106 protein-coding genes, 2 rRNA genes and 1 pseudogene (2 of these 109 only partly in view) are annotated in these 112,111 nt (G+C 45.4%); 73 read left to right on the plus strand and 36 right to left on the minus strand.

The genetic code is table 11. From position 1 onward, the window contains the following. Positions 1 to 783, plus strand: partial view of an NTTRR-F1 domain gene (locus RBH91_RS04525; RefSeq protein WP_307893628.1) — the end only. The gene continues 963 nt to the left of window position 1, outside the view; only the last 783 of its 1,746 coding nucleotides appear in the window; its start codon lies beyond the left edge, outside the window; the stop codon is at positions 781 to 783. 216 nt (positions 784 to 999) lie between these two features. On the opposite strand, the gene RBH91_RS04530 is transcribed toward RBH91_RS04525, so the two are convergent. After that, complete coding sequence (locus RBH91_RS04530) at positions 1,000 to 3,276, minus strand: glycosyltransferase (protein ID WP_307893629.1); 2,277 nt, start codon at positions 3,274 to 3,276, stop codon at positions 1,000 to 1,002. A 179-nt stretch (positions 3,277 to 3,455) separates the two neighbouring features. Here RBH91_RS04530 and RBH91_RS04535 point away from each other — a divergent pair, with 179 nt between their 5' ends. Then, a complete protein-coding gene (locus tag RBH91_RS04535; RefSeq protein WP_076762374.1) occupies positions 3,456 to 4,532 on the plus strand; it encodes a glycosyltransferase in 1,077 nt (358 codons plus the stop codon). A gap of 83 nt (positions 4,533 to 4,615) precedes the next feature. On the opposite strand, the gene RBH91_RS04540 is transcribed toward RBH91_RS04535, so the two are convergent. After that, the gene (locus tag RBH91_RS04540) at positions 4,616 to 5,479 is read right to left on the minus strand and encodes a sulfite exporter TauE/SafE family protein (protein WP_307893630.1); all 864 of its coding nucleotides are present in this window, start codon (positions 5,477 to 5,479) and stop codon (positions 4,616 to 4,618) included. A gap of 233 nt (positions 5,480 to 5,712) precedes the next feature. Here RBH91_RS04540 and RBH91_RS04545 point away from each other — a divergent pair, with 233 nt between their 5' ends. Then, positions 5,713 to 7,389, plus strand: coding sequence for a glycosyltransferase (locus RBH91_RS04545; RefSeq protein WP_307894667.1), 1,677 nt, complete (start codon positions 5,713 to 5,715; stop codon positions 7,387 to 7,389). A gap of 135 nt (positions 7,390 to 7,524) precedes the next feature. Here RBH91_RS04545 and RBH91_RS04550 read toward each other — a convergent pair whose 3' ends face one another. From RBH91_RS04550 to RBH91_RS04560, 3 genes are all read right to left on the minus strand, one after another. After that, positions 7,525 to 9,507, minus strand: a complete 1,983-nt coding sequence (locus RBH91_RS04550) for a glycosyltransferase (protein WP_307893631.1) — start codon at positions 9,505 to 9,507, stop codon at positions 7,525 to 7,527. Between the two features lie 164 nt (positions 9,508 to 9,671). Further along, the gene (locus RBH91_RS04555; RefSeq protein WP_307893632.1) at positions 9,672 to 10,442 is read right to left on the minus strand and encodes a sulfotransferase domain-containing protein; all 771 of its coding nucleotides are present in this window, start codon (positions 10,440 to 10,442) and stop codon (positions 9,672 to 9,674) included. Between the two features lie 72 nt (positions 10,443 to 10,514). Then, a complete protein-coding gene (locus RBH91_RS04560) occupies positions 10,515 to 11,423 on the minus strand; it encodes an NAD-dependent epimerase/dehydratase family protein (protein ID WP_307893633.1) in 909 nt (302 codons plus the stop codon). Between the two features lie 414 nt (positions 11,424 to 11,837). Between RBH91_RS04560 and RBH91_RS04565 the strand changes: the two genes are divergently transcribed. The 3 genes from RBH91_RS04565 to RBH91_RS04575 all read left to right on the plus strand — a co-directional run bounded on the left by RBH91_RS04565 (position 11,838) and on the right by RBH91_RS04575 (position 15,392). Then, the gene (locus RBH91_RS04565; RefSeq protein ID WP_307893634.1) at positions 11,838 to 12,941 is read left to right on the plus strand and encodes a DegT/DnrJ/EryC1/StrS family aminotransferase; all 1,104 of its coding nucleotides are present in this window, start codon (positions 11,838 to 11,840) and stop codon (positions 12,939 to 12,941) included. Between the two features lies 1 nt (position 12,942). Then, positions 12,943 to 14,007 (plus strand): Gfo/Idh/MocA family protein, encoded by a 1,065-nt coding sequence (locus RBH91_RS04570; RefSeq protein WP_307893635.1) that lies wholly within the window; start codon positions 12,943 to 12,945, stop codon positions 14,005 to 14,007. A gap of 86 nt (positions 14,008 to 14,093) precedes the next feature. After that, positions 14,094 to 15,392, plus strand: coding sequence for a nucleotide sugar dehydrogenase (locus RBH91_RS04575; RefSeq protein ID WP_307893636.1), 1,299 nt, complete (start codon positions 14,094 to 14,096; stop codon positions 15,390 to 15,392). Positions 15,393 to 15,543: 151 nt separating this feature from the next. On the opposite strand, the gene RBH91_RS04580 is transcribed toward RBH91_RS04575, so the two are convergent. Continuing rightward, the gene (locus tag RBH91_RS04580) at positions 15,544 to 15,723 is read right to left on the minus strand and encodes a DUF5360 family protein (protein ID WP_158027654.1); all 180 of its coding nucleotides are present in this window, start codon (positions 15,721 to 15,723) and stop codon (positions 15,544 to 15,546) included. A 190-nt stretch (positions 15,724 to 15,913) separates the two neighbouring features. On the opposite strand from RBH91_RS04580, the gene RBH91_RS04585 reads away from it, so the two are divergent. After that, positions 15,914 to 16,825 (plus strand): alpha/beta hydrolase, encoded by a 912-nt coding sequence (locus RBH91_RS04585; RefSeq protein WP_307893637.1) that lies wholly within the window; start codon positions 15,914 to 15,916, stop codon positions 16,823 to 16,825. 2 nt (positions 16,826 to 16,827) lie between these two features. On the opposite strand, the gene RBH91_RS04590 is transcribed toward RBH91_RS04585, so the two are convergent. After that, positions 16,828 to 17,205: a winged helix-turn-helix transcriptional regulator gene (locus RBH91_RS04590; RefSeq protein ID WP_076762384.1), complete on the minus strand. Its 378-nt coding sequence runs from the start codon at positions 17,203 to 17,205 to the stop codon at positions 16,828 to 16,830. 123 nt (positions 17,206 to 17,328) lie between these two features. Here RBH91_RS04590 and RBH91_RS04595 point away from each other — a divergent pair, with 123 nt between their 5' ends. Continuing rightward, positions 17,329 to 18,012 carry an NAD(P)H-dependent oxidoreductase gene (locus RBH91_RS04595; protein WP_076762385.1) on the plus strand — a complete coding sequence of 228 codons (684 nt, stop codon included), beginning with the start codon at positions 17,329 to 17,331 and terminating at the stop codon, positions 18,010 to 18,012. 47 nt (positions 18,013 to 18,059) lie between these two features. On the opposite strand, the gene RBH91_RS04600 is transcribed toward RBH91_RS04595, so the two are convergent. Continuing rightward, on the minus strand, positions 18,060 to 22,370 hold the full coding sequence (locus RBH91_RS04600) for a multifunctional 2',3'-cyclic-nucleotide 2'-phosphodiesterase/3'-nucleotidase/5'-nucleotidase (protein WP_307893638.1): 4,311 nt from the start codon (positions 22,368 to 22,370) through the stop codon (positions 18,060 to 18,062). A 228-nt stretch (positions 22,371 to 22,598) separates the two neighbouring features. Here RBH91_RS04600 and RBH91_RS04605 point away from each other — a divergent pair, with 228 nt between their 5' ends. Beyond that, positions 22,599 to 23,114 carry a type 1 glutamine amidotransferase domain-containing protein gene (locus RBH91_RS04605; RefSeq protein WP_307893639.1) on the plus strand — a complete coding sequence of 172 codons (516 nt, stop codon included), beginning with the start codon at positions 22,599 to 22,601 and terminating at the stop codon, positions 23,112 to 23,114. An 82-nt stretch (positions 23,115 to 23,196) separates the two neighbouring features. On the opposite strand, the gene RBH91_RS04610 is transcribed toward RBH91_RS04605, so the two are convergent. Both RBH91_RS04610 and RBH91_RS04615 read right to left on the minus strand, forming a co-directional pair. Continuing rightward, positions 23,197 to 23,412, minus strand: coding sequence for a DUF1128 domain-containing protein (locus RBH91_RS04610; RefSeq protein ID WP_076762388.1), 216 nt, complete (start codon positions 23,410 to 23,412; stop codon positions 23,197 to 23,199). A gap of 91 nt (positions 23,413 to 23,503) precedes the next feature. Beyond that, complete coding sequence (locus RBH91_RS04615; RefSeq protein WP_076762389.1) at positions 23,504 to 24,862, minus strand: alanine/glycine:cation symporter family protein; 1,359 nt, start codon at positions 24,860 to 24,862, stop codon at positions 23,504 to 23,506. A 182-nt stretch (positions 24,863 to 25,044) separates the two neighbouring features. On the opposite strand from RBH91_RS04615, the gene RBH91_RS04620 reads away from it, so the two are divergent. The 3 genes from RBH91_RS04620 to RBH91_RS04630 are packed head-to-tail and all read left to right on the plus strand — an operon-like array spanning position 25,045 to position 26,699. After that, positions 25,045 to 25,515, plus strand: coding sequence for a low molecular weight protein-tyrosine-phosphatase (locus RBH91_RS04620; protein WP_307893640.1), 471 nt, complete (start codon positions 25,045 to 25,047; stop codon positions 25,513 to 25,515). A gap of 21 nt (positions 25,516 to 25,536) precedes the next feature. After that, complete coding sequence (locus RBH91_RS04625; protein WP_076762391.1) at positions 25,537 to 25,875, plus strand: hypothetical protein; 339 nt, start codon at positions 25,537 to 25,539, stop codon at positions 25,873 to 25,875. Between the two features lie 8 nt (positions 25,876 to 25,883). Continuing rightward, positions 25,884 to 26,699 (plus strand): YihY/virulence factor BrkB family protein, encoded by an 816-nt coding sequence (locus RBH91_RS04630; protein ID WP_076762392.1) that lies wholly within the window; start codon positions 25,884 to 25,886, stop codon positions 26,697 to 26,699. A gap of 255 nt (positions 26,700 to 26,954) precedes the next feature. On the opposite strand, the gene RBH91_RS04635 is transcribed toward RBH91_RS04630, so the two are convergent. After that, positions 26,955 to 28,145 (minus strand): MFS transporter, encoded by a 1,191-nt coding sequence (locus tag RBH91_RS04635; protein WP_307893641.1) that lies wholly within the window; start codon positions 28,143 to 28,145, stop codon positions 26,955 to 26,957. 101 nt (positions 28,146 to 28,246) lie between these two features. On the opposite strand from RBH91_RS04635, the gene RBH91_RS04640 reads away from it, so the two are divergent. From RBH91_RS04640 to RBH91_RS04650, 3 genes are all read left to right on the plus strand, one after another. After that, positions 28,247 to 28,627 carry an OsmC family protein gene (locus RBH91_RS04640; protein WP_307893642.1) on the plus strand — a complete coding sequence of 127 codons (381 nt, stop codon included), beginning with the start codon at positions 28,247 to 28,249 and terminating at the stop codon, positions 28,625 to 28,627. A gap of 110 nt (positions 28,628 to 28,737) precedes the next feature. Beyond that, complete coding sequence (gene cax / locus RBH91_RS04645) at positions 28,738 to 29,793, plus strand: calcium/proton exchanger (RefSeq protein WP_076762395.1); 1,056 nt, start codon at positions 28,738 to 28,740, stop codon at positions 29,791 to 29,793. A 66-nt stretch (positions 29,794 to 29,859) separates the two neighbouring features. Then, on the plus strand, positions 29,860 to 30,651 hold the full coding sequence (locus RBH91_RS04650) for a YfkD famly protein (RefSeq protein ID WP_307893643.1): 792 nt from the start codon (positions 29,860 to 29,862) through the stop codon (positions 30,649 to 30,651). A gap of 240 nt (positions 30,652 to 30,891) precedes the next feature. Here the strand turns inward: RBH91_RS04650 and yfkAB are convergent, their stop codons facing one another. Continuing rightward, positions 30,892 to 32,013, minus strand: a complete 1,122-nt coding sequence (gene yfkAB / locus RBH91_RS04655; protein ID WP_307893644.1) for a radical SAM/CxCxxxxC motif protein YfkAB — start codon at positions 32,011 to 32,013, stop codon at positions 30,892 to 30,894. Between the two features lie 145 nt (positions 32,014 to 32,158). On the opposite strand from yfkAB, the gene RBH91_RS04660 reads away from it, so the two are divergent. The 3 genes from RBH91_RS04660 (at position 32,159) to RBH91_RS04670 (ending at position 34,519) form a co-directional block, all read left to right on the plus strand. Further along, positions 32,159 to 32,344 carry an SE1561 family protein gene (locus RBH91_RS04660; RefSeq protein WP_076762398.1) on the plus strand — a complete coding sequence of 62 codons (186 nt, stop codon included), beginning with the start codon at positions 32,159 to 32,161 and terminating at the stop codon, positions 32,342 to 32,344. Positions 32,345 to 32,450: 106 nt separating this feature from the next. Further along, entirely contained in the window at positions 32,451 to 33,242 is a 792-nt protein-coding gene (gene pdaA, locus RBH91_RS04665) for a delta-lactam-biosynthetic de-N-acetylase (RefSeq protein ID WP_307893645.1), read from the plus strand. Positions 33,243 to 33,415: 173 nt separating this feature from the next. Beyond that, positions 33,416 to 34,519 carry a glycerol dehydrogenase gene (locus RBH91_RS04670; protein ID WP_307893646.1) on the plus strand — a complete coding sequence of 368 codons (1,104 nt, stop codon included), beginning with the start codon at positions 33,416 to 33,418 and terminating at the stop codon, positions 34,517 to 34,519. Positions 34,520 to 35,056: 537 nt separating this feature from the next. On the opposite strand, the gene RBH91_RS04675 is transcribed toward RBH91_RS04670, so the two are convergent. Both RBH91_RS04675 and corA read right to left on the minus strand, forming a co-directional pair. Continuing rightward, the gene (locus RBH91_RS04675; RefSeq protein ID WP_307893647.1) at positions 35,057 to 35,668 is read right to left on the minus strand and encodes a hypothetical protein; all 612 of its coding nucleotides are present in this window, start codon (positions 35,666 to 35,668) and stop codon (positions 35,057 to 35,059) included. Between the two features lie 57 nt (positions 35,669 to 35,725). After that, positions 35,726 to 36,685: a magnesium/cobalt transporter CorA gene (gene corA / locus RBH91_RS04680; RefSeq protein ID WP_307893648.1), complete on the minus strand. Its 960-nt coding sequence runs from the start codon at positions 36,683 to 36,685 to the stop codon at positions 35,726 to 35,728. 135 nt (positions 36,686 to 36,820) lie between these two features. On the opposite strand from corA, the gene RBH91_RS04685 reads away from it, so the two are divergent. From RBH91_RS04685 to RBH91_RS04715, 7 genes are all read left to right on the plus strand, one after another. Next, positions 36,821 to 37,684: a DNA-3-methyladenine glycosylase family protein gene (locus RBH91_RS04685; RefSeq protein WP_307893649.1), complete on the plus strand. Its 864-nt coding sequence runs from the start codon at positions 36,821 to 36,823 to the stop codon at positions 37,682 to 37,684. Positions 37,685 to 37,701: 17 nt separating this feature from the next. Beyond that, on the plus strand, positions 37,702 to 39,090 hold the full coding sequence (gene rlmD / locus RBH91_RS04690; protein ID WP_307893650.1) for a 23S rRNA (uracil(1939)-C(5))-methyltransferase RlmD: 1,389 nt from the start codon (positions 37,702 to 37,704) through the stop codon (positions 39,088 to 39,090). 51 nt (positions 39,091 to 39,141) lie between these two features. Then, a complete protein-coding gene (locus tag RBH91_RS04695; RefSeq protein WP_307893651.1) occupies positions 39,142 to 39,603 on the plus strand; it encodes a DUF6884 domain-containing protein in 462 nt (153 codons plus the stop codon). A 149-nt stretch (positions 39,604 to 39,752) separates the two neighbouring features. Beyond that, the gene (locus tag RBH91_RS04700; RefSeq protein ID WP_307893652.1) at positions 39,753 to 40,649 is read left to right on the plus strand and encodes an alpha/beta hydrolase; all 897 of its coding nucleotides are present in this window, start codon (positions 39,753 to 39,755) and stop codon (positions 40,647 to 40,649) included. Between the two features lie 246 nt (positions 40,650 to 40,895). Next, positions 40,896 to 41,390: an RNA polymerase sigma factor gene (locus tag RBH91_RS04705; RefSeq protein ID WP_307893653.1), complete on the plus strand. Its 495-nt coding sequence runs from the start codon at positions 40,896 to 40,898 to the stop codon at positions 41,388 to 41,390. Then, on the plus strand, positions 41,380 to 41,943 hold the full coding sequence (locus RBH91_RS04710) for a hypothetical protein (RefSeq protein ID WP_307893654.1): 564 nt from the start codon (positions 41,380 to 41,382) through the stop codon (positions 41,941 to 41,943). The genes RBH91_RS04705 and RBH91_RS04710 overlap by 11 nt, the downstream gene beginning before the upstream one ends. 5 nt (positions 41,944 to 41,948) lie before the next feature. Continuing rightward, the gene (locus RBH91_RS04715; protein WP_307893655.1) at positions 41,949 to 42,671 is read left to right on the plus strand and encodes a YfjL-like protein; all 723 of its coding nucleotides are present in this window, start codon (positions 41,949 to 41,951) and stop codon (positions 42,669 to 42,671) included. A gap of 60 nt (positions 42,672 to 42,731) precedes the next feature. Here RBH91_RS04715 and RBH91_RS04720 read toward each other — a convergent pair whose 3' ends face one another. After that, complete coding sequence (locus RBH91_RS04720) at positions 42,732 to 43,307, minus strand: TetR/AcrR family transcriptional regulator (protein WP_307893656.1); 576 nt, start codon at positions 43,305 to 43,307, stop codon at positions 42,732 to 42,734. Positions 43,308 to 43,419: 112 nt separating this feature from the next. On the opposite strand from RBH91_RS04720, the gene RBH91_RS04725 reads away from it, so the two are divergent. The 6 genes from RBH91_RS04725 (at position 43,420) to RBH91_RS04750 (ending at position 49,733) form a co-directional block, all read left to right on the plus strand. Then, positions 43,420 to 44,616 carry a macrolide family glycosyltransferase gene (locus RBH91_RS04725; RefSeq protein ID WP_307893657.1) on the plus strand — a complete coding sequence of 399 codons (1,197 nt, stop codon included), beginning with the start codon at positions 43,420 to 43,422 and terminating at the stop codon, positions 44,614 to 44,616. Between the two features lie 103 nt (positions 44,617 to 44,719). After that, complete coding sequence (locus RBH91_RS04730) at positions 44,720 to 45,043, plus strand: YckD family protein (protein WP_307893658.1); 324 nt, start codon at positions 44,720 to 44,722, stop codon at positions 45,041 to 45,043. A gap of 111 nt (positions 45,044 to 45,154) precedes the next feature. Next, entirely contained in the window at positions 45,155 to 46,360 is a 1,206-nt protein-coding gene (locus tag RBH91_RS04735; protein WP_307893659.1) for an MFS transporter, read from the plus strand. Between the two features lie 56 nt (positions 46,361 to 46,416). Then, on the plus strand, positions 46,417 to 47,103 hold the full coding sequence (locus tag RBH91_RS04740; protein WP_307893660.1) for a YfjL-like protein: 687 nt from the start codon (positions 46,417 to 46,419) through the stop codon (positions 47,101 to 47,103). Positions 47,104 to 47,468: 365 nt separating this feature from the next. After that, on the plus strand, positions 47,469 to 48,848 hold the full coding sequence (locus RBH91_RS04745) for a sucrose-specific PTS transporter subunit IIBC (protein WP_307893661.1): 1,380 nt from the start codon (positions 47,469 to 47,471) through the stop codon (positions 48,846 to 48,848). 42 nt (positions 48,849 to 48,890) lie between these two features. After that, entirely contained in the window at positions 48,891 to 49,733 is an 843-nt protein-coding gene (locus tag RBH91_RS04750; protein ID WP_076762413.1) for a PRD domain-containing protein, read from the plus strand. Between the two features lie 68 nt (positions 49,734 to 49,801). On the opposite strand, the gene RBH91_RS04755 is transcribed toward RBH91_RS04750, so the two are convergent. From RBH91_RS04755 to RBH91_RS04775, 5 genes are all read right to left on the minus strand, one after another. After that, positions 49,802 to 50,302: a carbonic anhydrase gene (locus RBH91_RS04755; protein WP_307893662.1), complete on the minus strand. Its 501-nt coding sequence runs from the start codon at positions 50,300 to 50,302 to the stop codon at positions 49,802 to 49,804. 10 nt (positions 50,303 to 50,312) lie between these two features. Continuing rightward, positions 50,313 to 52,931 carry a DUF2309 domain-containing protein gene (locus RBH91_RS04760; protein ID WP_307893663.1) on the minus strand — a complete coding sequence of 873 codons (2,619 nt, stop codon included), beginning with the start codon at positions 52,929 to 52,931 and terminating at the stop codon, positions 50,313 to 50,315. After that, the gene (locus tag RBH91_RS04765) at positions 52,928 to 54,460 is read right to left on the minus strand and encodes an NADH dehydrogenase subunit 5 (RefSeq protein ID WP_307893664.1); all 1,533 of its coding nucleotides are present in this window, start codon (positions 54,458 to 54,460) and stop codon (positions 52,928 to 52,930) included. Before RBH91_RS04765 ends, RBH91_RS04760 begins: the two co-directional genes overlap by 4 nt. A 174-nt stretch (positions 54,461 to 54,634) precedes the next feature. Continuing rightward, complete coding sequence (locus tag RBH91_RS04770; protein WP_076762416.1) at positions 54,635 to 55,009, minus strand: Na-translocating system protein MpsC family protein; 375 nt, start codon at positions 55,007 to 55,009, stop codon at positions 54,635 to 54,637. A 272-nt stretch (positions 55,010 to 55,281) separates the two neighbouring features. Beyond that, positions 55,282 to 55,833: a DJ-1 family glyoxalase III gene (locus tag RBH91_RS04775; RefSeq protein WP_307893665.1), complete on the minus strand. Its 552-nt coding sequence runs from the start codon at positions 55,831 to 55,833 to the stop codon at positions 55,282 to 55,284. A 204-nt stretch (positions 55,834 to 56,037) separates the two neighbouring features. Between RBH91_RS04775 and RBH91_RS04780 the strand changes: the two genes are divergently transcribed. The 5 genes from RBH91_RS04780 (at position 56,038) to RBH91_RS04800 (ending at position 62,593) form a co-directional block, all read left to right on the plus strand. Further along, complete coding sequence (locus RBH91_RS04780) at positions 56,038 to 57,012, plus strand: thiamine pyrophosphate-dependent dehydrogenase E1 component subunit alpha (RefSeq protein WP_307893666.1); 975 nt, start codon at positions 56,038 to 56,040, stop codon at positions 57,010 to 57,012. A gap of 23 nt (positions 57,013 to 57,035) precedes the next feature. Next, positions 57,036 to 58,070 carry an alpha-ketoacid dehydrogenase subunit beta gene (locus RBH91_RS04785; protein WP_307893667.1) on the plus strand — a complete coding sequence of 345 codons (1,035 nt, stop codon included), beginning with the start codon at positions 57,036 to 57,038 and terminating at the stop codon, positions 58,068 to 58,070. A gap of 21 nt (positions 58,071 to 58,091) precedes the next feature. Continuing rightward, the gene (locus RBH91_RS04790; RefSeq protein WP_307893668.1) at positions 58,092 to 59,222 is read left to right on the plus strand and encodes a dihydrolipoamide acetyltransferase family protein; all 1,131 of its coding nucleotides are present in this window, start codon (positions 58,092 to 58,094) and stop codon (positions 59,220 to 59,222) included. Positions 59,223 to 59,240: 18 nt separating this feature from the next. After that, on the plus strand, positions 59,241 to 60,620 hold the full coding sequence (lpdA, locus tag RBH91_RS04795; RefSeq protein WP_307893669.1) for a dihydrolipoyl dehydrogenase: 1,380 nt from the start codon (positions 59,241 to 59,243) through the stop codon (positions 60,618 to 60,620). 119 nt (positions 60,621 to 60,739) lie between these two features. Then, complete coding sequence (locus RBH91_RS04800) at positions 60,740 to 62,593, plus strand: sigma-54-dependent Fis family transcriptional regulator (RefSeq protein WP_307893670.1); 1,854 nt, start codon at positions 60,740 to 60,742, stop codon at positions 62,591 to 62,593. On the opposite strand, the gene RBH91_RS04805 is transcribed toward RBH91_RS04800, so the two are convergent. Further along, a complete protein-coding gene (locus tag RBH91_RS04805; protein WP_076762423.1) occupies positions 62,594 to 62,920 on the minus strand; it encodes a YnfA family protein in 327 nt (108 codons plus the stop codon). A gap of 188 nt (positions 62,921 to 63,108) precedes the next feature. Between RBH91_RS04805 and glvA the strand changes: the two genes are divergently transcribed. The 3 genes from glvA to RBH91_RS04820 all read left to right on the plus strand — a co-directional run bounded on the left by glvA (position 63,109) and on the right by RBH91_RS04820 (position 66,954). Beyond that, positions 63,109 to 64,458, plus strand: a complete 1,350-nt coding sequence (glvA, locus tag RBH91_RS04810) for a maltose-6'-phosphate glucosidase (RefSeq protein WP_307893671.1) — start codon at positions 63,109 to 63,111, stop codon at positions 64,456 to 64,458. 116 nt (positions 64,459 to 64,574) lie between these two features. Next, entirely contained in the window at positions 64,575 to 65,342 is a 768-nt protein-coding gene (locus tag RBH91_RS04815) for a MurR/RpiR family transcriptional regulator (protein WP_307894668.1), read from the plus strand. Between the two features lie 19 nt (positions 65,343 to 65,361). Continuing rightward, positions 65,362 to 66,954 carry an alpha-glucoside-specific PTS transporter subunit IIBC gene (locus tag RBH91_RS04820; RefSeq protein WP_307893672.1) on the plus strand — a complete coding sequence of 531 codons (1,593 nt, stop codon included), beginning with the start codon at positions 65,362 to 65,364 and terminating at the stop codon, positions 66,952 to 66,954. Positions 66,955 to 67,059: 105 nt separating this feature from the next. Here the strand turns inward: RBH91_RS04820 and RBH91_RS04825 are convergent, their stop codons facing one another. After that, positions 67,060 to 67,830, minus strand: a complete 771-nt coding sequence (locus tag RBH91_RS04825) for a hypothetical protein (RefSeq protein WP_307893673.1) — start codon at positions 67,828 to 67,830, stop codon at positions 67,060 to 67,062. 157 nt (positions 67,831 to 67,987) lie between these two features. Beyond that, positions 67,988 to 68,320, minus strand: coding sequence for a winged helix-turn-helix transcriptional regulator (locus RBH91_RS04830; RefSeq protein ID WP_076762426.1), 333 nt, complete (start codon positions 68,318 to 68,320; stop codon positions 67,988 to 67,990). Between the two features lie 235 nt (positions 68,321 to 68,555). On the opposite strand from RBH91_RS04830, the gene RBH91_RS04835 reads away from it, so the two are divergent. The 4 genes from RBH91_RS04835 (at position 68,556) to RBH91_RS04850 (ending at position 73,178) form a co-directional block, all read left to right on the plus strand. Further along, complete coding sequence (locus RBH91_RS04835) at positions 68,556 to 68,978, plus strand: DoxX family protein (RefSeq protein WP_307893674.1); 423 nt, start codon at positions 68,556 to 68,558, stop codon at positions 68,976 to 68,978. Positions 68,979 to 69,003: 25 nt separating this feature from the next. Continuing rightward, a complete protein-coding gene (locus tag RBH91_RS04840; RefSeq protein WP_307893675.1) occupies positions 69,004 to 69,867 on the plus strand; it encodes a VOC family protein in 864 nt (287 codons plus the stop codon). Between the two features lie 171 nt (positions 69,868 to 70,038). After that, positions 70,039 to 71,634 (plus strand): glycoside hydrolase family 43 protein, encoded by a 1,596-nt coding sequence (locus RBH91_RS04845; RefSeq protein ID WP_307893676.1) that lies wholly within the window; start codon positions 70,039 to 70,041, stop codon positions 71,632 to 71,634. Then, on the plus strand, positions 71,631 to 73,178 hold the full coding sequence (locus RBH91_RS04850; protein ID WP_307893677.1) for a glycoside hydrolase family 43 protein: 1,548 nt from the start codon (positions 71,631 to 71,633) through the stop codon (positions 73,176 to 73,178). Before RBH91_RS04845 ends, RBH91_RS04850 begins: the two co-directional genes overlap by 4 nt. Here RBH91_RS04850 and RBH91_RS04855 read toward each other — a convergent pair. Then, a complete protein-coding gene (locus RBH91_RS04855; protein WP_076762431.1) occupies positions 73,175 to 74,020 on the minus strand; it encodes an AraC family transcriptional regulator in 846 nt (281 codons plus the stop codon). The genes RBH91_RS04850 and RBH91_RS04855 overlap by 4 nt on opposite strands. Before the next feature lie 53 nt (positions 74,021 to 74,073). Here RBH91_RS04855 and RBH91_RS04860 point away from each other — a divergent pair, with 53 nt between their 5' ends. After that, positions 74,074 to 75,549 carry an extracellular solute-binding protein gene (locus tag RBH91_RS04860; protein WP_307893678.1) on the plus strand — a complete coding sequence of 492 codons (1,476 nt, stop codon included), beginning with the start codon at positions 74,074 to 74,076 and terminating at the stop codon, positions 75,547 to 75,549. Between the two features lie 57 nt (positions 75,550 to 75,606). Here the strand turns inward: RBH91_RS04860 and RBH91_RS04865 are convergent, their stop codons facing one another. Further along, positions 75,607 to 75,846, minus strand: a complete 240-nt coding sequence (locus tag RBH91_RS04865; protein WP_307893679.1) for a hypothetical protein — start codon at positions 75,844 to 75,846, stop codon at positions 75,607 to 75,609. 42 nt (positions 75,847 to 75,888) lie between these two features. Here RBH91_RS04865 and RBH91_RS04870 point away from each other — a divergent pair, with 42 nt between their 5' ends. The 6 genes from RBH91_RS04870 to RBH91_RS04895 all read left to right on the plus strand — a co-directional run bounded on the left by RBH91_RS04870 (position 75,889) and on the right by RBH91_RS04895 (position 82,093). Further along, complete coding sequence (locus tag RBH91_RS04870) at positions 75,889 to 76,467, plus strand: NAD(P)H-dependent oxidoreductase (RefSeq protein ID WP_307893680.1); 579 nt, start codon at positions 75,889 to 75,891, stop codon at positions 76,465 to 76,467. Positions 76,468 to 76,480: 13 nt separating this feature from the next. Then, positions 76,481 to 77,101 (plus strand): NUDIX hydrolase, encoded by a 621-nt coding sequence (locus RBH91_RS04875; RefSeq protein WP_307893681.1) that lies wholly within the window; start codon positions 76,481 to 76,483, stop codon positions 77,099 to 77,101. Positions 77,102 to 77,108: 7 nt separating this feature from the next. After that, entirely contained in the window at positions 77,109 to 77,645 is a 537-nt protein-coding gene (locus RBH91_RS04880; protein WP_404802476.1) for a YfiT family bacillithiol transferase, read from the plus strand. Between the two features lie 200 nt (positions 77,646 to 77,845). Then, complete coding sequence (gene mprF, locus RBH91_RS04885) at positions 77,846 to 80,398, plus strand: bifunctional lysylphosphatidylglycerol flippase/synthetase MprF (protein WP_307893683.1); 2,553 nt, start codon at positions 77,846 to 77,848, stop codon at positions 80,396 to 80,398. Positions 80,399 to 80,495: 97 nt separating this feature from the next. Continuing rightward, positions 80,496 to 81,395, plus strand: coding sequence for a PhzF family phenazine biosynthesis isomerase (locus tag RBH91_RS04890; protein WP_307894669.1), 900 nt, complete (start codon positions 80,496 to 80,498; stop codon positions 81,393 to 81,395). Between the two features lie 119 nt (positions 81,396 to 81,514). Continuing rightward, complete coding sequence (locus RBH91_RS04895) at positions 81,515 to 82,093, plus strand: nitroreductase family protein (RefSeq protein WP_307893684.1); 579 nt, start codon at positions 81,515 to 81,517, stop codon at positions 82,091 to 82,093. Between the two features lie 35 nt (positions 82,094 to 82,128). Here the strand turns inward: RBH91_RS04895 and RBH91_RS04900 are convergent, their stop codons facing one another. The 4 genes from RBH91_RS04900 to RBH91_RS04915 form a co-directional block, all read right to left on the minus strand. Continuing rightward, positions 82,129 to 82,323, minus strand: a complete 195-nt coding sequence (locus tag RBH91_RS04900; RefSeq protein ID WP_076762436.1) for a YfhD family protein — start codon at positions 82,321 to 82,323, stop codon at positions 82,129 to 82,131. Positions 82,324 to 82,390: 67 nt separating this feature from the next. Continuing rightward, positions 82,391 to 82,504, minus strand: coding sequence for a YfhE family protein (locus RBH91_RS04905; protein ID WP_076762437.1), 114 nt, complete (start codon positions 82,502 to 82,504; stop codon positions 82,391 to 82,393). A gap of 65 nt (positions 82,505 to 82,569) precedes the next feature. Continuing rightward, positions 82,570 to 83,109, minus strand: coding sequence for a GNAT family N-acetyltransferase (locus tag RBH91_RS04910; RefSeq protein WP_307893685.1), 540 nt, complete (start codon positions 83,107 to 83,109; stop codon positions 82,570 to 82,572). A 265-nt stretch (positions 83,110 to 83,374) separates the two neighbouring features. Further along, on the minus strand, positions 83,375 to 84,274 hold the full coding sequence (locus RBH91_RS04915; RefSeq protein WP_307893686.1) for a TIGR01777 family oxidoreductase: 900 nt from the start codon (positions 84,272 to 84,274) through the stop codon (positions 83,375 to 83,377). A gap of 68 nt (positions 84,275 to 84,342) precedes the next feature. On the opposite strand from RBH91_RS04915, the gene recX reads away from it, so the two are divergent. Both recX and RBH91_RS04925 read left to right on the plus strand, forming a co-directional pair. Beyond that, positions 84,343 to 85,134: a recombination regulator RecX gene (recX, locus tag RBH91_RS04920; RefSeq protein WP_307893687.1), complete on the plus strand. Its 792-nt coding sequence runs from the start codon at positions 84,343 to 84,345 to the stop codon at positions 85,132 to 85,134. A gap of 5 nt (positions 85,135 to 85,139) precedes the next feature. Continuing rightward, the gene (locus RBH91_RS04925) at positions 85,140 to 85,454 is read left to right on the plus strand and encodes a YfhH family protein (protein WP_307893688.1); all 315 of its coding nucleotides are present in this window, start codon (positions 85,140 to 85,142) and stop codon (positions 85,452 to 85,454) included. A gap of 32 nt (positions 85,455 to 85,486) precedes the next feature. Here the strand turns inward: RBH91_RS04925 and RBH91_RS04930 are convergent, their stop codons facing one another. Further along, positions 85,487 to 85,657 carry a YpzG family protein gene (locus RBH91_RS04930; RefSeq protein WP_083696897.1) on the minus strand — a complete coding sequence of 57 codons (171 nt, stop codon included), beginning with the start codon at positions 85,655 to 85,657 and terminating at the stop codon, positions 85,487 to 85,489. Positions 85,658 to 85,683: 26 nt separating this feature from the next. After that, the gene (locus RBH91_RS04935; RefSeq protein WP_003179924.1) at positions 85,684 to 85,833 is read right to left on the minus strand and encodes a small, acid-soluble spore protein K; all 150 of its coding nucleotides are present in this window, start codon (positions 85,831 to 85,833) and stop codon (positions 85,684 to 85,686) included. A gap of 131 nt (positions 85,834 to 85,964) precedes the next feature. Between RBH91_RS04935 and RBH91_RS04940 the strand changes: the two genes are divergently transcribed. The 5 genes from RBH91_RS04940 (at position 85,965) to RBH91_RS04960 (ending at position 91,490) form a co-directional block, all read left to right on the plus strand. Then, the gene (locus RBH91_RS04940) at positions 85,965 to 86,234 is read left to right on the plus strand and encodes a YfhJ family protein (RefSeq protein ID WP_307893689.1); all 270 of its coding nucleotides are present in this window, start codon (positions 85,965 to 85,967) and stop codon (positions 86,232 to 86,234) included. Positions 86,235 to 86,261: 27 nt separating this feature from the next. Continuing rightward, positions 86,262 to 87,368 carry an NAD(P)/FAD-dependent oxidoreductase gene (locus RBH91_RS04945; RefSeq protein WP_307893690.1) on the plus strand — a complete coding sequence of 369 codons (1,107 nt, stop codon included), beginning with the start codon at positions 86,262 to 86,264 and terminating at the stop codon, positions 87,366 to 87,368. Positions 87,369 to 87,584: 216 nt separating this feature from the next. Beyond that, a complete protein-coding gene (locus RBH91_RS04950; RefSeq protein WP_307893691.1) occupies positions 87,585 to 88,544 on the plus strand; it encodes a glycosyltransferase family 2 protein in 960 nt (319 codons plus the stop codon). Then, entirely contained in the window at positions 88,513 to 88,914 is a 402-nt protein-coding gene (locus RBH91_RS04955) for a GtrA family protein (RefSeq protein WP_076762444.1), read from the plus strand. Before RBH91_RS04950 ends, RBH91_RS04955 begins: the two co-directional genes overlap by 32 nt. Further along, entirely contained in the window at positions 88,911 to 91,490 is a 2,580-nt protein-coding gene (locus RBH91_RS04960) for a YfhO family protein (protein ID WP_307893692.1), read from the plus strand. The genes RBH91_RS04955 and RBH91_RS04960 overlap by 4 nt, the downstream gene beginning before the upstream one ends. On the opposite strand, the gene RBH91_RS04965 is transcribed toward RBH91_RS04960, so the two are convergent. Then, positions 91,487 to 92,470 (minus strand): metal-dependent hydrolase, encoded by a 984-nt coding sequence (locus RBH91_RS04965; RefSeq protein ID WP_307893693.1) that lies wholly within the window; start codon positions 92,468 to 92,470, stop codon positions 91,487 to 91,489. The genes RBH91_RS04960 and RBH91_RS04965 overlap by 4 nt on opposite strands. 233 nt (positions 92,471 to 92,703) lie before the next feature. Here RBH91_RS04965 and mutY point away from each other — a divergent pair, with 233 nt between their 5' ends. After that, the gene (mutY, locus tag RBH91_RS04970) at positions 92,704 to 93,789 is read left to right on the plus strand and encodes an A/G-specific adenine glycosylase (RefSeq protein WP_307893694.1); all 1,086 of its coding nucleotides are present in this window, start codon (positions 92,704 to 92,706) and stop codon (positions 93,787 to 93,789) included. Positions 93,790 to 93,814: 25 nt separating this feature from the next. Here mutY and RBH91_RS04975 read toward each other — a convergent pair whose 3' ends face one another. Beyond that, positions 93,815 to 94,039: a mother cell protein YfhS gene (locus RBH91_RS04975; protein WP_076762448.1), complete on the minus strand. Its 225-nt coding sequence runs from the start codon at positions 94,037 to 94,039 to the stop codon at positions 93,815 to 93,817. Positions 94,040 to 94,118: 79 nt separating this feature from the next. Here RBH91_RS04975 and fabL point away from each other — a divergent pair, with 79 nt between their 5' ends. From fabL to RBH91_RS05025, 10 genes and pseudogenes are all read left to right on the plus strand, one after another. Beyond that, a complete protein-coding gene (fabL, locus tag RBH91_RS04980) occupies positions 94,119 to 94,871 on the plus strand; it encodes an enoyl-[acyl-carrier-protein] reductase FabL (protein ID WP_307893695.1) in 753 nt (250 codons plus the stop codon). 93 nt (positions 94,872 to 94,964) lie between these two features. Beyond that, positions 94,965 to 95,114: pseudogene (locus RBH91_RS04985) on the plus strand (gamma-type small acid-soluble spore protein); the annotation flags it as partial. Positions 95,115 to 95,286: 172 nt separating this feature from the next. Next, entirely contained in the window at positions 95,287 to 95,532 is a 246-nt protein-coding gene (locus tag RBH91_RS04990; RefSeq protein WP_076762451.1) for a YgaB family protein, read from the plus strand. Between the two features lie 162 nt (positions 95,533 to 95,694). Next, positions 95,695 to 96,225 (plus strand): nucleoside tri-diphosphate phosphatase, encoded by a 531-nt coding sequence (gene ntdP, locus RBH91_RS04995; RefSeq protein WP_076762452.1) that lies wholly within the window; start codon positions 95,695 to 95,697, stop codon positions 96,223 to 96,225. Positions 96,226 to 96,302: 77 nt separating this feature from the next. Further along, positions 96,303 to 98,045, plus strand: coding sequence for an ABC transporter ATP-binding protein (locus tag RBH91_RS05000; RefSeq protein WP_307893696.1), 1,743 nt, complete (start codon positions 96,303 to 96,305; stop codon positions 98,043 to 98,045). Positions 98,046 to 98,174: 129 nt separating this feature from the next. Beyond that, positions 98,175 to 99,158, plus strand: coding sequence for an ABC transporter ATP-binding protein (locus RBH91_RS05005; RefSeq protein WP_307893697.1), 984 nt, complete (start codon positions 98,175 to 98,177; stop codon positions 99,156 to 99,158). After that, positions 99,151 to 100,107, plus strand: a complete 957-nt coding sequence (locus RBH91_RS05010; RefSeq protein ID WP_307893698.1) for an ABC transporter ATP-binding protein — start codon at positions 99,151 to 99,153, stop codon at positions 100,105 to 100,107. Before RBH91_RS05005 ends, RBH91_RS05010 begins: the two co-directional genes overlap by 8 nt. Continuing rightward, entirely contained in the window at positions 100,104 to 101,702 is a 1,599-nt protein-coding gene (locus RBH91_RS05015) for an ABC transporter substrate-binding protein (RefSeq protein WP_307893699.1), read from the plus strand. The genes RBH91_RS05010 and RBH91_RS05015 overlap by 4 nt, the downstream gene beginning before the upstream one ends. A gap of 21 nt (positions 101,703 to 101,723) precedes the next feature. Continuing rightward, positions 101,724 to 102,725 (plus strand): ABC transporter permease, encoded by a 1,002-nt coding sequence (locus RBH91_RS05020; RefSeq protein WP_307893700.1) that lies wholly within the window; start codon positions 101,724 to 101,726, stop codon positions 102,723 to 102,725. 12 nt (positions 102,726 to 102,737) lie between these two features. Next, positions 102,738 to 103,628, plus strand: coding sequence for an ABC transporter permease (locus tag RBH91_RS05025; RefSeq protein ID WP_307893701.1), 891 nt, complete (start codon positions 102,738 to 102,740; stop codon positions 103,626 to 103,628). Between the two features lie 29 nt (positions 103,629 to 103,657). Here the strand turns inward: RBH91_RS05025 and RBH91_RS05030 are convergent, their stop codons facing one another. Next, a complete protein-coding gene (locus tag RBH91_RS05030) occupies positions 103,658 to 104,725 on the minus strand; it encodes an FUSC family protein (RefSeq protein ID WP_076762458.1) in 1,068 nt (355 codons plus the stop codon). Positions 104,726 to 104,986: 261 nt separating this feature from the next. Then, complete coding sequence (locus RBH91_RS05035; protein ID WP_307893702.1) at positions 104,987 to 106,285, minus strand: glutamate-1-semialdehyde 2,1-aminomutase; 1,299 nt, start codon at positions 106,283 to 106,285, stop codon at positions 104,987 to 104,989. Positions 106,286 to 106,440: 155 nt separating this feature from the next. On the opposite strand from RBH91_RS05035, the gene bcp reads away from it, so the two are divergent. Continuing rightward, positions 106,441 to 106,914, plus strand: coding sequence for a thioredoxin-dependent thiol peroxidase (gene bcp / locus RBH91_RS05040; RefSeq protein WP_307893703.1), 474 nt, complete (start codon positions 106,441 to 106,443; stop codon positions 106,912 to 106,914). Between the two features lie 382 nt (positions 106,915 to 107,296). Next, on the plus strand, positions 107,297 to 107,734 hold the full coding sequence (gene perR / locus RBH91_RS05045) for a peroxide-responsive transcriptional repressor PerR (protein WP_003179961.1): 438 nt from the start codon (positions 107,297 to 107,299) through the stop codon (positions 107,732 to 107,734). A 50-nt stretch (positions 107,735 to 107,784) separates the two neighbouring features. On the opposite strand, the gene RBH91_RS05050 is transcribed toward perR, so the two are convergent. Next, the gene (locus tag RBH91_RS05050) at positions 107,785 to 108,135 is read right to left on the minus strand and encodes a YgzB family protein (RefSeq protein WP_148958556.1); all 351 of its coding nucleotides are present in this window, start codon (positions 108,133 to 108,135) and stop codon (positions 107,785 to 107,787) included. Between the two features lie 217 nt (positions 108,136 to 108,352). On the opposite strand from RBH91_RS05050, the gene RBH91_RS05055 reads away from it, so the two are divergent. From RBH91_RS05055 to RBH91_RS05065, 3 genes are all read left to right on the plus strand, one after another. Further along, on the plus strand, positions 108,353 to 109,234 hold the full coding sequence (locus RBH91_RS05055) for a nucleotidyltransferase-like protein (RefSeq protein ID WP_076762462.1): 882 nt from the start codon (positions 108,353 to 108,355) through the stop codon (positions 109,232 to 109,234). Positions 109,235 to 109,462: 228 nt separating this feature from the next. Further along, positions 109,463 to 111,011, plus strand: a 16S ribosomal RNA gene (locus RBH91_RS05060). A gap of 162 nt (positions 111,012 to 111,173) precedes the next feature. Then, positions 111,174 to 112,111, plus strand: a 23S ribosomal RNA gene (locus RBH91_RS05065) (it continues 1,993 nt past the right edge of the window). Together the 16S and 23S rRNA genes form the textbook arrangement of a ribosomal RNA operon.

Here is a 112,111-nt window from a genome sequence, read left to right on the forward strand (position 1 = left end):
CCGGCAGGAGCAACCGGAGCGACAGGTCCAACAGGTCCGACAGGACCAACAGGTCCGGCAGGAACAACTGGAACGACAGGTCCAACAGGTCCGACAGGAGCAACCGGAGCGACAGGACCAACAGGTCCGACAGGTCCGGCAGGAACAACTGGAGCGACAGGACCAACAGGTCCGACAGGAGCAACCGGAGCGACAGGACCAACAGGTCCGACAGGAGCAACCGGAGCGACAGGTCCAACGGGAGCGACAGGTCCGACAGGAGCAACGGGAGCGACAGGTCCAACGGGAGCAACTGGAGCGACAGGCCCAACAGGAGCAACCGGAGCGACAGGCCCAACAGGAGCAACCGGAGCGACAGGCCCAACAGGAGCAACCGGAGCGACAGGCCCAACAGGAGCAACGGGAGCAACCGGAGCGACAGGCCCAACAGGAGCAACGGGAGCAACCGGAGCGACAGGTCCGACAGGCCCAACAGGTCCAACAGGAGCAACCGGAGCGACAGGCCCAACAGGAGCAACCGGAGCGACAGGCCCAACAGGAGCAACCGGAGCGACAGGCCCAACAGGAGCAACCGGAGCGACAGGCCCAACAGGACCAACAGGAGCAACCGGAGCGACAGGCCCAACAGGCCCGACAGGCCCAACAGGCCCAACAGGCCCGACAGGTCCAACAGGCCCGACAGGTCCAACGGGACCAACAGGCCCAACAGGCCCAACAGGTCCAACTGGCGGTGCAGCATTGCAACAAACCCGACAGTTCCTTAATCAATCAAGATTGAGTTAACTTAACTTTGTTTCTGGGACTCAATTATGATTGTAGCAGCAGCTATGAATATAGCATTTAAACCCTCTAATGTGTTTTAGAAGGGGTGCATGAAAGCCGTCGGCTTTCATGCGCCTCTTTTTTATGAAGAACGGAATTCAAAAATAAAAGGACTGGCCGATAAGCTCATGCTTATCAGACAGCCCTCTGATTCATATTAATTCAAATGCAGGTCAGTCAGATTGATATCAGCAACTGGTCCATCTCCTCTTTTATATGATCGATGTCTTTCTTATATACTGACTTTCCGGAAACCAGACTCAAATTAAAATAGCTAAGCATTTTTTCAACCAAAGGCCGGACACACTTCTTCTTCGCTTCTTCGTCAAGGTGCCGTGTAAATCCGTTATTTTGATAATCCTTTGCTGTATCTGCATAGATTTTGCCGATGGTAAAATATTTCAATGCTTTTCGGTGAGTTTCCTCAAGTTCGTTCCAATTGATGTAAGGCAAATAGACATCTTCACTAAAATGCTCAATAATATATTCCATTACATGAATAATAGACGGTATTCTTTTGTCTATATTGTAAGTAAAACTTTTTTGATGTCTTCGATAGCAATAAACAGGTTTATTTAAATAATGGTATTTCCAGCCGCGCTTAATATTGACGATACTATTCAGCGTGTCACCGGCATATAGATTCTTACAATCGGCTACCCAGGAGTAGTTATGGTTGCGATAAAAAGACAATTTGAACAATCCTACCATTGGATACACGCCGGACCCTCCTCTTTCAAACACACGACGTATCACTTCATCGTCTGTATATGATTGATAAGTCCAGCTTCCGATCGTTTTGCCGTCAGAATCGACTAATAAAAAATCTCCGTATACATAATCTACATTCTCTTGTTCATCAAAACACTCCATTAAATCACAGAGCACACTGTCATGCGCCAAAAAGTCATCTGCGCTGACAGGCATTACATATTCCCCTGTTGCTTCTTCGAAAATCTCTGCGAATGCCGTATCCGCCATACCTGAATTTTCTTGGTGGTATATCGTTTTAATATGGGGATACTTTTCTTTAAAAGCATTTATTTTTTCAATCGAACCATCGGTAGAATGATCATCCACAATGATGATTTCCATATTCGGATACGTCTGATTGATCACAGACTGAAGGCATTGGTCTAAAAAACGGGCGTAATTGTAATTGACGATTCCGACTGTAATTTTAGGCAGGTTGAGAATGGCTGTGCGGTCACTCATTTTTGCCGATTTTGCCAATCGTGAGATGGTTTCTTCTATTTTCTTCATTTGTTTTTGAAACGAATAATGCTCTTCAATAAAAGCCCGATATTGATGTGGTGAATCGTTATGTTCAGTGACCATGTCGACCAGTTCATCAATCGTGTTCCATACAAAGTTTTCATCATAAATTGTTTTAGCGCCGTAAAAGTTGTGGACAAGAGGTTTAATTCCTTTTGCCATCGCTTCCATGACCGACATTTGCTGGCTTTCCAAGAGACTTGTTGAAATGAGATAATGCTTATCTTCCAAGTATCGGTTGATATCGCTCTGCCAGCCGTCCATTTGAACGCTGTCCTGTAAATGAAGTTCTTCAATCATCTGTTTAAAATATAATTGATAGCGAATGTCTTGATATTGGCCGGCGATAAACAATTTGTACCTTGGATCTTTGTCATGAATAGCTTTGAAAGCGTGCAATAAAAGCATCGGACCTTTTTTATAATTGATGTATCCGACATATGCAATATGAAACCCTTTTTCACGCTCTTTAAACGTATACTGGTCTAATTTTACCCCGTTTGGGATTGCAGCAGTCTGTGTATTTTTCAGACTTTCAACTTGGTGAACGACGTATTGCTCCATGTGTTTTCCGTCAAAAATGACTTGATCCACGGTATTCCAGCGAACTTGATAAATATATGCTGTAAAAGCTTCATAGCTGTGAAGCCTGCAAATTAATGCTTTTTTATGGGCAAGAGGCAGTTTGCTTCCATAAACGATTAAGTTGTCACACCATTCGAACCAGCAAATATCTGCCCATTTCATGCCCTTGTCGATTTGTTTTAGGTCTGTCACGACCATCTTCACCGTTCTGTATGAATGGGAAAGATGGTCGATTACAGGGTCTATAAACGTATCCAAATTCGGTTTGACAAAGAAGACGATTTTCGGCCGAACTCTTTCAATGCTGCGGAAAAGACTGTTTTTCTCCCGATACAATTTCTCTTTCTGCACGAGATTCATAAAAAAAGCAGCATCATCATACAGTTCAATCGCTTGTTGAATGTGATTCTTTTTTTCATATATAAAACCTAAACTGATGAGCATGACAATATCAAATGGATCGGCTTTCAGTCTATCTTTGATGATGTGTTCAGCTTCCTCCCAGTTTTCTTCTGCCGTCATTTGAGTGATTTCATGTTCACTGGCAAGCTCCAGCAAACTTAAAAGTAAATCCAGTTCATTTTTTTGAGCCATTGGTATCCTCCTATTAACGAAATTTCCCTAGTACTATCTATATTCAGCGATGAATGGAAGTTTCCGTGTTATACATCCAAACTCTTTTCGAAGGATGACCCATGATAATGGTACAAACAAGAAGCTTGCTTCAGTCATAATCTATTGAGGTGAAGATATAACGATAAGGAGTGAACATTTTGGTCACGATCAGTCTATGTATGATTGTAAAAAATGAAGAAGAAGTATTGGCAAGATGTCTTGATACCGTGAAAGACATCGTAGATGAAATCAATATTGTCGATACGGGGTCGACTGACAAAACGGTCGAAATCGCGAAGCAATACACAGACCGCGTTTTTTTCTTTGAATGGATCGGCAATTTTGCGGCAGCCAGAAACGAATCATTTAAGCATGCCACGAAAGATTACATCCTTTATTTAGATGCGGATGATGTCCTGCATGAAGAAGATCAAAAGAAATTAAAAGAATTGAAAGAAACGCTTGATCCATCGGTTGATTCAGTGTCGATGTACTATGATGCAGGGACGGACGAATACGGAAATGTGACACTAAGATACCGCCGCAACCGTTTGGTGAAAAGGGAGAAAAACTTTAAATGGAGAGGCGACTGCCACCAGTATCTCGAGGTTTACGGTCATATTATCAATGCCGATATCTCTGTCACACATAAAAAAATCCGCCATTCCGTCGGACGAAATCTCAATATCTACCAGCAGAAAATTGATCGGGGCGATGAGTTTTCTCCGAGAGATTATTTTTACTACGGAAATGAATTAAGAGAAAACAGGCATTATGAAAAAGCGATTGAAAGCTATAATCAAAACATAGAAATGAAAGAAGGCTGGATTGAAGATAAAGTTTATGCGTGCATAAATAAAGGCGACTGCTATCGTTTTCTCGGAGATTTGGACAATGAATTGAGATCGCTGTTTCAGTCATTTGAATTTTCTAAAACACCGCGTGCTGAGACGTGCAGCAGGATCGGCTATAATTTTCAGCGCAGACGTGAATTTCAGGCGGCCATATACTGGTACGATCAGGCGACGAAATTGGTTCCCGACACAAATAAATGGAGTTTCAGCTATCCTGCCTACTACACTTGGTATCCTCATCTGCAAATGTGTGTCTGCTACTATAACTTAGGGGATTTTGAAAAATCGTATCAACATAACGAAAAGGCGCGGAAATATCGTCCTAATGATAAGTCTGTTCTTCATAATAAACAGTTATTAGAAGGAAAATTAAACAGATAAAAAAACAAAAGCTTACTTGTCAAGTAGGCTTTTGTTTTGTGGCAAAAAGTCAGCGGACATATGGAGGGATATCTTGTGCTTTTTTATATATTCTTTCGATGATGGCGTACCGCGTAAAAAATGGAAAGCCCCCAGCCGATCAATAAGATTGTGTAAATGGCGGCACTCCATATGCCGTTGATCGACCAGAAAAGAATCAGAGTCCGGACATTGGTTATGATAATAAAACCTCCGACAAGAACCCCCAGCAAATATGCAGGCAGAATCCGCACAAGCCAGGCGGCAATAGGGGCTGCAGCAATTCCGCCTAACATAAGGGCAATCGTCCATGTCCAATTAACTTCTTCCCAGCCTAATGAAATCAAAAAACCGGCAGTAGCAGAAATCGCAATAGCAAACTCGCTTGTATCTACTGTACCGACGGTTTTTCTAACGGAAGCTCCTTTTTTTGACAACAATACAGGGGTCGTGATTGGGCCCCAACCGCCACCGCCGGTTGCGTCCGCAAATCCTGCGACCAGCCCTAAAGCGATTGACTGTTTTCTAGTCAAATCAATCGATTTTTTCTGACCGCTTGGATTAAATTTGAATAAAAAACGAAACAGGACATATATCCCTAATATGAATAGAAACAAGGAAATAAAAGGTTTGACAGCATCGCCCGGCAGGCTGCTCAAAAAGCATGCCCCCGTAAATGCCCCAACAGAACCGGGGATGATCAATTTGTATACAGCCGAGCGGTCGACATTTCCAAATTTCACATGAGAAACACCTGAAGCGGCGGTGGTCACGACTTCTGCAAGGTGAATCGATGCCGAAGCTACCGCCGGAGCGATTCCGAGCGTCAGCAAAAGCGATGACGAAGTAACGCCGTAAGCCATTCCCAGCGAACCGTCAATGAGCTGGGCGAAAAATCCTATAACTGCAAAAATGATCAGCTTTCTCATAGCCATTCCCCCTGTAAAAAATACAAAAAACAGGTGAGGAGGACAACATATATGATGTCTAAGTTATTTTATGCTTCGATAGCTTCGCGGTATGGTTAAACACCGGAGGTTCTCTGTTAAATAATGAAGCTGTCTGAGAGAATCGGCTGTTTTAATGGAGAAAGGACAGAGGTCTACTCCGAAAACTGGAATGAGCATATGATGATAAAAAGAATGTTGGAGGGATCTCTGTGATGTTGTACCATACATTTCATGATAATCATAAAAGTATAACAAAACATTTATTCGTGGATATTCAAAATACATTCACAATAGAGTTTTGGGCCAAACCAGTTCCCGAAGCAAAGGAGGAACGGTATGCAGTGATACCAGTTTCCGGCGTACATGGAGAAGGCGGTGGTCCTTTCCTGGCCGGTGTTGGGATTTCACTTGGAGTAAAAGGGATTAAAGTATACGAACATGAAGCGGTTCTAACAGAGATTTTGGCTTTTACCTTTCCCTCGCCTTTATATGACTGGACGCATGTTGCGCTGGTCTATCATGATAAAATACCATCACTCTATATAAACGGGCAATTTGTTAAAAAGGGAAATGTCAGCTCCTTTAAAACGGTTGTCCCATCGGGAGTTTTTAAGGGATCTGGCTCCCGCGACTTTATCGGAAAACTTGAAGAAATAAGAATTTGGAGTAAAGCAAAAACACAATCTGAAATTTTGGAACATATGAACAGAAAACCGGCTGAAAACGAATCTGATCTGTTTGGCTGCTGGAAATTGAGTGAAGCCGGCGAAACGACTGTCCATGATGCTGACGGAAAAATTGAAGAACCCGCATTAAAGATTCTCTTTACCTTTTTTGTACCGAGCGGAGGTGTGGAAACGTTAAACCGGCAGCGTTTTTACGCTCTTAAGCAATATGGGGTAAATTGCGACTTTTTGTATTTGCAAGAAGGAACAGGACTGCAAAATACAGTGAATACTTCTATTTTTATAACGAATTATGAAGACGAAATTAAAGAGATTATACTAAAAGGGAATTATGATGCCATTGTAGTCGGCTCAGATCTTCTTCTATTGAAAACCATAAGGGAATTTGGCTATCAAGGACTCTTGATTTATGAAGTGCAGGGGTTGGGAAACAGCAAAGAGTATGTAGATGAATTTTTGAAAATACATGCTTATTCTATCGTCAATGAATGCAGTGATGCGATTTTATATCCGCAGACGCCGCACCTTCAGCAAGCATTTGAAAAGTATTTTCCTGACAAAGTTAAATTTTGTTTTAATAATTGCTTCAATACAAATGAATTTCATTATCAAGCACTTCCAAAAAAGAACGGACCTATAATCGGCTGGGTGGGACGGCTTGAAGAAAATAAAAACTGGAAAGATTTTTTATCGATCGGAGCGAAATTAGTTCAAGAAAATCCTTCTATTCAGCTTTGGATGTTTGAAGATAGTACATTGGCGGAAGAAGAAGAAAGAAGCGCTTTTGAAGAAAGAATAAACGAGCTGAATTTGAAAGAGCATCTGACCGTTTATGCAAACCAGCCGCATCAAAAAATGGCCGAATACTTTTCTATCATTGGCGACTCAGGAGGTTTTTTATGCTCCACCTCTAAAGTAGAAGGGTTCGGATATGCTGTGCTTGAAGCGATGGTTTGCAGGTGTCCCGTCCTGACAACCGATTCCGACGGAGTACGCAGTTTTATCACACATAATGTAACAGGGAAGTTTTTTGTACTCGGAGACATCAATCAAGCGGTACAAGAAGGAAAAGAGCTCATTTCAATTGCTGCATTAAGAGAAGAGATTAGACGGAATGCTCTAAAACACATTGAAGACCATTTCGCGCCGGAAAAATACGCGGAACATTTTTTGAATATGATTCATCAGTTAAAACATGATTAAAAAATCCCTTTCAAAGGGATTTTTTATGTTGAGATATATTTCAAACACTGCAAAGATCATCATGATTTTAAGCTGTTAAAAAGCCGGGAACCGGCCTGAACGGTCTGATGTTCCCAGCTGCCTCTGCTTTTCCTTTTACCAGTTGTTATCTTTTTCGTATCCTAATTGGATCAATGCGTCGCCAGCGATTTCTTTAAACGCTTCCTTATGTCTCTCATTAAATTCTTCTTTCCAGTCACCTATACTCCCTTTTCTAAAAGTATCCGAAGCACTGGAATGAATATTTTGTTTCATTTTTTGAAGCAATTGTTGTTTTGATAAATTTAATGATTGAAGATCATCCCATAAGAAATCGATGATGTTCGTGATGGTTTTATTTTGCGAAGCTTCATCGCGCATAAGGTCTTCAAAAGTCACGATGCAGATTCCGGAAGCTTGCGCCCATTGTAAAAATCTTTTTGTGAAATCATATATATTCGGCAGCAAGCCAATTCCATATTTAGCTTGTTCTTCTTTATTTAGTGAAGCTCCTTTTATGATAGCCATCAGCCGTTCATCGTGGTTTTTTAAATGATTTTTCATAAATGGATTCCATGGATGATTATATTTGTTGATCATCACAAAATGGACAAGTGAAACTGCTATATCTCTTAAATCCCTATAAATAAATATTGTTTTGATATCTGTTTCATTTACAATTTTTTCTCGATCTGCTGAATGTGCAAAGTGGCCTGTTGCTGTGTATCCTGGTTTAAGATCTTTTAAATGCTTTTCTTCGAAAACCCAGAAATCGGTCCGTCTCATTCCGGGAATTCCGAGGATAATTTGGAGCAGTAAATGAGTTCCGCTTTTTGGTACGGAATTGACTAATACTTTCGGTAAGCGGATGTGCTGCTTGTTTTGAAATAAGTTGATTTTCAATATTGCTGTGTCATAAAGTTCCCCAAACTCATAATCTTCTCCCAATATAATAGAACGAGTGCCCGTAAGGCGATAACCATTATCAATAATCGCACCCGGAGATTGTTCGGGTTGTTCTTTCAAATCGACTCCTTTAATGATCATGTCGTACAATGCAAGTATTGAAGACGGAAATGTCCCTTTTCCATAAATTAACGTGAAAGGTGTATCCGCTTTAACTATACCTTTACGAATAGCTTCTATTTCAGAGCCGCCTGGTAGGTCAATCAAGACAACTCTCGGATCTTCTATATTCCGGATTGTTTGAATGGCAGATTGATCCAATGTTCGATCAATAATAATGAGCTTATAATTGCTAAATGATTGTTCTAACAATTGTTCCAGCCTTTCGATTGTATTTTCCGATCCGTCTTGAACAGGATATATTATTGTTAATAGGTAAGGGATATGTCTTCGGTTTCTTGCTTGATGTCTAGCGAGGTTAAAAGCATATCTCCATCTGCGATGCTCTTCTTTTGAGTTTCTGAGTTTAGCTGATACACTCAGCGGGGAATTGGTTCGATATTCCATTAGAACCTCTTCTATAAAGACAATATCACAATGCTCTGTCAGTCGAAGCCAGTATTCATAATCTTCGACAGGCTCAAGGTGATATCCGTCAATCATCATCGCGAATTGTTTCTTGTACATAAAGGATACACCGATAAAACAAACATCAAGGAGATTCTCTTTCGGCTGATTTTGATATTTGTAAAATTCCTCTAAGCTTGGTTCTTTTAAAGCATCCCCTTTATGATCAATATGCCGAAAGCTGCTGAAAGACAGCCCAACATTGTCGGACGCTGTTTCCAATGCATGCCGGAGCTTTTCGATAAAAGATGAATAATAAATATTATCACTTGAAACCCATGTGAAATATTTAATCTCTTCTTTCTTCATCAAATAATCAAACCCAATGTTTAAGGTTTTTGCCACACCTTCGTTTTTTTCCTTTAGAATGATGTGCACTCGGTCGTCTTCTTTTGTTATATCTTTGATGACAGCAACGGTTTCAGGGGGAGCGCCGTCCGAAACGATCACAAAATCAAAATGTTGATAGCTTTGTTGCAAAACCGACTGCAGCGCCAGCTTTAAATATTCAGGTGTTTGTTTATAAACAGGCATAACAATTCCTACATCTCTCAATTTATATTCCACCTTTCAAATGAAGATTAGCTTTTTAGAACGAATATCGTCGAAAGGTCATCACAGAAAACAATTCAAGCTTCGATGAAATTTTAAAATTACCATCGACTAGGTGTCATATGTTGTATAGGGTGAGAGACATATTGCTGCATTTTGAATCATAGACATTGTTTCGTTTACCAGTTATTATCTTTTTCGTATCCCAATTGAATAAGAAGCTCACCTGCAACTTTTTTAAAAGCTTCTTTGTGTGTTTCTGTGAATTCATGTTTCAAATCCCCTATTCTTCCTTTCCTGAATGTTCCTGAGTTCTCTGGAACGATATTTTGTTTTATTTTTTGTAATAATTCGATCTTTGTTAAATGTAAATCCTTCAGATCCTCCCATAAATAATCCAGGATTCTCATGATAGACTGATTTTGGGAATCTTCATCATATACAAGCTCCTCAAACGTTACAGTGCAAATGCCGGGCTGATGCTGCCACTCCAATTTATCTTTAGAAATTTGTCTTATATTTGGAATATGTGTGATCTGAAATTCAGCTTGCTCTTCCTTCGTTAAATGCACACCGTTTATCATTGCAAGCAGCCGTTCATCATGTGTTTTTAAATTTTTCAAATATGGAGTCCAAGGGTGGTTGCCCCATTTATTTAACATCACAAAGTGAACAAGTGATACAGCAACATCCCGAAGATCTCTGCTGATAAAAATCACCTTTATATCTTTTTGTTTTAAAAACTGTGCCCGTTCGGCTGAATGAACGAGATGACCTGGCCCTACGCTGCCTGAATTGATCAAGTCTAAATCTTTATCTTCTATGATCCATGCGGGAGTAATGATCATTCCCGGAATACCGAGAATCATTTGCAGCAGCAGATGTGTTCCGCTTTTTGGCAATGAATTAACCAGTACTCGGGGTAAAGGTCTTGTTTGATTTGGACTCAATGCCTTCCCTCCTTTTCGGCTGATCATCGCTTAATAAATTCTCCACAGTTTTTCTCAAGTACTTATATTCACTTATTTACAACGATAAAAATTCAAAATATCTGCTAGTGATGATTCCAGTGGAATAACTGGTTTCCAGCCTAAGCTCATCATTTTCGCAGGATTCAGGTCCAGTTTTGTGTTGATCTTTTCATTTACTCGTGACTTTATCTCAAAATCTATTGCTGTCAGTTTTCTATAAATGCTGACCACTTCGTTAAGAGAATAGCTCCTGCCAGAGGCCACCTCATATACTTCCCCTGATTCCCCTTTTGTTAAAAGAATTTCATAGGCGCGTACAACATCTCTTACATCTAAAAAATCCCGCTGAACGTTCAAGTTATCGATTTCAAGAACCTGATCCGCTTTGCTTGCTTCCATATCCGCAATTTTCTGAGCAAAAATCGAGCAAACGCCTTTTGAAAAGCCAGGTCCTATTAAATTCGAAGGCTTGGCAATGATAATCTGCATGTTATAAAGAATCTCCCATGCCTGAGCAATTAGGACTTGCAGTGTTTTGCTTAAGCTGTATGGGTGTGGAAGAGCAGATAGATCGTTAAGGTCAAACTGCAAAACTGAGCCGGCTACACAAATTTTACATTCCGGATGTTCATGGCGAAGTGCTTCTATTACATACAAAGTGGATAAGAGATTGTTTTCCAAAGATGAAACAGGATCAAGCCAAGACTGCCCGACATGGTTTTGTCCGGCTAAATGAAGCAAATACTGCGGTTTTGTTTTTTTCACTAAACTGGCTACAGCATCTTGATCTGTTAGGTTGCAATACTCAACTTTGACTTGGCTGTCAGGGGTATTGGTTCTTGCTATAGCTGTTACATCAAATCCCGCTTGCGAAAAGTGGCGGCATGCATGTCGGCCGGTAAATCCGCCTGCTCCAGTGATTAATATTTTTGGCGGCTGGTTCATAGAGATTTCATCCAATCTGTAATGAAAACAGGCTGTTTTCGCTGATCAGGATCAGGGGACAAGACGTTTTTTAAAAAAAGGAAATAGGGTCTCATTTGATCAATCCATCTCTTTCGCAAATTTATTTTGTTTTGCATAAAAGCAACCTTCCTTTCTTCTGATGTAAATAACTTTGGCTGCTCTCTGAAAATGCAGACTAGATTTGGATGCCTGTTTGCTTGAAGAATACCTATGCAATTGCCTTTCTATTTTTCTTAATATGTTATGAATTTCTTTTTTTATTGCTATAGGCTGTCTATTTACCGCTATAAGCCGCATCGGACATGCAAAGCTGCAGAATTTGGCTTTTGAAAAATTCTTCAGCCGTGGCAAGCTGCGATATGGAATCATAAATTATCTTGGGATTCTGTCGAACAAGGAGGAAAATAAATGATTCCGCTAATCAATTTAAAACAGCAGTTTCAAGAGGTAAAAGACGATATTTTAAATGAGTTCGAATGTGTGTTAGAAAGCGGGCAATATATATTGGGGCCAAAAGTCAAATTGCTGGAGAAGAGGATAGCTGAAAGGCTCGGGGTAGAAGAGGCGGTCGCGGTTGCCAATGGCACGGATGCTTTAGTGCTTACACTCCAAGCTTACGGCATCGGGGAGGGTGACGAAGTCATCACCACTCCATTCACTTTTTTCGCCAGTGCTGAAGCCGTCTCAAGAGTCGGTGCGACGCCTGTGTTTGCGGATGTTGATCCGGAAACATACAATATTGATCCGGCAAAAATAGAAGAAAAAATCACAACGGCAACAAAAGCGATTATTCCTGTTCATATTTTCGGCCAGCCCGCTGATATGGACGACATCATGGCGATTGCTAAAAAACACGGGCTTTTTGTTATTGAAGACGCCTGCCAAGCATTTGGGGCGGAGTATAAAGGCCGTCCCGTCGGCAGCCTCGGGGATGCGGCCTGTTTCTCATTTTTTCCTACCAAAAACTTAGGAACACTTGGTGACGGGGGAATGGTGACGACTTCGGATCGTGATGCAGCCCGAAAGATAAGATCGCTCAGAACCCATGGTACAAGGAAAAAATACTTTCACAACCAAATCGGTTTTAACAGCCGTCTGGATGAATTGCACGCAGCGATTTTGCTGATTATCTTGGAGAAAATTGATAGCTGGAACGAGCAAAGAAGAAACATTGCCAAGCGGTATCAGCGGGCCTTATCAGGGGTTTCCGATTTAGAGCTGCCGAAAGAAAAAGAAGATCGCTCCCACATTTACCATCTCTATTGCCTCGGAGCGGAAAAACGCGATGAGATGATGAATACATTGCAAGAACATCAGATCCAGTCAGGCATTTATTATCCGCGCTGCCTTCATCTCCAAGACGTTTACTCCTTTTTGCCATATAAAAAAGGGGATTTCCCGGTTGCTGAATCTTTATCAGAAAAGCTTTTCGCTATCCCGATGCACCCTTTTTTATTAAAAGAAGAGCAGGATCAAATTATTTCCGTATTGCTGAAAAGGGGAGAGGGTTAAAGTGAGTGTGCGATTTGGAGTCATCGGCTGCGGATCTATTTCAAGAAAACATCTGCATGCTCTTAGTAAATGCAAAGAGGCCGAATTAGCAGCCGTGAGTGATTTGCAAAAAGAAAGGATGGATGAGGCGGGTGAATATTATGCCGTCTGTTCAGGGCGCATCGAAAGCATTGTGCGCTATCAGAACTATAGAGATATGCTTCACGACCAAAAAATAGATGCTGTTATCATTGCAGCTGTTTCCGGATTGCATGCAGAAATGGCCAGACAATCTTTGCTGGCGGGAAAGCATGTCATTCTGGAAAAACCAATGACACTGTCATTGAAAGATGCGGATGACATCATCGAGCTGGCAGAGCAAAACAATCTGAAGCTTATGGTGTGCCATCAAATGCGCCACCGGCCGATCATGAAAAAAATAAAAGAAACGATAGAGCAAGGAAAATTAGGAAGGCCATACTTAGGGACGGTTACGCTCCGCCTGAACCGGTCTCCTGCCTATTATGCAGCAGCATCATGGCGGGGCGGCTGGGAAAAAGACGGCGGTATGCTCGTCAATCAAGGAATCCATCTGATTGATCTTCTGCAATGGTTTTTGGGAGATGTGGAAAGTGTTTACGGAGACATACTGGCCGCCGCTCCTGATAAGGAAACAGAAGATGTGGCAGTGGGCGTCCTGACTTTCGGCAGCCTGGCAAAAGGTGTGATCGAAGCCAATATCATCACACAGCCGAACAATCTCGGAAGCTCGCTGTCTATTTTTGGCGCAAACGGCACGATTTCTTTGGAAGGTCCTTCTTTAAACCGGATCAGCCGCTGGTTTATTCACGGGGAAGAGACCGATTTCGAAGAATTGGCAAAGCTGGCCGCTCTTCAGGATGAGCAGGTTTTGATGTACGAAACTTTCATAAATGCCGTGGAGTCAGACGAACCGCTCTTAATTGACGGACATGAGGGAAAAAAAGCGCTGGAAACGATCTTTGGTATTTATCAATCCGCATTGTTGAGGCGGGTTGTTGAACTGCCTCTTTCATCATTTCAAACGGCTGATATGAAAAAGAAATAGGTTTGCAAAATGGTAAATCGTCCCTTTCAAAAAAAGATAAGAAACATATTTTATTGAAGGAGTGTATAGAAGGGGCGATTTCATAAATGAACAACAATCAAGAAAGCCAAAACAAAAAGATAGCGATCATAGGCCTAGGGTTTGTTGGTCTGCCCTTGGCCATGTTATTGATATCAAAAGGAATGCCGGTTATCGGTGTTGATTTGGACGAAGCAAAGATCAAATCTTTGAAAAAGGGAAACAGCTATATATCTGATATTAAAGGCGAAACGGTGCGGAGCGGCATAGATGCCGGTTTTTTTCACCCTGTTTCAGATTATCGGCTGATCAGAGAAGCTGATGCGGTCATCATTTGCGTGCCGACTCCGCTTAATGATGACTCGGGGCCAGATTTGGCTTATGTGAAAAAAGCGGCGCAAACAATCAGCGAGCACTTGCAAAAAGGCCAGCTCGTCGTTTTGGAAAGCTCAACATATCCGGGTACGACAAGAGAGCTCGTCAAACCGATTTTGGAAACAAGCGGTCTGATTTGCGGGAAGGATTTTTATTTGGCCTATTCCCCCGAACGTGTAGATCCCGGCAACCAGTTCCCGATCGAAGTCGTTCCGAAAGTGGTGGGGGGAACGACGAAAGCATGCCTTGACCAGGTCCATCAATTATACAGCGGCATTTATCAAGAGGTCGTACCGGTGACATCTCCTGAAACAGCCGAGCTGACAAAGCTGTTGGAGAATACGTACAGGTTCATTAATATATCATTTATTAATGAATTCGCGATGATTTGCGACCGGATCGGGGTGGATGTGTGGGAAGTCATCAGAGCGGCAAGCACGAAGCCTTACGGATTTGCTGCGTTCTATCCCGGACCGGGAATCGGCGGCCATTGTATTCCTGTAGACCCTTTATATTTGCAATTTGTGATTAAAAAGACCGGCCTCTCCAGCGATTTCATTGAGCTGTCAGAAGTGACGAATGAAAAAATCGTCCGCTATATCGCGGAACGTTCGCTGCAATTGGCAGAAAAAGAAAAGACAACTGAGGCAAATATTTTAATCTACGGTGTTACCTACAAACGGAATGTGGCCGATGTCCGCGAATCGAAATCCCTCGATATTATAGAGAAGCTGATCGGGATGGGGGCAGATGTTTCCTATCATGATCCGCATGTTCCTGAGCTTGATCTTCACGGCAAAAAGCTGTACAGCAGGCCGATAGATTCCAAGACATTGAAAGAATATGACTGTGTCGTTGTTTTAACAGACCATGCCGAACTCCCGAAAGAAATGCTTTTAGAACATGCAAAAGTCGTATTTGATACGAGGGGGGTTTTAAGAGACAGCTCCGGAAAGGCTAAAGTCGTTCAGCTTGGAAATGGTCTTTCGTAACGATGTCTTCGATCATCAGAATGCGGATAATCGTTAAAAATAGGTTGAAAGATCAGCAAACGGGATCGAAATCTCCGCTGAATACCCAAAATGCGATGGCTTGCAGTCAGGAACAGATTGTTAAAACAAGAGAAATAGGGGCGGCGTTTTTTCATAACGTCCGCTCATTTTTGTGTAAATATATGCTGATGAGGCCGCTGGTTGAAATCAAAAGATCGAGCGGCAAAAACGACCAATTCCAAGCAATGATGATGAGTTCGTCCTTTGAATGGAAACATACATAAATCGTGCGTTTGCTGAATGCTAAAAATTGTTTTGCCGGATCGCTTATCGTGAAGGTAAAATCCTTTTTGCTGAATCAGGTGAATGTTTCTTTCAAGTCAGCCGCCCCCATTCTAGTTCCGAGAAATCGGTACGATAGGTGCTATATACAGGAATAGGTCTAATGTAAATTCTTCACACTCACGCCCAAATCAATTCAGAATACAATGTGATAAAACAGAATGTAAAGGGTGAGGGCCGTGTGGATCGGAATTCTGTTGATTATTTTGGGGCTGGGGCTCAGCATTTTCGCCGTCAGTCTGATTGTCAGTTATTTGTTTGTACTGCCGAACAGGAGCAGTTATGAGGAGACCTTTTTTAGCGGAGTCAAAAACGGGGAAATCATTGATGATGTCTTTGATTCAAGCCAAAAAGAGGAGCTGTTTTTGACCTCTGAAGACGGCTGCCGGCTGCATGCGATGCTTTTTCCCGTTCCGGAGAGCAGGAAAGCCGTCATGATCGCCCATGGCATCAAATGGTCGCTGTTTGGCGGCTATAAATATGTCGAGCTGTTCCAGTCGCTCGGCTACCATGTCCTGCTTTGCGACAGCAGATGCCACGGGTTAAGCGGAGGATCACACGTTTCTTACGGGTTTTATGAAAAAAATGATTTGGCGATGTGGGCGGATGAGCTTGAAAACAAGCTTGGCAAAGATCTTTGGATCGGGGTGCACGGTGAATCGCTGGGAGCGGCAGCTGCCATTGAGCTGATGAAGCAAGACCGCAGAATTCAATTTTGCATTGCTGATTCCTGTTTCAGCGATTTAACCGAACTTTGCCGCTTTCAGCTGAAAGCGGCCGTCAAATTGGCCGTGCCGTTTCTCATTCCATTGACAAGCAGCCTGATTAAACGCCGGCATGGATGGGGGCTTGCTGATATTTCCCCAGTCAGCGATCTTGAACAGACAGACACGCCGCTTTTCATTATTCACGGCACAGATGATCAGCTTGTACCGCCGCAAATGGCTAAAAACCTATATGAACGAAAAAAAGGAATCAAAAGGCTCTATTTAATTGAAGGAGCCGGGCATGTCGGCGGGTTTCGCCAAAATCCGGAGGAGTATTTCAAAAAGATTAAAGATTTTTTATTAAAAGTTGAACCGGCCAACTGAAATTAAAGCTTTTCAGCAGCCGATCTGTTTCGCGCTTCACTGATTTTAGCCGCATATGACATTCCCCAGTTCATCATTTGGTGAATGATCGGAATCAGAGTCTCGCCGAACGCTGTTAATCGGTATTCGACTTTCGGCGGGACCTGTTTGTAAATTTCGCGATGGACGATTCCGTCGCGCTCCAGTTCGCGAAGCTGGAGGGTCAGCATCCGCTGCGTCACCCCGGGGATTAAACGGCGCAGTTCATTAAAACGTTTTTTCTCATCGATTAAATGAAACAAAATCACACTTTTCCATTTGCCGCCGATAATATCAATCGTCGCTTCCACCGGGCATGAATATCCTCCCTGTGTTCCGCAGTCTGCCGCATGTTTTTCCATCATCATCTCTCCTTAGTATAAAAAATGATACTATGCCACAAAAATGTGCGTACTTTTTATGTTTCATTATAAAGATTAAAATGTAAATGAGAAAGAAATTACGCTTAAAGGAGAGGGAATACGATGGCAGATCAAATAAAAAAACAAGAAATTCTTGACGCATTTCGTTTTAGACATGCCGCGAAAGAATTTGACCCCAATAAAAAGATTTCAGACGAAGATTTTCAGTTTATTTTAGAAACGGGCAGATTATCACCGACTTCATTCGGTCTTGAACCGTGGAAATTTCTTGTCATTCAAAACGAAGAATTGCGCGAAAAGCTGCGGACAGTCTCATGGGGAGCGCAAGGACAGCTTCCGACGGCAAGCCATTTCGTTTTGCTGCTCGGCCGGACGGCGCAGGAAATGAAGTATGATTCCGACTATATCGCCCATCAGCTGAACGATGTCAAAAAAATGCCGCCTGAAATCATGGAGAACATGATTAAAAAAGACGGCGTATTGAGTAAATTTCAAGAGTCGGATTTTCATTTGCTTGAAAGCGATCGAGCGATATTTGATTGGGTCTCTAAGCAAACGTATATCGCACTCGGCAACATGATGACCACCGCAGCGATGATCGGTATTGACTCCTGTCCGATTGAAGGCTTTGATTATGATCAAGTGCATGAAATTTTGGAAAAAGAGGGGCTGCTTGAAGAAGGGAAATTTGACATTTCAGTTATGGCAGCTTTCGGCTATCGTGTCAAAGAGCCGCGTCCTAAAACAAGACGGGAGCTTGATCAAGTCGTGGAATGGGTAAAATAAGAAAAAAGGCGGGTCTGCATCAAGGCAGAACCGCCTTTTTGAATCTTTTACATTTGGCTTAGATTGCGTTTTTTTCGTTGATAAAGGTAAAGTCCGCCTCCAGATGTGAGCAACAGCAAGCCGAGCAGCAGCCAATTATAGATGTTTGCGGCCGTATCGGGCAAAAAGCCGTTAGACGGCGGAGCTTGTCCGTCACCGGAACCGTCTCCGCCTTGACCGTCTGACCCATGCCCTCCGCCATTAGGATCGCTGCCAGGCGCCGCGGGAGATTCGCCGCCATTGTCCCCGCCGCCTGAGCCCGGAGGAACGGCATTGTTGTCATTCAAAACGGTATATTCGCTGAAATGGTCCACATAGCCGGCGACGGTATGGTCTTTGCTGTAGCCGTTTTTCACTTTGGTGAAGCCGTTCTTTTTCCGGTCAATATAATAAACGCTGTAGTGTTTGTCAGGCGCATCCACTTGGAAGAACAGTCCGACCGGCTCTTTAAAAGAGCTGACGGCTTTTCCTTTTTGCCGAATGCTGAAGTCGTACACCTTTGTGACCGCCTGCTTGATGTCCTTTGTGATCTTGATGCCAATCTTTGTGTCCTCGCTCGCCAGGTTGACGGCCGGCAGAAGCATAGCGATTTTATCGTTTTTCAAAGTGATGTTTGGATCATTTGATCTTTCCTTTATCAGATCAGTCTGTGCTTTTGTCATGCTCAGTTTCATGTTTTCCTTTTCTGTTTCAGGAAAATAGACGATCGCCTGATTGGCGTTTTTCGCGTATGTTTGAAACGGCTTTTCAGCAAGTGTCCATGTGCCGTCTGCCTGCTTTTCAGGCAAGAAAACTTCAGTGATCCTGTTGTCAATGTTCGGCGAAACGGAATCGTATAATTCGAGCTGTTCGGTAAAAATCTCATAATCGGTAAACCCGAGGTCTACGCCATTTTTCGCCTCTTTAAAGACTGAATAGCCGTCACCGCCGCCGCCCATGAAGTTATTCGTCGCGACACGGTAGGTTTTCTCCGGATCGAGCGGCTCAGCCTCTCCTTTTTCATTGACAAGCTTCACATCCAATATGCGTTCTCCCTTAGGCTTGCTCAATGTGAAAGTATATGTCAAACCCGCTACATGAGGGAACGCGCCTCCGCCTTCTTCGACTTGGCTGACGCCGTGTTCAAGCGCTTCTTGAATTTGCGCTCCCGTCAAATCAGCGGCATATAGCGTATTGCCGAACGGCATGACAGTGAGCACTTCACCGAGTGTAATCTTTCCTTTGTCGATGCTGCTTCTGATTCCGCCGCCGTTTGTGATTGCGATGTCAGCCCCGCCGGCTTGCTTCGCTTTTCTGAGCATGCCGTCTGCGATAAAGTTCCCGAGATTGGTTTCTTTTGAGCGGACATGCTCGCGCTTTCCGTCAAGCGGAACATCGGCATAGCCGACTTCTTTCGTCTTTAGTTCTTCAATGTCTTGTTTAAAGCCGTCAAGGACGTCTTTGGCAGCTGTCTCTTCTTCCACTTTATCGTCGATCGTGATCAAATCAAATCTTGATTGATCCGTTTGCACGACACCGTCTTCATCGAATGCAACATCGACTCTTCCTAAAAACTGTCCGTAATCTTTTACTTGTGCGACGATTGTCGGTTCTTCATTTTGCACCACTTCCAAATGATCGACGAGGGTGTGTGTATGCCCGCCGATGATCAAGTCGATTCCTTTCACTTTTTTGGCCAGCTCAAGGTCGCGGTTGTAGCCGAGGTGGGTGAGGGCGATGATTTTATTGACCTTTTCTTTTTCTTTGATGTCTTTGACAGTTTTTTCTGCGGACAAATAAGCATCATGAAAGGCAATGTTTGCGCCTGGGCTTGACGTATATGACGTATCTTCTGTTGTCAGCCCGAATACGGCCACCTTTTCTCCGTTTACATCAAGCAGAATGTAAGGGTAAATGCCGCTGTCTTTCTTTTCACCCGCTTTTAAGACTGCCGGTTTTTTTAAAAACCTGTTCAGCTCAGGCTCTTTTGCAACATCGACATTTGAGCTGACGATCGGAAAGGCCGGTTTTTCGAAATGGTGTCTGTTTTCCGGGTCAACCGCTGACCCGTTTCCGCTGAGAAAATCGCCCAGCACTTCCGGCCCTTTATCAAATTCATGGTTGCCGAAGGTCATCGCGTCATAGCCCATCAAGTTCATCAGCTTCAGGTCGGCGAGTCCGTTCCATTTTGTAAAGTACAGGTCTCCGGAGAAGACGTCTCCGGCATCAAGCAAAACATTGTTTTCCGTTTCACTGCGGATTTCTTTCACTTTTGCAGCGCGCCTTGCCGCATCATCGAGGTGGGCGTGTGTATCATTTGTATGCATGACTGTTAACGTCCAGTTTTCCTCATCTTCCGGCGGTTCTGATTCGTCAAAATTCAGCTTATAGACGCCGTATCCGCTGTTTGCAGATTCCCTCACAAAATCGATGTCTTTTGCTTTTTCCGCAAACGGTTTGGCAAGAAGGGAAGATTCGAATGTCACTTCGGCACCTTTGAGCGGTGCGATGGACCAGTTGTTGTCTGCTGCCGGATTAACCGTCTCTTTTTCCATAATGTAGTTCATCAGCACCTGCCTGTTTTCATCAGCCGCCGCATAAACCACTTTATCCTGCGTCAGATGAGGGAATCCGCCGCCTCCGGAAGCGCGGTAATTGTTAGTGACCACAAGGAATTCCTGATCATCTTTCACCGGCTTTCCGTTATAGGATAAATGTTTGATCCGGTTTGCCTGCGGATTTTTGATCCCGCCTGAAGCATTGTATTTTGCCGGCTCAGTGACATCGATCTGATATGTCACACCGTCAATCACATCGAAATTATACGATCTGAAGTCCGGATTCAGGAGTGCCTGTTCACCTGTTTGAGAAGGGTCGATTTGGTTAAACTGCCCCGCGGACATCTCGATCCAGTCCTTGACTTCGCTTCCCGTCAGCTTGACGATATAAAGCGTATTGTCGTACAAATACAGGTCGCCGATATTTTTTATGGCCAAATCGCCGGCTTTTATATTTGTATAATATTCAGGACCGTTTCGGCCTCCCGCTTTAAACGGCGCTCCGGCTGATAAGATCGGCAGGTTTTCATATTCGGTTCCTTTCATCACATCTTCCGCATACCATTTCTGTGCGTCTGTGACGATCTGGATCGAAGGGTCATCTTTTACCTGAGCAAAAAAGCTGTTGATATCGGCTTCCGTTTGGCCGACTGGCGCGCGGACGTATGCCAAGGTTTTTTTGTGCGTATCCTTAATCGTTGAAACGACGGTTTCATTTCGCGATGTCACATTTCCAGCAATCGCTTCCGTTTTGGCGCTGGCGTCTTTCACCGTCCATTTTCCGTCGTTTTGCTCCAATTGCATGTCGATCATCCCTAAATGGCTGCCCCAGTTTTTCGGCATGACGACCGGAATGCCATTGATTGTCCCTTTTTGAATATCGATTTTCGCGTTTCCGGCATAATCAGGGCCGGGAAAAAGACCGTGCTGGTGCCCTGAGATGATCGCGTCAATTCCGTTTGTTTTGACAGCCAGGTCAAACACCGCGTTTTCCGCGCCTGCCGGCTGTTCTCCATTTTCAATGCCGGTATGCGCGATGGCGATGATCACATCCGCCCCTTCGGCTTTCATTTTCGGAACCATCTCTTTCGCGGATTCTGCTATATCCTGCACCTTGATTTTGCCGTCGAGGTGCTTTTTGTCCCACGTTAAAATTTGCGGGGGAACAAAGCCTATGTAGCCGACGTTGAGATTGTGCTTTTGTCCGTTTTCATCAGTGAATGTCCGTTCTTCTATATGGTATGGTTTGTATTTATGCTGCCCGTCCATTGTTTTAATATTGGCGTTGACGATGGGGAAGTCGGCACCTTTCATCGTTCCTTCCAAAAATTCAAGGCCGTAGTTGAATTCATGGTTTCCCAATGTGCCGGCATCATATTGCAGTTTGTTCATGACATCAATGATAGGGTGTGTTTTCGTTCCGGAGATAATCGAATCACGTTCATGTTTGGAGACATATTCTCCAAGAGGGTTTCCTTGAATTAAGTCGCCGTTGTCGACAAGAAGCGTGTTCGGATGCTGGCTTTGGTATTTTTCAATAAGCTGCGCCGTTCGGGCCAGTCCGAATTCTGCCGTTTCTTTGTCGGCGTAGTAGTCATAATCCATAATGTGTGCGTGAATATCCGTCGTTCCCAAAATGCTGAGATTGATGAGCGGGTGTTCGGTTTGTTGTTCTGCATGAGTCTGGGTGTTTGGAATGAGTAAGCTGAGTATCATCACTGAGGTTAGCAGAATACGGAGAATGTTTTTACTTGAAAACCGTCTTTTCTGTATTCGCACCATTTCTCCACCTTTCCGTTTATAGTAACAATCTCTATTGTAAGAACTTTTTGTAAAGTTTTGTAGAACTTTCGTTGCGAATATTGTAAACAATCTGAAAATGATTCGAAAGTCACTGTCTGCCGAAACGGATCATTAGGTACTTTGTCCGGCGAATCTTGAATGTTTTATTTAGTGTGGCAAGGGTAAATGGATTTATGTAGACAAAAGATGCAAGGAGGGAGCAAGGATATGGGCAAAAATATAGCTGTTGTACTGACGGATTACTTTGAGGATTCCGAGTATACTGAACCAGCCCAATCATTCAAAGAGGCCGGACACAAGCTGACGGTCATTGAAAAAGAAAAAGGAAAAACGCTGAAAGGAAAGCAGGGACAGGCATCAGTGGATGTTGATGCATCCATTGATGAAGTCAGCCCTGCGGATTTTGACGCATTATTGATTCCGGGCGGGTTTTCGCCAGATATCCTGAGAGCCGATCAACGGTTTGTATCATTTGCCAAATCCTTTATGGATGAAAAAAAACCTGTGTTCGCGATCTGCCACGGACCTCAGCTTTTAATCACGGCCAAGACTTTGGACGGCCGCAGCGCTACGGGCTATACATCCATTCGTGTCGATTTGGAAAACGCGGGCGCCAAATTTCAGGACAAAGAGGTCGTCGTCTGCCAGAACCAGCTTGTCACAAGCCGGACACCGGATGACATCCCGGCATTTACACGGGAATCTTTGAACTTGCTTGGCTGATATTTGTGAAAAAAGACCGGAACCCGCGCTTCCGGTCTCTTTTTATGAAGAAAAAAGGACGGACAAGTGTCCGCCGCTGTTATCATTTTCGAAGCGCAGCCAATTCCTCGGCGATCGCCTGCATTTCACTCGGGCTGAAAGATTTCTTTTTCATGACCATTTGATGGAGATATTCAAGATCCTCGAGTTTTTCATCGCTAAAATCTTCAGCTTTGATGACACCGATATTCAGCATGTTTAATTTTTGCGAGATCTCTTCGATCATTTGATTCAGCTCGGCTGTTTTTTGCTCAGACAATAAGGCACTTCCTTTCTCTGGTGATTTCGTAGTCTTTATTGTAACAGAAATGGTTGAGAAGAAAAGAACCATTGTCAAAAAGCATATTTCATCAAACAGAAAGACTGTTTTGCTTGTCTTGTTTTTCCGTCTTGATTTTAGCGAGGATCTGTTTTGATTCGTAAATGACAATGCCTGTTAAGCCGAGCAGTCCGATTAAGTTTGGAATCGCCATCAGGCCGTTCAGCATATCTGCAAGCGCCCAAACGAAATTATCCTTGAAGATCGCACCGAAAAAGACGGCGATGACAAAAATGACGCGGTAAACAATCGCATATTTTTCATTCAGCAGATAAGTAAAGCATTTTTCTCCGTAATAAGACCAGCCCAATATGGTCGAATAGGCAAACAAGAGCAGCCCGATTGCAACAATGGTTGATCCGGCCGGACCAAGAAAATGTTCAAAGGTCATCGATGTCAGTGCATCATTCTTTTCCGACAAGTACATCTTTCCCATGACGATGGAGATTCCCGTAATCGAGCAGACGACCAAAGTATCAATGAAAACCTGGGTCATCGATACAAGCGCCTGCCGTGCCGGCATATCCGTTTTCGCCGCGGCGGCGGCAATCGGTGCGGAGCCCAGTCCGGCTTCGTTGGAGAATACCCCTCTTGCGACACCCCAGCGGATGACGGTCCCGATTGCTCCTCCGGCTACAGCCTGACCGGTAAAGGCGTCAGAGAAAATTAAGCCGATGGCGCCGGGGACAAGTTCAAAGTTTGTGATCAGAATGATCAATCCGGCAATGACATAAAATAAAGCCATGATCGGGACAAAAACGGAGGTGACTTTTCCGATGCTTTTAATCCCGCCGAGAATAACAAGCGCTGTGAATATCGTCACGATCATGCCCGTTACCCAAACAGGCACTGAAAACGTTGATTTCATGACTCCTGACACAGAGTTCGCTTGAACCATATTGCCTATTCCGAAGGCGGCCAAAGCCCCGAATATCGCAAATAATACACCGAGCCACTTTTGTTTGAGCCCGTGCTCCAAATAATACATCGGACCGCCTGACATTTCGCCTTTTTTATCTTTTACGCGAAATCTGACGGCGAGAACGGCTTCAGCGTATTTCGTCGCCATTCCGAAGAAAGCGGCCAGCCACATCCAAAACACGGCGCCCGGACCGCCGGCGATGACGGCGGAAGCGACACCGACGATATTTCCCGTGCCGACAGTGGCGGCAAGAGCGGTCATTAAAGCCTGAAAATGAGAAATGTCTCCTTCAGATGATTTATCCCGGCTTTTGCTAAAGGCAAGCTTTAAGGAATAAGGTAAAAGTCTGATCTGTAAAAAAGCCAGTCTGAATGTCAAGTAGACACCTGTTCCGACGATGAGAATCAAAAGCGGCGGTCCCCATAAAAAACCGTTCATTTGATCGACTATATTTGAGAGCAAGTTCATAGGCAAAAAATCCCCCTCTTAATTTTGTGTCTAACTAGAATATTCTGAAAGTTTGTCAGATTTGTCAATAGGGCTGTTATATTTTCTTACTGAAGTTGAAAAAAACAGAAAAATCTTTAGTATAAAATCATGTACGTTTTTCTTTCTGAAAAGAGGGGAAAGAATAGAGGAGGCCGCAAAAGATGATCAAAGTTTTATTCGTCTGCCTCGGCAACATTTGCCGATCACCGATGGCAGAAGCGGTGTTTAACGATATGCTCAAAAAAACCGGACTGGGCGATCAGATTCAAGCTGATTCAGCCGGCACCGGAAACTGGCACATCGGAAAACCGCCCCATGAAGGTACAAGGACTTTGCTGGCAGAAAAAAAGATAAACTGTGAAGGGCTGTACGCAAGACAGATTTCCAAAAAGGATCTGGAAGAGTTTGATTATTTGATTGCAATGGATGCTGAAAATGCCGGAAATATAAGAAGTCTGGCCGGCAATCAACACAAAGCCGTCATCAGGCGGCTCCTTGATGATGTGAATGACTATCATACGGAAGACGTTCCAGATCCTTATTACACGGGGAATTTTGAAGAGGTGTACGAACTTGTAGCAGAGGGCTGCCGCCAATTGCTGACAGACATTAAAAAAGAGCACAATTTGTAAAAACGAAGGGAGAGATTTTTTATGAAAGGCGATCGCGTTTTCATCAGAAACATCCTCCTCGGCGCATCGGTCGGGGCCGTCATGTCATTGCTGCACAAACCGACAAGGGAAGCGTGCGGTTTAAAATTGTCGGCATGCAAAAACAAGATCAGGCTCTACCGCGCAAATCCGGGTATGCTCACCGAATGTGCAAAAGAGAAAATGGAAGAAACCAAAAAGCTTTCGGCATCTATTTCTGATGATTTGAGCTTTTTAAATCGGCAGATCAAAGAACTGCAAGAAACCACCCCGAAGGTGATTGAACTGATCGAAGAAACGAGGGAGCACTTCTCTTCTAAATCCAAGAATCGTCAGGAGTGAGAAACGTAATGGGCTTTTTAAAAGAGCTTGGTTGGCGCTTCCTGCTCCATGAAGGGCCGAGCAAATCAGCTGAACTTGCTTATTTTTTTCTCCTGTCCCTGTTTCCGTTCATGATTTTTTTGCTGACGCTGGTGGGCTACCTGCCTGTCAAAACAGGAGATGTCATCGGACTGATCGAGCAGTACGCCCCGGAAGACACAATGTCTGTCATCAAAGAGACGTTAAACACAGGAAACAGGGGGCTGCTTTCATTCGGGATCATCGCTGCCCTCTGGTCCGCTTCAAACGGATTGAACGCGATTGTGAGAGCCTTCAATCATGCATATGAAGTAGAGGAAAACCGTTCATTTATTACGGTCCGCCTGACATCGATTCTTCTGACAGCTGCGATGGTCTTCACGATATTGATCGCGCTCCTTCTGCCGGTATTCGGAAGGACGATCGGCCATTTCATCGCCAATCTGGACGGCACCCCCGAGATGTTTCTCACCGCATGGTCGGCGCTACGCTGGGGAATCAGCCCGCTCGTGTTGCTGATTGTATTTACCGCTTTATACTTTTTTGCTCCTAATAAACGGCTGTCGTTTAAATTTGTCATTCCCGGAGCGATGGCAGCAACCGCCGGCTGGATTCTCGTCAGCGTTTTATTCTCATACTATGTCAGCGAATTTGCGAACTACAGCGCCACATACGGCAGCCTCGGAGGAATCATCGTCTTGATGATCTGGTTTTACTTAAGCGGAATGATGATTATTTTAGGAGGGGAAATCAACGCCCTTTTACATAAACGTAAAATCATTCCTGAAGAAAATCCGCGAAAATGAGCAATCTAATAAAGAACGTTAAGTTCAAAAGCGGAGGGATGATCATGACAAAGCATACGAAAAAAGGCGGAAGCCATAATAAACAAAATGCAAAGCAAAGTCCGAAACACAAAACGAGCGGAAGCGCCAACGGACAAAACGGATATCATTAAAAAAGGCGCTTAATGCCAAAAAAGGGCCGTCTGCAATTGTAAGCAGGCGGCTCTTTTTGCGTGTGGTGGAGCGGAGGTTAAGTGCACGGGCTTCCCGCTGTCATCATGTCCTGTGAAACTCCGCGTTAGATTGTTCGACAATGCCTTTTAAGTTCTTCGACTTGCCAAAAAGCACCCCGATCCAAATAACAGCCATGACAGAAGTAATCAAATAAAACAGATTCCCGTTTTCAAACCTTTGCATATACCAGCCGCCTGCGACAGGTCCGAAAATGCTGCCGATGCTGAAGGTAATGCCGCACATCAAGTTTCCGGCAGGAAGAAGGTGCTTTGGAAGCAGGTCGGCCATAAAGCTGATGCCGAGCGAAAAAGTCGAGCCAACAGCCATTCCCGCCACAAAAAAACAGACCGCTAAAAAGAGAACGGACTCAGATAAGCCGGCCGCAAAAAAACAGCTGGCCCCGATTGCCAAAATGACGAGCAGGACGTTTCTTCTCCCGAAGGTATCGCTCATGATGCCGAGAGGGTACTGAAAGACAATGCTGCCGATCGCAAAGGCGGGAAGAATGATTGATACGCCTTCAACAGAAATGCCGGACCTGAGCGCGTAGACCGGGAAATTTCCGTTCAGCGCGGTCTCCAAAAAACCGTAGCCGAATGTCGGCAAAAAAGCGACCCAGCCGAGCAAAAAGGCATGGGAAAAACGCTTCAGGCTACTATCGGCACGGGTGTCAGAGACTGCGCTTTTTTCAGGAAAGTCATTCCCGAGGCAAAACACAAACATCCAAGCGAGCAGACTGAACGCGCCTGAGATGATAAACGGCAGTGATGGCGAAATCTCTACAAGCGGCGTTAAAAAAGGCCCGGCAGCAAATCCCAAACCAAAAGAAAGCCCGTATAATGAAATATTCCGCCCGCGGTTTTGTTCAGACGATAATGTCGTTACCCATGTTTGGGTTGAAAAGTGGAGCATATGATCACCAATGCCAATCAAAAGCCGCAAAAAGAACCAAGTGAGGTAAGACTTGATAAAAACAAAGCTGAATAAACTGGCGGCAACCATTACGCCCCCGATAATGATCAACGGTTTAAATCCAAGCTTTCGAAGCGGCGCTTCCATAAACGGTGAAGCGATCAGCACGCCGATATAAAGCCCTGTCGCATGAAGTCCGTTCAATGCAGCGGAATGACCTTCCTGTTCAAAAATGACAGAGATGACCGGCAAAAGCATCCCTTGTGAAAAACCTGATATACTGACTATCAACACGAGTATGAAAAAGTGAAATCTTGACATCGCCCATTCTCCTTATCCGTCATCCTTCTTTGATCGTAAACTTTAGGAAGTTTTTAGGCAAGATGGTTTTTCTTTCACTGCCATGAAAAGAGGTGAGAACCATGGATATACAATGGAATCAAAACGGTTTCCATGCAGATCTGGCGTTTGGCCGCCTCGATATTTCAAGCCGCGAAGAAGCGGGTTTCAGGCCTTATCAGCTCATGATAGCTTCAATCGCAGCATGCAGCGGAACCGTTCTTCATAACATATTGGAAAAGAAGCGGATACAGCTGAAGGATATGATCATTCAGGCAAAAGAAGAACGCATCCTTGAAGAAGCGGGCCGCATCAAAAGCATCCATCTTCATTTTATTTTAAAAGGGGAACATCTGAAGTCTGATCAAATACAAAAAACGCTGCGAATGGCCTTGAAAAACTGTGCAATGGCCAGGTCTGTCGAAAACAGCATCGACATCAAGGAAACGTTTGAGATTCAGTAATGTTTCAAGCTTTCGCCAATGCGGAATAGATCAGTATGCCTGTATATAATTTGAAAGGTTCGTACAACAATAACCTACGACGAAAAAAGTAAAGAAAAGAGGAATGGAAAATGGGCCGTATTTTCTTTCTGATCATGGCTGTGGGTGTTCCCCTTTCAATTGTAGGAAGCCTTATGCATTGGCCGTCAACCTTGTTGTTTATCATCTATTGTCTTTCCATTATTGCACTTGCCAGCTATATGGGAAGGGCCACTGAGAGCCTTGCAATTATTGCAGGGCCCAGAATCGGCGGTCTGTTAAATGCCACATTCGGCAATGCCGTTGAATTGATTATTTCGATTTTCGCATTGAGGGAAGGGCTGATCGGCATCGTCCTCGCTTCCCTGACAGGTTCTGTACTCGGCAATCTGCTGCTTGTCGCCGGCCTGTCGTTTTTCATCGGCGGTCTTAAATACAAGCGGCAGGAATTTAATGTGTATGATGCCAGACATAACTCAGGGCTCCTCATGTTTGCGATCATTGTTGCCTTCGTCATTCCTGAAGTGTTTTCAGCGGAAATGACGGAGCCGCGGAAGCTGTCGATGAGCGTTGGCATCAGCATCATCATGATTGTGCTTTACTTGGCGGCGCTGTATTTCAAGCTTGTCAGCCACCGCGGCGTCTACCAGACGAACAAAAACGAGGCTGCAGAAGACCACGAGGAGCCGGAATGGTCGGGAAAGCGCGCGACATTGATTTTGTTTTTAGCAACGCTTGCCGTCGCCTATATTTCCGAAAACCTTGTCCATACCTTTGATACGGTCGCTGAACAATTCGGCTGGACTGAGCTGTTTATCGGCGTCATCATTGTTGCGATCGTCGGCAATGCTGCAGAACACGCTTCTGCCGTCATTATGGCTTATAAGAACAAGATGGATGTGGCAGTGGAAATTGCGATCGGATCAACTTTGCAGATCGCGATGTTTGTCGCTCCGGTGCTTGTGATTATTTCTTTGTTTTTTCAACAAGCCATGCCGCTTGTCTTTACACTGCCTGAACTTGTCGCGATGGCATCTGCCGTTCTTTTAATGATCGTGATTTCCAATGACGGGGATACCAACTGGTTTGAAGGCGCGACATTGCTGGCCGCTTATATCATTATGGGAATCGGTTTCTTTCTTCTTTAAAAAAATTGGGATAAGAGCGTCTCATCCGGAAAACAATAAGGAAAAAGGAACAGAAAGAGTGATAGTATGAAAAAGCTTTTGTGTTTTACGCTGACTGCGTTTTTATCCTTTAGTTTTTTCGCTGTACAGGAAGCTGATGCAGCTAAACCGATCAAAATTCCAAGCTCTGTCACAAACATTTCCAAAGAAAACACATACCCCAACGCTTCTCAGGATCAGCCGAGGCTTCAGCCGAGCGAATTGGCGGACGAGCTGCTGCAAACATCCGATATCACGATCGAGAATCCGCATCTGATTAAAATGCTGAATGAATCAAGCATCTCCAGTACACCGCTGGCGATCGGATACAGAGCGACGATTTATTTGGGAAGATGGGCGCTTGGGTACACATCAAATGAAACCGTCGCGAATTGGGAATATCGCAAAATCAACACAAACCGCTTTGATAACAGAGGCGGAAAAGCACCTGCCGAAATCACCTATTCGCAAGATCAGACAAGCAAAATCAAAGGCGGCTTAACGGCAAAAGTGCCCAAAGCGGAAGATGTAAAAAACATGATGATGCTGAAAGCCATGGAAAAAACAAAGCTGCCACTCGCTTTTGAAACGGTGGTCGGAGCCGGAACAAAACGGGATCAAGTGTATAAAGTGCAGTCGAAAAAACTCGGATATCTGAACGCTTACGCACCGGCCGTCAATGAAAAAGGAAAAGTCACCTATGGCGAGGTGTATCTCGTTTTAAAAGGAAGTAAAAGAAAGCTTGTCGTCAAAAATATCACCTCACAGGGAATCGGGGCATGGATTCCTGTACAGGACCACCTTACATTCGGTTTTCAGCTGAGCCATCAGCCGAAATAAGAAAAAGCAAGCCTTATGGACAGGCTTGCTTCAGCGTGTCGAGAAACCCTCGCATTCGTTGTCAGGCCTGCGCGTCGGTGCTCACGAATTCCAACATTCGCTCCGCTCCGATGCTCGGCCTTCCTAGACTGCAAGGGTTTTCAATCACGCTGAAAGGATGACAAAATCCTAAAACTTTAAACCGTTTTAGGATTTTGTCAACAATCTAAAGCAAGCCTTATGGACAGGCTTGCTTTTTCTTCATACTTTCGCTTTCCGGGAAGAAAAATCAATATCTTGATAATAGTTGTTTTTCACCAGTACATTTGGGCCGAGGCATCTGACATTCGGGCAATGGCAGTTCAGCTCCCTGGCCAGCTCTGTTTTTCTCCATTTGGCATATGCGCTCGGAAGGCTGTCTGTTTGAATATTGCCGAGCGGCGGAGTGTCCCCGAAATCCGTCACAATAATATTGCCGTCAAAAATATTTACATTCAGGCGTGAACGGCCGTCGGGATCATTTCTGACCGTGACATTTTTGGCTTCGCGCAGCCTTTTTAAAAGAAGCTGGTCTTCGGCTTCAGAGCTGCACGAATAGAAAGGCAGGGTGCCGAACAGCATCCACGTATTTTCATCGCGAATGTCGAGAAGGTGGTGGATCGCTTTTCTCATGTCCTTTAAGCTCAAAGTTTCTAAGGCGTTTGCAAAATCGCTCGGATACATCGGGTGTACCTCATGGCGCTGGCATTTCATTTCATCGACAATCTGGCGGTGAATATGTTCGATATGAGGAAGCGTCCGTTTATTGAGCATCGTTTCAGCAGAAACCATCACCCCTTCATCAACAAGCGTCCGGCTGTTTTCGATCATTTTCTCAAAATAGCGGGCCCGCTGTGCAAACGTCGGTTTTTTCTCCATCATGGCAAAGCCGATTTCGGCAAAATCTTCGACAGTTCCCCAGTTGTGGGAAATGTGAAGCACATCCAAGTAAGGAATGATCAGCTCATAGCGGCTGATGTCAAGCGTCAGGTTTGAATTGATCTGCGTCCGGACGCCGCGCTCATGGGCATATTTTAATAAAGGAACGACATATTCCTTTATAGATTTTAATGAAAGCATCGGCTCTCCGCCGGTGATGCTTAATGAACGGAGCCGCGGAATCTCATCCAGCCGTTTTAAAAGCAGGCTGACGGGAAGCGCGTCCGGGTCCTTCGGCTGGAGCGTATATCCGACGGCGCAGTGCTCACAGCGCATATTGCAAAGCGTTGTCGTCGTAAATTCAACGTTTGTCAGCTGTATATCTCCATATTGGTCAACATCCATATAGGCTTCCCACGGATCAAAATCAGGGGAAATCGGACGGACCTGCGTTTTTTCTGTCATGGCATATCTAACTCCTTTATCGATAGGACATACTAATATAGCCCAACTATTCATTTTAGACCTCATCCTAAAGCTTCGCAAGTGATGGATGATTGAAAAAAGCCGGTTTATAGGCTACCATATAAGGAACAAAAGGAGGAGAAGCATGGGTAACGCAGTAAATGACAAAGAACAGCAAGTCAATTATTTAAAAAACAGATTGGATATGTTTATGTCTGTCATCGATTCTCTAGACCCTGAATCAACGGACATTGAAGATATTGACAGGCTGATCAGTATGCTTGACGATCTTGAAGACAAATATGAACGCTTTAAAAAAGACTGGAAGTAAAACCGCTGCATTTTTCGCCGCGGTTTTTTGTTTTCCAAGTGTTGCTTGGTATGAAAGAGAGAACCGTTTAGCACAATAAGGAAAAATGAAACTGGGAGCGAAAATGATGAAACGAATCTGTGCCATATGCTGCGGATTTCTGCTGATGCTGACCTTTGCAGGAAATGCCGAAGCGATATCCAATAAGGCTGTTCATTGGGGCTTCTCCAAAAGCAAAAACCATGAGCCGGCTGATGCGGGAAAAGAGCTGAACAGCCTTTTAAAGCAGTATGACGCCTTCTATTTAGGCAACACAAAAGAAAAAACAATCTACTTAACCTTTGATAACGGCTATGAAAACGGCTATACGCCTCAGGTGCTCGATGTCTTGAAAAAGCAAAACGTGAAAGCGGCTTTTTTTGTGACGGGCCATTTTGTCAAAGACCAACCCGAACTTATTAAACGCATGGCCCAGGAAGGGCACATCATCGGCAATCACTCATTCCACCATCCTGATTTAACAACGAAAACAAGCCGCGTCATTAAAGAAGAACTGGAATCCGTCACAGAAGAAGTGCTGAAAATCACCGGCAAAAAGGACAATCTCTATTTGCGTCCGCCGCGCGGCGTATTCAGCGAGCGGGTGCTTGAAGAGACAAAACAACTCGGCTATCAAACCGTTTTTTGGTCAGTCGCGTTTGTCGACTGGAAAATCAACTCCCAAAAAGGCTGGAAATATGCTTACGACAATATGATGAAACAGGCTCATCCCGGCGCCATCTACCTGCTTCATACGGTATCAAGAGACAATGCCGAAGCGCTTGACCAAGCCATCACTGATTTAAAAAAAGAAGGGTATACATTTAAAAGCCTTGATGATTTGATGTTTGAAAAATATATGATGCTAAAGCCCCTTTAAACGAAAAAACTTCGGTCGTTTACCGAGGTTTTTTTCGTTTGTCCAAAAATTGAGGCTTCAGACTCTTTCATTTACTCCAGTCAATTCCATAGAATAAAAAACCAATTTATATACATATATTACTAGATTTAAAAAAGAAATAGGTATATCATTGAATAGAAGGGGGAATTACCATGACAAATTCAGTAAAATCAGTTACATCACCCAAAAAATTCATTACAGGAAAACGATTGCTTAAGAATTTGAATGACTACATTCAAGATTTTGGCGATAAGGCTTATATCATTTGCGACGAGTTTATATTAGACCAGGCGAAAAAAGAAGCCGGGGATTCAATTCAAACAGCCGGCAATCAAGCCGTTTTTGAAAAATTTAATTATGAATGCACACAAGAGGAAATCGAGCGAAACCGTGAGCTTGCACGCGAAGCCGGCGCGAACATCATCGTTGGAATCGGGGGCGGAAAAACGCTCGATACCGCAAAAGCAACGGCCTATTATGAAAAGCTGCCGGTTGTGATTTTCCCGACAATCGCATCAACAGACGCCCCATGTACGGCGCTTGCCGTTATTTATAAACAAAACGGAGCATTTGACCGTTATTTATTTTTGCCGACGAACCCTGATGTCGTGCTGGCAGATTCAGAGATATTATCAGGCGCACCTGCACGCTTTTTCGCCGCCGGAATCGGAGACGCTTTGGCTACATATTTTGAAGCGCGGGCATGCTACCGTTCAAACGGAGACAACCTCGTGTTGATGAAACCTTCAACAACAGGCTTGGGACTGGCCCGCCTCTGCTATGATACGCTGCTGGAAAACGGCGTAAAAGCGATGCAGGCCGTTCAGCACAAAGTATCAACAAGAGCTGTCGAAGACACCATCGAAGCCACGATCTATTTAAGCGGTGTCGGTGCGGAATCAGGCGGCCTCGCCGCGGCGCACGCCATCCACAACGGCATGACAGCCGTACCTGCTCTGCACAAAGCGCAGCACGGCGAAAAAGTAACATTCGGCCTCCTGGCGCAGCTTGTCCTTGAAAACGTACCGGAAGAAGAACTGGAAACGGTCATCAACTTTATTAAAGGTGTCGGTCTACCATTAACATTACAAGACTTGGGAGTCGACGAATTTGTAGAAGCAGAATGGCGCCAAGTCGCAGAAGCAGCTTGTGCGGAAGGCGACACAATGGGCAACATGCCATTCCCTGTCACACCAGACGACGTCTACAACGCGATCATCGCCGCCAATGCGATCGCCGAGTCTTATCACGATTAATCAAGAAAAAGCCGTTTCCGTGATGGAGCGGCTTTTTTCTTGATTGGCATGTGAGGCAGAGGCAAAATAAGCAGGTGCGGGCCTGCTTTCTTTTCTATTGAATCATTTTAGTTATGAAAAGATATGCTGCCTCTTTTAAAGAATATTAGTCTGAGTGAATAAGCAGTAAAATGAAAGTTTTCTTTTTAAGTATAAAAAAAAGACCTGTACAGAAAAAAACGCTGAACCAACCAATTGTGATTTTGGGAAAATGCCTTTAGGTGTAAATTCGTTCATGTTATATTCCTGCTTTCGGTTACTTTTAGCCGGGAAAATATATGGATATCCTTTTTTGATCCTTTCAATCGGAGTTCTGCTCTTCTTTAAGTTCTTTCAAAAGGTCGCAGCTCTTGAGGTTGTTTTCTCAATCTTCTGCAGATGGTTATATAAAAACAAAACGATGTGATCGATTAACTAGACATTGATTATCCAAATTTGCCTGATTAAGGGCATCATTCTTTTACTAAGCCTTTGCAGCAGTACACCTGCAAAGTCCAACTATTGAACAACTTCAATCTCAAACTCCGGTTCCTCCAAGAAACCTGTCATTGAAACACTCTCGTTTCCCGGTGCCGTGAACGTGATCTCATATGTTCTTTGTGAATGAGGAGGCGCTGTTAACGTCTCCGCCTTAAATTCAAACTCATGGATCATTTCAGGCGATAGAGAGACGAGCTGGGCGTTTTTTCCGTTATTGTTCACCTTAACCGTGCAGTCCATCCGTCCTTCTTCTTGGTCGTCCGAATAGCTGCATGAACTTTCTCTTGTGATATATTCCACGGCATCCGCACCGCGCGCGTTCCATTTCAGAAAGAACATCAATTGCTCTGTGACAAGCGGATAGAGCGCTGTAAACCCCATAATAAACAGCAAGAGCTTTAAGCGAATCCATGCCACCTTCCTGTAATAGAGCGAGGCAAGCACAAATCCGGTGATCATGAGAACGAGCCCCATCACAGAAATATAATGAAGCCCGGCAGAGCTCCGGACAGGTCCGCCTAAAAAACAAAAAATCGCTTCGCCAGCCGACACTTGCTGATGAGTATTGGCGCCAAGCAATAAGCCGAAAACAATCAGGCTGATTCCAGCCGATCCTTTGTGCAGCTCCATGTTTTTCCCTCCTTAACTATAGAAATAGGCGGAGGGGGCCCTAAAAGGTTTCCTTATTTACTTAAAAATGTCAAACCATCCTTTATGGCGGAACCAGAAGATCATCCCGGCAACCACGGCAGCCATCATTCCAAGGACGAAAAAATATCCGTAACGCCAATGCAGTTCAGGCATGTTGTCAAAATTCATGCCATAGACCCCGACGATAAAAGTCAGCGGAATGAAAATCGTTGACACGATTGTCAGCGTCATTATGATGGCGTTCATCCGATTGGAGTTCAGCGTCTGGTAGCTGTCTCTTAAATCAGCGGTCATGTCGCGGTTGTTTTCAACAATTTCGGTCAGTTTCAGCAGATGGTCATAAATATCGCTGTAATAGGCTTTTCTTTCGCGGTTCTCTTTTAGATTTTCAATATTTAAGATTCTGTAGAGCAAATCCCGCATCGGGATGATCGTTCTTCTGAGCTTGAGAAGATCACCGCGGATGTCAAACACTTCGTTCATCAGTGTTCCGAACGTTTTTCGGCTGTCGCTTTCAGCGATTTCATTGAGCCTGTCTTCAATTTGATAAAGGATTGGAAAGTATTCGTCAACAAGCTGATCCATGACCATATAGGCGATATGGTTCGGTCCTTTTTTCCACAAGTCCCTGTTATTTAAAAAGTGTTTTTTCACTTTTTCAATGCCGGCCGAACGATGAAGGTGAAATGTAACGATAAAATCCTTTCCGACGAATAAGTCCACTTCTTCAGAAGCCAAAGTCTTTTGATTTAAAGCATGTATCACGTAAAAAAGGTATTGTTCATATTGATCAAGCTTAGGACGCTGCAAATGATGGAAGCAGTCCTCAATCGACAAAGGGTGAAAGTGAAAATGGCTTTTTAGCAAAGAAGCTTCTTCATCTGAAGGCTGATCAAAATCGGTCCAATACCATTCAATATCATGATCTGCCAGTCTTTCTGCAGAGATGTCGGATAAAAGCTGTCCGTCTTTTGTAATCGCAATATGTTTGAACATTGGCAACCCTCCACCTTCATCATAGCATGCTGCCGAACGCCGGGAATCATTCGGTTTGAAAATAAAATTCTCTCTTTTTTAAGTGAAAAGCAAACATGGTATACTGTGGACAAAGAAGAAAAGGGATGGGAAGCCATGTGGAAGGAAACCGTAAGCGTATCACCGCCTTATCATTTTGACCGTGTCCTGGAGAGGCTTTCTCTCGATCCGCTCAATGCAGTCAGCCTCGAAAAACGGGAAGTCAGGCTGCCGCTTCGCAACAAAGAGAAAAAACCTTGTATTGTCACGGTGCAGGCAGCAGGCACGGCGGATGCACCGGAATTTATCGTCAGCGGAACAGAAGATCGAGATGGTCTGATGGAAGAAGTAAAACGGATTTTCAGGTGGAAAGAAAACCTGCAGCCTGTTTTGGATCATTTTTCAGCAACGAGCCTGTCAAAGCTGTTTGAAGAGCACGCGGGGACACCTTTAGTGCTTGATTTTCATTTGTACCATTGCATGATGAAATGCATCATCCACCAGCAGCTGAACCTGTCGTTCGCATATACGCTGACCGAACGGTTTGTTCACACATTCGGCGAACAAAAAGACGGCGTCTGGTTTTATCCGCTTCCCGAAACGATCGCGAAGCTGGACTACGGCGATCTGCGCGAGCTTCAGTTCAGCATGCGCAAGTCCGAATATGTCATCGATACGTCAAGAATGATCACAGGCGGAAGCTTAAACCTTAATGAGCTTGATTTATTATCGGATGAAGACATCATGGACAAACTGGTGAAAATCAGAGGCATCGGCCCGTGGACGGTGCAAAATGTCCTGCTCTTTGGGCTCGGCCGCCCAAACCTTTTTCCGATGGCCGATATCGGCATCCAAAATGCGATTAAACACCATTTTGGCTTAAAAGATAAACCGACTAAAGAAGAAATGCTTGAAATGAGCAAGGAATGGCACCCTTATTTAAGCTATGCTTCCTTGTATTTGTGGAGGAGCATTGAGTAGAAATGGAGAGAACATGAGTGAAACGTGAAAGAACAGGATCATCAGCAGAATTAAAAGTCGGACAGCAATTTCCGCTGACGATCAAACGCCTTGGCATCAACGGCGAAGGCGTCGGCTATTTTAAGAAAAAAGTCGTTTTCGTCCCCGGTGCTCTGCCAGGTGAAGAGGTCGTCGTCGAAGCGACAAAGGTTCACCCGAAATTTTCTGAAGGGCGGGTCAAGAAGGTCCGCAAACGTTCAGAGCACCGCGTAAAACCGCCCTGCATCATCTATGAACAGTGCGGAGGCTGCCAGCTTCAGCACCTGGCGTATGACCAGCAGCTGAAAGAAAAGCGGGACATCGTCATTCAATCGCTTGAACGCCATACGCGCTTCGACATCGGCAAGATGGAGATCAGACCGACGATCGGAATGGAAAATCCGTGGCACTACCGGAATAAAAGCCAATTCCAGCTCGGTACGAAAAACGGGAAAATGGTTGCCGGCTTGTATGGGCTTGATTCGCACAGCCTCGTCCCGATTACGGAATGCATCGTCCAGCATTCGGCAACCAACAAAACCACGCAGACTGTCAAGCAGATTCTCGAAGACTTCGGCATTTCGGTTTATAACGAACGGAAAAGGACCGGTGATGTCCGTACGATCGTGACAAGAGTCGGCTTTGAAACGGGAGAAGTGCAGGTCGTCCTTGTTACTGCTAAAGAAGATCTGCCCCGCAAGAAGCTGATCATAGAAGAAATCAAAAAACGCCTCCCTGAAGTGACATCGGTTATCCAAAACGTCAATAAAGCCAAAACATCGGTTATTTTCGGCGAGGATACAAGGCTGTTAGCCGGCAACATGGTCATACAGGAATTTCTCGGTGATGTCTCTTTTGAGCTGAGCGCCCGCGCCTTTTTCCAGCTCAATCCGATTCAAACCGTCAAACTCTATGACGAAGTCAAAAAAGCCGCCAAGCTTACCGGGCGCGAAAAAGTCGTCGACGCCTATTGCGGCGTCGGTACGATCGGGATGTGGATCGCCGACGGGGCAGGAGAAATTCGCGGCATGGACGTCATTAAAGAATCGATCGATGACGCCAACAAAAACGCGAAAAAGCACGGACTCGAAAACGCCCAATATGTCACAGGAACTGCCGAGCATTGGCTGCCGAAATGGACGAAAGAAGGCTTCCGTCCTGACGTCGTCATCGTCGACCCGCCGAGAACCGGCTGTGACCGCACCTTCTTGGATACGATTAAAAAAGTCAAACCGAAGCGGTTCGTGTACGTCTCATGCAACCCGTCAACACTTGCGAAGGATTTGCAGTACTTGGCGAAAGATTATCATGTCGAATACATTCAGCCTGTCGATATGTTTCCGCAGACGGCGCATGTGGAATCGGTCGTATCGCTGAAGTTGAAATAAAACGCCTTTTTTGAAGGCGTTTTTTAGTGGAACGGGAAGGAGGAACATACGATGAAAAGACTTTGCATCATCCCCTGCGGCGCGAAGAAAATCTGGGATGTCGATCCGGACATCGGCCCGTCCGCCGCAAAGGATGTCTATCTGAGCCCGTTTCACCGGGCGTGTCGCGCATATGCGCAAACATTTTTTGCGGACTGGGTGATTCTCTCCGCCAAACACGGTTTTTTGCGGCCTGAAGATATCGTTCCGGAAAACTATGATGTAACATTTGGGATGCGCCACTCGGAGATCATGCCGAATGACGAGCTGAAAGCGCAGGCTGAACAGAAAAAACTGCTGGCATATGACGAAATTGTCATGCTCGGCGGAAAAAAATACCGGCCTGTCCTGAAAAGCGTGTTTGGCGATAGCCGGCAGATCACCTATCCACTGGTCGGATACCGGGGAATCGGATACATGCTTCAGGCGCTGAAAAAGGCTGTCGATGACGGCCGGGAGATTAAGGCAAAATGAAACGCCTGTTTTGGTTTGCGAGCCATAGAGCGGCAGCGGAGTATTTTTATGGATTATACCGAATGATATAACATAGATTTTATGGATTTCACCATGCACATGGAAAACGTCGATTAGACGATTAAAGCGGAGACGGAGGAGATGCACTGATGAGAAGTGTGCCAAAGGAGAAGGTTTATTCGAGAAAACAGCTGCAAAAGAAAGTGAAGCTTTTTAAATGGCTGGCCGCCCGTTCAACCAGAGCAGGGCGTCATCGGAACGACAGGGCCGGCAAGGAGCTTTTTCTGGAAACGGCGGAAGGAAAAATCCGTGTGCTTTCTTACAATCTGGAAAAACTCGAAAAGCTTCCGCTGTTTATGAATATTCACGGCGGCGGTTTCATTCTCGGAAGTGCGGACATGGATGATCCGTATATGATGAATGTGGCCGATAACGCCAATGTGAAGATCTTGAGCATTGACTACAGCCTTTCTCCTGAAGAAGTATTTCCAAAAGCCTTGAACGAATGCTATGCCGTTGTAAAGTATGCGAAAGAACATGCAGAGGAGCTTGGTATAGATTCTGAGAATATCGCTGTCGGCGGCCATAGTGCGGGAGGAAATTTGAGCGCTGCGATTTGCTTGAGGGATGCCGAAGCGAAAGAGCTGGGAATCAAATGCCTCATCCTCGATTATCCGCCCCTTGATCTGTATACTGACGCATATCTGAAGCCGCGGCCGAAGGGTTCCTTGAATCCGAAGATGTGCAGAATATTTGACGCATGTTATTGCAACAACAAAGAGGAACGGAAAAATCCATTCATCTCTCCTGTTTATGCTTCAACCGATCAGGTGAAAGCATTTCCTCCCACGCTCATTTTAACAGCAGGTCAGGATTCCCTCTGTAAAGAAGCGGAGGATTTCAAGGATCAATTGATTGATGCAGGTGTTGATGTCACCTATAAATGCTTCAAGGGCTCACGCCACGGTTTCACCTTGAGCGACAAGGCGGATGCCGTAGAAGGATGGCAGATGATGATCGACCATCTGAACCGATATCTTAGATAATGACGTCTTTTTGCCTGCTTTGCAGAAGGATTTGCGCTCCCTGATGAGCAATCGTCAGCATAGAGAACCCGCTTCAATGGGTGTTGGGCAGCGCCGGACAAACGATGTAGATCGCCTGGAAACTGGGAGACAGCATGAATTTTTCATGTTGTCTCTTTTTTGTATACATTTGTGTAACAAAAAAATGATCGGCGGCACTAATAAATGATGGAAAAAATATCAGTATGCCCATCCGGGAGGGGCTCTATGAAACTTGAGGAAGTCTACAAGGACATTCAGCCTGCCGTTTATGCCTTTTTTTACGTGAAAACATTTCATAAAGAAACGGCAGAGGACTTAACACAGGAAGTATTTTATCAGGCTGTGAAAAGCTTCAATACATTTTCGGGAAAATCGACGATCAAAACATGGGTATTTTCGATTGCTAAAAACGTGCTGAAAAAGCACTTTCGTTCAGGGGCGTACAGATCGGGGTTAAACACGTTCATTCAGCATCAGGGAACGGCAGGTTTATCCCCGGAGGAACACCTGCTAAAATCCGAGAAAGAGCAGCAGCTTCTCGCCGAAATCAATCGGCTTGATGAAACCTCAAAGGAGATCGTCACCCTCCGCATCTACGGAGAACTGTCATTTAAAGAAATCGGCATGCTCACAGGCAAAACCGAAAACTATGCCAGAGTTGCATTTCACAGGGCGAAGCTCAAGCTTCAGCAAGAAATGGAGGGGTATGATGAAGGATAAGGCGCGCAGTATATTCGAAGATTTGCTTCCTTTATATCACGAGGGGCTGTTAAGCAAAGAGACGGCTGAATGGATCGAGGAACAGGCCGAAAACGATGAGGAGCTTCAAAAGCTTTTGAAAATGTCAGGTGCCGCGCTCCCAACAGAAGACATTGAATCGTCTGTTCATGAGGGGCAAATGTTTAAACGAATCAATCGAAAGCTTTCCCTTTATCAAATCATTTTTACAGTCGTATCGTTTTTTCTTGCGATGAAAACGTCGCTTTTAAATGAAAGCTTCGGCTTTATTTTATGGTATGCCGTGCTCGGCTTTGTGACGTATCTGTTCTATCGCGATATGAAAATCGTTCTGCTTCTCTCCTTTGTTCCGATATTTGTTTGGGGAATAAGCGATATTCTGGGCGGCTGGGATGCCGCAGACGGAACCGGATTTGCAGAACAGCTGCTGAATTCCGTTTTAGGAGCATTCATGCTCGCTCTGGTTCACTGTTTATTCGCCATTGCCGGAAGCTTGATCGGCTGGCTGTGCGTAAAGCTGAAAGAAGGAAGTTGATCATAATGAAAAAGAAACTTTTATACAGTGTGCTGATTCTGTTGCTCGTTTCATTCGTGCTTGCAGCATACAACGCTTTTAACGGAAATCCAGTAAGCAAGCAGCTTTCAAAAAAAACGCTTGAGCATTATTTGACCGACCGCTATCCTGAAAAAAACTTGAGGATCGATGAGGGCAGCTACAATTTTAAGTTTGCCGAATATACATTTGAAGTCACAGACATCAGTGATCAAAAGCGATCTAAGCCGTATGTATTTTCTTTAAGAGGATTTATCAAACCTGAAGTATACGCTGACGGGATTTATGATGAGAATCTCAATGAACCGCTGATGGAGCGGTTGGGAAGTGAAGCATCAAAAGAAATCAAAACCCTTATATCAAAAAGCATAAACAATGTGGAAGATGTCGATGTTTATTTGGAAGTGCTAAAAGAAAAGGTCAAAGATGATGCGGAATGGGAGAAAAGCATCCATCTGGACGGGCCGATGCAGATTCATATTTTACTTGATGCCGCAAATGCCGACCGGGAATCCGTATACAATATGTCAAAAAAAATTCAGCGTCTGTTGAACAAAGAAGGATATGACTATGAATATGTCAGTATCAATGCCAATATGTTTGATGGAGAAGACGTTAAAGACGAGGACATCGGCTATGTAAAATATAGTACATCCTTTGAAAAAAACACGGATATCAAGCTGAGAGATGTTGAAGAAGAAAATCAATGATTGATGTCAAACAGAACATGTCCCTATTTCCGACGCCCGGAGATAGGGATTTTCCGTTATTCATTTTTTTAAGCCATTGCAAAAACCCGCGATCATCTGTTTGATAAAAGCATCTTTTGCGACTTTTTGAAACCGGCCTCCAGCAAGCGCCGATGAAGAGAAAAATCCGTATAAAGCCGTCAAGAAAACGTAAGCTTGTGAATCAGCGTCTCCTTTCGCCATCAAGTTTTTATGCTGCATCGTTTGGAAATAATCTGTTAAATAACGAAGGAGTTCTTCCATGTGTTTCAAAATGGAGCCGAAAAGTTCAGTCACTCTCCCGCCGTCTTGGACGGCAATGAGATATAGCGGCTTGTTTTTTTCCATGTTGAGCAAATATGATTCGGCAATCAGTGTTAAGTCTTTTTCCAGGTTCCATGTGATTTCCTTTTCAAATACGTGTTGAAAGGCGGGAATATAAGAAAATTTTTGAACGGCGGCTTCCAAAAGTCCCAGCTTTGTTTTGAAGTGCCGGTAGACAGTCATTTCGCTGACGCCCGCGGCAAGCGCGATGTCTTTGATTGTAACGGATTTGAATCCATATTGCTGCATTAAGTCTAAAGCAGCGGTAATGACTCGGTCGTTAGTCTCTTGCAAAGGTGTCCCCTCCACTTTTATGATGATGATAGTTAGTGGTAACTAACATCAGTGTAATGAGGCGCTGTTTGGATGTCAACCCGTCTTAAAAAGGATAAAGGGAGTTTTGTTCATGACAAATATTTTAATCGTCAATTTTCCGGCGGAAGGCCATGTCAATCCTACATTAGGGATTACAAAAGCCTTTGCTGACAGAGGAGACAATGTTCACTATATTTCAACGGAAAAATATAAAGACAGATTGGAAGGTGTCGGGGCGACAGTCCACTTGTGTGAGGATCTGGTGAGGAACGCGCATATTGACCCAAATTCTCCGTCCGGCATTCTTGAGTTTTTGAAGATACATCTTAAAACCTCGCTGTACATTCTTGAAGTCGTAAAGGAATTATCAACACATATTCAGTTTGATGCCGTTTATTATGATACATTTGGTGCGGGTGAATTGGTCAGAGACTATTTGAACATCCCGGGGATCGCTTCATCGGCTTCTTTTCTCTTCGGGGAAGAGCATCTGAAGATCCTGCCTTTGCATCCGGATTCAGGCGTGCAGCTGGAATTGGACAAAGAATGTGAAGACTTGTTACAAGAGCTGAAATTAAAGTATGGCGTCTCACCTCGGCATACGGGGCAATTTATGAGCAATCAAGCGGAACTGACCGTTGTATATACAAGCCGGTATTTTCAGCCTGACAGCGACCGGTTTGGCGAAGAATGTTTGTTTATCGGTCCGCGTTTTCCAAAACGGTTGGGGAAAACCGATTTTCCGCTGGAAACATTAAAAGGGCAAAAAGTCATCTATATTTCAATGGGAACGGTGCTTGATAAAAAAGCGGACTTTTTCAACATGTGCATCGACGCTTTTTCAGATTTCGAAGGAAAGGTCGTCATCGCTGCGGGAGAAAGATCTGATTATACAGATATGAAGGAAGCTCCCGGGCACTTTATCATTGCGCCGTATGTTCCACAATTGGACGTTTTGCAGGAAGCGGATGTATTCATCACACACGGTGGTATGAACAGTGTAAATGAAGGCATTCATTATCAAGTTCCAATGGTCGTGCTTCCTCACGATAAGGATCAGCCGATGGTGGCCCAAAGACTTGCCGAATTGAATGCGGGCTACCCGATTGCAACAGACGAAGTGAACGAGCAGATTTTAAGACATGCTGTCGACCAAGTACTGAATGACAGGACATATCGAGAAGGCATTCAAAAAATTGCTGAAAGCTTCAGAAACAGCATGGACATGAAAGAAGCACTGGACCTGATTGATCAATATATCGTCCGAAGCAAATCACTGCAATCATAAAAGGAAGCCGCTATGTAAATAGCGGCTTCTTTATTTTTATGCATAAATGATACAAAAAAGAGAAAAGTAGGAATGAACATATGAAAAGAAAGGATGTTGTTTGATGCGAAAATTATGGATTTGTCTGCTCCTCGTCATCCCGCTGTCTTTCACAGCCGGAATGTCTGCTGCTAATGGAGAAGAAACACATGTGTATCAAGATCTTTCAGAGAAACAAAAGAATGAGCTGGCATCGATGCAAAAAGACATTATGGAAAAGAAAAAACAGCTGATCAATAAATATGTGGAGTACGGAATTATAGAGCGAAAAAAAGGGAACGAAATCAAATCACATATTGAACAACGGTATGAAAAAGAGAAAAAGAACGGGTTTATGCCAAGATGGGGGCATCAAGAGAGGATTTATAGACATCGTATTCATTATTAAAACCAGGCCTTTTTATACTGAAGCCTCATTTTCTTCGTGACAAAAGTGTAAAGACAGGTGTAAACTAATACTCATGTAAATCAGCTATATGAGCAAAGAGGTGTTGTGAGTATGAAGAAAAAACGTCCTGTTTCAGAACGGAAGCTGCTTGGCATTGCCGGTCTGGGATGGTTATTTGATGCAATGGACGTTGGAATATTATCGTTTATTATCGCCGCTTTACACGCGGAATGGAATTTGACGCCAGAGCAAATGAGCTGGATTGGCAGTGTCAATTCAATCGGCATGGCTGTCGGGGCTTTTGTATTTGGCCTTTTGGCTGATCGCGTCGGAAGAAAATATGTGTTTATGATAACCCTTCTATTTTTCTCGGTCGGCAGCGGATTGTCCGCTATGACAACGACATTAACCGCATTTTTGATTTTGCGCTTTTTTGTCGGAATGGGATTGGGAGGAGAGCTTCCCGTCGCTTCCACGCTTGTTTCTGAAACCGTAGCGCCGGAGCGTCGGGGGAGAATCGTCGTATTGCTTGAAAGCTTTTGGGCATTCGGCTGGCTGGCCGCAGCACTTATTTCATATTTTATTATTCCAACCTACGGCTGGCAGATTGCTTTGCTGACTACCGCGCTTCCGGCTTTTTACGCGCTGTATTTACGCATTGCGCTGCCGGATTCGCCAAAATACGAAAAGCTTGATCAACATAGAAAGCCGACGGTTCTGGAAAATGTGAAAAGCGTCTGGTCCCGCCGCTATGTCCGTTCCACAGTCATGCTGTGGGTCGTCTGGTTTTGCGTGGTCTTTTCTTACTACGGCATGTTTCTTTGGCTCCCAAGTGTAATGGTTATGAAAGGATTCAGCATGATTAAAAGCTTTGAATATGTATTGGTCATGACATTGGCTCAGCTGCCAGGCTATTTCTCAGCCGCTTGGCTGATTGAGAAAGCCGGACGGAAAATGGTGCTGATTCTCTACTTATTAGGCACCGCTGCCAGCGCCTACTTTTTCGGAACGGCTGAGTCGCTGGCGCTTCTGCTGACGGCAGGCATGTTTTTATCGTTTTTCAATCTCGGAGCCTGGGGAGCGCTTTACGCCTATACGCCGGAACAGTACCCGACGGCGATCAGGGGAACAGGTTCAGGAATGGCAGCGGCATTTGGCAGAATCGGCGGTATTTTAGGCCCGCTTCTTGTCGGCTATCTCGTCGGCCAGGGCACAGCGCTTTCAATGATTTTCCTCATCTTCTGCATTGCGGTTTTAGTAGCAGTTGCCGCTATTTTCTTTTTGGGGGCGGAAACGAAGCAAAAAGAGCTTGCTTAACGGTTGGAAACTGCGCCATAATATAAAGACGCAGAATCTGGAAAGAGCTGATTGAAGTGAAAAAGAAAGCAATATATGCAAGTCTTTTGTTTTTGATTCTCGTGATAGGCTTTTACATTTATAACGCCTTCAACGGGAATCCGATCAGCCGCTCGCTGGCCGAAAAAAAACTGGCGGCGTATTTGCAGGAAACACACCATGGTGAAAACTTGAACATTAAAGAAAGCTTCTATAATTTCAAATACGCTGAATACGTTATCCATGTTACCGATCAGAGGGAAGATGAGTACATATTCAGTGTGAAAGGAGGCTTCCGCCCGGCTGTCACAAATGACGGCTTCAATGAAGCCAGGGAGGAAAAAACGAGAGCGAGAATAAGCAAAGAAGCTTCGGAAGAGATGAAGTCCCAACTTGAAAAATCGCTGAAAAACGTGATGGATGTTGAAGTGTCGCTTTCAGGAAGCCGCTCTTTTAAAGAAAGCGCAGAATGGAAAAAGCTGAAACAAACAGAAATGATCGATGTCACTGTCACTTTAAATACCGGCCGCGATAGTCAGAAGCAGGTCTATAAGCAGGCAAAAGCGGTCAAAAAAGCATTAAAAGACTATCATTATGAAAACATCGAGATTAACGGCATGGGCTTGGACGGGGAAGACCGGCCCGGCTATGTGAAGTACAGTGTGCGTATTGAAAAGGGCAGCGAGATTGCGCTTGAAGATGTACAGCTATTGGCCAAATCATGATCTGGAGAAGGTGTGAAACGCCTTCTCTTTTTGATGCAAAAATTGTTTGTGGATATATAGGTTCATTGCACTATTGATGTCAATGGCTGAACAGACTAGAATCATAATAAGAACAAATATTGCCGGGATTGTTACTGGTTATGCAGGCAAGACCTAAAATGTGCTAAAGGAACGTATGCCCTTAGTGTGCTTTTTTGTGCCTATCGGCTGATTTCTTTAGTGTGTTTTAGGTCTTTTTTCTTTTCAGGTGAAAAGAAGAATGGGACGCTTTGTCCTTGAGCTTCTCACGCTTTGACACTTTTTTCATTTTGATCGTCCTCTGCTGATTTGATAGGATAGAAAAATTGGAGGAGGTATATACCGCAGTGCAGCATAAAGAGATTGCAAGAGAACTGCTGCCTCTCATTGGAGGCGCCGAAAATGTCATCAGCATCAGCCATTGTACGACAAGGCTGCGATTCAATGTCAGGGATGAAACAAAAATAGATATAGCTGCTGTCGAAAAGATGGAGTCTGTACAGGGGACTTTTTTTAGATATGGTTTATTCCAAATTATTTTTGGTGCAGGTGTCGTGAATAAAATTTATAAAGAAATGGCCCACTATAGTGTTCCGGGTCATATAGGCCAAGAGATTCAGCCGGAATCCCAATCTAACATAAATCTATTGACGAAATTTGCAAAAACATTGTCTGATATTTTTGTCCCTATCATTCCGGTAATTGTTGCAAGCGGATTGCTCATGGGCCTTATCGGGGTGCTGAAGGAATTCAGCTTAGGCGCCTATGACGGCCCGGTCATGAAATTGCTCGATATTTTTTCAAGTGCCGCGTTTATCATTTTGCCTGTGCTGCTTGGGTTCAGCGCGGCCAAACAGTTTGGAGCCAATCCATTTTTAGGGGCCGTCATCGGCGGAATCTTGACTCACCCGGATTTGCTAGATCCTTCAATGCTTGGCAGCCAAAAGCCTTCATCAGTAGACATCTTAGGGTTTCAAGTGCCTTTAATCGGATATCAGGGGACAGTCATCCCGATTCTTTTGTCTGTCTATATCATGAGTAAACTTGAGAGGATATTGAAAAGAATAGTCCCCCGCTCTTTAGATTTGCTCGTCATTCCCTTTATAACTGTGATGACAGCCGGATTTGCCGCACTGTTTATCATGGGGCCGCTCTCCCTCCTCATCGGCCATTTGGTGAGCGGCTGCCTGGGATTTGTTTATCAATATGCGGGGCCGGCAGCCGGATTTTTATTCGGAGGGCTTTATTCATTGCTCGTTTTCAGCGGTCTGCATCACAGCTTTTACGTTATTGAAGCATCACTGCTCGCAGATCCTCAATACGGCGTCAACTTTTTGCTCCCGATTTGGTCAATGGCCAATGTCGCCCAAGGGGGAGCAGGCCTGGCTGTATGTTTAAAAACAAAAAATGCAAATCTAAAAAAGATTTCCATTCCTGCTTCATTTACCGCTTTTTTAGGAATTGTCGAACCCATCATGTTCGGCGTCAACCTGAAACTGCTCAGGCCGTTTATCGGCGCATCGATCGGCGGCGCACTCGGCGGCGCATATGTTGTCTTTATGCATGTGGCAGCAAATTCATACGGACTATCCGGCATACCGATGATTTCAATTATTCTCCCGCTTGGGACCGCCAATCTCATTCATTATCTGATCGGTTTTGCGATTGCGGCGATTTCTGCTTTCATTGCGACTTTGTGTCTTGGGTTTAAAGATGAAAAAGAATAATTCCGTTTTCATTCATCAAAACAGGATGAAAGGAAGGAAGCTATGAAAATAAAGAAAATCTTAAATAATAATGCACTAGTGGTAAAAGATCATGACGAAGAAAAAATTGTTTTAGGGTCCGGAATCGCATTTCAGAAAAAGAAGAATGATATTGTTGACAGATCTAAAATTGAGAAAATATTTGTCATGAAAGACTCATCAGAGTATCGCCAATTTGAAGAAATCTTAAAAACACTGCCGGAAGACCATATTCAGGTTGCAGAAGAGATTATTTCTCATGCGGAACATGAGCTGGGGATTAAAATCAATGAACGGATTCATGTCGCCTTTTCAGATCACTTGTCCTTTGCGATTGAACGGTTAAGCAAAGGGATGGTGATTAAAAATCCATTGCTAGATGAAGTCAAAGTCCTTTATACGAAAGAATTCCAAATCGGCCGCTGGGCAAAAGCGCTTATCAAAGAGAAGCTTAAGATCGAAATTCCCGAAGATGAAGTCGCAAATATCGCGCTGCATATTCACACAGCCAAAACAAACGCCGGGGATATGACAAAAACGCTTGATCTGACAACGATGATCCGGGATATTATCGGGGTCATCGAAAACAAATTGGACATAACCATTAAAGATGAAACCATTTCATATGAGCGGCTCGTCACCCATCTTCGCTTTGCGATACAGCATATAGAGGCGGGAGAGACGTTTTATGAACTCGATTCTGACATGATCAACCTTATTAAAAAGAAGTTTAGACAAGCTTTTTTGTGTGCGCGGGAGATCGGGGAATTCGTCAAGAATGAGTACGGTTTTGCATTTCCGGAAAAAGAGCTATGCTATATTACTATGCATATTCAGAGATTTTATCAGCGGTCTGCGCTTGTGTAGCAAGGAGCGGAATTGCTCTTACAGCCATTAATGAAAAATGGAGCCGAAGATGACTCGGCTCCATTTTTCTATTCAGCTTTAATTTCTGTTAATACTTCATGTTCCGTATCTATTAAAAAGCCACGGACTTTGACATGCGAGGGGATGAACAGGTGCCGCCGAATCAAGTCGACGCTTTGTTTGATCCCTACAGCAACGGGTTTTCCCCCATTCAGCCATTCATTCAGATTGCTGAATGGAAACTCCGGATTGCCATTCTGAAAAAGGTAATCGATGGTCTGTAATCTATCGTTTACATGCGGGTTTCTCAACATGAAATTGTCAAGATCGATATCAGCCGGCTCTTCATTTTTGGAGCGGACAATAAATATTTCCTCGATTTTCTTCTGGAAGACAAGCGTGATGATGTCCCTCATTAAATCGCTGTAGGGCTGTGAAATGTGAGGGAATACGCTTTTTAAAATGACCGTGTTTTCCGGCCGAATAGATGCCGCATGGCAGATTGATTGTTCAAGCTTATCCTCCATCCCGGTAATCAACAACACATTTTTATTTTCAGTTACGTCCATAACATTCACCTCATTCATCATTTTGTTTTGTCCAGTTCTCCCAGTTTCCGTGCGGATCAATCGAAGCAAGGAGAATCCAGGTATTTTCTATTTTTTTTCGGAAGCCGTGATCCTGTTCAAGTAGCCGTTCGATATGTTCCCGGGGCGCCTCAATGACAACAAGCAGCCGGAGAGGCGCATGATAAATCTCTTGATCTGACAGCATGACAGACTGCCAAGGAAGGCCTGTCAGCAAATCACTTGCATTTCCCTGCATAACGCCAAGGCCAGAAGTGACGGTTTGAGTCGCTTTATTTCCGCTTCCATAATAATGCGGTGCAACGGTTGACGCGTAATACTGTAGATTGATCCATTGGGCCACCGTCCCCGGGCCAGAAATGATGCCGCTAAGGATGGAGCCGTCTTGGTCATTCCGCCAGTCATAGCTGTGCAGAAAAGCCCTCCCCTCAAGATCAGCTCCCCGCGTAAGCCGGCGCGTGCCGATGATGAATGAAGCGTTTCGGGCTAGTCCCCATTCGGGGCGAACTTCACTCCAATCTTCGGCAAAGCGCTCAATCTCATTCCGCGGATTCTTATATCCGAACTGAGGCAATTCGGCTAAGCGTTCTGCTCCGACAGTGCGGCTGACATCGGGAAGCGCTGAATTCATGCGGTCAAACGCCTTTTGAGCTTTTTCCGACAGCTCAGGCACATAGAGCCAATGCAATTCATCCAATGTTGTCATGTGCTCTGCGGCAGCGAATGCCGTATCATCCGGGATGAAGATGCCGTCGGAGCGGAGCCTCTGTCTGACGCTTGGAAGGTTGCATAAAGCGGCAAGGACGCGTGCGTTGAAAGCGCCTGATGCGCCTCCGCAGGCGCCGCAGTCCAGTGCCGAGGCATAAGGGTTATTCGTGCTTCTGCTGCTGTGCCCGCAAATGACAACCAGCGGAGCGAACCGGTCTGTGATCCCCATCATCTGTAATGCCTGTCTGGCATAGGCGGCTTTTTCTTCTTCCGTAAATCCGACCGGAATGCCGGTTTCAGACGTTTCCATGCGGTCAAGCGAGAGCTTTGCCTGAGGCTTCTTCAGCCACGTTTTCCGCGCTTTCCGGAAAGCTTCTCCTGCCTTGCGGGGAGCCAGGCTGCGCGCGGCCATTTGCAGGCTCAGCCAAGGACCGCTTACTTCGGGAAGCAGCATACCCGCCAATAGATTCTGTTTCATCGTTTTAAAGGCGGAGCTCAGCGAAGCAGCCGCTTTTTGATGTTCTTGATACGATTTAAAACTGGATTCTTCAGCCGTTTCTTTGACGCGATGTTGCGGTTTAAGGATGACCGGCAGAGAGCTGTGGCTGTGTTTGCTGCCAAGTTCGCACGTTTCGATTGCCAGGTTGAAAAAGCCGGCCGTCCCATACGTTTCAAAAGGTCCTGATTTCTCTAATGCGCGGCGGAACGGCTCTGAACGGACATCGATACAAAATGCGAGCTGGGCCAGCACCGGTTCACTTGTTTCGACAGCTGCCGGTTGGTTTGCCGTGACCTTCTTGATCTCGGCGGCATATGTTTGCTCCCAGGCTTCCAGCCAGAGGCGCCTGCACGTCATGCCATCAAAGCGGCGGGCGAGTGTTAATCGCGCTTTTTGCTCCGCTGGAGAAAGTTCGAGCCATTCGTCAGGAGTGAGATCGCCCCAATGCAGCCAGGCTGCAATCAAAGGAACGAGCTGCCTCTCTTTTTCAAGTTTTGGCTTAGACAGCGGCAAATGAGGCTCAATAAGCATCCATTCCATTGAAAGCCGGACAGCCAGATACTCGAGCAACAGCTCTTCTTCGTCTCGCGATTGCCGGGAACGCCAGAGCATCATCCCCGCCCAGCCCGGCAAAGAAAGCAAATGAGCTTCGAGATAGTCCTGCATGTCTCCATTAGAAATATCAAGTGCTGCGAGCGCTCTTTTTAATGCGTCCCTCGGTTCTTCCGGCCACCTATTCAACCGTTGGCGTTCCGCACGCGACAGGGCTGGATCATGTTCAACAAGCCGTCGCCATGCACTGTAAAACCCTTTTTCACGATGTGGAAGCCGCCATGCCGATTGTGACTCATCAAGGTACAGCTTGCACCATTTAATCACATGATGGTCAAGGAGGTGAGCGGTTTTTTGTCCGGCAAAAACACTTAGCGGTTTGATGAAACTGGTTTCCCGATCAGCTTTCACCCCGCTGGAGGCTTGTTTGGCAAGCTTCTTTACATGGGGGGATGACATAAGCTCTTCAGGTATTTCGTCCAGTTTGAGCGCGGCTTTGCAAAACGCTTCTGCTGTCTCCCTGGGCAGACCGGACGGATGCGAATCAAGCCAATACATCAGCTTTTTTTCAAGCATCGCCTCATCAATTTCTCCCCGTTGTTTTGCGGAGCGGAAAATGGAGGGCTTTGGGTAGATGTCAACAAGAAGCTGTTGTTTAAGGCGCCGCGCTGTCTGTTCGAATGTTTGTTCTTCAAGACCCATCCAAGGATGGCACGCGGCAAAGGTTTCAATAGGCCAAAGCGGCGCAATGACCCGTGCTGCTGCTTGCACCAATTCGTCCATATTAAGGTCATCGGCCTGATGTTCGTATTTGAAGATCAATTGTTTAGACAATGTGGATGCTACTTTCATCCTTGACGACCTCCTTGAGTAAGATATTGGTCTAGATAATTCGGCCGCCCTTCGACCGAATCGGAATGGGGCTCACCCGTTTTCACAAGACGCAGATAAAGTGCACCGGACCATGCAAAGCGTTGCCGAACGATCAAGGTGCCGGCCGCACTGCCGAACAACAAAACGGCGGCCGTTAAAACAACCGCTATTGCCGGCGGCTGCGCCCCTTGTACAACGGCTTCCTTCAAGAGCCCGTGCAAAACGAAATGAATGATGGCAAACGCGAGAGAAGCCCCCATTAAAATGAAAAGTCCGGCAATTCGTGTGATGAGTCCGTGCCCGGCTGTGACAAGCTGTCGCCAAGCAACAAACAGTGACCACCCTAATACAAGGGCGCTGATCATTTGATAGCCATCATCCGCGGCTGTGACCCAGATTCCGGTTACGAGAATAAGAGCGAAGACGCCGCCTAAGATGTTCCAAAAAAGAGACGGCCTGCCCGGTTTAGATGCGAATGATTCATAACGGCGCACCGCTGATCCGGCTTGCAGAAAAAGAGCGGCTTTGAACAGGCCGTGCAAGACGAGATGAATAACAGCCGCGATATAGGCGCCTAATGCGCATTGAATGAGCATAAAACCCATTTGCGCGACCGTTGAAGCTGCGAGCTGCCGTTTGTAGTCCGTTTGGACGAGCATCATGCCCGTTCCGAGTAAGACTGAAAGAACGGCGGGAACAAGCAGGATAAGCTGCAATGCATCACCGCTGAACATCGGTGCGAAACGGGTCAGCATGACCCCGCCGACATTTACGAGTCCGGCGTGCATGACTGCGGAAACGGGAGTCGGTGCAATCGCCGAATCGAGCAGCCAGCGATGAAACGGCCACTGAGCCGCAGGAATCATCACCGTTAAGATGACAAGGAGTCCGATTCCGATTTTCTCCCATGAGCTGAGCTGTGCAAGGCTTTCTTCCGCTATGGCGGATGATAACTGCCAGTGCCCGGTCGAGAGAGAGAGCCAAAGAGCAGCTGCCGCTATAGCCAGCCAGCTGAGCGCAAAGATCCGCCCTGCATACAAAGCGGCATTTTTCGCCGCCTGCCACGTGCTGTTTAAGCCGATTAGCGCAGTCAAGCCGAGCAGAGTGATTCCCCAGCAAAAGAGGAGCCAGCGAAGATCATCGTTAATCCAGGCGGATGAAGCTCCTCCTGTCGTAAGAGTCAGCAGCAAAAAGAATTTACGGTAGGAGCGGTCCCCGAACAAATACCGGACGGAGTAGCGCTGAACGATGAAGCCGATGGTCAGGACAAACAAGGCGATCAGCCAGGCCAGCGAATCCAAGCGCCAAGGAGCTGCAGTGTGCCCGGCATTTGCAGTCATCATGCCCGCCAGTGCGGCGAGCGGAGGCAGGGCGATGATCTTGGCGTGGATCCGTACAAAAGGCAATGGAACCTTTGGATTCAGCACAAGCAGTGCGCTGAATAAACAAAGCGCAAGCGACGCGAAAAATATTTTCAGCCAAAATAAAGAATCTACTAGATCAAACACCCGACATCCCTCCGTCGGCGTTTTGGAAAAGAACATACTGTTTCATGTCTGGCCTTCCTTTCTAAAAACGTAAAAAAGCCGGTATATTCAGGATTGACCCATTTCAGCCAATCTTTCTGAATGATACCGGCTTATCTTCAACTCATGTTCATGCTTTAAAGATCTTCCGTTTTTCTATGATAATTTCTTTTGCAGGTCGTTTGCCAATTTAAACACCATGATCCGTTCGCCTGTGCGCGTGCTGATATCCGTATGAAAGCTGATCGTATCTTCACCGGTCAGCTCCTTCATCAAGCGGTTCAGGTGTTCCATACCCGATTCCACCAAGCCGGAGCGGGTTCTTTTAATTGACAACAGGCCTTCTTTTGCACTGCAAAGTTCATACTCGGCGGGCGTCAAAATCCCGTTTAAGGAAACGATGACCATATTTCTGAGAATATCTGATTTCACAGACACGGACCCCCGTCCCAAGTAGTCTTTTTCCCATTGGGTTAAGGCTTTGCTGATCTCAGCTTCCAAAGACCCCTTCGTCAATTTCTGTTTTGCCAATGTTATATCCTCCTAAAAAAACGGTATATTTCTTTTCCGTATACACAAATATAGGGAAAATGAAATATACCGTCCTATCAAAATGTTAATGTCATACACGGTAAAGATGACTTTTTCACGCGGCCATAATGCCATTATAGCCGAATGCTAAAGCTCTTTTGCATGAGATTACGATGATTGACTTTACGGAATTACTTTTTTAATATCATAGCTTTTAAGATTTATCATGTCAATACCGGATTGTTTTTTGGATGTAAAAGGAAAATACCCGCTTAGAAGACGAGCATTCCTTTTGCCACCTCATCGGATTTTTCTTTTCCGCTTAACAGTTCGGCAAGTTTGAGGGCAAACGGAATCGTTGTCGCCGGTCCCCTGGAGGTGATGATATTTCCGTCTGTCACGACAGGTTCATTTGTGTTGACTTCTGCCCCGGCCAGTTCTTTTTCAACACCCGGATAGCAGGTCGCTTTTTTGCCGCTGACAAGCCCTGTTTTTCCGAGCGTCATTGTCGCAGCGCAGATTGCAGCGACATATTTTCCTGCAGCTGCAGCTTCTTTTAACGTTTGATGCAAGCCTTGATGTTCAAGCATTTTCTTGCTTCCTACGTTTCCGCCGGGCAGAATCAGCATGTCCGCCACATCAAAGTCAGCATCCTCATACATTCGGTCGGCTTCAACGACAATGTCATGTCCGCCTTTTACACTGCGCGTCTGATCAAGAGAGACCGTGACGGTTTCCACTTCAGCCCTACGTAAAATATCGATCGTTGCAATGGCTTCAATTTCTTCAAAACCTTCGATTAAAAAGACAAACGCTTTTTTCATGATAAAACCTCCTCCATTTTCATTCTAACGGTGAAAAAGATATGATCGCAACCGCTTCAGAGACAAAATGAGACCAGTGTCTCGTTTTGTCTCATTTTTCTCATGATGGTTTTGAGACACAACACCGCTGTCATCGCTTTTTTCCGTTGGCACGATTTTTGCAAGAAAAAGAGTGTGATGAAAAAAGACAGGAGGTTTTGCAAAATGGAAGCGGCATTGACAAAGGAAAAAGCGGTATGGATGTACAAGAAAATGCTGGAGATCCGCCAATTTGAAGACCGGGTGCATGAGCTTTTTGCCCAAGGGATTCTGCCTGGCTTTGTACACCTTTATGCGGGGGAAGAAGCTGTTGCAGTAGGCGTTTGCGCCCATTTGAATGACAAGGACAGCATCACAAGCACACATCGCGGCCATGGACATTGTATTGCAAAGGGATGTGACCTCAAGGGGATGATGGCTGAAATATACGGAAAGGCCACAGGGCTTTGCAAAGGAAAAGGCGGATCGATGCACATCGCTGATTTTGACAAAGGCATGCTCGGCGCCAACGGGATTGTCGGAGGCGGTTTTCCATTGGCCTGCGGGTCGGCCCTGACAGCAAAATACAAAAAGACCAAAAATGTAAGCGTTTGCTTTTTTGGCGATGGTGCAAACAATCAAGGCACATTTCATGAAGGAATCAACCTTGCCGCCATCTGGAAGCTGCCGGTCATATTCGTAGCTGAAAACAACGGCTATGGAGAAGCGACACCGTTTTCCTATGCTTCAAGCTGCAAATCGATCGCAGACCGTGCAGCCGGCTACGGAATTCCGGGCATCCAAGTGAACGGAAAAGACGTGCTGGCCGTCTATCAAGCGGCGGAGCAAGCGGTGAAACGGGCGAAAAACGGTGAGGGGCCGACATTAATCGAATGCATGACATACCGGAATTACGGCCATTTTGAGGGGGATGCCCAGCGCTATAAAACAAATGAGGAAAAAACGGAACATCAAGAAGAAAAAGACGCGATCTCCGCTTTCAGGCACGACTTATTGACAAGGCAGGTTTTGAATGAGGCGGAGCTGACCGAGATTGAAGCAGCGGTGGCAGAAGCGATAGATGAAGCGGTTGAATTCAGTGAAGAAAGCGCTTATCCAGATCATGCGGAATTACTGAAAGATGTTTATGTATCTTATTAATTGATCAGAAAGGGGAAGAAAAAATGGCGAGAGAATTGAGTATGTCCGGCGCACTGAATGAAGCGATCAAACTTGCGATGAGAAAAGATGATCATGTCATTTTAATGGGGGAAGATGTTGCCGGGGGAGCCTATGTCGATCATTTGCAGGATGATGAAGCATGGGGCGGTGTCCTCGGTGTGACAAAAGGGCTTGTTCAGGAATTCGGACGCGAGCGCGTCCTTGATACGCCGATCAGTGAAGCGGGATACATCGGCGCCGCGATGGCGGCTGCTTCAACGGGCCTCAGACCGATTGCCGAATTGATGTTTAATGATTTTATCGGGAGCTGTCTGGATCAAGTGCTGAACCAAGGAGCCAAATTCCGCTATATGTTCGGGGGGAAAGCGGAGGTGCCGATCACGATCAGAACGACTCACGGGGCGGGCTTCAGAGCGGCGGCCCAGCATTCGCAAAGCTTGTACGCCCTTTTTACAAGCATTCCCGGTTTGAAAGTGATCGTGCCGTCATCTCCGTATGATGCCAAAGGCTTGCTGCTGGCAGCGATTGAAGATCAGGACCCCGTCTTCTTTTTTGAAGACAAAACATTATACAACATGACCGGTGATGTGCCGGAAGAATATTACACACTGCCGATCGGCAAAGCTGATGTGAAACGGGAGGGTTCTGATGTCACGATTTTCGCGGTCGGCAAACAGGTCAACACAGCCCTGCAAGCGGCAGAACAGCTTGCCTCCAAGGGGATCGATGCAGAGGTTCTTGATCCGCGCAGCTTGTCGCCGCTTGATGAAGAAGCAGTTCTGGCGTCAGTAGAGAAAACGAACCGGCTCGTCATTGTGGATGAAGCGAATCCGAGATGCGGCATCGCTGCAGATATCGCCTCATTAGTCGCCGACAAAGGCTTTGACGCACTCGATGCACCGATCAAAAAGGTGACGGCGCCGCATACACCGGTTCCATTTTCACCGCCGCTTGAAGACATTTATCTTCCAACACCGGAAAAGGTCGCTGCAACCGTATTGGAGATGCTCGGTGAGACATCATCTCAAGGTGTGTAACAGAAGAAAGGAGAGGGGAATATGGCTGTCGAGGTTGTCATGCCGAAACTGGGAATGTCGATGAAAGAAGGCACAGTTTCCGTATGGAACAAAAAAGTCGGAGAAACAGTTGATAAAGGCGAAAGCATTGCAAGCATCAACTCTGAAAAAATCGAAATGGAAATCGAGTCGCCCGCAGAAGGCACCGTTTTAGATATTAAAGTCTCTGAAGGAGAGGGCGTACCGCCCGGAACCGTCATCTGTTATATCGGTGAAGCAAACGAACAGATAGAAAAAAAGAATGAAAAAGAGGAAAAGCAAAAAACTGCGGGAAAGCGAATAAAAATTTCCCCTGCTGCCCGTAAAATCGCCGAAGGCGCAAATGTGGACATCAAAACGCTTGAAGGCACCGGACCGGGCGGAAGAATTACGAAGGCAGATGTACTGAAGGCGCTCCCTGATCAGCAAAAGCAGCAAACAAACGAAGCGGAAGATCCGCCTGTCAGCATGATGCGGAAAACAATTGCCTCAAGGATGACAGAAAGCCTGCAAAACAGCGCCCAGCTTACGCTGACCATGAAAGCTGATGTCACAAAACTAACAGACTTGCAGCATCAGCTTAATGAAACAGCGAAAACGAGGTATGATACAAAACTGACAATCACCGACTTTGCCGCTAGGGCAGCGACGCTTTCACTGTTGGAGCATCCCGGCATGAACAGCATGTATCAAGACGGCAGAGTGACGGTTTTTGAGCATGTTCATCTAGGAATTGCAGCCGCTTTGGATCACGGTTTGGCTGTTCCGGTTGTCCGGCACGCGGAGCGCCTGCCATTGATTGAACTGGCAAAGAAAATCAAGTGGTATGGCCAAAAAGCGCGCGAAGGGAAACTTCTTCATGATGAGATCGAAGGCTCAACCTTTACGATTACAAATCTCGGTGCATACGGTGTAGAGCATTTTACACCGATTTTGAATCCGCCGGAAACGGGCATTCTCGGGGTCGGCAAAATGTATGAAGCACCTGTTTACAAAGAAGGGGAATTGTGTAAAAGCGCGATTCTCCCGCTCAGCCTGACATTTGACCACCGCGCACTGGACGGAGCGCCGGCGGCAGCATTTCTTGCAGCGGTGAAGAATTATTTAGAGGACCCGGCAGCGATTCTTTTATAGAAAGAAGGTGAAGAAACTGTGACACTCGCCATTATCGGAGGGGGGCCTGCGGGGTATGTGGCGGCAATTACAGCCGCCCGCCGCGGCAGGAAAGTCATTTTGATTGATCAAAGAGATTTGGGGGGAACATGTTTAAATGAAGGCTGTATTCCGACCAAATCGCTTTTGGAAAGCGCGGATATGGTCGAAAAAATCAAGTCGGCCAGCGAGTTCGGAATCGACCTTTCCCGGGAAAATCCGGTCATTCATTGGCAGGCCGTTCAAAACCGCAAAAAATCAATCGTCAGGCAGCTTGCAGACGGAGTCCGATACTTGATGAATAAAAACAAAATCAAGGTAATGAAAGGAAAAGCGTCTTTTCTTTCTGAACATGACATTTTGATTGAAGGCGGAGGAAAGCCTGAAGTCATCAAAGCCGAGCATATCATCATCGCGGCAGGATCAGAACCGGCTGCTCTGCCCTTTGCGCCTTTCGACGGAAAGTGGATCATTCACAGCGGTGATGCGATGTCCCTTCCGTCGATTCCCGATTCGCTTTTTATCATTGGCGGAGGAATTATCGGCTGTGAATTCGCAAGCATTTTTAGCAGAATGGGTACAAAGGTTGTCATGGCTGAGCAGGCAGAACAGATTTTGCCTGAAGAAGATCCTGACATTGCAGAATGCTTAAAAAGCAAGCTTGAGGAAGCGGGAGTACAGATCTTGACATCTGCTGCAGTGGAACGGCTTGATCCGGTATTGAAAAAAGCCTTTCTTCTGAAGAATGGAGATGAACGCGTTGAGGCACACTCAGATGTTTGTTTGGTCGCGATTGGCCGAAAACCGAGAGTGACAGAGCTGAATCTTGATCAAATCGGCATTCAATATGACAGTAAAGGCATTCATGTCAATCAGCATATGCAGACGAACCTTCCGCACATCTACGCCTGCGGGGATGTTGCAGGGGGAGTCCAGCTTGCCCATGCCGCCTTCCATGAAGGAACGGTTGCCGCCTCCCACGCATCAGGTCAAGATGTGCAGGTTCATGACAAAGTTATACCGCGCTGCATCTATACATCTCCTGAAATCGCAAGCGTAGGCTTAAATGAACAAAAAGCCAGGGAACGCTATGGAGATATTCGAATTGGGGAGTTTTCGTTTTCCGCAAATGGGAAAGCGCTGATTTTAAATCAGCCGGTCGGCAAAGTGAAAATCATTACAGAACCGGAATATCAAGAAATCATAGGGGTGTCGATTATCGGACCGAACGCGACCGAGCTGATCGGGCAGGCGTCCGTGATGATGCATGCTGAGCTGACCGCTGACACAATGGAAAATTTTATCGCCGCACATCCGACTCTTTCAGAGGCCGTCCACGAAGCCTTGCTGCAAACAAGCGGCCATGCGATCCATTGCTGATTCAGGGTAAAAACTTCGCATATTTCATTGTGCGAAGTTTTTTCATGGGCTGACAAACGATGTTGAAAGCGCTTTTATAATTATCTATAATGAGATAAAAGCCCTTAGGAGAGGATGGAATGAATCCGACGCCCTGCTATTTAAATACGTGGAAACGCTTTGTTCAGGAGGGACTGCTTGATGGATCCCGCCTGAACAAAAGAGTGATGGAGTCATGGTACCGCTGCAAAAAAGCAAATGTGAATCCGTATTTAGATAAAGGACAGTCGATTTTACAAAAGGAATTATTAAGCGTTCAAAAAGAAAAACATGCATTATTTCTTGATGTGGCGCTGCCCTATTTAAACAAAATCAGCCAAGAATTAAAAGAATCAGAAATGATGGCCCTTCTTATCGATGCAGATGGCTATGTTTTAAGCTTGGCCGGAAGTCAAAGGACGCTTGCTGAAGCGGGAAGAATCAATTTTGTTGAAGGTGTCCGCTGGACGGAAGCGGAGGTCGGCACGAATGCAATCGGAACAGCGCTGGAAATCGGTGAGGCTGTGACGATTAACGGCTCTGAACATTTCTCAGTTGCTTCCCATCATTGGAGCTGTTCAGCCGCTCCGATTCGCGATGAATCCGGAATGACCATGGGGGTGATCGACATTTCCTGTCTGACTGACAGGAGGCACCCGTTTATGCTGGGAATGGCTGCAACAGCCGCGCATGCCATTGAACGAGAGGTTCATGTATACACGAAAAGAAAAGAAATGGAGCTGGTCAGCCGTTGTCTCGAGAAGGTTGAATCAGATGAACCGTTTGTCGTTTGTGATGAAAAAAGACAGATTGTATCGGCAAGCAGTCCGGTTCGGGAGCGGTTTTCCGGGTGGCGCGGCATGCAGGTCAATAAGCTGTCTGAAGGAGGATTTCATATTCTGCGCGAGCGAACCATCCGCTCAGAAACAGACGGCAAGACGCTCGGAGTGTCGGTCTCATTAGCAGAAGCTCCGCGAAAAGATCCAGCCAAAACATTTACACCCTATTTCAGCTTTCCGGGAGAAACAGGAACAAGCAAGGCGTTTCAATACGCACTCAATGAAATGAAACTGGCGGCTCAAACTGATGCAAATGTATACATATGGGGGGAAACAGGCTCTGGGAAAGATCTTGCTGCAAGAGCGATCCATGCGGGAAGCGCCAGAAGAAACGGCCCTTTTCTCGCGGTCAACTGCGGTGCCATCCCTGAAAGCCTAATGGAGAGCGAATTGTTCGGCTATGCCGAAGGCGCGTTTACAGGGGCGAAACGCCGCGGTTCAAAGGGGAAGTTTGAGCAGGCTCATAAAGGAACGATCTTTTTGGATGAAATCGGTGAAATCCCTTTTCAGATGCAAGTGGCGCTGCTTCGGATTATCGAAGAGCGAAAGGTCACTCCGATTGGCGGGGCTCATGAAGTTCCTTTAGACATCCGCATTATAACCGCAACCCATCGCGATATGAACGAACTTTTACAGCAAGGGAAGATCCGTGAAGACCTTTACTACCGTCTTCATGTTTACCCGGTAAAAATCCCGCCGCTCAGAGAAAGAAAAGAAGACATCCCCGATTTATTCCGCCATTACAAGGAAAAGCACCGGTGGGAGGCTGAGTTTCCGCGAGGGTTTTTTCAGCGGCTTCAAGAATACCATTGGCCTGGAAACATTCGTGAGCTCTTCAATATTTTCGAGAGATTAAGGGTTTTATTTCCTGCCGGCGGTTTGATCAGTCCGTCCCAGTATGCTTCGGTCTTGGACGTTCTTGACTGGAAAAGCGGAAAAACGTCTGCGGAAGGCGGTCAGCCGCCTTCAAGCGGATTGTCATTCAGAGAGCGCATTCAAAAACATATGATGATGGATGCTTTGCAAAAAGCGAAAGGCAATGTGTCAGAAGCGGCAAAGTTAGCGGGCATTCCGAGAAGCACGTTTTACAAACGGCTTCGAAAATATAACCTTTAGCTAACCCCTCGGCGCCCAGAGCATAATGCTGACACCTGCCAAACAGACCGCAGCCCCGACCCAGTCATAGAGGTCAGGGGTTTTTTTATCGACCCACCAACCCCAAAGCACTGCAAGAATAATAAAAACGCCTCCGTAAGCTGCATAGACGCGCCCAAAGGAAGGGAATGCCTGAAAAGTCGGAATGACTCCATATATGATTAAAATCAAGCCTCCGGTTATTCCGTACCACAGAGGTCTGGATTCCCTCAGCCAAAGCCAAACCAAGTATCCCCCGCCGATTTCAGCCAAGCCCGCGAGCAAAAATAAAATGATTGTGATCAGCATGAACAACACACTCCAATTATGATGTCGAGGCTTTTATTGTACATGATTTCGGATAGACCGGGAAAGTTCCCGCATTTCGGGAAAATAAACAGAACGCGATTATAGGAACTGTCTTCTCCGAACCTGTTGGATGCCGAAAGCAAGCGTGATATAAGTAAATTGTAAACGCTTATAAGGGGGCTTTAAACATGAATAAATCTTATTCAATTGTCATCGCAGGTGGAGGAAGCACGTTTACCCCAGGCATTGTATTGATGCTGCTGGACAATCTCGAGGATTTCCCAATCCGCCAGCTCAAGCTTTATGATAATGATGGAGAGCGTCAAAACAAGATAGCGGGCGCATGTGAAGTATTGATTAAAGAAAGGGCGCCGCATATTCAGTTTTTGGCAACAACTGATCCTAAAGAGGCGTTTTCTGATGTTGATTTTGTGATGGCCCATATCAGGGTAGGAAAATACGCGATGCGCGAGCTTGATGAAAAAATTCCTCTTAAATACGGAGTGGTCGGCCAAGAAACATGCGGACCCGGCGGCATCGCTTACGGCATGAGATCTATTGGCGGAGTCCTTGAACTCATTGATTATATGGAGACTTATTCACCAGATGCGTGGATGCTGAACTATTCCAATCCGGCAGCCATTGTCGCAGAAGCGACAAGAAGACTGCGGCCGACATCAAAGGTGTTAAATATTTGTGATATGCCGATCGGCATTGAAGACAGAATGGCTCAGATCCTCGGGCTGTCTTCACGGAAAGAGATGGTTGTCCGTTATTACGGCCTCAATCACTTCGGCTGGTGGACGTCAATTTGCGATAAAAACGGAAATGATCTGATGCCGGCGATTCAGGAACATGTCCGGAAATTCGGCTATATTCCAAAAGATGAACATGAACAGGCAGAGGCAAGCTGGAATGATACATTCAAAAAAGCGCGGGAAGTATACCAGCTTGATCCTGAAACACTTCCAAACACGTATTTGCAATATTATTTCTATCCGGAAGATATGGTCAAAAAATCCAACCCTGAGCATACCAGAGCCAATGAGGTAATGGAGGGACGGGAAACATTCATTTTCAGCGAATGCGAAAAAATCGTCAGAGCGCAATCAAGCGCAGACAGCCAAATAAAAATCGATGACCATGCTTCATATATCGTCGACCTTGCACGGGCGCTCGCATATAATACCGGGGAACGGATGCTTTTAATTGTCGAGAACAATGGAGCGATCGAAAACTTTGACCCGACGGCAATGGTTGAAGTGCCTTGTCTTGTTGGAAAGAATGGTCCCGAGCCGATCACCGTCGGGAAAATTCCGCAATTCCAAAAAGGTTTGATGGAGCAGCAAGTATCCGTTGAAAAGCTTGTTGTTGAAGGATGGGTTGAAAAATCGTATCAAAAGCTATGGCAGGCGCTGATCTTGTCGCGGACGGTTCCAAATGCCAGAACCGCAAAATTGATTTTAGACGACCTCATTGAAGCGAACAAAGAGTATTGGCCGGAATTGACTGAGAAAAGCCTTCAGCCGTTGTTGTAATGTTTCCCAATGCCGGCGGCCCGCCCAGCTGGGGAGCGCCGCCGGTTAATCCAGGCATATCTCCTCATTTATTCTCGTATTTTATATAATAGAGATAAATGAGGTGAAGAAAGATGATGCAATTGGAAGAACTGATGAACAAACATTATAAAAAACTGAATGAAAATGACTTTCATATTTTGAAATATATTTTAAATCATCAAGGTACTTGCTACAAGCTGGGCATAAATGAACTGGCTAAAAAGTGCAATGTATCCCGCACGTCTATTTTAAGGCTTTCTCAAAAGCTTGATTTCAGCGGTTACAGCGAATTTCGCGTGTTTTTGAAATGGGAAGCCGAGAAACAGGAAGAGGAGCGGGAAGACTGCCGTTCTTTCGAAAGCCTGATGAGAGATATGGAGTCCAGCATTAAATATTTGAAAAATACGGATATGCGGAATATATGCAAGCTCATTGATGAAGCCGACCGAATTTTTGTCTACGGTTCCGGCACCGCGCAAACGTCGTGCGCCCTTGAGCTGCAGCGAATGTTTATTTCCCAGCACCGCTATTTGACGGTGATCAGAGATCAGATCGAATTTGAACTGATGCTTCCTGATTTGAGCACGGACGACCTTATCATCATCATTTCGCTTTCAGGTGAAACCCCGTCGCTGATTCCGCAAGCGCAAACATTGTCTGCAAGAGGCATTCCTTTTATCTCTTTGACCAATTTGAAAAATAATCTGCTCGCTCAATTAACGCCTTACAATCTCTATGCAACAAGCCAGGCAGTAACAGTTTATCCGAAAACAGAACTGCTCGCTTTTGCTCCCTTTTTTCTCGTCGGGGAAGCGTTGTTTCGCAGTTATGTCGATTATGCTGAAGAAAAGAAAATTCAGTAATAACAGGGGGGAATTCACATTGATGCAAAAAGTGCAGCGGTTCGGAAGCGCCATGTTTGTTCCGGTTTTGCTATTTGCTTTTGCGGGAATTGTCGTGGGGCTCAGCACTTTATTTAAAAATGAGCAGTTAATGGGGGCGATTGCCGCACCTGATACCTTTTGGTATCAATTCTGGTTTGTCATTGAAGAAGGGGGCTGGACCGTTTTTAGGCAAATGCCGCTGCTGTTCGCGGTCGGCATTCCGATCGCATTGGCGAAGAAGGCTCAGGCGCGCGCCTGTTTGGAAGCGCTTACTACCTATTTGACCTTCAACTATTTTGTCAGCGCCATTCTGACCGTCTGGGGCGATTTTTTCGGTGTGGACATGAGTCAGGAGGCCGGAGGAACGAGCGGACTTGCAGAAATTGCCGGCATCAAAACGCTTGATACGAACATCATTGGCGCCATCTTAATTTCTTCAATTGTCGTTTATATCCACAATCGCTACTTTGATAAAAAGCTGCCCGACTTTTTGGGCATTTTTCAAGGGTCTTCATATGTTGTTATCATTTCATTTGCCGTCATGCTCCCGGTGGCTTTGGCAACAGCATTCGTTTGGCCGATGGTCCAAGGAGGCATAGCCTCTCTGCAAACTTTTCTTGTGGGATCGGGTGCATTTGGCGTATGGGTTTACACGTTCCTTGAAAGGATTTTGATTCCGACGGGGCTACACCATTTTATCTACACGCCTTTTCTTTTCGGTCCGGCTGTTGTCGAAGGCGGGATTGTCACCCATTGGGCCCAGCACCTCGGTGAATACGCTGCAAGCACGCAGTCTCTCAAGGAACTGTTTCCGCAAGGCGGGTTCGCGCTTCACGGAAACTCAAAGATCTTCGGTATCCTTGGAATTGCGCTCGCCATCTATGTGACGGCGAAAAAGGAGAAGAAAAAAATCGTAGCGGGTCTGCTCATTCCGATTACCTTGACGGCCATGGTAGCCGGCATCACCGAGCCGATTGAGTTTACCTTTTTATTCATCTCGCCTTTGCTGTTTTTTGTTCACAGCCTTTTAGCGGCTTCGATGGCAACGCTGATGTATGTATCAGGGGTTGTCGGAAATATGGGCGGAGGTTTAATCGAAATTTTGACGCTCAACTGGATTCCGCTCTTTCATCAGCACGGAAGCACTTATCTTTTTCAAATATTGATCGGTCTGTCATTTACGGTCATCTACTTCTTCGTATTCAGGTTTTTGATTTTAAAAATGAATATCGCGACTCCTGGTCGTGAAAAAGACCAGGAGCAAGAAACAAAGTTTTATTCAAAACAAGACTACAAGGCAAAAAAGCATTCCGAAAAAGAGGTGTCTGCGGCTCAGGAAGTTGATGCGGTTCAGGATCAGGCTGTCCTCTGCGTCCAGGCACTTGGCGGGAAAGAAAACATAGCCGAAGTGACAAATTGTGCAACAAGACTGAGAGTCAGTGTGTACGACGAGTCAAAAGTGGAACCGGACAGCGTATTCAAGTCTTTTGGCGCTCACGGTGTCGTCAGGAATGGAAAGGCTTTGCAAATTATTATCGGCCTTTCGGTTCCGCAGGTCCGTGAAAGGGTTGAGAAGCTGCTGATAGACTGACAATTCAGCGAAGAAAAAATGCTGCTGCCTTTTGTAATGAAATTCTATTTTAATTATAGAGCGTCTTCTAGAACTCAAGGCTAAAAGCAGCTTCTTTCGACACATTTAAGCCTCAAACTTTAACTTTTCTATATCTCGTTTACTTGCCGCCAATTCTTTGGTCATTTCAGTTAGATTATGATCAAAGAAGGCGGTTTTTTTAAATAACTCTTTGAATTTTTTTCCCGTATCCATTTTGAATGCGATCAGTTCGGCGTGGGTCTTCTCTTGAGCCTCTTTCATCGCTTGAAACATTGAAAATATCTCGGTTTTAAAAGATTGAAAACGTTCTTGATGTGCCAGGGTATCGGCTTTGAAAGCATTGAAATGTTCTTGATGTGACAAGGTCTCGGTTTTAAAAGAGTTAAATTCTTGTTTAAATGAGGACAGGTCTTTTTTCAGGTCGCCGACTTCGCTTTTAACGGAGGAAAGACCGTTTTTCAGATCGCCGACTTCCCCTTTAACAGAGGAAAGATCTTTTTTCAGACCGAAAACTTCACTTTTAACCAATGAAAGGTCTTCTTTCAGACCGCTGACTTCGCTTTTAACAGAGGAAAGATCTTTCTTCAGACCGCTGACTTCGCTTTTAACAGAGGAAAGATCTTTCTTCAGCTCACCAATCTCGCTTTTGACGGAAGACAGGTCTTTTTTGATAAAACTGACTTCGGTTTTAACAGAAGCAAGCTCTGTCTTCAGACCGCCGACTTCCCCTTTAACAGAGGACAGGTCTTTTTGAATCAAACCGACTTCATCTTTAATCAAAATAAGCTCTTTTTTAAAGGGAAGAAGCTCTTCTCTGAATACGTTTCTAATGGTTTGTTCGAGTGCTGGACTCATTTTTTCGCCTCCTTTCAGCTCTTCAAATATATCATGAATTGAAATACAGCAGAAAAGGAGAAACGGTATTTTAGCGGTATGAAAGCGTATAATTGACTAAAGGAAAAACTAAAAACGGCCAAACAAAAAGGCAATGCAGATGCTTGCCTTTTTTAGTTTATTTATTTTCTTTTGGGTCACTGAGTTCAACCCATTCCTGTGACCATTCTTCCATTCCTTTAAGGACCGATTCAAGAGCCTGTCCTTTTTCGGTCAAAGAGTACTCAATCCGTACAGGGGTTTCAGGGTATACGTGCCGGTGAATGATGCCTTCATGCTCGAGTTCTTTTAATCTTTCTGATAACAGCCTCCCGCTTATGGGAAGGGACGATTCTATATGACAAAACCGCTGCGGGCCGTTAAGTAGCTGGTAAATGATTAATCCGTTCCAGCGCTGACTTATCATTTTCATTCCTTTTTCAAATTTGGGACATAAAGATGATAGGCTCATATTTCTCACCTCTCTAGGTATATTATAACGGTATATCAATGAATGAGCAAAGATCATAAAATGTCTTGACGTAAGTTTGTTATTTATATATACTAACTTACACAAAGTAAGTGACGAACGAAAAAAGGAGGACTTTACCGTCTCATGCTGATGATATGTTGATAGATAGATAAGGTTGGAAGCTTGTCATAGTGATTGGTTTTGTCAAAAAAAAATTAAAAAAGAGGAGAAAATGATGAATAACAAATATGAAATTGGTGCATTGATTTTACGATTGGTTACAGGACTTACATTTTTGCTTCACGGTATTTCCAAGTTTCAAGGCGGTATTGAAAATACTGTAGGATTTTTCAGCAATATTGGAATTCCGGGGTTTCTTGCTTATGTCGTAGCGATTATCGAACTTGCTGGAGGAGCCTTGATGATTCTCGGCCTTGGTACGCGAATCATTGGCGTCTTATTTGCGCTTGTGATGATCGGAGCTATTTTCACAGTGAAGCTTTCTGCCGGTTTTATGGGAACTGACGGAGGGGCGGGCTATGAATTTGATTTAACACTGCTCGCGATGTCTGTTTACCTTGCTTTAAACGGAAGCGGCCTGCTGTCTCTGGACAGTTTGTTCCGTGCTAATCGGCAAGAAGAATTGTCTTTAGATTAAAAAAGCAGGAAAGAAGGAAAAACCGATGACCCAGCAAATACATTCAAACATAGAGCTAGGCTATGTCAAACTGAAGGTGACCAGCCTTGAAAGATCCATCTCCTTTTACAGGGACTTTATCGGTTTTCAAATCTTAAAGCTGGGCGAAAAAACAGCTGAATTCACGGTGGACGGCATGGAGCCGCTCCTGGTAATTGAAGAAATTCCAAACGCCGTCGTGCTCCCTGAAAGATCGGCGGCAGGCCTTTATCATTTTGCTATTTTGCTGCCAACCCGTAAAGATCTCGGGGCGGCCGTGAAGCATTTGATCCGTTCCGGCATTGAAATTGGCCAGGGAGACCACCTTGTCAGTGAGGCGTTTTATTTGCAGGACCCGGATCAAAACGGAATCGAAATCTACCGGGACCGTCCGCGTGAAGGGTGGAAGCGTGATGACCAAGGGCATTATGTGATGGGAACGGAGCCTGTTGATGTGAGCGGCCTTCTCGATGAAGCCAAAGATCAGGAATGGAAAGGGCTCCCCCCGGAAACAAAGATCGGCCACGTGCATTTTCACGTCAGGGATTTAACACTGGCGAAAGATTTTTACCACTCTGTGCTGGGCTTTGATATAACAGGGGATTATCAAAACATGTCAGCGCTTTTTGTGTCTGCGGGCGGCTACCACCATCACATCGGATTAAATCTATGGGCTGGACGCCACGCGCCATTTGCTCCCGCGAATGCCGCCGGAATGGCATATTATACGATTCTTTTGCCGAATGAAGCCGAGCTTGACAGTGTCTTGAAAAAGCTTGAAAGCTCCGGCCGTATTGCTGAGAAAAAAGCAGACGCATGGTTTGTCAAAGATCCGGCTTCAGGTGTTGATATTAGATTGACGGTTCAGTAAAGGTGAAACAATGTTTCACCTTTTTTTATTGCTCATTTTTAATCATAAAGGACAAAAAAAGCAAAGAATGAGAAAAACAGACATCTAAAACAAAGATTTAGAATTCGCAGTTGTGCTAACATGAACTCGCAAATTGTTTTTATTTGGAAGGTTCAAAAGGGGTGAGAATTGGTGGCAAGACAGTTGACTGAAGAGCTGAAACATAAGTCTGTTTGGAATCCGAACATTGGAAGCGGGCGCTTTCGCAATCCCGTTCTTTTTAAGGATTACTCAGATCCTGATATCGTTCGGAAAGGCAAAGATTTTTTCATGGCGGCTTCAAGTTTTTCCAGTTTTCCAGGTATTCCGATTTTGCACTCGACCGACCTGGTTAATTGGACATTAATCAGCCACGTGTTTGACAAACTGCCTTTTAAAGATTATGAATTACCTGCTCATGGAAAAGGGGCGTGGGCGCCAAGCATCCGTTATTATCGAGGCGAATTTTGGGTCTATTTTGCCACCCCTGATGAAGGGATATTTATGAGCAAAACAAAGGACCCGTTTCACGGCTGGGAACCTCTTGTGCACGTAAAAGAAACGAAAGGCTGGATCGATCCCTGCCCGTTTTGGGATGATGATGGAAGAGCTTATTTGATACACGCGTATGCCAACAGCAGAATCGGCATTAAGAGCAAATTAAATTTATGCAGAATGAAAAAGGACGGGACGGCCTTGGAAGACGATGGGGAAATTGTTTTTGACGGGAGACTCAACCACCCTACGATTGAAGGGCCAAAGCTTTATAAAAAGGAAGGCTATTATTATATTTTCGCTCCGGCCGGCGGGGTGAAGAACGGCTGGCAGACGGTTCTGCGGAGCAGGCAGATTTACGGTCCTTATGAAGATAAGATTGTCCTTCACCAAGGAAACACGGTCATCAACGGTCCGCACCAGGGGGGCTGGGTTGAGCTTGATTCAGGGGAGTCGTGGTTTATTCATTTTCAAGATCGCGGGGCCTTCGGAAGGATTGTCCACCTCCAGCCTGTCAGCTGGGAAGACGGCTGGCCGTTGATGGGCAAAGACATCAATAAGGATGGAATCGGCGAACCGGTTTTGGAGTGGCAAAAACCGAAGACGAATAGCGAAGATTTGAAAGAGCCTTTTGATCAGGCCAGTGATGATTTTTCTTCGGAAAATCTTGCCCTTCAATGGCAATGGGAAGCCAATCCTAAGCAAGAGTGGTATTCCCTTGATGCCAGACCGGGCCGCCTTCGTTTGTACAGCCGCCGTTCTGTTCATCGTTTCAAGCTTAGCCGAATTCCGAATCTTCTCATGCAGAAATTTTCCGGACCAAGCTTTACAGCCACAATCAAACTGTCGTTATGCGCTTTGTCAGAAACCATCAGAGCCGGACTGGCGGTCATGGGAAAAGAATATGCGTCCCTCTGCTTTTCAAAAGGAGAAAACGGTCTGTATAAGCTTGGTGTGTATACAGGCCGAATCGAAGATGATCTAGAAGACATTAAAACAGAGGAGCACCCGGTTTCAAAGGAGACAGTCTATCTTCGCGTGACAGTCAGTGAAGAAGCGGAATGCCGTTTCAGCTACAGCATCGACCAGCATCATTTCACACAAGTCGGAGATCCATTTCAAGCCGTTCCCGGATTGTGGACGGGAGCCAAAGTGGGAATGTACTGTGTCAATGCCGGCACAGACGGACCGGATGGCAGCTACTGTGACATCGATTGGTTTATCGCTGAGCCGGAAAGGCGGGGACATAAATGAATCATGGCAGGCTATATACGAATCCCGTCTTAACGGGTTTTCATCCAGATCCGTCAATCATTAGGGTCGGAGATGACTATTTCATGGTGAATTCAACCTTTCAGTATTTCCCGGCGATTGTCATTTCACATTCAAAGGATTTGGTGAATTGGAAGATTATTGGACACGGCATCACTGAAAATGACGGATTGGATCTTTCTGATATCAAAGATTCACACGGCATTTGGGCGCCTGATATATCGTATCACAACGGAACTTACTACATTTTTGCGACGCACAGACTGAACGGTCCGACCGTGATCAATGGCAAAAAACTGATCCGCAGGCAGATTGTGATCAAGTCGAGAAGGCCTGAAGGGCCGTATTCAAAGCCCGTTTTTATAGATGAAGGCAGCGGTATCGATCCTTCACACTTTGTCGATGATGATGGGAAACATTATATGCTGCTCAGTCCGGCTTGCACGCTCTTTCCTTTAAATGATGAATGCACAGAAATTATCGGTGAACCGGTGCAGATTTGGGAAGGAACGGGAAGAAGAGCCCCGGAAGGCCCGCATCTTCTGCGAACGAACGGATATTATTATGCCATTTTGGCAGAGGGAGGGACCGGCTATGGCCACACGATCACGACCGCCCGCTCAAAACATTTGTACGGCCCGTATGAGCCATGCCCGTATAATCCGATTTTGACCCAGGCTGATCCTGAGGCGCCGATTCAGAGAGCCGGCCACGGAAAGCTCGTCAAAACGCATAACGGCGAGTGGTGGGTTCTTTATCTTTGCGGCCGTCCCAATGAAGGAAACTTTACAACTCTTGGCAGAGAAACCGCATTGGACCCCGTTCAATGGAAGGAAGACGACTGGTTTGTCATCAACAGCCTAAACGGCCCCAGTCTTATTCAAACAGCGCCGAATCTTCCTGAAGTCATATGGGATGAAAAGAATATCGATGATTTCCAGGAATCATCGCTTGATCTGCAGTGGCAGTTTGTCAGAAATCCAGATCCGTGCGGCTGGTCGCTCACTGAAAGACCGGGCTTTCTCAGACTTTGGACAGGTGATGCTGATTTGCACGACCTTCAGGCGAAAAATACCGTTGTCAGAAGGGAAAAGCACCACCAATACAGCGCAACCGTGAAATTGGATTTTGCTCCTTCGGAAAACGGAGAGCAAGCGGGCCTCACCTGTTATTACAGCACGAACAACTTTTTAAAATGCTGTCTGATCTATGAAGACCGTTTGAAAATCAAGGTGGTTGAAAACCGAAACGGCGTTTTGAAAACGCTGGGGGAACAAAACGCAAAAGAAGGCCCGGTATTCTTAAAAGCCGTCATGAATAAACAGAGGAGAGCTTTTTATTTTAGCTATGAAGAAAAACATTGGCATCACGCCGTTTCTATAGAAAACGCGAGCTTTTTAAGCGATGAGGGTTCGCGCGATCCAAAAGGCCATACAGGAACAATGGTCGGGATGTACGCCAACAACGGCGGGAGCGGGAGAAGGCTTGCTGCTGATTTTGATTGGTTCGGCTATACGCCGTTTTAAATATCCCTGCTTTTTTTTCGGTATTGAAGCGGCGGGATGCCGACGATGTCTTTAAAGACTTTATTGAAATGGCTGATATGTTTAAACCCGGTTTCTTCAGCGATATTCAAGATCTTCTCGTCCGTGTCCCGAAGATATTTTTTCGCTTCGCGTATTCTGATGTGCCGAATATATTCAGGAAGGTGAAAGCCTGTCACTTTTTTAAACACCCTGCTTAAGTAGGAAGGGCTGATAAAAAAAAGTTCGGCCAATCCGTTTAATGTGAGCGTTTCTTGAAAGCTGTCATGAATGTATGAAGCAATTTCAGAGATTTTTTCATCCATTGGATGAAGCGGACAGGTCTCGTTTTGCCTGCCGCTGATCAGGGTTCGGTAAATGGTGAACAGCAATTGAAGCAGTAAAGCTCTGACAACATCTTCATATCCTTCTTTTTTCAGTCTGCATTCCTTCTTTATTTCCATAAGCAAATGCTCAACAGATGTCTGATCACGCAGGGTGAAGGAGACGACATTTGTACTCTCCGGAAACGGAAGGAGCGGAAAATGACTGCAATGAAGAAAAGGCTCAATGAAATCATGAGAAAAATTAATTAAGATGCGCTCAAATTCTTGAACTTCTGTACTGGAGGTTCTGTGCAGGTCATGGGGATTAATGATGATCATGCTGCCTTTTTCAGCTTTATACACGCTTTGATTGATAAAATAGGTGCGTTCTCCGTTCAGCAAATAATACAGTTCATAGCTTTCGTGGACATGTGGCGCGTTCATCTCGGTAAATCCTTTTCTTTGCATATATTGAATCGAAAAAGAATGCTCGGCGATAAAATATTTTGGATGAAGCATCGGGCATTCCTCCTTTTGAAAACGTTTTCCAATCAAGGGATGGGGGAAATCATATGAAGAGGTTTTTTTGTCTGATCTTAATTTTCGCTTTATTAGCCGGCTGTGCTCATCAGCAGCAGGCGTCAACGAAAGAGGGAGAGGTGCTTGAGCTTGACTGGCTAATCCCGCTGCACACGCCGCAGCCGCCGAAAGATAAAGCGCTGAAAATCATTGAAGAAAAAACGAATACAAAGCTTCGTCTCATCTGGGTTCCGGATTCAACAAAAGAAGAAAGGATCAATACAACGCTTGCCGGCGGAAGTATGCCTAAAATCATCACATTGCCGAATCTTGAAGATTCAGCTGTTGTAAACGCGTTGCGGTCAGGGATGTTTTGGGAAATCGGCCCGTATTTAAAAGACTATCCGAATTTGAAACATCTTGATAAAACCATTTTAAAAAATATCTCGGTTGATGGCAAAGTTTACGGAATTTATAGAGAAAGGCCTTTGGCGAGACAGGGGGTTGTGATACGAAAAGACTGGCTTGACAATCTCGGTTTGGACATGCCTGAGACCGCAGATGATATTTATCAAATAGCAAAAGCATTCACAACACATGACCCTGACCAAAATGGAAAGGATGACACGATCGGTCTTGCCGACCGCAATGATTTGACATTCGGAGCCTTCAAAACCATGGCATCATATTTAGGAGCGCCTAATGAGTGGGGGACGGACCAAGACGGGAGCCTGTTTCCCGATTTCACAAGCGGCGCTTACAAAGAGACGATGAAATATATGAAAAGGTTTTATGACGAAGGGCTGATGAACCGGGATTTTGCGGTTACAAGCAAAACGCAGCAGCAGGAATTATTCATTCAGGGAAAAGCGGGGATTTATATCGGAGCAATGAGCGACGCGATGAATCTGCGTGATCAGGGGCTTGGCTTGAACTCCGATTTTCAGCTCGATATCACAAACCGAATCAAGGGTCCGGACGGCAGAGAGCATACATGGGCGATCGGGGGCCATGGCGGAATGTTCGCCATTTCTAAATCAAGCGTCAAGACAGAAGAAGAAGTGAAGAAAATCCTCGCATTTTTTGACCGAATCGCCGAAGAAGACCTTAACAATTTAATGTTATACGGAATCGAAGGCGTCCATTATGAAAAAAAGGGAGACGATGGCTATTTTCGAAAACAAGAAAACTATCATTTATGGGAAACGGAAATTCAGCCGCTGAATCAGCTGATCGGCGTCAATAAACAATCTTTAAAAAGCGCTGAAGATCCGCTGCGCGCAAAAAACGAAAGACTTGAAGAAGACAATCGTTCCATCGCCGTCTTGAATCCGGCGGAACCGCTTTACTCTGCGGTACAGACGGCCAGGGGTACAGAATTAAAAAAGATTATCGATGATGCGACATTTCAATTTATTCTCGGGGAAATAGATGAAAAAGGCTTTGATCAGGCCGTCGGGAAATGGGAGAAACAGGGCGGCGGAGAGATGATCAGAGAGCTGAATGAGGATCGTCAGCATCAGAAATAAAATGTGAAAAACCCTTTCCTGAGCGAATGGCGGAAAGGGTTTTTGGACTGCGGACAATCACCGTACTTGCAGAACATGCGTCAATGCCTCGATCTGGCCCGCTGTATCAGCCTTTGTTTTTCCTAAATAAATCGTCTGCATGATGATGGCGTCGTTTGTACTGATGAAAAATTTCACGATTGTTTCCAGCGGCTGAAGAGGATGAAATTCACCGCTGTCCGTGCCTTTCTGCAACAGTTCTGTGAAATAGCTGACAATATCCAAGTGTAAATTCTTTAAATATTTTGAAATAAACAATATAATTCCATAAGAGAAAGAGGATCACAGAGGAGGAACCAGATGCAAACAGCCGTCATTTACGCACACCCCAATCCAAACAGTTTCAATGGCGCCATTTTAAATCAGGTCGTAAAAGCCCTTGAGGATGGAAAGAAGTCTTATACTGTCATCGATTTGTATAAAGAGCGGTTTGATCCCGTTCTTATATTTAATGAGCAAAAAAGGCGGTCTGAAATGAAAAACGATCCGGAAACAGCGGAATACCGGAACATCATCAAAAACGCGGATCACCTCATTTTCATTTATCCGCTCTGGTGGGGAGGAATGCCGGCGATTTTAAAAGGCTTCATAGACCGCGTGTTTGTTTCCGGTGAAGCCTATACATATCAAGGAAAGCTGCCAAAAGGATTGCTGAAGGCGCGCAAGGCTTCGGTTTACTATACGGCTGACGCTCCTGGCTGGTACTTGCGGCTTTGGCGGCGTGATGCGGATTGGATTACAGCAAAAGACGCCATTTTAAAATTTTGCGGTGTACGCCAAGTGAGGCGCATGCTGTTTCCGAGTGTAAAGGTTAGCTCAGAGGAAAAACGGAAAAAATGGCTTGATCGCGTATATCGGTCGGCATCATTTGAAGGGTGAGGTGTTTTAGCAGATGACAAAGAATCTGAAATGGCTGGACTGGGCAAAGGAAATGCAGGCAATTGCCCAAGCGGGGCTTGCCTATACAAAAGATGAATTTGATAAAGAACGCTTTGAGCGACTTCGCGACTTAAGCTGTGAAATCATCGCTGAGCATTCAGATGCCGGTTTTTTAAAAGTGAAAGACCTTTTTGCAGGCGAGTCAGGCTATCAAACGCCTAAAGTTGATGTCAGAGCCGTCATTTTTAAAGAAGAGCAGCTGCTCTTCGTACAGGAAAAAGCAGACGGGAAATGGGCGCTGCCGGGAGGATGGGCCGACATCGGACTTTCTCCGAAAGAAATCGCCGTCAAGGAAACGCTTGAAGAGACAGGCTTTAAAGTACAAGCGCAAAAGCTTTTAGCTGTCATGGATAAAAAATGCCACAATCATCCGCCTTCCGCATTTCATGTGTATAAAATGTTTATAGCCTGTGACATTGTTGGCGGAGAGGCTGCCGCCGGAATGGAAACGAAAAACATCGGTTTTTTCCCGCTGGAGCACTTGCCTGAATTATCAGAAGCCAGAAATACATATGAGCAGATCAAATTTCTGTTTGAGGAAAAAAGCGATTCCGGTACTGTGTACTGTGATTAAAGGGGGAGTGACATTGGAACAGCTGAAATATCCAATCGGAGCCTTTACCGCGCCCTTTCAGATGGACAAAAGGAAACGGGCTGATTTGATTAAGGCGCTGAGGCAAGCGCCTGCATTACTGAAAGAAGCCGTGTCAGGGCTGAGTGAGACACAGTTGGACACACCTTATCGAAAAGGAGGCTGGACAGTCCGGCAAGTCGTCCATCATATCGCTGACAGCCACATCAATGGTTATCTTCGCTGTAAACTGGCATTGACGGAAAAAACGCCGCTGATCCGAACATTTGATGAACAAAAGTGGTCGGAGCTGACTGATGCAAAGACATTTGATCCACACTTGTCAATCGTGCTTTTAGAGGCGCTGCATCAGCGCTGGGCTGACCTTTTTGAAGCCTTGGAAAACGCGGATTTTGAAAAAGCGTACCTTCATCCCGACAGCCGGGAAGAGATCAGACTCTATCATGCCCTTGCACTCTATGTGTGGCATTCGAAACACCATATCGCCCATATTTCATCGCTTCGTGACAGAATGGGATGGAAATAAGAAAACGCGCCGCGGCGCGTTTTTTTATTTATAAAAGATCGTTAAAGCTGAGGTGGGGAGAGGACACCTGTGGGCACCGCTTTTTTTTGCTGGTGATTTGCAGTAAGATAATGAGGGTATCACACAATAACACCTGAAATATGCCGTTTTGTTTCAACATGTTCGGCATGCATGGATTGCGATGGAGAGAAGTGGTTTTTATGAAAAAATATGCGCTGTCAGTTTTAAGAATCGTATTTCCCGCGGCTGTTCTGCTGTTTGTCATTTATCAAGCAAAAAAAGAGCTGGCCGGTTTATCTTTTAAAGAGACATTTTTGATTATCAACAATGTGGAAAGAATCGACCTTTTTATATTGGTTTTTCTCGGCTTCGCTGCCATTGCGGCGATGTCCTTATATGACTTTGTTTTGGTTCGATCTCTTGGAATGCGGATATCCAAATGGAAAACGGTCAAGATTTCATGGATCGCCAACTCATTTAACAATGTCCTTGGCTTCGGCGGGCTGTCAGGAGCTGGCTTGCGAACGATTCTTTATAAGGAGCATGTCAGCGATGTGAAAAAGCTGATCAAAGGCATCGCATGGCTAGCTTCCTCCATTCTCCTCGGCCTCTCCGTTCTCAGCATTCTCGTCCTTGTCAGGCTGCTGCCTTCAGGAGGCCTGCTTTCTGAAAAGGCCTGGGTTCTTCTGGCTGTTGCCGGAATGGCTATGATTGCGCCGGCTGCGGCCGCTGTTTTAATCATCAGAAAGAAAAGAAGCGGCGGCATTGAAAAAGGCTTAAAGCTATCCGACTTTTTTTCGTATTTAAGTGCATCGGTTATCGAATGGCTTGCAGCTGGAACGGTGATGTATTTTTCGCTTGTGACGATGGGAATCGAGTTGGATGCCAGAACCGTGCTCGGCGTTTTTGCCATCGCTTCGGTCGGCGGAATGATCAGTCTTGTTCCCGGCGGATTCGGTTCGTTCGACCTGCTTTTTTTAATTGGCATGAACCAATTAGGGGTCGATCAAGAAATCACTTTGACTGCCGTTGTCCTTTATCGGATCGCTTATTCATTTATTCCTTTCGGGCTTGGCCTTGTTTTTGCTGCGGCTGATTTGACAGGAAATACGATGAAAAAGCTTGAGGAAAAACCGATTATTGCCCCGGCAATAGAAACGACCAACATTTTGCTGATTTTACATAGGGCATTGCTGTTCAGGCTGCTGAATGGTTCGCTTGCCGTCATTTCATTTTGCTGCGGAGCGATTGTCCTGGTTTCGGTTGCGCTGCCGATCGACAGGGTCACGCTGATACCGCATGTTTCCAAACATATGCTGACGTTTTTTAACGGCCTGTCTCTCAGCTTTGCCTTGATATTGCTGATTCTTCCGTTGGAACTCTACAGAAGGACAAAGCGTTCTTATTATATGACGCTGACCGCTTTAGCGTTTGCTTTCGTTTTCAGCCTTTTTAAAGGCTTTAATATCAGCGCGGTTTTTCTGATTCCTCTCGTATTTATTCTGTTTATTTTATTAAGAGGGCAATTCACCAGAGAGCGGACGGTATACACATTTGGGCAAATCGCATGGGGGGCATTCATCTTTCTCTTTACCCTGTTGAACTACAATATCATTGCCTCAAAGATTTGGGAGGGGCTCGGCCATATCCTGACCAGAGATTATTTTATTCACAGTGAACGGCATGTCAACTTTGCGACCGTTTTTGCTTTATTCTTTGTACCGCTGTTTTTTGCCGTATTGATCACCATATACAACAGAAAAACAAAAGAGGTTGGCGAAGAGACCGATTCTGCGAAACTGGAGAAATTTTTGCAAGAAAAAGGCGGGAATGCTTTGAGCCACTTAGGTTTTTTGGGAGACAAGCGCTTTTTTTATTCCAGCGACGGGAACGCGCTGATTCAGTTTGCCAAAATCGGCCAGCGCCTCGTTGTTCTCGGCGACCCATCCGGACTAAAGGAATCCTTTCCGCTTATTTTAAAAGAATTTCTGCATCTGGCAGATCAAAAAGGATATCTCGTCACCTTCTATCAGATTGAACGGGAAGATATGGCGCTTTACCACGACTTCGGCTACCGTTTTTTCAAGCTCGGAGAAGAGGCGATTGTCGATCTCGACACGTTTACGATCAGCGGCAAAAAACGGGCCGGCTTAAGAGCGATATACAATCGTTTTGAAAGGGAGGGGTATACGTTTCATGTCGAAGAACCTCCATTTTCCCAAGAATTCCTTCATGAACTGCGGCACATATCTGATGAATGGCTCGGACGAAAAAAAGAAAAAGGCTTTTCACTAGGGTTTTTTAAAGAAGAATATTTGCAAAAAGCGCCAATTGCTGTATTAAAAGATGAAGCAGGCGAAATCATCGCATTTATGAATATCATGCCGATGTACCGTGAAGGCGAAATGTCCATCGATTTGATGCGCTACTCGGAAAAAGCGCCAAAAGGAATCATGGATGCGCTGTTCATCTATTTATTTCAATGGGGAAAAGAGCAGGGCTACACGACATTCAATATGGGAATGGCTCCTTTATCAAATGTGGGCACATCCTTGCAGTCGTTTTGGACGGAACGGCTTGCCGCCGTAATTTTCAACAATGTCAGCTATATGTACAGTTTCAGCGGCCTGCGGTCCTTTAAAGAAAAATATAAGCCGGTATGGCGGGGGAAATATTTAGCCTACCGGAAAAACAGATCCCTTCCTGTGACGATGATTCTGGTGACAAGGCTGATTGGGAGAAGAGCGAAGTGAGAGCCGTTTGACAACGGCTCTTTTCGTTGTAAGAAGCGGCAGAAAACGATATACTGCAAATGACTGGAAATCGATATGGAACAAACGGGGGATGGAAATGAAACGTGTCGAAGTACTCAGATATGACGCATTCTCAAAGCTGGTGGGTAAAGGGAATCCGGCGGGGGTCGTCATTGACGCGGAGCATCTGGCTGCTGACGAGATGCAGCAGATCGCCGAAAAAACCGGATACAACGAAACTTCTTTTTTGCTGCCGAGCCGTTCGGCTGACATTCGGATTCGCTATTTTACGCCCGGCCATGAAATGAATTTATGCGGACATGCGACTGTGGCTTCGCTCTATGCGCTTTATGAGAAAGGCGGGATTGAACACGGCATGGAGCTGAAAATTGAAACAAAAGCGGGCCATCTTTCCGTTAAGACCGGTTATGATGACATAGAAAAACGTTTTTTCGCAACATTAGAGCAGGCGCCGCCAAGCTTTCGGCCATTTACAGGAGACCGCGCCAAATTGGCGGAAGTCCTTGGGATCAGTGAGGAAGACTTTCATGAAGCATTGCCCATCGTTTACGGAAGCACAGGGATTTGGACATTGCTTGTACCTGTTAAAGATTTGGCGGCCTGCCGGAGGATGAAACCGGTGCAGGCTGAATTTCCGGACGTTTTAGCGGATATGCCCCGTGCATCTGTCCACCCATTCTGCTTAGAAACGATCCATCAGGACTGCCAGCTTCACGGCAGACATTTTTCGTCGCCTTATTCTGGAACAAGTGAAGATCCTGTTACCGGGACGGCGTCTGGCGTGATGGGCGCTTATATGAAAACGTACGGAAAAACATTCAGCAAAGAAGGGCAGACAGTGTTTCTCATCGAACAAGGCCAGGAAATCGGTAAAGACGGAAAGGTGAAAATCGAGGTCATTGAAAAAAACGGAGACATGAAGGTGCAAATGACAGGAACCGCTGTTTTTGCGGAAAAACAAAGCTTTGAGGTGTAATAGGCCGGCGCTCGGATAGAGCGCTGTCTTTTTTTATGGAATGGATGATGATTGCAAACCTGAAAATAAAACTTTATAATCAACAATGATAATCATTTTCATTTAAGGGGGACGGCAAAATGAACGACACTTTGCAGACTCAAAGTATACGCGATTGCGTCAGAAATAGAAGAACGATTCGTAAATTTAAGCAGGATCCGGTGCCTAAAGAGATGGTTATTGAGCTGCTGGAAGATGCGGTTTATGCTCCGAATCACCGGCTGACAGAGCCGTGGCGGTTTATTTATATCGGGTCGGAAAGCGGAAAAAAGAAGCATGCCGACAATTTAAAAGCAGCATTTAAAGAGCTTAAGCCGAATATGAAAGAGGAACAAATCAAAAAGTTCAGGGAGCATATCTTAAGTGTTCCGGCTTTTCTGTTTGTCCTGATGAAAGAAGACGAAAATGAGCGGATCAGAAAGGATGACTTCGCGGCCGTCAGCTGTTTGATCCAAAACTTTCAGCTGCTTGCCTGGGAAAAAGGCATCGGCATGGTATGGAAAAGCGGAGAAGTACTCTACAGCCAAACGCTTCATCAATTAATGGGGCTGCACAGTGATGAACGGGTTGCCGCTTTATTGCAGATCGGATACCCGGCGGAAATTCCTAATGGGGAAAAACGCACGCCGGCGGCGCAGCTATTGACTGAAATTTTATAAAAAAGAAAGCCCGGCAGCTCCGGGCTTTCTCTATGCTACTTCGATTGCCGCTGCTCCGCGCGCTTGTCGGCCGCCTGCATGCGAGCCTGTGCTTCGCGGTCATCCTGATCTGCGAGTTCTGCTGAATATTCCTCATAAACACCGTCAGTTTCTTTTTTATACTGATCAGGGACTTGCGGAAGCTTTTGTTTATTTTTATCCCGGTTTTTGTGGATTGCATTTCTGCCCATGTGATCACTCCTCATCAATAATCGGCCGGTCGTGATTATTGTTCGCTGATCAGACAGCCGCTATGCATTACGATTTTTCCCTGGCAGCGCGCTCCGCTCTTTTAAATTCCCGCGAATATCTGACTTCCTGTGTTTTGTTCAGGGGGGATTTGAAGCGCTCTCGTTTTTTCTTGTCAGCCATTTTTAAAGCCTCCTATAAGATCAGATTATTCACAGGCTGTCCGTTTCAGAGGCATTTATACAGGATTAAGCTTCTTTTAGCCGGCGGTTTTCGTCTTCAAACGTTCTCATGCTGTATAAAGAGTACAAATCTTTCGGTATTTCAAATAGGTAAAATGCTCCGCAATCAGCCTCTTTCAGCCTTTCAGGGTCAGCCTGGATGGCATATGGCAGCTTTTTTGCCGCTTTAAGTGAGCGTGTGTTTGTTTTTCTGATTTTCATCAAAACCGTTTCAATATTTTTCTCGTAAAAAAGCTCGCAGAAAAACGCGTTTTTTGCCCGCTGGTTATAGCCTTTGCCGTGGAAAGTCCTGCCGAGCCAAGTGCCAAGAAACCCCTCATTCCCCTCTATGTCATACAAGCTGATGCAGCCGATCGGATTTTCCCATTCATCGAGAATCGTACGGGATATCAGCTTTCCCTGTTCTTCCTCTTCTATCATGTTTTTGACGTGAAACATATACTCCTCAATGGTCTCTGCTTTATTTCTGACAAAAGGGAAGACTTCCGGATGGATCATAAGTTCAAAAAGCGCAGAGCAGTCGGTCATTTCTCGTTTTTTCAGCATGGCAGCCCCTCCTTAATGTGAGGGCGGTCTTCCAGTTGCAAACAGGCTCCAGCCACCCTCGAAATTTTTTAATTTGCGGAAAAAAACATCCGCCGTTTCTTGCTCAAGCATTAAAAAATTCGGGGTGGGAATCGAACCCACTAAAACCAGAAGATCTGGTGGCGCACCATTTGCCTTCCCTATTCACATCTGCTGCTAATGGTTTCTACATTTTACGCAGCTGGGAGGCGAAAAGCGACAAGGCTTTTGCGGGAAATACATTCTCTTATACAAGAAGATCCTTCAGGGCGTCTTCCAATTCGGGATACAAGAAATGATAACCGTTTAATAGGCTCTTTTTCGGCAGAACGCGCTGTCCTTTTAGCACCAGCAGACTCATTTCACCCAGGACGGCTTTTATCGCAAATTCGGGAACCGGAATCCAATGCGGCCGTTTTTTCACCTTGGCGATTGTTTTTCCGAATGCCTCCATCTGCACGGGATTTGGAGCTGTGGCATTGATCGGGCCTGACAGCTGCTGGTTATCCATCGCCGACTGAATCAAGCCGAGCGCGTCATCAATATGAATCCACGGCATCCACTGGCGGCCTGAACCGATTCGCCCTCCTGCAAACAGTTGATAAGGAAGCGTCATTTTCGGAAGCGCTCCGCCGTCTTTTCCGAGAACCATGCCAAAACGCATGTATACGGTGCGAATTCCAAGCGCTTCGATTTGTCCCGCTTCCTTTTCCCAGGCAGTCGTCGTCCGGCTCAGAAAATCGCGGTTTGAAACAGCCGAATCTTCTGTGAATGTTTGGTCAAGGCTCGTCCCGTAGATCCCGACAGCGCTTGCTTGAATGAGGACTTTCGGCTTTGCATCCAGCTTTTCGATGATACGCGCGGACTCCTGCACAGAGCGAAGGCGGCTGTTCACAATCTCCGTCTTTGTTTTTTCAGTCCAGCGGCCGAAAAGCGATTTTCCGGCCAAATTGATCCACACGTCGATTTCAGGCAGTTCAGTTTCAGGCCGGGCGCCGTTTCTTTGCCAAAGAACATGAGAAAGGTTTTTTTGTTCCGTTTCCGCCGGATTTCTTGATAAAATATAAACGTGATGTCCCCCGGCGGTTAAAGCGTTTGACAGGTGCTTGCCGATAAAGCCTGTTCCGCCGGCGATTGCAATTTTCATCATGATCACTCCCTTTTGGAGATCCTTTACCTCATTTTAAAAGAAGAAAACGAAAGAAGGGAGCTTTTATGCCTTATATTACAAAAATTTCTTCTCAGAAAAACAATGAAGAGCGGGTTAATATATTTCTGGATGAAAAATACGCGTTCAGCGTTGACCTGGATATTCTCGTCAAATTTGATCTGCGGAAAGGGAAGGAGCTCGATGAGCTTGACGTCATCGAAATCCAGTATGGCGATGACATCCGCAAAGGGTTTAATAAAGCGCTTGATTATTTATCCTACAGGATGCGCTCAACGAAAGAAGTCAAAGACCATCTCAAGAAAAAAGGCGTCCCAGATTCTGCGGTGACAGAAATCATACATATGCTGAACGAATATCAATATTTGGACGACCGGGAATTTGCGGCGGCATATGTCAGCACCCACCGCAAAACGAGCGGCAAAGGGCCAGACGTTCTTTACAGGGAGCTTCGAATAAAAGGTGTTGATGATGACATCATCCAGGAAGCGCTAGGCTCATTTACCTTTTCGGAACAGGTTGAAACAGCCGTTAAGCATGCCGGAAAAGTAGTGAAAAAAGGAAAAAAACTGTCCTCTAAAGAGACGAAACAAGCGATCGAACAGCAGCTCATTCGCAAGGGATTCTCCTTCGATGTCATCTCGGCCGCTCTTTTGGAGACGGATTATGAAAACGAACATGATGCAGAAAGAGAAGCTCTGTATAAGCAGGGAGAAAAAGCCATGCGGCGCTACAGCTATGACGGTTCTTACGAAACGAAGATGAAGGTCAAGCAGTATTTGTTTAGAAAAGGTTTTTCGATTGATATGATTGACCAATTTTTGGATGAAAAGGGATGAGGAAAATGGAGAAAAGATACAGCGAAATGACAGAGCACGAATTGCAAAGGGAAATCGGAGTCCTGACAGAAAAGGCGAGAAAGGCTGAGCAAATGGGAATCGTCAATGAACTGGCCGTCCATGAGCGGAAAATTGCAATGGCAAAAGCATATCTTCTCGATCCGGCCGATTATAAACCCGATGTCATTTACGAAATTGAAGGGGCGGAAGAGGATTTTTACATTCGCTATTTAAACGGCGTCTTCGCCTGGGGGCACCGACTCAATACACCCGATCATGAAGAGGCCCTGCCGATTTCTTTGTTAAAAGAAAAGGATTAAGACATAGCTTAACCCTTTTCATGCGTATTTTGTTATCTTGTACGGATGCGCGTGTTGCGCTGGAGAATCATAAGGTCTTGTGTTTGCTGCGTTTCTCCGTTCACCTGTGCGCGCGCATGCTTTGTGTTGGCCCATGGCTGCGGATAGTTTTGCGTTTTCATCTGGTAAAAATCATTTGTATACGGCTTGCGGTTTGCACACAAAGAAAATCACTCCATCCCAGAATAATTTAGCGTTTGCCGGAAGCTCTCATTCTTTCTTGCGGATGAGTATTTGTGCTTCCGTCAGGGCGCTTTGAAGCAAAATCATCTTTGGCCCGGGGCTCACCTTCAAATTTATTGTTATTCATGTTCGGAAAGCCTCTCGATTTATTTCGCATCTTTTTAGGGCTCCTCCATTCAAGTCCAAAATGTTTGCGTCTTCGGTTCAGAAGACGTAAGGTTAGTATATGAAATGGACGACGTTTTCAAAAAGAAAGTTTTTTCCTAAGGGAAGGAGGGAATATTCAAGGTGGAAGCACACTTTGAAAAGCTGACAAATGCGCTTCTCGAAAAAAATTATATGCTGAGCTATGCACAAGCCAGAACATGGATTGAACTGCTGTGGGAGGATTTCGAATCGACATTTGCCAAAGCCGGCCATCCGTATAGAGGAAAAGAACTGACAGAGCGTGTTGTTTTAGAATGGATTGAGCATTATGGCAGCCATTTGCATTTATTTCAGACCGAAAAGTCTTCGTTTGTGGATCTATTGACAGGAGATCATGGACTGCTGCATTAAACGTTTCTTTCAGAAAGGAATGATGAAATGAAAGCGATCGTCATTGGCTCGGGAATTGCCGGTGCAAGCGCAGCATATCATCTAGTGAAAAAAGGAGCAGATGTGACGGTTTTGGATGAAGGGCATAAAGGCCAATCAACGAAGGCTGGAGCGGGCATTATCTGTCTGTGGTTTTCATCCAGAGGTGAAGACTGGTATCGTTTGGCAAAAGAGGGAGTCGGATATTATTCCTCACTTGTTTCACAGCTTAAAGAAGACGGAGCAGCCGAATTCGGGTATGGAAAAACGGGTGCGCTTCGCGTCAGCAGGGATCTGGAAGCACTCGGCCGAATTGAAAGAAAATTAAGAGAACAAACAGAAGCTGAGCCGGGAGCAGGCGAAATCGCCCGACTATCGAATAAGGAAGCAAGAAAGCTTTTCCCCCCGCTTGCAGAAGGGATGGAAGCCATTCATATCACCGGAGCAGCCCGCGTTGACGGCCATCTCCTGCGGAATGCTCTTCTTCAGGCAGCCGTAAAGCGCGGCGCCGTTCTGCAAGAAGGCAAGGCAGAGCTGTCTTTTCATCAGGGCCGCCTAAACGGGGCGAGGGTGGACGGGCAGTTTATTTGCGCAGACAAAGTGATATTGGCCGCCGGGGCATGGACGAATCAACTGACCCAGCCTTTGGGTATTCATCTTCATCTAGAGCCCCAGCGCGGGCAGATTGTTCATTTAAAGATGCCTGATCAAGATACTGACAAGTGGCCGGTTGTTTTACCGGATACAGACCATTATATCGTGTCATTTGCCGATTCCCGGGTCGTAGCCGGGGCGACAAGAGAAAGCGGCACGGGATTTGATTACAGAATGACGGCCGGGGGATTGCAGGAAGTGCTTCGCGAAGCTTTGGCTGTTGCACCGGGACTTCACAGCGCAACAGTCGGTGAAGTGAGGATCGGCTTTCGTCCGCTGACGAAGGATTGTCTACCTCTGCTCGGCAACATTGCCGGGACGGGTTTGATTGCGGCGACAGGCTTCGGACCTTCAGGGCTGACGTTTGGACCTTATGCCGGGGCGCTCGCTGCATCTTTAGCATATGGTGAAGATCCTGGCATTGATTTGAAAAAGTATGACCCGACAAGGCAAACTTCATAAAATGGCAAATGAACCCTTGTTCTTCCCTAGGGAATATCATTTTTTTACCACTTGTTCATAGATGTCTGATATAATGACAAAATAATCTTGTAGAAAATAGTGCAGCATACCCACAGTTTTCCTTTTGTGCGGATGACGAACATGCAAGGATCAGTATCCTGCCGATCAAACAGATGCCGGATGCGATTTTATTATGTCTAAAAGAGGTGCCTTTAAGTGAAGAAAGGATTCGTTTCAATTATTATTCCTTCATATAATGAAGCAAGCAACATTAAACTGATTTATCAATCGTTAAGGAACGAATTTCAAACCATTGATTATGAATATGAAATTTATTACATAAATGATGGCAGCACAGACCAAACGCTGGAGGAAATAAAAAATCTGGCAGAACAAAACGAGCGGGTCAAATACATTTCTTTTTCAAGAAATTTCGGCAAGGAAGCGGCCATTCTTGCCGGATTTCAGCATGCCCGTGGCGATGCCGTCGTCGTCATGGATGCGGATTTGCAGCACCCGACGTACCTCTTGCACGATTTTATTAAAGGATATGAGGAAGGCTATGACCAAGTGGTCGCCCAGCGCAACAGAAAGGGGGACAATCCCTTGCGCTCCTATTTGTCTTCGCTTTATTACCGTTTTATCAACAATGCGGTTGAAGTAGACCTAAGGGACGGTGTCGGGGATTTTCGTCTTTTGAGCAGAAAAGCGGTCCACGCGCTCTTAAAGCTGAGTGAAGGAAACCGCTTTTCAAAAGGGCTGTTTTGCTGGATCGGCTTTGACCAGAAGATTATATATTATGAAAATGTCGAAAGGAAAAACGGAAAGACGAAGTGGTCGTTCCGCCACTTGCTTAACTATGGAATCGACGGAGTTGTTTCGTTTAACAACAAACCGCTGAGAATGTGTTTTTACACTGGAATCTTTATTCTTTTTCTTTCTCTTATTTATATCGCTGCAACCTTCATTCGCATTTTGAAATACGGTGTCATTGTTCCGGGATATTTTACAATTATTTCCGCTGTGCTGTTTCTCGGCGGGGTTCAGCTTCTCAGCCTCGGAATCATAGGCGAATACATTGGGCGAATTTACTATGAGACGAAAAAGCGGCCTCATTATTTAATACAGGAGGCAAACATCAGCCATGGAGAAACTCATGAGAAAAATGAATCTTGAATTTATTCGCTTTGCCGCTGTCGGCGTCGTGAATACTTTGAATTACTATGCGGTTTATTTGCTGCTGCATATTTTGCTGCAAATGAATTATATGGTGTCCCATATTGCCGCTTTTTTTGTCAGCCTTGTGATTTCATTTTTCCTGAATTGTTATTTTACTTTTAAAATCAAACCGACCTTTTCGAAATTTTTGCAGTTTCCGCTGACACAGCTGTTTAATTTGGCCGCTTCTTCTTTGTTTGTGTATGTTTTTGTAAACTTTTTGAAGATGAACAGTTCGGCAGCTCCTCTGGCTTCCATGTTTTTAACCGTTCCTCTGACATTTTTGCTGACAGGGAAGATTTTGAAAAAAGACAGGGGAAGAGTATGAAAAAAACAGTCTTCTTATTTGCCATCTCAAGTTTTGCAATTTCCGTGATCGCCCATTCCTTTTTTTTGATCGAATGGGCAAATGACCGTTATATGACTGGAAACGGTGACGGACTTGCACAAATGATCGTCTTTAAATCATTTCTGTATGATCAGTATAAAAACGGCAGCTTTTTTTACTCGTATTCCTTCGGTCTCGGCGGCGGGATCTACAGTCAGCTGGGCTATTATTTTACGACATCTTTTGTATATATCGCTTCTTTCGCCGCTGTTTTTCTGATGCAGCTCATGCACTTAGCCGGAGATGCGGATACCCTGTTCTGGGCGCAAGCCGCCGTTTTTATCAGTGTGGTGAAGCTGGGTCTGATCATTTTAATCGCGTCATATGCGTTTCACTATATGGTGAAACATAAGCTGGCCGCTTTTACAGGTGCCGTTTTATACGGAACATCTGTTATCTATTTTCGCCATACGGTGTTCTGGGAATTTTTCAGTGATGCCATGCTTTGGCTTCCTTTGCTTGTTGCAGGAGCCGAGAAAATCATCAGGGAAAAGCGGACGGGCCTGTTTATTACAGCATGTTCCTTGACGCTGTTTAACAATTTTTATTTTGCGTATATCAATTTGATTTTCATTGCCATCTATGTCATCTTCCGCTGGCTGATCAGGCTTGATGAACAAGAGGAGACAAGGTGGAAGCAGTTCAGGCTGTTTGCCGTATCCTGTCTGATTTCCTTTGGGATCAGCGCTGTTTCCTTTGTGCCGGCTGTTTACGGCTTTCTGAACAATTTGCGTCCTCCGTATGATCAGGCGGTCGCTTTGTATGACTTCACAGACAACATTTTATTCTCAAGCCGTATCATTCTTCTGCCGTCCGTCTTTTTGCTGTTCTTATTCGTGTTTTCTTTCTATAAGAACAAGACGTTCAGGCTGTTTGCCGGAATCAGTGTTTTGCTGGTGATCCTGCATTACAGTCCGCTTGCGGCTAGTGTGTTCAACGGGTTTTCCGCACCGCAGAACCGCTTTGAATATTTGCTTGCTTTTACGATAGGCGGCGCTGTTGCAATCGGGATCAAAGAGCTTAAAAATATCAGCAGGAAAGAGATTTTATATTCAAGCCTCCTCGTCCTCTTCATTTATATCGCCGCGATCTGGCAAAAAGATCTTGATTTGTCTTTGGTCAAAAACTGGAGCGTTCTTGTTCTGCTGTTTTTGACGATTGCCGCCTTTGCGGCAGCCGGCATAAAATACAAAAAAGCGCATCTGCTTTTACACGGATGTCTTTTGGCATCAGCGGTTTTGGTTGCCAATACATACCAGAAATACGTTCTGTCCGAGGCGAGCGATATTAAAAGCGTGACGAAAAGCTATCTGACCAGCAATGAGTATAATGGTGAAGAGCAGCGTGAACTTTTGGAAAACATGAAGAAAGATGATGGCGGGGATCCGTACACAAGGATCGATTGGATGAACGGCGTTCGCAACAATACGCCGCTGATCCAGCACTTTAACGGCTTCAGCGCCTATTCAAGCATTCTCAACCAGCATTTGCTGCTGTTTTATTGGAAAGACCTGCAAATTGATATGGGAAGAGAAAGCGTCAGCCGCTATGCAACAATGGGGGACCGCGCCAATCTGTACAGCCTGCTGTACGGAAAATATTATATGACGGAAAAAGAGAATGCCCCTGATGTTCCATATGGATTTGAGAAAACGGATGAATCAGAGCATTATGCCGTCTATAAGAATAAGTACACACTGCCGTTTATCCGCACGGCTAAAACCGTGTTTACTGAAAAAGATTTAGCCGAAGCTCCCGTTTTGGCTAAAGAGCATGCGATGCTTGAAGGGATTGTGCTGGAAAACCATCAAGAAAAAGAACAGCCGCCTCAAATTTCGAATTTGATCGGGCAGACGAAGATCAAAACAAAGGGAGCAAGGTATCAAAACGGTGTGCTCAAGGTAACAGCGGAAAAGGGAGGGATTGATCTCATCCCTGAAAGCGGACTTCCGAATGAAGGCGACTATTATGTCGAATTTTATTTGAAAAGCCTTGCCAAAGACCAGTTTTTCAACCTGCAGGTCAACGATTATGTCACGTCAAGAAAATCAAATCAGTCGATTTACAAGACAGGAATTTATGATTTGACAATCAGGGTTCCGAAAGCGGAAAAGATTTCATTCAGGCTTCCAAAAGGAAAATATAAGCTGGACAATCTGAACTTGTATCAGGAAGACTATCAAACCTTAAAAAAAGCGGCGGCAAAAAACGCTCCGAAAGCCGACATGAGCTGGGAACAAAATAAATTGTCCATCAGCTATCAGAACAAAAGCGGAGACCGCTACATGGTGCTCCCGATTCCGTATGAAAAAGGCTGGGAACTGATGGTGAACGGAAAGAAACAAGACGTGGAAAAAGCGAACTATTCCTTTATCGGCTTTTCCATCGAAAAAGGGGACAATGACATTCAGCTTGTCTATTACCCGCCATACTTCAAAGCCACATTGGCGATCACCATCATCAGTCTTGCCGCAGGCATATGGTACAGCAGAAGAAGAAAAAAGCTTGGTTCTTAAACAGAGCCAAGCTTTAATTTTTTCTGAAGTTTTTCTTCGCTGAAAATCCACCCCGTATAGGATGTGATCAATTCCAAATTGTCCCGGTCGATATGGGCGATGGCGACAAACGGATAGTGTCCTTTACTGCGGTATCTCAAATCGATAAAACGGACTTCATAATGGTCTTTATACGTATCGATTTCCCATCTGTAAACCGGTGAGAAAGAGAGAAAGGCGGAAATGTTTTTATCCTGTTTCGCTGCTTTCATAACAGTTGATTCGGGCATCGGCACCCTGTTGAATGTATCGATGATGACGACGTTCCCTTCAATGCTTCTTCCGACGTGGAAAGCGGATTTAGTCTTGACGGCGATTCGCCACTGTCTGAATTTCATTGTCGGCGAAATGATAATTTCTTCAATATCATCAATTTTAGCGTGAAGCGACCGTTTGATTCTTCTTTGCATTAATAACCTCAGCAGGTAGTATCCCGCTAAGACGATATAAAGGGCCAAAAATGTATATCCTTGATGGGCGCCTGCAAGCCAAGCGGCAATCGCCACAAGATGGCTGGTGAAAATAAACGGATCAAATGTGTTAATCAGACCGAGCGCCACCCATTTCTTTGAAAACGGTCTGACAGCCTGTGTCCCATATGCATTAAAGATATCAACGAACACATGGAGCGCGACAGCGGCAAGCGTCCACAGCCACAGATGAAGCAAGTTTGCTTCAGGGTAAAACAAAAACAGAATGCCCGGAATCATCAGCGACCAAGCGAGGACAGCGGGGATGGAATGCGTGAATCCCCTGTGGTGTCTTATATATACAGCATTATTTTTTAATTTTAAAATCGTATCAATATCCGGAGCCTGTGATCCGGCGATTGCCGCAATCATCACGGCCTGGGCCATTGAAGGATCCGTTCCGACGACGGGATCTAAAGTCGCAATGCCGCCGAGCGCAACCCCCATGACAACATGTGTGCCAGTATCCATTGGTGACCTCCCCTAATGGTGCTAGAAATCATGTTCAGCTTGCCCAAAAAGCAAATTCCAAAAGCAAAACCAAGAAGAGCAATGATATGGATCTTGCCTGAAATATTTAACGCTTTTGCTTTCCTCACTTTTAATGTAACATGTTATCGTATATGCATACAGTTTACAACAAAAAGCCGATGCAGCAAAAGTACAGTATGTTAATGTGACGATGACCGGCAAGGAGAAGTTTCATGAATGATTTAGAAAAGAAATTAGAGCAAAAGAACATTAAACAGTTTCAAGAAGATTTAATTTCTTGGTATGAAAAAGAAAAACGGGATCTGCCTTGGCGTTCAGACAGCGATCCTTATAAGGTATGGGTTTCTGAGGTGATGCTTCAGCAGACAAGGGTGGATACGGTCATCCCGTATTTCAACAACTTCATTGAAAAATTTCCGAACGTAGAGGCGCTTGCCGAAGCTGACGAAGAAAAAGTGCTTAAAGCATGGGAAGGACTGGGATACTATTCAAGGGTCCGGAATCTGCAAAGCGCAGTCAAAGAAGTCCATGAACGATACGGAGGAACGGTTCCGTCTTCAAAAGAGGAATTTGGCGGTCTAAAAGGCGTCGGCCCTTACACAAGAGGGGCGGTGCTGAGCATTGCCTACGATCAGCCGATTCCGGCGGTCGACGGCAACGTCATGCGGGTGATGTCGCGAATTCTTTCCGTATGGGATGATATCGCAAAACCAAAAACAAAAACGGTGTTTGAAAAAATTGTCGAAGCCTTTATTTCAAAAGAAAAACCGTCTGAATTCAATCAGGGGCTGATGGAGCTCGGAGCGGTTATTTGCACTCCGAAATCGCCTTCCTGCCTTCTCTGTCCCGTCCGCGAACATTGTTCCGCGTTTGCAGAAGGCTGTGAAAAAGAGCTTCCGGTCAAAAGCAAAAAGAAGAAACCGTCTCTCAAAAGCCTGGCTGCCGTAGTCCTCACTGATGAAGAAGGATACCTTTACATCCATAAAAGACCTGGACGCGGCCTGTTAGCGAATCTTTGGGAATTTCCAAATACCGAAACAGAAAAGGGTCTCAAACCCGAACGTGAGCAGCTTGCCGCCTTCTTAAAAGAAGAAGCCGGGGTTGAGGCGGAAATCGGCCCGCTTGAAGGGGTCGTTGAACATGTCTTTACCCACCTTGTCTGGAACATCTCCGTGTTTTTCGGGAAAACGCTGAACAAGCCGGATGAATCCTACTTGAAAAGGGTAACGAAAGAAGAGCTTGAAGAATACGCTTTCCCGGTTTCGCATCAGAAAATATGGAATATGTATATGAAATAGGCAGCTTGACTGTGCATGCTGCCCATTAGTCATATGGAATGTCTGTGCCGTGCGTATAGTCGGCTTCATGGCGGTGCAATCCGCCTCTTGCTTGGATTTCTTTGACAACTTCCAAGTATTCGGCATGTCCTTCCTCATTTAAGAAGGGCATCATTTGCTGGAAGGCGTGGTGGAAAAAGAGAAGTTCTGTTTCCTTCCACTCATGCTTCGGGGTCTGATCAAGTTCACTCATGTCCCGTCCTACGTACATAAGGCGAAAGCCTCCTTTTTGATGATGTCTCTTTATTTTTAAACGAATTCAAATAACTATACTAGGAGATGAAAAACAGATGGAACAAAGAAAATGTGCGCTTATTACAGGAAGCAGCCGCGGCGTCGGAAAAGTGGCCGCTCTCAGATTAGCCAAGAACGGCTACAATATTGTCATCAACTACGCAAGAAGCAAAAAAGCAGCCCTTGAAACGGCTGAAGAAATTGAAAAGCTTGGCGTAAAAGCATTAGTCGTCAAAGCGAATGTCGGACAGCCGGCGAAAATAAACGATATGTTTCAGCAAATTGAAGAAGCATTCGGCAGGCTGGATGTGTTCGTCAATAATGCCGCTTCAGGCGTACTGCGCCCGGTCATGGAGCTTGAAGAAAGCCATTGGGACTGGACGATGAACATCAATGCCAAAGCCTTGCTTTTCTGCGCCCAAGAAGCGGCAAAACTGATGGAGAAAACAGGAGGCGGCCACATTGTCAGCATCAGCTCGCTAGGCTCGATCCGCTATTTGGAAAACTATACGACGGTCGGCGTTTCAAAAGCGGCGCTGGAATCATTGACTAGATATCTTGCCGTTGAGCTTTCAGCGAAAAACATTGTCGTTAATGCCGTATCCGGCGGGGCGATCGATACAGACGCGCTGAAACATTTTCCAAATCGTGAAGAGCTTCTCGAAGATGCGCGGCGAAACACGCCTGCCGGCCGCATGGTTGAGATCGATGATATGGTTGATGCGGTTGAATTTTTAACTTCTGGAAAAGCGGACATGATCCGCGGCCAGACCATCATCATTGACGGCGGCCGTTCCCTGCTCGTTTAATTATTTTTGGCCAAAGTGAATAGGATATCAGCCTCCTGCACAATCTAATTGTCGTGGAGGTGATATACAATGGCTAACCAACAACAACAACAATCCAAAACAAACGCACAAAAAGTAAGACAACAAAACCAAGCTTCTGCACAAGGTGGTCAGTTCGGCACTGAATTTGCCAGCGAAACTGACGCGCAGCAAGTTAGAAAAAATAACCAGCAAGCTGAGCAAAACAAACAGCAAAACAGCTAATCACTGAAACAGGAAAAAGCACTTCACCATCGGATGAGGTGCTTTTTTCTTTTAGCTCTGCGGTCCGACAAAATTACCGATTCTTAGGCACAATCAGTCAAAGGACATTCTGAAGGTATAGAGAAATGATACATAGGCAATAAATGGAGTAGTGATAGAATGGAGGATCTGAATGCCGGAATTTGAAAATTTGGTTCAGGGGCAGATGGAGATTATGGATGAGCTGTTGTATCTTCAATCCGAGATCGAGAGGTGTCAGGCGATCGAAAAAGAATTTGCGTCTCTTGAAAAAAAAGCGCAGCTTTCAGCGATCCGGGAAGAGATATCTCAAAAACGAAAAGATCTTGCTGCTATTCAGGATTTGTTTCAAAAGCAGACGGAGCAGGTGATTCAAGCTTATCAAAAAATTGAAGCGTGAGTCTCTCTTTATAGCTACCTTAAAAGGAGCCATTCCTGATCCGGAGTGGCTGTTTTATTTTCATTTTTTATTTTCAAACGTTATAATAAATAAAAGAACTGTCGGACAGGCAATGTGACACACTGACTTGTAAGGCTTTTGCAAAGAAAGTAGGGGAGAAACATGGACTTTCCCAAGGAAGGAGAAACCATTCAAATTCATAGCTATAAGCACAATGGGCAAATCCATCGGATATGGAGTGAAACGACGATTTTAAAAGCAACGGAATTGTGCATCATCGGCGCCAATGACCGGACAATGGTCACAGAATCTGACGGCCGGACATGGGTGACGCGAGAGCCCGCAATTTGTTATTTCCATGCAAAGCAGTGGTTTAATGTCATCGGCATGCTTCGCGAAGACGGGATTTATTACTATTGCAATATCAGCTCGCCATTTGCTTTGGATGATGAAGCCATCAAATACATCGACTATGATCTGGACGTGAAGGTCTTTCCGGATATGACGTATCATATCCTTGATGAAGATGAATATGCCGATCATAAAAAGGCGATGAATTATCCGAAGGAAATAGACGGCATTTTAAGATTCCACTTAAATACATTGCTGCATTGGATTCATCAGAGAAAAGGCCCGTTTGCTTCAGAGTTTATCGATATTTGGTATGAACGGTTTTTGCATTATACAAAATAAGCCAAAAAACCTGTTGAACCTCAACAGGTTTTTTGCAGTGAACTCACACCATCAATATAAAGAGGGGGGGATGACGTGTGGGTGTAATCAAAAGGTATATGGAATTTGTCAAGCCATATAAATGGAAAATCATCTTGACGGTTCTGATTGGTATTATAAAATTCTCTATTCCGCTTGCGATTCCGCTTCTGCTGAAATATGTTGTGGATGATATCATTCAGGGAAGCGGAACCGTTGAAGAAAAAACATCCACCTTATTTATCGTAATGGCGGTCATGTTCGCCATTTTTTTGGTGCTTAGGCCGCCGGTCGAATATTATAGGCAGTATTTCGCACAATGGACGGCGAGCAAGGTGCTGTATGATATCAGGGACAGGCTTTTTTCCCACATTCAAAAATTGAGCCTCAGGTATTATGCGAATACACGCACCGGTGAAATCATTTCAAGGGTGATCAATGATGTTGAGCAAACGAAGGAATTTGTCATTATTGGTCTTATGAATGTATGGCTTGACGTCATGACGATTTTTATCGCTATCACCATTATGCTGACGATGGATGTGAAATTGACGCTGATTTCGATCGTGCTGTTCCCGCTTTACGGGCTGTCTGTCAAATTTTTCTACGGCAGGCTCAGAACCTTGACGAGGGAGCGTTCACAGGCTTTGGCTGAAGTGCAGGGCCATCTTCATGAAAGGGTTCAGGGGATGCCTGTTATCAGAAGCTTTGCCATCGAAGATCATGAACAAAAGCAGTTTGATCATGAGAATGGCAATTTTCTCGGAAAGGCTATCCGCCATACGGCTTGGAACGCGAAAACGTTTGCCGTTGTCAATACGATTACCGATCTTGCCCCGCTGATCATCATTACGGTCGCCGGTTATCATGTGATTCACGGTTCCCTGACGGTGGGAACGATGGTGGCGTTTTTCGGCTATATCGAACGCCTCTACAATCCATTGCGTCGCCTGATCAATTCGTCGACGACATTAACCCAATCGATCGCGTCCATGGATAGGCTGTTTGAATTTATTGATGAGCCGTATGAATTGAAAGATAAACCGAATGCCGTGAATGCAGATCGTTTAAAAGGAATGATCGAATTTAAGAATGTCTCGTTTCAATATGAAAAAACGGATGAAATGATCTTGCAAAACCTCTCTCTAAAAGCCGAGCAGGGAGAAACGATCGCACTTGTCGGGATGAGCGGGGGCGGAAAATCAACGCTTGTCAGCCTGATTCCGAGATTCTACGATGTCACTGCCGGAAACTTATATATTGATGGGGTCGATGTGCGGGACTATCAGGCGCGAAGCTTAAGAAACCAGGTCGGCATGGTGCTTCAGGACACCTTTTTGTTCAGCGAATCGATCCGCGAAAACATTTCCATCGGAAATCCGGAAGCATCAATGGAAGAAATCATTGAAGCGGCAAAGGCGGCAAATGCCCACGATTTTATCATGGAGCTGCCGGGCGGCTATGATACAAAGGTTGGAGAAAGAGGAGTAAAACTATCCGGAGGACAGAAACAGCGGATTTCAATTGCAAGGGTGTTCCTGAAGAACCCGCCACTGTTAATTTTGGATGAAGCTACTTCAGCGCTTGACCTTGAGAGCGAACACTACATTCAGGAAGCGATGGAAAAGCTCGCAAAAGACCGGACGACTTTTATTGTTGCCCACAGACTGTCAACCATTACTCACGCAGATAAAATCGTTGTCATCGAAAACGGACAGGTCGCAGAAGCCGGCACGCATGAGGAATTAATGAACCGAGACGGCCATTACAAACATCTATTCACAATCCAAAAATTAAGCTGAATCGTCAGAAAGCCTGACTTTCGTTTGAATCCAAACGGAGGTCGGGCTTTTTTCTCGTTATAAATTTCGTTCATATTTCCTAGCTTGTCTAAATACAATTTAAAAAATACAAGCTCCGGAGGTGTATAAGTGACAAAAGAAAAATTGCTTGAAGTATCGGATTTATCTATTTCGTTTCAAAAGAAAAAAACCGAAATCCCGATTGTTCAAGGCGTTTCTTTCACAATCCATCATGGAGAAATCACTGGAGTAGTCGGGGAGTCAGGCTGCGGCAAAAGTGTCACATCTTTGGCATTGATGGGGCTGAACGCAAATACCAATACAACGGGCCGGATTCTGTTTCAGAAAAAAGATCTTCTCCTGCAGTCTGATAAAGAATGGAGACATATGCGCGGCAATGAATTAGCGATGATTTTTCAAGAGCCAATGACCTCTCTCAACCCTCTTTTTACAATAGGCGATCAACTGACAGAAGCACTCTCCAGCCATACACACATTCAAAGAAAAGAAGCGAACAAACAAGCCGTTCAAATGCTTGAAACCGTCGGCCTTCCGAGGCCCAGCCAGCTGATGAAGCAGTATCCCCACGAACTGTCAGGCGGAATGAGGCAGCGGGTCATGATCGCGATGGCTTTAATCTGTGAGCCGAAGCTGCTGATTGCCGATGAGCCGACAACAGCTCTTGATGTGACAATCCAAGCGCAGATTCTCTCTCTTTTGAAAAAAATGAATGCCGAATTTAAGACGGCGATTCTGCTGATCACCCATGATCTCGGCGTCGTCCACAACATTTGCGGGCGGGTGATGATCATGTATGCCGGCCGCATAGTTGAAGAAGGCAGTGTCAAAGCCATTTTTGACAGTCCGAAACATCCTTATACGAAAGGTCTTTTCGCCTCGATTCCCGCATTTACCAGCAAATCTGAAAGGCTGTCTTCAATTGAGGGGCAGGTGCCAAGGCCGGGGGCGATCAAAAAAGGCTGCATGTTTGCGCCAAGATGCCCTCACAAAATTGAGCGCTGCATTCAGGAGGAGCCGAATTTGAGCAAACTGGCAGATGAGCATTCAGTAAGGTGCTTTCTCTTTGAGGAGGAAGGTGGGGCAAATGGATAATGAACTTTTGCGCGTCAACAGGCTGAAAACGCATTATTCGGCTGCCCGAAACAAAATGGTCAAGGCGGTAGATGACGTCACATTTTCAGTCAAAAAAGGCGAGATTTTGGGCATTGTCGGTGAATCGGGATGCGGAAAATCAACATTGGGAAAATCCATACTGCGGCTGACTGAACCGACTTCAGGCAAGGTGACATTTCTAGGAAGGGAGCTCACTGGGCTTGATGCAAAAGAGCTGCGCAGGATGAGGCGGCATTTTCAAATGATTTTTCAAGATCCGTATGCCTCATTAAATCCGCGCATGAAAATCAAAGATATTTTAGAAGAACCGCTGATTGTTCATCGTTTAGGAACGAAAGCGGAGCGGAAAGAAGTCGTCCGTTCGATGCTCGAGATCGTTGGGATGGATGATTCGTATGGAGAGCGTTATGCGCATCAATTCAGCGGGGGACAGAGGCAAAGGATCGGGATTGCGAAAGCGCTGATCACCAAACCGAAATTGATCATCGCCGATGAACCCGTATCCGCGCTTGATGTATCTGTTCAGGCGCAAATCCTCAATTTATTATCTGATCTGCAGGAAGCATTTTCCTTAACCTTTCTCTTTATTTCTCATGATCTTGGGGTTGTTCGCTATATCAGCGACCGGGTCGCTGTCATGTATTTTGGAAAAATCGTCGAAGTGTCAGATGCTGAAACATTATTTAGAGAACCGAAGCATCCTTACACAGAAGCTCTTTTAGCGGCTGTTCCGGTTATCGGCAAAGGGCAGGCTGATGAAGCAATGCTGGAGGGGGACGCTCCGGATGCAAGCGGGAAAGGATGCCCTTTCTACGGGCGGTGTACTAAGCGCGAAGCGGTATGCAGGGAATCGGAGCCTTTCCTGGATGAAATCTCGGAAGGGCATTATGCGGCATGCCATTTAAATAACAGGAGGGCTATAGAATGAAAAGAAAAAGCTGGTTAAAAGGATTGGGGATTATGCTGATCATTTCCGCTTTCTTAATGGGGTGCTCGGGTAAAGAGAGCGAAAAAGACGGCGGCGGGGCGAAAAATGAAAAAGATACGCTCATTGTTGGCAGAGGCGGTGATTCAACTTCGCTTGATCCGATCACGACAACTGAAGGAGAGGCATTTAAAGTAACCATCAACATGTTTGAAACATTGCTCAACTACGGGGAGCAGGACACAACGCTTAAGGAAGGGCTTGCGATTAAATGGGATGCTTCAGATGACGGTCTGACATACACGCTTGAGCTGAGAAAAGGCGTGAAATTCCATGACGGAACCGATTTTAATGCAGAAGCCGTCAAATATAATTTTGAACGATGGATGAATGGGGACGAAGAAAAATTTCCTTACTACGGCATGTTCGGAGGCTATAAAAAAGATGATGGGCATGTCATTAAAGAAATAAAAGTCCTTGACGATCATAAAATCCAATTTCTTTTAAAACGCCCTCAGGCGCCGTTTTTAAAGAACCTTGCGATGACTTCCTTTGGGATCGCAAGCCCGGCAGCAATTGAAAAATACGGGGATAAATTCAGAGAACACCCCGTCGGCACGGGCCCTTACAAATTTGCAGAATGGAAGCCGAACGACCGGATTGTCCTTGAAAAATTTGAAGACTATTGGGATCAAGACAAGCCGAAATTGAAAAAGATCATTTTCAGAGCCATTCCTGAAAACTCAGCCCGCCTGAATGCGCTTAAGACAGGCGAAATCGATTTAATCGACGGTGTAAATCCGTCAGATATTGAAAGTATTAAAGCAGACGCCAATCTGAAAATTTTTGAAAGACCTTCGATGAATGTCGGCTACCTCGGGCTGACCACAACAAGAAAGCCGCTCGACAATAAGCTTGTGCGCCAGGCGTTAAATCACGCTGTTGATAAACAGGCGATCATCGATTCTTTCTATGGAGGGCTTGCCGAACCGGCAAAAAATCCGCTTCCTCCGTCGCTGGAAGGCTATCATGAGCAAGTCCAGCCTTATCCGTATGACCTTGAAAAGGCAAAAGAGCTTTTGAAAAAAGCCGGATATCCGGACGGATTTAAGATGCAGCTGTGGGCAATGCCTGTTCCGCGTCCATATATGCCGGACGGTATGAAAATCGCCGAAGTGATACAATCAAGCTTTGAAAAGATCGGAGTCAAAGCGGAAATCGTCACCTATGACTGGGCCACATATATAGACAGAGTCAGCAAAGGTGAAGCCGATTCGTTTTTGATGGGATGGACCGGGGACAACGGCGATCCGGATAACTTTATCTACACACTGCTTGATAAAGACAATATCGGCGGAAACAACTATACGTATTTCAGCAATGACAAGCTTCATGACATGTTAATCGAGGCTCAGTCAGATCCTGATCAAAAGAAGAGAAATAAGCTTTATGAAAAAGCGCAGGAACTCATTCATGAAGAATCGCCTTGGGTTCCGCTTGTCCACTCAACACCGATTTTGGCCGGTGCAAAAGAAATTGAAGGATATGTCCCGCACCCGACAGGAAGTGAAGTATTATCCGGCGTAGAGTTTAAATAGTTCACAAGGTGGTGACAGCCATTGCTTGCTTACTGTTTAAAACGGACCGTCATGCTGATCCCCGTTCTGATCGGCATGACACTGGTCGTTTTTTCGATCATCCGCTTTATTCCCGGCAACCCGGCCCAGGTGATTCTCGGCCAGCGAGCGACAAAGGAGGCGGTCGAGCAGCTGACCATTCAGCTCGGTCTTGATCAGCCTTGGTATATGCAATACGGAAGATATATCGGAGATTTGCTGAAAGGGGATTTAGGCACTTCAATCCGCACGGGAGCGGCGATAACAAAAGAAATGCAGCCGTATTTAGCCGCCACTCTCGAACTTGCTTTTTTCGCCATGGTGATCGCGGTGTTTATCGGCGTAAATGCCGGAATCATCAGCGCGTGGTTTAAGAACTCTGTGTTTGACTATATCGCCATGCTGGTTGCTTTAATCGGGGTGTCCATGCCGATATTTTGGCTGGGATTAATGGGACAATGGTTTTTTTCAATTGAACTTGGCTGGCTGCCAACGACTGGAAGAGAAAATGTCAGAAATCCGGTTGAAGCCGTCACCTACATTCATACGATCGATACATTATGGCATGGAAGATTTGATCAGTTTATTGAAACGATCCGCCATTTAGTCTTGCCGGGAACAGCTCTTGCCACCATACCGGCGGCGATCATCGCGAGAATTACGAGAGCGAGTATGATAGAGGTCCTTCAGTCTGATTATATCCGTACTGCAAAAGCAAAAGGCGTTCATATGCCTTTCGTGATCTATAAGCACGGCTTAAAAAATGCTTTTATTCCGATCCTTACTGTCATTGGTCTGCAAACAGGACTTTTACTAGGCGGTGCCATTCTGACGGAGACGATTTTTGCCTGGCCGGGCATCGGCCGCTATATTTACGATGCGATCAGCTACCGCGACTACCCGGTGATTCAATCGGGGATCCTCGTGATCGCCTTCATCTTCGTGATGATCAATTTTATCGTTGATCTGCTTTATGCCGTCATCGATCCGAGAATTAAATATTAGGAGGCGGAGAATGTGGTTGTGCTGCAAAATGAACGGCAGAGGGGAGAAACGAAAGTCCGCTCGCCTCTGTCAGAAAATATTCAGCGTTTCTTTGAACATAAATTGGCTGCAGCCGGCAGTATTTTAGTCGCGCTGTTTATCCTGCTGGCCATTTTCGCACCGCTGATCGCTCCTTACGGATTAAATGACCAGTCGCTGTCAGACAGGCTTGCGGCTCCGTCCGCTGAACACCTTTTTGGAACGGATGATTTTGGCAGGGACATCTTTTCAAGAGTGCTGTACGGAGCAAGGCTCTCGTTATGGGTGGGGTTTTTCTCGTGTTTGGGCTCAGCTTTGGCGGGAACCCTTTTAGGGCTGATGGCCGGATTTTACGGAAAATGGGCGGATGCTGTGATTTCAAGAATATTTGATATCATGCTTGCCTTTCCAAGCATTTTGCTCGCGATTGCGATCGTCGCGATCCTTGGACCCTCATTGGAAAATGCGCTGATCGCAATCGCCATCATCAACATCCCGACATTCGGAAGGCTTGTCCGTTCAAAAGTGCTCAGCATCAAACAGGAAGAGTATATATTATCGGCACGGGCTGTCGGTATGACCAATCTGAGAATGATGTTTAAACATATTCTTCCGAACAGCATGGCTCCGGTTATCGTCCAAGCTACGCTCAATATCGGAACCGCGATTATTGAAGCGGCAGCGCTCGGCTTCTTAGGATTGGGGGCGCAGGCTCCAAACCCTGAATGGGGAAAAATGCTTGCAGATGCCAGGCCTTATTTGGCACAGGCGCCCTGGACTTTACTTTTCCCAGGTATAGCGATCATGCTGACGGTGCTCGGCTTTAATTTAATGGGTGACGGGCTTCGGGATACCCTTGACCCGAAGCTGAAAGAAGGTAAATAAAAACCGGTTAACGACGTCGTTAACCGGTTTTACTCATCAACTTCAAGCTCGCTGTCTTCTTTATGGTAAGTTTGAAAGCTTGTAATCAATGTTTCCAAATGCTCGAGCTGTTCGCGGTATTCCACTGCACTTGCCATAATGGTCAGCATATTGTAGTCCAATAAGTCTTCTTTTAATTTGTCCTGGTTTTTCAGGAACGATTCGGTCAAATGCTGTTTATATACATCTCCTTCTTCATGAAGATCAACGGTATCCTGTGTTTTGATCTTGCCGACGAACCTCATTAAAATGCGTTCATGCCAGTGAAGCAAATAATCAAGCTCTTCCACCAGTGTTTCTTGAAACTCCTCAGGCATGTGGTAAAAGTCGTTTTCAAGACGGTGCAGCTTTTTCAGAACATCAAGCGCTCGGTTGGACGCAATGATCGCCTGTCTGAAAAGTACGAGCTTTCTCTGTTTCACATATGTTGATCTTTTTAAATAGCTTCTTTCTTCTTTATACAGCAAGTAGAGATAGTCGGCTTTCATCATTTTTTCTTTCAGTTTTTCGATGTCTTCTTTCAGCATGGAGTGCTCTGTTGTCTTCCTTGTCAACAGCCGGATCCATTTGATGACTTCATCTGTATTTTCCACAATATGGCTGGCGAGCTTCGTTTCATATTTAGGCGGCAGAAAAATCAGGTTGACCAAGAACGCGGACAAAACGCCCAGAATAACCGTTCCGGTTCTCATCAAGGCAAACAATAAAAAGTTGTCGCCTGAGCTCTCCAATATGGCAATAACGGTGACAAGAGCGATCGAAATCGTGTTCTCGATCTTCAGCTTCAGGTTAATCGCGATGACAATAACCGCCGTCAATCCGATGATAATCGGACTGGGTTCAAAAATAAGTCCAAAAATAATAGCTGTTGCGGCGCCGATAATATTCGCCTGCACTTGATCGACAATCGTCAAAAATGAACGATAGATCGAAGGCTGGATCGCAAAAATAGCCGCGATGCCTGCAAAAACCGGAGTGGGCAGGCCGATCCATTCTGCGATGTATAGTGCGAGCGTAATGGCAACGCCTGTTTTGAAAATACGGGCACCAAGTTTCATTAGGCTTTACTTGCATCCCTTTCTATAATAAAATTCGTTCTTTACAGAAAATGAATTGTACCTGAACCCTCTCTGCTAAATTGCCAAACAATAAAGTAATATACAGCGATCTCCTGAAATATTCAACCCATTTCTAAGAAAAAACAAATCATTGACAAAAAAAGAAAAACAAGCTGAGGCTTCCGAACCTGAATGTGCCTTTTTGTTAGCGTTTCAGAACGCTTGCGTATTGATAAAAAAGAGAGCGGACCGCTCTCTTTTTTATATACGCTGTTTTAATTGTTGAAATGATTCATCTACGGCTTTCAATGTATCCTCAATGTCTTTTTCGGTGTGAGCGGTCGTTATAAACCACGCTTCATATTTGGAAGGGGCAAGATTGACTCCCTTCTCGAGCATCAGTTTGAAAAATGCCGCGAACATCTCGCCGTCCGTATTTTCAGCCTGCTCATAGTTTTCGATTTTTTCTTTGGTGAAGTATACGGTGAGCGCGCCTTTTAGACGATTGACGGTGATATCGATGCCGTGCGTTTTCGCATGTGTCACAATTCCTTTCTCAAGCATGGCGCCGAGGCGGTCAAGCTTTTCATATGTGCCTTTTTCCTTCAGCACCTCCAGGCAGGCAATGCCGGATAAGATGGACGCCGGGTTTCCGGCCATTGTCCCGGCCTGATACGCTGGTCCGAGCGGTGCCACCTGCTCCATAATTTCTTTTTTGCCTCCGTAGGCGCCGATCGGCAGTCCGCCGCCGATGATCTTGCCGAGCGCCGTCAAATCAGGCTTGACGCCTAAGAGATCCTGGGCTCCGCCGTACATAAAGCGGAAAGCGGTAATCACTTCATCATATATGACCAATGCCCCGGCGTCATGCGTCAGCTCGTTCACCTGTTCAAGGAATCCCCTTTTCGGTTCAACGATCCCGAAGTTTCCGACGATCGGTTCAACGAGTACGGCTGCAATATCGCCGCCCCATTTATCAAGCGCTTCTTTATAGCTGTCAATATCATTAAATGGAACGGTAATGACTTCATTTGCAATGCTTTTCGGAACCCCGGCTGAATCGGGTGTACCCAGAGTGGATGGGCCTGACCCGGCCGCTACCAATACAAGATCCGAATGCCCGTGATAGCAGCCTGCGAATTTAATGATTTTGGTCCTGCCGGTATAAGCGCGTGCGACGCGGATCGTCGTCATGACAGCTTCTGTACCTGAATTGACGAATCTCACTTTATCTAATGAAGGAATCGCTTCCTTCAGCATTTTGGCAAAAGTGACCTCGTGTTTTGTCGGTGTTCCGTAGAGGACGCCGTTTTCTGCCGCCTTTTGAATGGCTTTCGTAATGTGCGGATGGGCATGGCCGGTAATGATCGGTCCATATGCCGCCAGATAATCTATGTATTTGTTGCCGTCTACATCCCAAAAATATGCGCCGCTTCCTCTTTCCATCGCGACCGGAGATCCTCCGCCGACGGCTTTGTATGATCTTGACGGGCTGTTGACTCCGCCTACTATATGTTGAAGAGCTTCTTCATGAAGCTTTTCGGTTTGTGTGTGTTGCATAATATCCTCCTCACTTCTCACACCTTTGTCTATTCCTTTATTGTAACATATGTGGACAGAGCGCAAAAAAAGAAGCCGCCATTATTTGAATAGAAGGAAACTGTTTTTTATAATGAGGGAAGTAGACGATTAATGATAAACAGGAGGCAAAAACAATGACTGTAGAAATTGGACAAAAAGTACCTGATATTGAACTTTTGGGCGATCACGGTGAAAGAGTAAAGCTGTCAGAATTTGAAGGTAAGTATGTCGTGCTCTATTTTTATCCGAAAGATATGACCCCGGGGTGCACCACGGAAGCCTGTGATTTCAGAGACAGCCATGAGAGCTTTAAAGAACTTGATGCCGTCATTATAGGGGTCAGCCCTGATGATCAGGGACGCCATGAAAAATTCAAAGAAAAACACGACCTTCCGTTTTTGCTGCTTGTGGATGATGAACATAAGCTTTCTGAAGCATTTGATGTATGGAAGCTGAAAAAGAACTTCGGCAAAGAATATATGGGAATTGAGCGGTCAACTTTCTTGATTGATAAAGAAGGCCAACTTGTGAAAGAATGGCGCAAAGTAAAGGTTAAAGACCATGTTGCAGACGCTCTTCAAGCTGTAAAAGAAGCTTCTGCTGAATAAAAACAGCCCTGAGGCCGAACTGAAAAGGATCGGTCTCTCAGCGTGTCGATAAACCCTCGCATTCATTGTCAGGCCTGCTGAGTCGGTGCTCATGTTCAAGAAGGAACGACGGTTAAGTGCGCGGACGTCCTTCCTAGGCTGCAAGGGTTTCGGGTCACGCTGAAAGGATTTTGTCAACAATCTGCACCACTCGTTATCACGGGTGGTGATTATTATGGTCATAATCGGCCGGTTGTTTGGCCATCATTTTAATAATAGGTCTTTTTGGCTTAAAAAAACGCTTTTTCACAGGGATTGGAATTGACAAAGATTCTTATCAGGAGTTACACTAATTATAAACGTTATAATGTAAGAATTTTTTTTAGAAGAGAGGTGCATGACGATGGCTGAACATAACCTGAAAGAAGCGTTGGAAGCGTTGAAGGAAACCGGGGTGCGAATTACTCCTCAACGTCATGCCATTCTGGAATTTCTCGTCAATTCTATGTCTCATCCAACTGCAGATGATATATATAAAGCTCTGGAAGGGAAATTTCCAAACATGAGCGTAGCAACGGTTTATAACAATTTACGGGTTTTTAAGGAATCAGGGCTCGTGAAAGAATTAACGTATGGCGATTCTTCCAGCCGATTTGACTTCGTAACTTCCGAGCATTATCACGCAATTTGTGAACGCTGCGGAAAAATCGTCGATTTTCATTATCCCGGCCTTGACGAAGTGGAGCAGCTTGCTTCACATGTGACAGGATTTAAAGTCAGTCACCACAGACTGGAAATATACGGTTTATGCCAGGAATGCGACAAAAAAGAAAGCCATTAAAAAGAGCTGGCCGCTTTTTTAACGGTCAGCTTATTTTTTGTTTTGAGATATTACCTGAGAGACTTTCGATTATACGACTCATTAAATTCTTCACCTTCAAGGTTTTTGTCTAGTGTAAGAGGCTCCCTGCAGTGCATGCACATGTCGACCCGGCCCAAAATTTTGGTCGGTTTTTCACAGTTCGGACAGACGACTTGAACCGCTTTGGTCGAAAGCATGCCGATCCAAAAATAAACCGCTGTGCTCAGCATGATAGATAAAACCCCCAAGACCATAAACACCGACATCAGCAAGACCGAAGACCTAAAAAAGATTCCGATGTACATAATAATGAAGCCGACGAAAACCAAGCTTAACGCAAACGTTCTGATTTTGTTGATTTTGCTAGAATATTTGGCCATATCCATCCCCCTGTCTCTAATATAGCATAACAAAGATGTGTTATTCTTTAATTAATGAGAATGAATTGGAATTTTCTATAGAGAGTTTTGGGGAGATTGATTATAATATTTCAATGTGTTTTCAAAATAAAGGAGTTTTTATTGGCTCGTAGAAGTAGATAGAAACAAAAGAGAAGCTTTTAAAGCATGTATTTTACATCGTATTGGAGGAATGGTGATGGAAAATCTTCTCCGTCCGATTTACCAAGAAAGAGCAAGCCGCCCTGACACGTTAGCTGTAATGATCATCGAGAGGAGAAATCAAACGTCATCTGCGACAGATAATTTTGATGCGGCATTGCTGGTTATTGTGAACAAGACTGAAGAACCTGTATTCGTGAAGCATTATGAGTTTGACGGGAAAACGGCTTCTCTTCATATTATTTCTGTTGAACAGCTTCAAGAATGGATTTTGCTCGGCACGAACAGAAGAATAATAGATTGGATCTTGAATGGAAAAGTTCTTTTTGACAGAAATGAATTTATCGCAAAGCTGATAGAACAGCTCAATACTTTTCCATTTTCAGAACGAAAATTAAAAATTGGACTTGAATATGGAAAGCTAATCAGAAGGTATATAGAAGGAAAAGCGTTCTTTGAAGATGGTCAGTTTTTGGATGCGTATAATTCTATCGTACATGCCCTCCATCATTTGGCCAGAATTGAAGTGATAGATAAAGGCTTTCATCCTGAAGTGACGGTATGGAACCAAGTGCGGCATATGGAGCCGCAGGTATATAAACTATATAAGGAACTGATTGAAAGCAATGAAAGCCTGCATAAAAGGCTGGAATTATTATTTCTCGCAAGCGATTTTCTCATTCATTCAAAAGCTGAAATCGGGGCGGCCCACATTCTTGATGTGATGAATGAAAAAACGGTTTGGCAATTTGCCGAGCTTCTCAATCATCCCGAGCTTAAATACTTTACCGCAGACCTTGGGGTCATCCTTGAATTTTTGACGGAAAAGGACTTGGTATGCGTAAAAGAAATTGAAACAAAGGGCCAAAAGATTTTTCATCGAGGATATTTTATAAAAAAAAGTGTTGACGATGAATAATGATGATGATATAGTATTAAACGTCGCTGTTAGCGAAACGGTTTTCCAGCTGAAAGCAGCAGCGACGAAAAAACAAAAAAACATTTGACACGCCTAGTTGAAAATGTTATACTAATAAAGTCGCTTCACAACGAAGCGGAAATGATCTTTGAAAACTAAACAAGACAAACGTACCTGTTAATTCATTAAATAAATCGCACATGCGAATGTGCGTAGTCATTATCAAACTTCATGGAGAGTTTGATCCTGGCTCAGGACGAACGCTGGCGGCGTGCCTAATACATGCAAGTCGAGCGGACCGACGGGAGCTTGCTCCCTTAGGTTAGCGGCGGACGGGTGAGTAACACGTGGGTAACCTGCCTGTAAGACTGGGATAACTCCGGGAAACCGGGGCTAATACCGGATGCTTGATTGAACCGCATGGTTCAATCATAAAAGGCGGCTTCGGCTGCCGTTTACAGATGGACCCGCGGCGCATTAGCTAGTTGGTGAGGTAATGGCTCACCAAGGCGACGATGCGTAGCCGACCTGAGAGGGTGATCGGCCACACTGGGACTGAGACACGGCCCAGACTCCTACGGGAGGCAGCAGTAGGGAATCTTCCGCAATGGACGAAAGTCTGACGGAGCAACGCCGCGTGAGTGATGAAGGTTTTCGGATCGTAAAGCTCTGTTGTTAGGGAAGAACAAGTACCGTTCGAATAGGGCGGTACCTTGACGGTACCTAACCAGAAAGCCACGGCTAACTACGTGCCAGCAGCCGCGGTAATACGTAGGTGGCAAGCGTTGTCCGGAATTATTGGGCGTAAAGCGCGCGCAGGCGGTTTCTTAAGTCTGATGTGAAAGCCCCCGGCTCAACCGGGGAGGGTCATTGGAAACTGGGGAACTTGAGTGCAGAAGAGGAGAGTGGAATTCCACGTGTAGCGGTGAAATGCGTAGAGATGTGGAGGAACACCAGTGGCGAAGGCGACTCTCTGGTCTGTAACTGACGCTGAGGCGCGAAAGCGTGGGGAGCGAACAGGATTAGATACCCTGGTAGTCCACGCCGTAAACGATGAGTGCTAAGTGTTAGAGGGTTTCCGCCCTTTAGTGCTGCAGCAAACGCATTAAGCACTCCGCCTGGGGAGTACGGTCGCAAGACTGAAACTCAAAGGAATTGACGGGGGCCCGCACAAGCGGTGGAGCATGTGGTTTAATTCGAAGCAACGCGAAGAACCTTACCAGGTCTTGACATCCTCTGACACCCCTAGAGATAGGGCTTCCCCTTCGGGGGCAGAGTGACAGGTGGTGCATGGTTGTCGTCAGCTCGTGTCGTGAGATGTTGGGTTAAGTCCCGCAACGAGCGCAACCCTTGATCTTAGTTGCCAGCATTCAGTTGGGCACTCTAAGGTGACTGCCGGTGACAAACCGGAGGAAGGTGGGGATGACGTCAAATCATCATGCCCCTTATGACCTGGGCTACACACGTGCTACAATGGACAGAACAAAGGGCAGCGAAGCCGCGAGGCTCAGCCAATCCCACAAATCTGTTCTCAGTTCGGATCGCAGTCTGCAACTCGACTGCGTGAAGCTGGAATCGCTAGTAATCGCGGATCAGCATGCCGCGGTGAATACGTTCCCGGGCCTTGTACACACCGCCCGTCACACCACGAGAGTTTGTAACACCCGAAGTCGGTGAGGTAACCTTTTGGAGCCAGCCGCCGAAGGTGGGACAGATGATTGGGGTGAAGTCGTAACAAGGTAGCCGTATCGGAAGGTGCGGCTGGATCACCTCCTTTCTAAGGATATTATACGGAATATAAGACCTTACCGGTCTTATAGACAGGTGCGTTTAGATCTTGTTTAGTTTTGAAGGATCATTCCTTCAAAACGTGTTCTTTGAAAACTAGATAACGAAAAGTAGACATTCACAAGAATTTTCTGTAGTGATTCTTTTTAATGGTTAAGTTAGAAAGGGCGCACGGTGGATGCCTTGGCACTAGGAGCCGATGAAGGACGGGACGAACACCGATATGCTTCGGGGAGCTGTAAGCAAGCTTTGATCCGGAGATTTCCGAATGGGGAAACCCACTGCTCGTAATGGAGCAGTATCCATATCTGAATTCATAGGATATGAGAAGGCAGACCCGGGGAACTGAAACATCTAAGTACCCGGAGGAAGAGAAAGCAAATGCGATTCCCTGAGTAGCGGCGAGCGAAACGGGAACAGCCCAAACCAAGAGGCTTGCCTCTTGGGGTTGTAGGACACTCTGTACGGAGTTACAAAAGAACGAGGTAGATGAAGAGGTCTGGAAAGGCCCGCCATAGGAGGTAACAGCCCTGTAGTCAAAACTTCGTTCTCTCCTGAGTGGATCCTGAGTACGGCGGAACACGTGAAATTCCGTCGGAATCCGGGAGGACCATCTCCCAAGGCTAAATACTTCCTAGTGACCGATAGTGAACCAGTACCGTGAGGGAAAGGTGAAAAGCACCCCGGAAGGGGAGTGAAATAGATCCTGAAACCGTGTGCCTACAAGTAGTCAGAGCCCGTTAACGGGTGATGGCGTGCCTTTTGTAGAATGAACCGGCGAGTTACGATCCCGTGCAAGGTTAAGTTTGAAAAGACGGAGCCGCAGCGAAAGCGAGTCTGAATAGGGCGCATGAGTACGTGGTCGTAGACCCGAAACCAGGTGATCTACCCATGTCCAGGGTGAAGTTCAGGTAACACTGAATGGAGGCCCGAACCCACGCACGTTGAAAAGTGCGGGGATGAGGTGTGGGTAGGGGTGAAATGCCAATCGAACCTGGAGATAGCTGGTTCTCTCCGAAATAGCTTTAGGGCTAGCCTCAAGGTAAGAGTCTTGGAGGTAGAGCACTGATTGGACTAGGGGCCCCTACC

This window comes from Bacillus swezeyi, assembly GCF_030908325.1.
In the GTDB taxonomy this organism is placed as follows: domain Bacteria; phylum Bacillota; class Bacilli; order Bacillales; family Bacillaceae; genus Bacillus; species Bacillus swezeyi.

Excerpts from the sequence above, each read along its gene's own strand:
- RBH91_RS04530 (WP_307893629.1), bottom strand. The coding sequence starts at position 3,276 with ATGGCTCAAAAAAATGAACTGGATTTACTTTTAAGTTTGCTGGAGCTT.
- RBH91_RS04540 (WP_307893630.1), bottom strand. The coding sequence starts at position 5,479 with ATGAGAAAGCTGATCATTTTTGCAGTTATAGGATTTTTCGCCCAGCTC.
- RBH91_RS04545 (WP_307894667.1), top strand. The coding sequence starts at position 5,713 with ATGTTGTACCATACATTTCATGATAATCATAAAAGTATAACAAAACAT.
- RBH91_RS04565 (WP_307893634.1), top strand. The coding sequence starts at position 11,838 with ATGATTCCGCTAATCAATTTAAAACAGCAGTTTCAAGAGGTAAAAGAC.
- RBH91_RS04575 (WP_307893636.1), top strand. The coding sequence starts at position 14,094 with ATGAACAACAATCAAGAAAGCCAAAACAAAAAGATAGCGATCATAGGC.
- RBH91_RS04590 (WP_076762384.1), bottom strand. The coding sequence starts at position 17,205 with ATGGAAAAACATGCGGCAGACTGCGGAACACAGGGAGGATATTCATGC.
- RBH91_RS04595 (WP_076762385.1), top strand. The coding sequence starts at position 17,329 with ATGGCAGATCAAATAAAAAAACAAGAAATTCTTGACGCATTTCGTTTT.
- RBH91_RS04600 (WP_307893638.1), bottom strand. The coding sequence starts at position 22,370 with ATGGTGCGAATACAGAAAAGACGGTTTTCAAGTAAAAACATTCTCCGT.
- RBH91_RS04605 (WP_307893639.1), top strand. The coding sequence starts at position 22,599 with ATGGGCAAAAATATAGCTGTTGTACTGACGGATTACTTTGAGGATTCC.
- RBH91_RS04615 (WP_076762389.1), bottom strand. The coding sequence starts at position 24,862 with ATGAACTTGCTCTCAAATATAGTCGATCAAATGAACGGTTTTTTATGG.
- RBH91_RS04620 (WP_307893640.1), top strand. The coding sequence starts at position 25,045 with ATGATCAAAGTTTTATTCGTCTGCCTCGGCAACATTTGCCGATCACCG.
- RBH91_RS04625 (WP_076762391.1), top strand. The coding sequence starts at position 25,537 with ATGAAAGGCGATCGCGTTTTCATCAGAAACATCCTCCTCGGCGCATCG.
- RBH91_RS04630 (WP_076762392.1), top strand. The coding sequence starts at position 25,884 with ATGGGCTTTTTAAAAGAGCTTGGTTGGCGCTTCCTGCTCCATGAAGGG.
- RBH91_RS04635 (WP_307893641.1), bottom strand. The coding sequence starts at position 28,145 with ATGTCAAGATTTCACTTTTTCATACTCGTGTTGATAGTCAGTATATCA.
- RBH91_RS04640 (WP_307893642.1), top strand. The coding sequence starts at position 28,247 with ATGGATATACAATGGAATCAAAACGGTTTCCATGCAGATCTGGCGTTT.
- cax (WP_076762395.1), top strand. The coding sequence starts at position 28,738 with ATGGGCCGTATTTTCTTTCTGATCATGGCTGTGGGTGTTCCCCTTTCA.
- RBH91_RS04650 (WP_307893643.1), top strand. The coding sequence starts at position 29,860 with ATGAAAAAGCTTTTGTGTTTTACGCTGACTGCGTTTTTATCCTTTAGT.
- yfkAB (WP_307893644.1), bottom strand. The coding sequence starts at position 32,013 with ATGACAGAAAAAACGCAGGTCCGTCCGATTTCCCCTGATTTTGATCCG.
- RBH91_RS04660 (WP_076762398.1), top strand. The coding sequence starts at position 32,159 with ATGGGTAACGCAGTAAATGACAAAGAACAGCAAGTCAATTATTTAAAA.
- pdaA (WP_307893645.1), top strand. The coding sequence starts at position 32,451 with ATGAAACGAATCTGTGCCATATGCTGCGGATTTCTGCTGATGCTGACC.
- RBH91_RS04670 (WP_307893646.1), top strand. The coding sequence starts at position 33,416 with ATGACAAATTCAGTAAAATCAGTTACATCACCCAAAAAATTCATTACA.
- RBH91_RS04675 (WP_307893647.1), bottom strand. The coding sequence starts at position 35,668 with ATGGAGCTGCACAAAGGATCGGCTGGAATCAGCCTGATTGTTTTCGGC.
- corA (WP_307893648.1), bottom strand. The coding sequence starts at position 36,685 with ATGTTCAAACATATTGCGATTACAAAAGACGGACAGCTTTTATCCGAC.
- RBH91_RS04685 (WP_307893649.1), top strand. The coding sequence starts at position 36,821 with ATGTGGAAGGAAACCGTAAGCGTATCACCGCCTTATCATTTTGACCGT.
- RBH91_RS04695 (WP_307893651.1), top strand. The coding sequence starts at position 39,142 with ATGAAAAGACTTTGCATCATCCCCTGCGGCGCGAAGAAAATCTGGGAT.
- RBH91_RS04700 (WP_307893652.1), top strand. The coding sequence starts at position 39,753 with ATGAGAAGTGTGCCAAAGGAGAAGGTTTATTCGAGAAAACAGCTGCAA.
- RBH91_RS04705 (WP_307893653.1), top strand. The coding sequence starts at position 40,896 with ATGAAACTTGAGGAAGTCTACAAGGACATTCAGCCTGCCGTTTATGCC.
- RBH91_RS04710 (WP_307893654.1), top strand. The coding sequence starts at position 41,380 with ATGAAGGATAAGGCGCGCAGTATATTCGAAGATTTGCTTCCTTTATAT.
- RBH91_RS04715 (WP_307893655.1), top strand. The coding sequence starts at position 41,949 with ATGAAAAAGAAACTTTTATACAGTGTGCTGATTCTGTTGCTCGTTTCA.
- RBH91_RS04725 (WP_307893657.1), top strand. The coding sequence starts at position 43,420 with ATGACAAATATTTTAATCGTCAATTTTCCGGCGGAAGGCCATGTCAAT.
- RBH91_RS04730 (WP_307893658.1), top strand. The coding sequence starts at position 44,720 with ATGCGAAAATTATGGATTTGTCTGCTCCTCGTCATCCCGCTGTCTTTC.
- RBH91_RS04735 (WP_307893659.1), top strand. The coding sequence starts at position 45,155 with ATGAAGAAAAAACGTCCTGTTTCAGAACGGAAGCTGCTTGGCATTGCC.
- RBH91_RS04750 (WP_076762413.1), top strand. The coding sequence starts at position 48,891 with ATGAAAATAAAGAAAATCTTAAATAATAATGCACTAGTGGTAAAAGAT.
- RBH91_RS04755 (WP_307893662.1), bottom strand. The coding sequence starts at position 50,302 with ATGGACGTAACTGAAAATAAAAATGTGTTGTTGATTACCGGGATGGAG.
- RBH91_RS04760 (WP_307893663.1), bottom strand. The coding sequence starts at position 52,931 with ATGAAAGTAGCATCCACATTGTCTAAACAATTGATCTTCAAATACGAA.
- RBH91_RS04775 (WP_307893665.1), bottom strand. The coding sequence starts at position 55,833 with ATGAAAAAAGCGTTTGTCTTTTTAATCGAAGGTTTTGAAGAAATTGAA.
- RBH91_RS04780 (WP_307893666.1), top strand. The coding sequence starts at position 56,038 with ATGGAAGCGGCATTGACAAAGGAAAAAGCGGTATGGATGTACAAGAAA.
- RBH91_RS04785 (WP_307893667.1), top strand. The coding sequence starts at position 57,036 with ATGGCGAGAGAATTGAGTATGTCCGGCGCACTGAATGAAGCGATCAAA.
- RBH91_RS04790 (WP_307893668.1), top strand. The coding sequence starts at position 58,092 with ATGGCTGTCGAGGTTGTCATGCCGAAACTGGGAATGTCGATGAAAGAA.
- RBH91_RS04800 (WP_307893670.1), top strand. The coding sequence starts at position 60,740 with ATGAATCCGACGCCCTGCTATTTAAATACGTGGAAACGCTTTGTTCAG.
- RBH91_RS04805 (WP_076762423.1), bottom strand. The coding sequence starts at position 62,920 with ATGCTGATCACAATCATTTTATTTTTGCTCGCGGGCTTGGCTGAAATC.
- glvA (WP_307893671.1), top strand. The coding sequence starts at position 63,109 with ATGAATAAATCTTATTCAATTGTCATCGCAGGTGGAGGAAGCACGTTT.
- RBH91_RS04815 (WP_307894668.1), top strand. The coding sequence starts at position 64,575 with ATGCAATTGGAAGAACTGATGAACAAACATTATAAAAAACTGAATGAA.
- RBH91_RS04825 (WP_307893673.1), bottom strand. The coding sequence starts at position 67,830 with ATGAGTCCAGCACTCGAACAAACCATTAGAAACGTATTCAGAGAAGAG.
- RBH91_RS04830 (WP_076762426.1), bottom strand. The coding sequence starts at position 68,320 with ATGAGCCTATCATCTTTATGTCCCAAATTTGAAAAAGGAATGAAAATG.
- RBH91_RS04835 (WP_307893674.1), top strand. The coding sequence starts at position 68,556 with ATGAATAACAAATATGAAATTGGTGCATTGATTTTACGATTGGTTACA.
- RBH91_RS04840 (WP_307893675.1), top strand. The coding sequence starts at position 69,004 with ATGACCCAGCAAATACATTCAAACATAGAGCTAGGCTATGTCAAACTG.
- RBH91_RS04850 (WP_307893677.1), top strand. The coding sequence starts at position 71,631 with ATGAATCATGGCAGGCTATATACGAATCCCGTCTTAACGGGTTTTCAT.
- RBH91_RS04855 (WP_076762431.1), bottom strand. The coding sequence starts at position 74,020 with ATGCTTCATCCAAAATATTTTATCGCCGAGCATTCTTTTTCGATTCAA.
- RBH91_RS04860 (WP_307893678.1), top strand. The coding sequence starts at position 74,074 with ATGAAGAGGTTTTTTTGTCTGATCTTAATTTTCGCTTTATTAGCCGGC.
- RBH91_RS04870 (WP_307893680.1), top strand. The coding sequence starts at position 75,889 with ATGCAAACAGCCGTCATTTACGCACACCCCAATCCAAACAGTTTCAAT.
- RBH91_RS04875 (WP_307893681.1), top strand. The coding sequence starts at position 76,481 with ATGACAAAGAATCTGAAATGGCTGGACTGGGCAAAGGAAATGCAGGCA.
- mprF (WP_307893683.1), top strand. The coding sequence starts at position 77,846 with ATGAAAAAATATGCGCTGTCAGTTTTAAGAATCGTATTTCCCGCGGCT.
- RBH91_RS04890 (WP_307894669.1), top strand. The coding sequence starts at position 80,496 with ATGAAACGTGTCGAAGTACTCAGATATGACGCATTCTCAAAGCTGGTG.
- RBH91_RS04895 (WP_307893684.1), top strand. The coding sequence starts at position 81,515 with ATGAACGACACTTTGCAGACTCAAAGTATACGCGATTGCGTCAGAAAT.
- RBH91_RS04900 (WP_076762436.1), bottom strand. The coding sequence starts at position 82,323 with ATGGGCAGAAATGCAATCCACAAAAACCGGGATAAAAATAAACAAAAG.
- RBH91_RS04905 (WP_076762437.1), bottom strand. The coding sequence starts at position 82,504 with ATGGCTGACAAGAAAAAACGAGAGCGCTTCAAATCCCCCCTGAACAAA.
- RBH91_RS04910 (WP_307893685.1), bottom strand. The coding sequence starts at position 83,109 with ATGCTGAAAAAACGAGAAATGACCGACTGCTCTGCGCTTTTTGAACTT.
- RBH91_RS04915 (WP_307893686.1), bottom strand. The coding sequence starts at position 84,274 with ATGAAAATTGCAATCGCCGGCGGAACAGGCTTTATCGGCAAGCACCTG.
- recX (WP_307893687.1), top strand. The coding sequence starts at position 84,343 with ATGCCTTATATTACAAAAATTTCTTCTCAGAAAAACAATGAAGAGCGG.
- RBH91_RS04925 (WP_307893688.1), top strand. The coding sequence starts at position 85,140 with ATGGAGAAAAGATACAGCGAAATGACAGAGCACGAATTGCAAAGGGAA.
- RBH91_RS04935 (WP_003179924.1), bottom strand. The coding sequence starts at position 85,833 with ATGCGAAATAAATCGAGAGGCTTTCCGAACATGAATAACAATAAATTT.
- RBH91_RS04945 (WP_307893690.1), top strand. The coding sequence starts at position 86,262 with ATGAAAGCGATCGTCATTGGCTCGGGAATTGCCGGTGCAAGCGCAGCA.
- RBH91_RS04955 (WP_076762444.1), top strand. The coding sequence starts at position 88,513 with ATGGAGAAACTCATGAGAAAAATGAATCTTGAATTTATTCGCTTTGCC.
- RBH91_RS04960 (WP_307893692.1), top strand. The coding sequence starts at position 88,911 with ATGAAAAAAACAGTCTTCTTATTTGCCATCTCAAGTTTTGCAATTTCC.
- RBH91_RS04965 (WP_307893693.1), bottom strand. The coding sequence starts at position 92,470 with ATGGATACTGGCACACATGTTGTCATGGGGGTTGCGCTCGGCGGCATT.
- mutY (WP_307893694.1), top strand. The coding sequence starts at position 92,704 with ATGAATGATTTAGAAAAGAAATTAGAGCAAAAGAACATTAAACAGTTT.
- RBH91_RS04975 (WP_076762448.1), bottom strand. The coding sequence starts at position 94,039 with ATGTACGTAGGACGGGACATGAGTGAACTTGATCAGACCCCGAAGCAT.
- fabL (WP_307893695.1), top strand. The coding sequence starts at position 94,119 with ATGGAACAAAGAAAATGTGCGCTTATTACAGGAAGCAGCCGCGGCGTC.
- RBH91_RS04990 (WP_076762451.1), top strand. The coding sequence starts at position 95,287 with ATGCCGGAATTTGAAAATTTGGTTCAGGGGCAGATGGAGATTATGGAT.
- ntdP (WP_076762452.1), top strand. The coding sequence starts at position 95,695 with ATGGACTTTCCCAAGGAAGGAGAAACCATTCAAATTCATAGCTATAAG.
- RBH91_RS05010 (WP_307893698.1), top strand. The coding sequence starts at position 99,151 with ATGGATAATGAACTTTTGCGCGTCAACAGGCTGAAAACGCATTATTCG.
- RBH91_RS05015 (WP_307893699.1), top strand. The coding sequence starts at position 100,104 with ATGAAAAGAAAAAGCTGGTTAAAAGGATTGGGGATTATGCTGATCATT.
- RBH91_RS05030 (WP_076762458.1), bottom strand. The coding sequence starts at position 104,725 with ATGAAACTTGGTGCCCGTATTTTCAAAACAGGCGTTGCCATTACGCTC.
- RBH91_RS05035 (WP_307893702.1), bottom strand. The coding sequence starts at position 106,285 with ATGCAACACACACAAACCGAAAAGCTTCATGAAGAAGCTCTTCAACAT.
- bcp (WP_307893703.1), top strand. The coding sequence starts at position 106,441 with ATGACTGTAGAAATTGGACAAAAAGTACCTGATATTGAACTTTTGGGC.
- perR (WP_003179961.1), top strand. The coding sequence starts at position 107,297 with ATGGCTGAACATAACCTGAAAGAAGCGTTGGAAGCGTTGAAGGAAACC.
- RBH91_RS05050 (WP_148958556.1), bottom strand. The coding sequence starts at position 108,135 with ATGGCCAAATATTCTAGCAAAATCAACAAAATCAGAACGTTTGCGTTA.
- RBH91_RS05055 (WP_076762462.1), top strand. The coding sequence starts at position 108,353 with ATGGAAAATCTTCTCCGTCCGATTTACCAAGAAAGAGCAAGCCGCCCT.